Below are 113,740 nucleotides of genomic sequence, written 5' to 3'. Positions count from 1 at the left end.
CATCCTCGACACGCCGCCCGGCTTCGTCACCGGCGGCCAGGTGCGCTTCCACGGCAAGGACATGCTCACCATGTCCGCCGAGGAGCGCCGCCGCATCCGCGGCGAGGGCATCGCGATGATCTTCCAGGACGCGCTCTCCGCCCTGAACCCCGTCTTCACCGTCGGGTTCCAGATCGCCGAGCAGTTCCGCATCCGGCGCGGCCTCAGCCGCGCCGACGCCAAGAAGCGCGCGATCGAGATGCTCGACCAGGTCAAGATCCCGAACGCCAAGGGCCGGTTCAGCAACTACCCGCACCAGTTCTCCGGCGGCATGCGGCAGCGCGCGATGATCGCGATGTCGCTGGCGCTCGACCCGGAGGTGCTGATCGCCGACGAGCCCACCACCGCGCTCGACGTGACCGTGCAGGCCCAGATCATGGACCTGCTCGCCGAGCTCCAGCGCGAGCGGCAGATGGGCATGATCCTGATCACCCACGACCTCGGCGTGGTCGCCGACGTCGCGGACCGGATCGCGGTCATGTACGCGGGCCGGATCGTCGAGGAAGCCAACGTCTACGACCTGTACGCCAAGCCGGCGCACCCGTACACGATGGGCCTGATCGACTCGATCCCGCGGATGGACGAGCGGGGCCAGCAGCTCCGCACCATCAAGGGCCTGCCGCCGAACCTGATGAACATCCCGCCGGGCTGCCCGTTCAACCCGCGCTGCCCCATGGCGCAGCCGGTCTGCCGGGAGAAGCTGCCACCGTTGCTGCAGATCGGCACCGACCGGGCGAGCGCCTGCCACTTCGCTGAGGATCTGGTGAACCGTGACTGAGAACATCCTCGAAGTCCGTGACCTGGTCAAGCACTACCCCGTCACCCGCGGCGTGGTGTTCAAGAAGACCATCGGGCACGTCAAGGCCGTCGACGGGGTGTCGCTGGAGCTCAAGGCCGGCGAGACGCTCGGCGTGGTCGGCGAGTCCGGCTGCGGCAAGTCCACGCTGGCCCGGGTGCTGATGAACCTGGAGCGGCCGACCGCCGGCAGCGTCAACTACAAGGGCCAGGACATTTCCAAGCTCTCCGGCGGCGCGCTGCGCCGGTTGCGCCGCCAGATCCAGCTGGTCATGCAGGACCCGTACACCTCGCTGAACCCGCGGATGACGGTCGGCGACCTGATCGGCGAGCCGTTCGAGATCCACCCCGAGGTGGCCCCGAAGGGCAGCCGGCGGGACAAGGTCAAGGAACTGCTCGACCTCGTCGGCCTGAACCCGGAGCACATCAACCGGTACCCGCACCAGTTCTCCGGCGGCCAGCGGCAGCGCATCGGCATCGCCCGGGCCCTGGCACTGCGGCCGGAGATCATCATCTGCGACGAGCCGGTGTCGGCCCTGGACGTTTCCATCCAGGCCCAGGTGATGAACCTGCTGGAGAAGCTCCAGGCCGAGTTCGGCCTGTCGTACGTCTTCATCGCCCACGACCTGTCGGTGGTCCGGCACCTGTCGGACCGGGTCGCGGTCATGTACCTCGGCAAGATCGTCGAGATCGGCACCGAGGACGAGATCTACGAGCGCCCCACCCACCCGTACACGCAGGCGCTGCTGTCGGCGGTGCCGGTGCCGGACCCGACGCTGCGCGACCAGAAGGCGATCATCCGGCTCACCGGAGATGTGCCGTCGCCGGTCAGCCCGCCCTCGGGCTGCCGGTTCCGCACCCGGTGCTGGAAGGCGCAGGACGTCTGCGCCGAGCAGGTCCCGCTGCTGGAGATCCGCTCCGGCTCGGACCACCCGAGCGCCTGCCACTTCGCGGAGAAGCGCGAGATCGTCGCCAGCCACGAGGCGTGAGCCTCCCCGGCTGACCGACCGAGTCCCGCCTGACCTGCCGAAGCTCGACCGGCCTGCGACATCCGACCGCCTGCCGGCGTCCCCAGGACGCCGGCAGGCGGTTCTCCGCCTGGGCCCGCCTGCGCCCCTACAGCGGGCCGCGGCCGGCGCGGAGCAGCAGCAGGGCCAGCTGGGTGCCGTCAGCCCCGAGGACCTGCCGGAACCGCTCCAGGATCTCCCGCTCCCGCGACAGCACCAGCCGGGTGCCCCCGGAGGCCATCCGGGTCGCGCCCACCTCCTGCGACAGGGCGGCCCGTTCCTGCCACAGGGCGATCAGCGTGCGGTCGATCTCGTCGATCCGCTCCCGGATGGCGACGATCCGCTCCGCCGCCACCGAGTCGTCGGTGCCGGTCCGGGTCGACCCGGCAGCCGACGGCGCCGCCTCGCCCCGCCCGCCGCCCGTGTTGCCCGCCTTGCCGGCGGAAGCCGGGCCGCCGCTGCCGCCACCCACGTTGCCGGCCTTGCCGGCGGCACCCGCGTTGCCGCTGCCGGCGGCACCCGCGCCCGCGTTCCCGTTGGCGGGCAGGCCAGCGCCCGCGTTCGCGCCGCCGACAGCGCCCGCGTTCCCGCTGCCCGTGCCACCGTTGCCGGCGTTGGCCTGGACGCCGCCGCTCTGGTCACCCTGCGACCGCGACCGCGCCAAGCTGCCGTTCTGCTCCATCACGTCTGTCATCATCGCCGTACCCCTCGGACGTCGGGCCCGGTGCCCGGATCCCGGGACGGAAAAGCCCCGGGCTCTCCAGAGCCCGGGGCTTTCGTAGGTCTGATCTGATCAGGCGCGACCCACGGCTGCCGGACTCCCGGAGCCGTAGTAAAAGTAGAAGCGCTGACCGAACACGTCGTCGAGTATGCCGACCTCCCGGCCACCTGCGCAAGCACTGCCGCCCACTCCCCGGGCGGGAGGTGTGAGAAGGGGCCCCTTCTCGACCGTGTGCGTCGACAAGGGGCCCCTCCTTACCAGCTCAGCCGAGGCGGGTGATGCGGTTCGCCGGACCCGGGGCGACCGGGTCGCCCGCGCCCACGTACGCCACCAGCGCGTCGACGTCGAAGCCGGGGGCGGTGGTGCGGCCGGTGCCGCCCTTCAGTTCGGTGAAGCCGTCGCCGCCGTTGGCCAGGAAGTCGTTCGTGGTGACCTTGTAGCTGGCCGCCGGGTCGATCGGGGTCCCGTTCAGCGCCAGGGCGCTCACCCGGGAGCCCGCCGGGGCGGTGCTGTCGTACGAGTAGGTCAGCCCGGCCGAGACCTGCAGGATCCGCTGGGCGGTCTGCCCGTTGAAGCCCACGAACTGCTGCTCCAGCACGTTCTTGAGCTGCGCCCCGGTGAAGGTCTGGGTGACCACGAGGTTGTTGAACGGCTGCACGGCGAACGCCTCGCCGTAGGTCACCTCGCCCGGCGCCTCGCCGCCGGCCGACGCCCCGTACGACATGGAGGCCCGCACGCCGCCCGGGTTCATGAGCGCGATCTGCGCCCCGTTGCTCTTCGTGTACGCGAGCTGCGCGTCGGCGATCACGTCGCCGAGCGGGCTCTCGCCGTTGGGCAGGGCGTCGCGGACGATGTCGGCGCTGATCTTGCCGACCACCTTGTTGGCGATCGGGGCGACCGCCGTGCGGTACTTGTCGGCCAGCGCCTTCGCGCCCGCGTCCACCAGGTCGGGGTTGCGGGCGTACACGCCGGGGCTGGTCTGCTGCCAGGTGCCGTCGGCGTTGCGGACGCCGTTCTCGACGATGACGTTGCGGGCCGAGATCCCGGTGAACCGGCCGGTGCGCCGGTTGAGGGAGTAGTCGACGTCGGTGATCAGCTGGCCGTTGTTGCCGGCGCTGGTGACCACGCTGGGCTGGCCGGACGAGTTCGGCAGCGAGCACGAGTAGAACCGGTGGGTGTGGCCGGAGACGACCAGGCCGAACTCGGGCCGCAGGCCCTTGACGATGTCGACGATCGGGCCGGAGAAGTTGGCGCAGTCGGAGACGCCGGGGGTGCTCGGCGGCGGGGACTGCGCGCCGCCCTCGTGCACCAGCAGCACCATCGCCTTGACGCCGAACAGCTTGAGCAGGCCGCCCCACTTGTTGGCGGTCTCCACCTCGTCCTTGAACGTGACGCTGGTGATGCCGGCCGGGTTGACGATGCCGGGGGTGCCCTCCAGGGTGACCCCGACGAAGCCGACGGGCACGCCGCCGACGAACTTGACGTCGACCGGGGGCAGGATCGGCAGCTTGGTCTTCTTGCTGATGGTGTTGGCGGCGAGGTAGGTGAACTTCGCGCCGGCGAAGCCGTCGCCGTCCTGGCAGCCGTCGACCGGGTGGCAGCCGCCCTTGTTGAGCCGGATCAGCTCGTCGACGCCCTCGTCGAACTCGTGGTTGCCGACGGAGCTGATCTCCAGGCCGATCTCGTCCATCAGCTCGATGGTCGGCTCGTCGTGGAACGCGGCGCTGACCAGCGGCGTCGCGCCGATCAGGTCGCCCGCGCCGACGGTGGTGGTGACCCGCCCCTCGGCCTTGGCCTCGGCGCGCAGCTTCTTGAGCCAGGTGGCGAGGTATTCCACGCCGCCGGCCGGGGTGCCGTTGACCACGGCGCCGCTGCCCGCCGGCGGGTCGATCGCGCCGTGGAAGTCGTTGTAGCTGAGGAAGTTGCCCTTGACCTCGCCGCCGGTGGGCTTGGCGTAGGAGACCGAGACCGGGGCGAGGGCCGCCCAGGGGTCGGCGGCCGGGGCCGGCGCGGGCCGCGTGGCGGCCGGCAGCGTGGCGACGACAGCCAGTGCGAGGGCCGGCGCGGCGAGGTGACGCAGCACCGCCCGACCGCGCGAGCGCGGTTGACTCATGGTTTTTCTCCCAAAATCGTGTACGGGGGAGGAAGTGGGGGTTCACCAGCCATCGTTGTGGATCGGGGACGGCCGCGCCAGAGCCGGACGGGTGACGGGTTGGTCTCTTCCTGGTGTCCCCCGGTCTCCCCGCTCGCCCTGACCGGTCGCGTCGGGGGCCGCGCTGTCGGGAAGTGTCCGGCCGGCGGCATAGACTCGCCGTGCGATGCAGCCTCTCTTCGACATCCCCGCGTCCCCGTCCGAGCCCGAGCCCGCGCCGGCCCCGCCGCGCCGGTCCGGCCCGGCCGTCCGCCTCGACCCGCAGGCCCTGGTGGAGGGCCTGAACGGCCCGCAGCGCGACGCCGTCGTGCACGCCGGCTCGCCGCTGCTGATCGTGGCCGGCGCCGGCTCCGGCAAGACCCGGGTGCTCACCCACCGGATCGCCTACCTGCTGGCGGCCCGGGACGTCCACCCCGGCGAGATCATCGCGATCACCTTCACCAACAAGGCCGCCGGCGAGATGAAGGAGCGGGTGACCCAGCTCGTCGGCCCGCGTGCCCGGCTGATGTGGGTGTCGACGTTCCACTCGGCGTGCGTGCGCATCCTGCGGGCCGAGCACGAGCACGCCGGCCTGAAGTCGAGCTTCTCGATCTACGACGCCGACGACTCCCGCCGCCTGATGCAGCTCGTCGCCCGCGAGCTGGACCTGGACCCGAAGCGCTACCCGGCGCGGGGGCTGGCCGCCCAGGTGTCCAACCTGAAGAACGAGCTGGTCGACCCGGAGGAGTTCGCCGGCCGGGCCAAGGGGCCCAACGAGCGGGCCCTCGCCGAGGCGTACACGCTCTACCAGCGGCGGCTGCGCGAGGCGCACGCGCTGGACTTCGACGACCTGATCATGACGACGGTGCACCTGTTCCAGTCCCACCCGCACGTCGCGGAGGGCTACCGCCGCCGGTTCCGGCACGTGCTGGTCGACGAATACCAGGACACCAACCACGCGCAGTACACGTTGATCAAGGAGCTGGTCTCCGGCACCGAGGGCATCGAGCCGGCGGAGCTGTGCGTGGTCGGCGACGCCGACCAGTCGATCTACGCGTTCCGGGGCGCGACGATCCGCAACATCCTGGAGTTCGAGCGGGACTTCACCGACGCCCGGACGATCCTGCTGGAGCAGAACTACCGCTCCACCCAGACCATCCTCAACGCCGCCAACGCGGTGATCGACCGCAACACCTCCCGCAAGCCCAAGCGCCTGTGGAGCGACGCCGGGGCCGGCGAGCAGATCGTCGGGTACGTGGCCGACACCGAGCACGCCGAGGCCGACTGGGTGGGCCGGGAGGTCGACCGGCTGGTCGACGACGACGAGGCCCGCCCCGGCGACGTGGCGGTGTTCTACCGCACCAACGCCCAGTCCCGGGTGTTCGAGGAGGTGTTCATCCGGATCGGCCTGCCCTACAAGGTGGTCGGCGGGGTGCGCTTCTACGAGCGCAAGGAGGTCCGCGACGCTTTGGCTTACCTGCGGGCGGTGGTCAACGACGACGACACGGTCAGCCTGCGCCGCATCCTCAACACCCCCCGCCGGGGCATCGGCGAGCGCGCGGAGGCGTGCGTGGAGGCCCTGTCCAGCCGGGACCGCATCTCCTTCGGGGCGGCCCTGCGCCGGGCGGGCGACGCGCCGGGCATCTCCACCCGGGCGGCCAACGGCATCGGCGACTTCGTGGCGCTGCTCGACGGGGCCCGGGAGCTGGCCGAGACCGGCACCCCGGAGGAGGTGCTGGAGGCGCTGCTGACCCGCTCGGGCTACCTGACCGAGCTGGAGGAGAGCCTCGACCCGCAGGACGCCGGCCGCGTCGACAACCTCCAGGAGCTGGTGAGCGTCGCCCGGGAGTACACGGAGCGGGTCGAGGCGCTGGGGGAGGAGGGGGAGCGGGCCACCCTCGCCGGCTTCCTGGAGCAGGTGGCGCTGGTCGCCGACGCCGACCAGATCCCCTCCGACGACCCCGACCACCAGGGCGTGGTCACCCTGATGACCCTGCACACCGCCAAGGGGCTGGAGTTCCCGGTGGTGTTCCTGACCGGGCTGGAGGACGGCGTCTTCCCCCACCTGCGCGCGCTGGGCGACACCCGGGAGCTGGAGGAGGAGCGGCGGCTGGCGTACGTGGGGATCACCCGCGCCCGGCAGCGCCTCTACCTGTCCCGGGCGGTGACCCGCTCGGCGTGGGGGCAGCCGGCCTACAACCCGCCGTCGCGGTTCCTGGAGGAGCTGCCGCCGGAGCTGGTCCGCTGGGAGCGCACCGAGGGGACGTACACCTCGTGGGGCGGCGGTGGTGGCGGCGTCGGCGGGCGCGCGGACCGCACGCCGCGCGGCGGCGGCTTCACCGGGGGCACCCCGAAGGCCGCGCAGCTCGCCAAGCGGCTCGGCGTCGACGGCAGCCGGCTGGCCACGGCCAGCGAGCTGCCCCAGGGCCCCAAGGTCGCGGCCGGGGACCGGGTCAACCACCAACGGTACGGCCTGGGCCGGGTGCTCGCCGTGGAGGGGCACGGCCCGGGGGCGCGGGCGCAGATCGACTTCGGTGACCAGACGATGTGGCTGGTGCTGCGGCACGCCCCGATCGACAAGCTCTGAGCCGGCCGACGACCATGGACGAGACGCTCACCCGGATCAACGAGGGCGTGCAGTTGCACCACCAGCAGGGCCGGCGCGAGGCGGCCCGCGACCTGTTCGCCCAGGTCTGGGAGGAGATCGGCGGGAAGCGGGGCGATCCGCTGCACGTGTGCGTCCTCGCGCACTCGATGGCCGACGTGCAGGACGACGTCCACGAGGAGCTGCTCTGGGACCAGCGGGCCCTGGCGGCGGCCGACCTGCTCACCGACGACCGGGTGGCGCAGGCCGGGGTGCCGATGTCGGTGGCCGCTCTCTATCCGTCGCTGCACCTCAACCTCGGTGAGTGCTACCGCAGGCTCGGCGACCTCGACCGGGCCCGCGAGTGCCTCCGGCAGGCGCGGGCGGGCATCGACGCGCTCGGCGACGACGCGTACGGGCAGCTGATCCGGAGCGGCCTGGACAGGCTGGCGCAGCAGTTGGGCTGACCGGGTGGGCGCCGGCCGCCGTGGTCGCCTCGGCGGCCGGCGCGTCGCCGGGCGGTCAGCAGGCCACGTCGATGCCCCGGGCACGCAGGAACGGCGCGGGGTCGATCTGGTTCCACATCTGGCCCTGGTGCACCTCGAAGTGCAGGTGCGGGCCGGTGGAGTCGCCGGTGGAGCCTTCGTAGCCGATGACCTGGCCCGCCTTGACCTTGTCGCCGACGCCGACGGCGGTGCGGCTCTGGTGGGCGTAGTGGGTCAGGTAGCCGTTGCCGTGGTCGACGAAGACGGAGATTCCGTAGCCGTCGCCGACGTCGCCGGCCTTCACGACCGTGCCTGCGGCGGCGGCGTGGATCGGGGTGCCGGCGGGCATGGCGAAGTCGATGCCGGCGTGCAGGGCACCCCCGCGCGGGCCGTAGCAGGAGGTGATCGTCGCCCCCGCCATCGGGATGACCCAGGCGGGTGCGGGCTTGCTGGTCTTCTTCGGCGCGGGCTTCGGGGTCGGCTTGGGCTTGGGCTTCGGCTTGGCGGTGGCCTTCGTCGCCGTCGGGCTGGGGCTGGCGCTCGACGGGCTCGGCGAGACTGTGCTGGGGCTGGCGGCGGGGCTGGCCGACTCACGGTCGGCGCGGTCGGCGCGGGCGGCGGCCTCGGCGCGGGCCGGGGAGTCGACCGCCACGGTGGCGGGGGCCGGGTCGTCGTCGCTGGCGGTGGTGGCGACGGCGGCACCGGCGAGACCGAGCCCGAGCAGGGCGACCGCGCCGACGACCAGGACCCGGGTGCCGGGCCGGGGGCGCATCCGGTGGCGGGCCGGCGCGTCGGGGGTGCTGCTGTTGCGGATGTTCTCTTCGTGCACGGCGGACCTACACCTTCGAGGGGACGTGGACCTCGAAATACTGGTGTTCGTGCTGGTGAGGAGGCGGGTGGGGGACGGGGGAACCGGCGTGGGCGCAGGAGGGCGGTGTCCGCCGCGTCCCGGGGTCGACCCGCTCGTCCCGATAATTGATCATCAGTGATGTGTGGCTGGTCACATCAGGGGCTGTGACGCAGCAGACATTCCGGCGGGGGTGCAGCACGAAGAACCGCCCGGATCGGTCGATCCGGGCGGTCAACGGTCGATGCGTAGCGTCAGGAAGCGGCTACGTCGCTGTAGTACAGCTCGATTTGCATCTTGATGTCCACTCCGCGCTCCTGCAGCCACGGCACCGGGTCCAGCGGGTCCCCGTTGACATGGATCTCCAGGTGCAGGTGGGAGCCGTAGGAGTGGCCCGTGTTGCCGACCAGGCCGAGCTGGTCGCCGGCCTTGACCTGCTGCCCCTCCTTGACGCTCACGGCGGAGGAGTGGCCGTAGATGGCCTCGCTGCCGTCGGCGTGCTTGACGATCACCGCGTAGCCGTAGCCGCCGAACCAGCCGGCCTTGGTGACGGTGCCCTCGTGGATGGCCACGTACGGGGTGCCCTCGGGGGCCACCAGGTCGATCCCGGTGTGCAGCTTGCCCCAGCGCATGCCGTAGGGGGAGTTGAAGTCGTAGCCCTGCAGCGGCAGGAGCCAGACCTCCTGCTCGCCGGCGGCCTTCGTCTCGGCCCGGCTGTCGCGGGAGGCCCGGTCGGCGGCGTCCGCGCGGGCCGCCGCGTCCTGGCTGGTGATGGAGGCCTGCTTCAGCTCGTCGAGGACCGACGGGCTGACGCTCTTGGCGTCCGGCAGGGCTCCCGCGCCGATCGCGACGATGCCGGCACCGACGAACGCGGTGGTGACGACGGCGGCGTAGCGGCTCCGCGGCGGGGTGGGTACGCGGCGGCGGCCGCGATATCGATCGGGCTCAGACGACAGGCGCTGGCGCACGCACACCCTCCGTTGTCGGGGTTCCGATGCGGTCGGCCGGCGCTCGTGAAGCGGTGGTGAACGTCGGCTGGCCGCGTCGTCACCCGTCCGTGGACCTGATGACAACCGTGGACACGGTAGCCAACCGCCACGCCCGTCACAAGCCAGACGGGGTAATTGGCGTGTCGATCTGTCCGTTTACGTCCTTTATTGTCACGCCTCGTCACTTGGTCATACGTGCCCTCACCTGCCCGTTCGTCGCGCACCGTGACCGCTGTCGCCCGAATGTCCGACCCCCTGGCCCGGCCCCCTAGGCTCCTCCTTCGAAGGGCCGGTCGGATTCCCTGCCGACGACCCGCCGGGTTACCGTTCGTTCAGGTGACAGTCGTAGCGCCCTCGAAAGGTGTCCGCTGATGAGCTCTCGTATCCGGGTCGTCGTCGCGAAGCCGGGCCTCGACGGCCACGACCGGGGGGCCAAGGTCGTCGCCCGCGCCCTCCGCGACGCCGGCATGGAGGTCATCTACACCGGCCTGCACCAGACCCCGGAGCAGATCGTCGAGACCGCCATCCAGGAGGACGCCGACGCGGTCGGGCTCTCGGTGCTCTCCGGCGCGCACATGACCCTGTTCCGGCGGGTCGTCGAGCTGCTGGGCGAGCGGGACGCGCAGGACATCGTCGTCTTCGGCGGCGGCATCGTCCCCGACGCCGACATCCCCGAGCTGGAGCAGCTCGGCGTCAAGAAGATCTTCACCCCGGGTGCGACCACGCAGTCGATCGTCGAGTGGGTGCGGGCCAACGTGGCCCAGCCGGTCGCCTGACCCGCGCCCCGGCACCTTTCCCCGGGCAGGGGGGAGGGGCCGGACGCACCCCTCACACGTCCGGCCCCTCTATGCACGATGCCCCGCCGCCACCCCTCGACCGACAGGGCATCGGCCGTCTCCCGTCTTTGCGCTCAGCAGCGCTCCGACACCTGACTCAACGACGCCCTGACCGTGGGGTTACGCCGACCTGGGAACATCGTCTGCGGAATTCCCACGCGCGCTGTTGCGGACCCCGCCGACGGCCGCGATCCCGCTGGTTGTGGAGTAGGGCACACCGCGCACCCGCTCGGTTGCCGCCGGTGCCGACCTCGCTAGGCTGCGCCCAATGGCCTGTTTCAACTGATGACAGGCGTCAAACTGATTCCACAACGCTGGTGGCGGCGCGACGGCGCGCCGCGGAGACGGGACGGGACGCGCAATCGTGGACCTGTACGAGTACCAGGGGCGGGACCTGTTCGAGCGGCACGGCTTGCCCGTGCTGGCCGGCGGCGTCGCCAACACCCCGGAGGAGGCCCGCGCGATCGCCGAACGCCTCGGCGGCCGGGTGGTCGTCAAGGCGCAGGTGAAGGTCGGTGGCCGTGGCAAGGCCGGCGGCGTCAAGCTGGCCGAGGGCACGGATGAGACGGTGGCCCGCGCCACCGACATCCTCGGCATGGACATCAAGGGTCACACGGTCCACAAGGTCATGATCACCGTGACGGCGGACGTGGCCGAGGAGTACTACTTCTCCTACCTGCTCGACCGGGCGAACCGCACCTTCCTCTGCATCGCCAGCGTCGCCGGCGGCATGGACATCGAGCAGGTCGCCGCCGACACCCCGGACAAGGTCGTCAAGGCCCCGATCGACGCCGTCAAGGGCGTCGACGAGGCGAAGGCCCGCGAGATCGTCACCGCCGCCGGTTTCCCGGCCGACGTCGCCGACCAGGTCGTCGAGGTCGCCGTGGGCCTGTGGCAGGCGTTCGTCGCCGAGGACGCCACGCTGGTCGAGGTGAACCCGCTGGCCAAGACCGGCGACGGCAAGCTGCTGCTGCTCGACGCGAAGGTCACCCTGGACGAGAACGCCGCGTTCCGGCACCCGGACCACGAGGCGCTCGTAGACCAGGCCGCCGTGGACCCGCTGGAGCAGGCCGCCAAGGAGAAGGACCTCAACTACGTCAAGCTCGACGGCGAGGTCGGCATCATCGGCAACGGCGCGGGCCTGGTCATGTCCACCCTCGACGTCGTGGCCTACGCGGGCGAGCGGCACGGCAACGTCAAGCCGGCCAACTTCCTCGACATCGGCGGCGGCGCGAGCGCCGCGGTGATGGCCAACGGGCTGGAGATCGTCCTGTCCGACCCGTCGGTGCGCAGCGTCTTCGTCAACGTCTTCGGCGGCATCACCGCCTGCGACGAGGTCGCCAACGGCATCGTGCAGGCGCTGGCCCTGCTGGAGCAGCGCGGCGAGAAGGTCACCAAGCCGCTCGTCGTCCGGCTGGACGGCAACAACGCAGAGGCCGGCCGGGCGATCCTCGACGGCGCGAACAACCCGCTGGTGCAGCGGGTCGACACCATGGACGGCGCGGCCGAGCGGGCCGCCGAGCTGGCGGCTGCGGGGGTCTGACAATGGCTATCTGGCTGACCAAGGACTCGAAGGTCATCGTGCAGGGGATGACCGGCTCCGAGGGGTCCAAGCACACCCGGCGGATGCTCGCCGCCGGCACGAACGTCGTCGGCGGCACCAACCCGCGCAAGGCGGGCCAGAGCGTCGACTTCGACGGCACCGCGCTGCCGGTCTTCGCGACCGTCGCCGACGCGATGGCCGAGACCGGCGCCGACGTGACGGTCATCTTCGTCCCGCCGCAGTTCACCAAGGCCGCCGTGATCGAGGCGATCGACGCCGGGATCCCGCTGGCCGTGGTCATCACCGAGGGCGTGCCGGTGCACGACACCGCCGCCTTCTGGGCGTACAACGTGGCCAAGGGCGAGCGCACCCGGATCATCGGGCCGAACTGCCCCGGCATCGCCTCGCCGGGCGCGTCCAACGCCGGCATCATCCCGGCCGACATCACCGGCTCCGGCCGCATCGGCCTGGTCAGCAAGAGCGGCACCCTGACCTACCAGATGATGTACGAGCTGCGCGACATCGGCTTCTCGACCTGCGTCGGCATCGGCGGTGACCCGATCATCGGGACCACCCACATCGACGCCCTGGCCGCGTTCGAGGCCGACCCGGACACCGACGCCATCGTGATGATCGGCGAGATCGGCGGCGACGCCGAGGAGCGGGCCGCCGAGTTCATCAAGTCCAACGTCACCAAGCCGGTGGTCGGCTACATCGCCGGCTTCACCGCGCCCCCCGGCAAGACCATGGGCCACGCCGGCGCGATCATCTCCGGCTCGGCGGGCACCGCCGAGGCGAAGAAGGAGGCGCTGGAGGCCGTCGGCGTGAAGGTCGGCAAGACCCCGACCGAGACCGCCAAGCTCATGCGGGAGATCATGTCCGCCGGCTGACCGCAGCGAGACGCGCCGAGGGGGTCGACCGAGCCGGTCGGCCCCCTCGCGTCGTCACGGCGCCCGATCGTCGCGCGGTGACGGGTCAGTTGTTGTTCCAGAACGGGTAGTTGCCGCTCGCCCGCAGGATCGCGCTGCCGATGATGTTGATCACGCCGAACGCGATGGCGAGGTAACCCAGCACCGGGGACTGGCCGTACCGCTTGGCGTCCCGGATCGACAGGTACCCGAAGATGATCCCCAGGATGCCGCAGCAGAGCAGGCCCAGGATGATGCCGAGCACGCCCCACAGCGTGGTGCGGTCCCGGCCCCCGGCCTGCGCAGGGGGCGGTGGATACGGAGCATTCACGGCTTCCTCCGAGCGGTCCGCGGCCGCGACAGGAATTCGCGTCCTGGGGCCGAGGCTAGACCGGATCGGGGGTGCCAGGTCGGTGGATCACCGAACTTGCGGCCGGTCGGGGGCGGTATCGGACTGCCCGCGACGGCGCGACGTGCCAGAGTAGAGCCGATGTCCTCCGTCACCCCTGACCAGCCCCGCCGTCCGGCCGCCAGGGTCGGCGCCGACGCCCGGCCCGCCGGCCGCGTCCCGGGCCCCCGGGGGCCCGCGCCCCGGCCCGGGGAGTCCCCCCGCGGCCGGGCCCCGCTCGCGGTGGCCGCCGGGGTCGCCGCCGCCTGGGCCGCGCTCACCTCCTACCTGCCGGTCGCCCTCGTGCTCGGGCTCGCCCAGCTCACCGAGGACGCCGGCTCCGTCACCGGCGCGCTGCGCGCCGGGCTCGCCGGCTGGCTGCTCGGCCACGGCGTCCCGCTCACCACCGACGCCGGGCCGTTCGGCCTGACCCCGCTCGCGCTGACCGCGCTGGCCGTCTGGCGGCTCACCCGCGCCGGGGTGCACGCCAGCCGGGCCATCGGGGCGCGGGGCGGGCGCTCCCCGCGCCAGGCGCTCACCGCCGCCGGCGCGGTCGGCATCGGGTACGCGCTGCTCGGCGCGCTCGCCGCCGTGCCCGCCGGTGCCGCCCCGGCCCGCGCCGGGGCGACGTTCGCCCTCGTCGGCACGCTCGCGGCCCTGGCCGGGGCGCTGCGGACCACCGCCGTGGCCCGCCTGCTCGCCGCCCGGGCCCCCACGCAGCTCCGGGACGGGGTGCGCACCGGCCTCGTCGCCGGGCTGCTGCTGCTCGGCGCGGGGGCCGGAGCAGCGGGGCTCGCGGTGGCCACCGGGGGCGGCGACGCCGCCGACATGATCGGCGCCTACCGCACCGGGGTGGCCGGGCAGGCCGGGATCACCCTGGTCAGCCTCGCCTACGCGCCGAACGCGACGATCTGGTCGGCCAGCTACCTGCTCGGCCCCGGGTTCGCCGTCGGCGTCGACACCGCCGTCCGCACCAGCGAGGTCTCCGTCGGCGCGCTGCCGGCCGTGCCGCTGCTGGCGGGGCTGCCCAGCGGGCCCGTCGACGGCTACGGTGCGGGCCTGCTCGCCGTGCCCGTCCTGGCCGGTATGGCCGCCGGGTGGCTGCTCGCCCGCCGGCTGCTGCGGATCGCCGCCGAGGACCGCGCCGAGGTGGCCTGGCCGGCGCTGCTCGCCCCGGCGGCGTTGGCCGGCCCGGTCGCCGGGCTGCTGCTCGGCGCGCTCGCGGCGGTCTCCGGCGGCCCGCTCGGCGGCGGCCGGCTGGCCGAGATCGGCCCGGTCGGCTGGCAGGTGGCCGGGGTGGCCACCGCCGTGATCGCGGTCGGTGCCCTGCTCGGCGCCGCCGCCACCCGGGCGCTGCGCGGGAAGGGAAGGCCCCCCTCCTGACGCGTCGGACGCAGCGAGGGGCGCCCCGGGAAACTCCGGAGCGCCCCTCGCGATGTCGTGCGACCAGGTGGCCTGCGGCCCGCCTCAGGTGGTGGGCAGGGTCACGTTCCCCACGATCCCGAGGATGAACAGCAGGACGCCGAGCCCGGCGCCGACCGCACCGCAGATCAGGCCGGTCTTGGCCTGGCCGTCGTTGCTGGCCAGCCCCTGCGCCGCCTTCTGCCGGCCCAGGTAGCCGGTGACCACGGCGGCGATGCCGACCGGGACGCCCAGGTACAGGCAGCAGACCAGCGGGATCGACGCGATGCCGAGGATCATCGACACCAGGCCGAGGGTGTTGTTCTGCCCCTGCGGCTGCGGGTAGCCGGCGTTCGGGTAGCCCGGCGCGGCCCCGTAGGGCGGCTGCTGGGCGTACGGATCCTGCCCGTACGGCTGGCCAGAGGTGGGCTGCCCGTACGGCGCCGGGGGCTGCTGGGCGTACGGGTCCTGCCCGTACGGCTGACCCGATGTCGGCTGCTGCCCGTACGGCGCCGGGGGCGGCGGGGCGTACGGGTCGTGGTACTGCGGCTGGTTCGGGTCGTGGGGCTGCTGGCCGTACGGGTCCTGACCGGGCTGCATGCGTCGGTGCTCCTTGCTTCGGGCTGCTGTCAGTAGCTGCTGGTGCTGCTGGCTCCACCCATGATCCCGGCAAGACCACCCAGCGCGCAGCACACGAGGACGATCACGAGCCAGACGATGCCGACGATCAGGGCCCACTTGGACCACTTCTTCGACTCGGCCGCCGCCGCCTGCGCCCCCGCGTAGTCACCCTGCTGGATCAGCGGGTTGACCTTCGACGCGTTGATGATGGCGGGGATGGCCAGCGGCCAGAAGAGGAAGATGGCCACGATGGACATCGTCATGTTGTTATTGATCTGTTGCGGTTGGGGGGACTGGTAACCGGGCTGCATCCTGGGTGCTCCTCATTCCGTCGACACACCGCGCGTGTCGCGTCACTGACAGGTGCGGGACCCGGCCTGCGCCGGGCACCGAGCGACCGGCAGCGTACAGGGTCCGGGCGACAGGAAGCGTCACCGATTTCGGCCCGGGCCTGACGCCCCGCGCGTAGCGGTGCGGCCCCGACCTGGCCGCCCACCCGAGGACGGCCCCGACCTGCCCGATAGGGTGGCCGCGTGACCGAGCCCGCGTCCGTCGCCCGCATCGTCGTCCTCGTCTCCGGCTCCGGGAGCAACCTCCAGGCGCTGCTCGACGCCGCCGCCGACCCCGCGTACGGTGCCCGGGTCGTCGCCGTGGGCGCGGACCGCGACGGGATCGCGGGCCTGGACCGGGCCGCCGCCGCCGGGGTGCCGACCTTCGTCGAGCGGGTGAAGGACCACCCGACCCGGGCGGACTGGGACGCCGCGCTGACCAGGCAGGTCGCCGCGCACCGCCCCGACCTGGTGGTCTCCGCCGGCTTCCTCAAGCTGGTCGGCCCGGAGTTCCTCGCCGCCTTCGGCGACCGCTACCTCAACACCCACAACACGCTGCTGCCGGCGTTCCCCGGCATCCACGGCCCCCGCGACGCCCTCGCCTACGGCGTGAAGATCACCGGGGCCACCCTCTTCTTCGTCGACGCCGGCATGGACACCGGGCCGATCGTGGCCCAGGTCGCCGTCCCCGTGTGCGACGACGACGACGAGGAGACGCTCACCGAGCGCATCAAGTCCGCCGAGCGGCGTCAGCTCGTCGAGCAGGTCGGTCGGCTGGTCCGCGAAGGTTGGACGATCACCGGAAGAAAGGTCACGGTCCCGTGAGTTCCAGTCAGGACGAGCGCCGCCCGATCCGGCGGGCGCTGGTCAGCGTCTACGACAAGAGCGGCCTGGTCGAGTTGGCCCAGGCCCTGCACGCGGCCGGCGTGGAGATCGTCTCGACCGGCAGCACCGCGTCGACCGTCGCCGCCGCCGGGGTGCCGGTGACCCCGGTGGAGTCGGTGACCGGCTTCCCCGAGATCCTCGACGGCCGGGTCAAGACCCTGCACCCGCTGATCCACGGCGGGCTCCTGGCCGACCTGCGCAAGCCCGCGCACGCCGCCCAGCTCGACGAGCACGGCATCGCCGGCATCGACCTGCTGGTGTCGAACCTCTACCCGTTCCAGGACACGGTCGCCTCCGGCGCCGACGTCGAGGAGTGCGTGGAGCAGATCGACATCGGCGGGCCGGCGATGGTGCGCGCCGCCGCCAAGAACCACGCGTCCGTCGCGGTGGTCACCGACCCGGCCGCGTACCCGGAGCTGGTGGCCGCCCTCGGCGCGGGCGGGTTCACCCTGGCCCAGCGCCGGGTGCTGGCGGCCCGCGCGTTCGCCGCCATCGCCGAGTACGACGTGGCCGTGGCGCAGTGGTGCGCGACCACGCTCGCCCCCGACGCCGCCGGGTGGCCGGAGTTCGCCGGGCTGTCGCTGCGCCGCTCGGCGGTGCTGCGCTACGGCGAGAACCCGCACCAGGCCGCCGCCCTCTACGCCGACCCGGCCAGCCCCGCCGGCCTGGCGCAGGCGGAGCAGCTGCACGGCAAGGAGATGTCCTACAACAACTACGTCGACGCGGACGCCGCGTGGCGGGCGGCGAACGACTTCGCCGAGCAGCCGGCCGTGGCGATCATCAAGCACGCCAACCCGTGCGGGATCGCCGTCGGGGCCGACGTCGCCGACGCCCACCGCAAGGCGCACGCCTGCGACCCGGTGTCGGCGTACGGCGGGGTGATCGCCGTGAACCGGCCGGTGACCGCCGAGCTGGCCCGGCAGGTCGCCGACGTGTTCACCGAGGTGCTGGTGGCGCCGGGCTTCGACGAGGACGCGCTGGAGCTGCTGCGGGCGAAGAAGAACCTGCGGCTGCTGCGCGCCCCGGCGTACGCCCCGCTGCCGGCGGAGTGGCGGCAGGTCACCGGCGGGATGCTGGTGCAGACGCGCGACGCCATCGACGCCGAGGGCGACGACCCGGCCAACTGGCGGCTCGCCACCGGCGAGGCGGCCGACGAGGCCACCCTGCGCGACCTGGCGTTCGCCTGGCGGGCGGTACGCGCGGTGAAGAGCAACGCGATCCTGCTGGCGAAGGACGGGGCGACCGTCGGCGTCGGCATGGGCCAGGTCAACCGGGTCGACTCGGCGCAGCTCGCGGTCACCCGGGCCGGCGCCGACCGGGCGGCCGGCTCGGTCTGCGCCTCGGACGCGTTCTTCCCGTTCGCCGACGGCCCGAAGGTCCTCATCGCGGCCGGGGTGAAGGCGATCGTCCAGCCGGGTGGCTCGATCCGGGACGAGGAGGTCGCCACCGCCTGCAAGGAGGCCGGCGTCACGCTCTACCTCACCGGCACCCGCCACTTCTTCCACTGACCGCACCGCGCCGCCGTCCCGCTGCCCGCCCGGCCCCGCTGCCTCGACCGACCCGCCCCGGGTCCGCAGGCAGCGGGGCGGGCGGACGTGAGACGATCTGGGCGTGACGGCGACGATCCTGGACGGCAAGGCGACCGCGGCGGAGATCAAGGACGAGCTGCGGGCGCGGGTGAAGGCACTGGCGGAGCGGGGCGTCGTGCCCGGGCTGGGCACGGTCCTGGTCGGGGCCGATCCGGGCTCCCAGGCGTACGTCAACGGCAAGCACCGCGACTGCGCCGAGGTGGGGATCGCCTCGATCCGCCGCGAGCTGCCCGCCGACGCCACCCAGCAGCAGGTCGACGACGTCCTCGCCGAGCTGAACGCCGACCCGGCCTGCCACGGCTACATCGTCCAGCTTCCGCTGCCCGGTCACCTGGACACCCAGCGGGCGCTGGAGATGATCGACCCCGACAAGGACGCCGACGGCCTGCACCCGGTCAACCTCGGCCGGCTGGTCCTCGGCTACGACGGCCCGCTGCCCTGCACCCCGCGCGGCATCGTCGAGCTGCTCCGCCGGCACGACGTGCCGCTGCGCGGCGCGAACGTCGCCGTCGTGGGCCGGGGCAACACCGTCGGCCGTCCGCTGGGCCTGCTGCTGACCCGGCGCAGCGAGAACGCCACGGTCACCCTCTGCCACACCGGCACGCTCGACCTCGCCGGCCACACCCGCGCGGCCGAGATCGTGATCGTCGCGGCCGGGGTGCCGGGCCTGCTCACCGCCGACATGGTCACCCCCGGCGCGACGGTGGTCGACGTCGGCATCACCCGGGTGATCGGGGCGGACGGCAAGGGCCGCTACACCGGCGACGTCGACCCCGAGGTCGCCGAGGTGGCCGGCAAGGTGGTCCCGATGCCCGGCGGCGTCGGCCCGATGACGCGCGCCATGCTGCTGACCAACGTCGTCGAGCGGGCCGAGCGCGGCTGAGTCCCCGCCGGTCCGGCGCGGCCGGGTCGTCCCGCCCTGCCGGGCCGGGCGCGGCTGAGCCCGACCCGGCAGTCGCCGGGGCGAACCCGGCGACGGTGACGTTCGCCCCATCCCGCCGATGGCCGCCGCCCCTGGCCGGTGGGCTGCCAGGATGACTGATACGGTCCGGAAAACGACTGGTAACAGGGAGTGGGACGACCATGGGTAAGAAGGTCACTGTCGTCGGGGCCGGCTTCTACGGCTCCACCACCGCGCAGCGCCTGGCCGAGTACGACGTCTTCGACACCGTCGTGATCACCGACATCGTGGAGGGCAAGCCCGCCGGCCTGGCCCTGGACCTCAACCAGTCGCGGGCCGTCGAGGGCTTCGAGACCAAGGTCGTCGGCGTCACCACCGGCCCGAACGGCGAGGGCTACGAGGCCATCGAGGGCTCGGACGTCGTGGTGATCACCGCCGGCCTCCCGCGCAAGCCGGGCATGAGCCGGATGGACCTGCTGGAGACGAACGCCAAGATCGTCCGTCAGGTCTCCGAGAACGTCGCCAAGTACGCCCCGAACGCCGTCGTCATCGTCGTGTCGAACCCGCTCGACGAGATGACCGCGCTGGCCCAGCTCGCCACCCAGTTCCCCAAGAACCGGGTGCTCGGCCAGGCCGGCATGCTCGACACCGCCCGGTTCACCAACTTCGTCGCCGAGGCGCTCGGCGTGCCGGTGCGGTCGGTGAAGACGCTGACCCTGGGCTCGCACGGCGACACCATGGTCCCGGTGCCGTCGCAGAGCACCGTCGACGGCAAGCCGCTGCGCGAGGCCATGCCGGCCGAGCAGATCGAGGAGCTGGTCGTCAAGACCCGCAACGGCGGCGCCGAGGTGGTCGCGCTGCTGAAGACCGGCTCGGCCTACTACGCCCCGTCGGCCGCCGCCGCCCGGATGGCCAAGGCCGTGGCGGAGGACTCCGGCGAGGTCATGCCGGTCTGCGCCTGGGTCGACGGCGAGTACGGCATCTCCGGCGTCTACCTGGGCGTCGAGGCCCAGATCGGCGCCGAGGGCGTCAAGCGGGTCGTCGAGACCGACCTCGACGCCGACGAGCTGGCCAGCCTCAAGGAGGCCGCCGAGGCCGTCCGCGCGAAGCAGGCCGACGTCGCCAGCATGTGAGCCACGCGGAAGGGGCGGGCCGGCCGACGCCGGGCCCGCCCCTTCGCCGTTTCCGCCGCCCGTCCGAGCGGCCGTCGGCGCTCAGAGCGCCACGAACGGCTCGCCCAGGTGCGGGGTGGCCAGGGCCGCCGGGCCCCGCGCGGCCAGGTCGCGCAGCAGCGCCACCCGCGAGGCGCGCGCCGTCCCCGGCTGCTCCTCGTGGGCGTACGCCAGGTCGGGGTCGACGAGCTGGACCGCGTGCACCAGCAGGTCGCCCGTGACCAGCAGCCGCTCGTCGCCGGAGTCCACCAGCACCGACTGGTGGCCGGGGGTGTGCCCGGGGGTGCTCAGCACGCGTACCCCCGGGGTGAGCGGGGTGTCGCCGTCGAGGACCCGGAGCTGGCCGGCGGCGCGCAACGGCGCGACCAGGCCCGCCTCCAGCCCGGGGTTGAGCGAGGCGAGGGCGGTCAGCTCGGCGCGCTGGACGAGGTAGTCGGCGTTGCGGAACCAGGGGTTGCCGACGACCGCCCAGCCGACGTGGTCGGTGTGCAGGTGGGTCAGCACGACCGTGCGGACGTCGGCCGGGTCGATCCCGGCGGCGGCCAGCTCGGCGGGCAGCCGGCCGGGCACCGGGGCCCAGCTCGCGGCGGGGGCGCCGGCCGGGCCGATGCCGGCGTCGACCAGGGTGACCGGGCCGTCCCCGGCGCGCAGGGCGAAGCAGCGGAACGGCAGCCACCAGCGGCCGTCGTCGGTGACCGTGGCCGGGTCGCGCCGGTCGGCGGCGGCCCACTGCTCGGCCGTGGCGGCCGGGAACGCCTCCTCGCGCGGCTGGAAGAACGGCCCCTCCCCGTCGGTCAGGGCGGTGACCGTGATAGACCCGAGGGTGCGGCGCGGCGGCATCCGGCGATCGTGCCAGCCGTCGGTTGTGCCGTGCATCCCGTTTTCCCCGGCCAGCGCGGGCCGGCTGGGGACTGCGAGCCGGTTTCCAGTACGCTCGTACTGTTGAGCACGTGTCCCCCGAGAGGAGCGCCGGTCGATGGCGAAGATCAAGGTAAACAACCCGGTCGTTGAGCTCGACGGCGACGAGATGACCCGGATCATCTGGAAGCAGATCCGGGAGCAGCTGATCCTGCCCTACCTCGACGTCGACCTGCACTACTACGACCTCTCGATCCAGTACCGCGACTCCACCGACGACCAGGTCACCATCGACGCCGCCAACGCGATCAAGGAGCACGGCGTCGGCGTCAAGTGCGCCACCATCACCCCGGACGAGGCCCGGGTGGAGGAGTTCGGCCTCAAGAAGATGTGGCGGTCGCCGAACGGCACCATCCGCAACATCCTCGGCGGCGTCGTCTTCCGCGAGCCGATCATCATGTCGAACGTGCCGCGTCTCGTCCCGGGCTGGACCAAGCCGATCATCATCGGCCGGCACGCCCACGGCGACCAGTACAAGGCCACCGACTTCGTCGTCCCCGGCCCGGGCACGGTGACCATCACCTACACCCCGGCCGACGGCTCCGCCCCGGTCGAGATGGAGGTCGCCAACTTCCCCGGCGGCGGCGTCACCATGGGCATGTACAACTTCGACGACTCGATCCGCGACTTCGCCCGCGCCTCCATGCGCTACGGCCTGGACCGCGGCTACCCGGTCTACCTGTCGACGAAGAACACCATCCTCAAGGCGTACGACGGCCGGTTCAAGGACATCTTCGCCGAGGTGTTCGAGAACGAGTTCAAGGCCGAGTTCGAGGCCGCCGGCATCACCTACGAGCACCGGCTCATCGACGACATGGTGGCCGCCGCGCTCAAGTGGGAGGGCGGCTTCGTCTGGGCCTGCAAGAACTACGACGGTGACGTGCAGTCCGACACCGTGGCGCAGGGCTTCGGCTCGCTGGGCCTGATGACCTCGGTCCTGATGACCCCGGACGGCCGCACCGTCGAGGCGGAGGCCGCGCACGGCACGGTGACCCGGCACTACCGGCAGTACCAGAAGGGCGAGAAGACCTCGACCAACCCGATCGCCTCGATCTACGCCTGGACCCGGGGCCTGGCCCACCGGGGCAAGCTGGACGGCACCCCGGCCGTCACCGAGTTCGCCAACACGCTGGAGCAGGTCATCATCGACACCGTCGAGGGTGGCCAGATGACCAAGGACCTCGCGCTGCTGATCTCGCGCGACGCCCCGTGGCTGACCACCGACGAGTTCATGAACGCGCTGGACGAGAACCTGGCGCGTCGGCTCGCCGCCTGATCGCACCGCCGTACCGCCGAAGCCCGCCGGCCACGCGCCGGCGGGCTTCGCCGCGTCCCCGGCCGTCGCGCCGTCACCCCGGGTGAGGTGGCTCGTTGTGCAGGATGGACGTGGTGCCAGTCGCGTCCAGGGAGGTTGACCGCGGTCGCCGCGCGGCACGAGTGCCGATGAGCCAGCCTCCCCGGCTGTCGTACACAGCCAGCCGTCCCTTCCCTGCGGGGGGCCCGTCCCGGGCCCCCCGCGCCCTGTTGCGCTGCCCCGAGCCCCTGACAAGTGGGCCCTGCACTACCGGAAGCGTCAAGCAGGGGCCCCTCCTCTCAGCAGGGCGGCGGCGCGCTCCGGGGCGATGTCGTTGATGAACACCCCCATGCCCGACTCCGAGCCGGCCAGATACTTCAGCTTGTCCGTCGCCCGCCGGATGCTGAACAGCTGCAGGTGCAGGTGCCCCAGCTCGCGGTCGATCCGCACCGGCGCCTGGTGCCAGGCCGCGATGTACGGCATCGGCATGTCGAACAGGGCGTCGAAACGGCGCAGCAGGTCCAGGTAGAGCGGGCCGAACGCGTCCCGCTCGGCGTCGGTCAGGGCGGGGATGTCCGGCACCGGCCGGTGCGGCGCGACGTGCACCTCGAACGGCCACCGGGCCGCCGCCGGCACGTACGCCGTCCAGTGCTCGTTGGCCGCCACCACGCGCGTGCCGGCGGCGCGCTCGGCGGCGAGCACGTCGGCGTAGAGGTTGCCGCCTCCGGTGCACTCGGCGTGGCGGCGGGCCGCGCCGAGCATCGCCCGGGTGCGCGGCGTGACGAACGGGTAAGCGTAGATCTGGCCGTGCGGGTGGTGCAGGGTCACCCCGATCTCCACGCCCCGGTTCTCGAAGCAGAAGATCTGCTCCACCCCGGGCAGCTCGGCCAGCGCCGCCGTCCGGTCGGCGAGGGCGTCGAGCACAGTACGCACCCGGGCCGGCGGCAGGCCGGCGAACGAGGCGTGGTGGTCGTCGGTGAAGCAGACCACCTCGCACCGCCCCTGCCCCGGCCGGACCGGGGTGAACGGGGTGATCTCCGCCGGCTCCTCGGCGATCCGCTGGCTCAGCGACGGGAACCGGTTCTCGAAGACGGCCACGTCGTAGTCCGGGGCCGGGATCTCACTGAGCCGGTCGCCCCGGGACGGGCAGAGCGGGCACTGGTCGGCCGGGGGGAGGAAGATCCGGCTCTGCCGGTGCACGGCGACCGCCACCCACTCGTCGGTGAGCGGGTCGTACCGCAGCTGGGACGCGGGCGGCGGCGGCGGAAGCTCGCGCCGGTCCGGCTGGTCGCGGACCGCGTCGTCCCGCTCGTCGAAGTAGATCAGCTCCCGGCCGTCGGCCAGCTCGATCGTCGTACGCTTCACTCCGCCGTTCCCTCCCTCGTCGGCGCGGCCACGCGGCCGGGGCCACGATCCGGGGCCGGCGTCCGACCCGGTGCCGATCTGCTCGTCGTCCCCGCCCCCGCGACCAGGACCAGCTCGCCGACCCGCTCGTCGAGCACCTGTCGGGCCTGCGGGTCGAGCCGGTCGTCGGTGACCAGCACGTCGGCGGCGGACAGCTCGACGATCGAGGAGATGCCGACGGTGCCCCACTTGGTGTGGTCCGCGAGCACGACCAGCCGGTCGGCGGCGGCCACCAGGGCCCGGTCGGTCTCGGCCTCCATCAGGTTGGGGGTGGTGAAGCCGGCCCGCTCGCTGATCCCGTGCACGCCGAGGAAGAGCAGGTCCAGGTGCAGCGACCGGATCGCCGCGACCGCGAGGGGCCCGACCAGCGCGTCGGACGGCGTCCGCACCCCGCCGGTGAGCACCACGGTCTGGTCGGTGCGGTCCCCGGCGTGCAGGATCTCGGCGACCGGCAGAGAATTGGTCACCACGGTCAGCCCCGGCACGTCGACCAGCCGGCGGGCCAGCTCGGCCGTGGTGGTGCCGGCGGAAAGGGCGACCGCCGCGCCGGGACGCACCAGCTCGGCGGCGCGGGCGGCGATGGCCGCCTTCTCCGGCAGCTGGCGCACCGACTTCGCGTGGAAGCCCGGCTCGTGGGTGGAGCCGGGGCCGGTCGTGGTGGCGCCGCCGTGCACCTTGGCCAGCACGCCCTGCTCGTGCAGCGTGTCCAGGTCGCGCCGGATCGTCATGTCGGAGACGCCGAACTCGGCGGCCAGCTCGGTCACCCGGACGCCGCCGGTGGCCCGGACGCGCTCCAGGATGGCCGCCTGCCGTTGCCGCGCCAGCATTCCGCACCTCCGGTTCCCGCGCCCACTTCTCACGTGGTCGCACGCGTTCCAACAAAGGTGAACACTAGCGCGGCGGGTGGCCGTTGCGGAAGCGGAGCCGTAGGGGGCGGTGGGCACCGACACGTGCCCGGCGCACGCACCGCCGCCCGGCCCCCTCGACGGAGGAGGACCGGGCGGCGGCGACGGGTCGGGAGGCGGCGGGTCAGGTGGACTGGAGGCGCGGCTCCACCCAGCCTGTCTCGGTCAGGTGGTGCATCACCGCCTGCACCGCCTCGTCGATCGACATCCCGGTGGTGTCGACCACGACGTCGGCGTCCGTGGGGACCTCGTACGGGTCGTCGATGCCCGTCATGCCCGTGAGCAGGCCGGCCCGGGCGCGGGCGTACAGGCCCTTGCGGTCACGCTGCTCGCACACCTCGATCGGGGTCGCCACGTGCACCAGCACGAAACCGGCCCCGGCCGCGTGCGCCATCTCGCGGGCCGTGGTCCGCGCCGCCGCGTACGGGGCGATCGGGCAGCAGATGCCGACCCCCCGGTGCCGGGCGATCTCGGCCGCCACCCAGCCGATCCGCCGGACGTTCAGGTCCCGGTCGGCCTTGCTGAAGGTCAGCCCGGCGGACAGCTCCCGGCGCACCACGTCGCCGTCGAGCAGGGTCACCGTGCGGTCGCCGCCCTCGCGCAGCACGTCCGCCAGGCCCCGGGCGATGGTCGACTTGCCGGAGCCGGAGAACCCGGTGAGGAACACCACGAGCCCCCGGTGCCGCCGGGGCGGCCGGGCCCGCACCAGTTCCTTCGCCACGGCCGGCGGGGTGTGCCACTCCGGCAGCGGGAAGCCCCGGTCGAGCAGGTCGTCGATCTCCGCCTGGCTGAGCGCCAGCCGCCGGTTGCGCGGCGGGATGTCCTCCCGCCAGCGCCACTGCCCGTCCCGGTTGTCGTAGGCCAGCTCGCGGGGCACCAGCACCCGCAGCCCCGCGCCGGAGAGCATCTCGCCGGTGGAGAGCAGGTGGGTCACCCCGTACGCGGCGGCGACCCGGGCCTGGAGCAGGGCGTCGCTGATCTCGTCCCGGCGGCGGGCCAGCGGCACCGCGACCAGGGTCGCCGGGGGCATCCGGTCCCGGGCGGCGAAGACCGCCCGCACCAGCGACTCGGAGGGCAGCCCGTTGATCGGCCCCTCGCCGACCGGGATCATCACCAGCAGGTGCGCGCCCAGCGTGCGGGCCGCGTGGGCGATCTGCGCGAGCTGCGGGCGGTGCAGCGGGCGGTCGGCGAGCACCCCCAGCACCCGGCCCGGGGGCAGCAGCGCCCGGATCTCCTCCGGGCTGCGGCGCAGCCGCTGGAACGGGCCGTGGCCGCCGTCGCCGAGCCGGCGCACCGTGCCGCCCACCCCGGCGACGCCCTCGCGGGCCGACCACACATCGGTCACCTCCAGCGAGGCCACCGGGGCGCCCTCGCCGTCGGACAGCACCAGCACCCGGCGGGCCGGATCGGCCGGATCCAGACCGTCGGCGACCGCCGCCGGCACCTGGAGGGCCACCGGCACCTGCCACGGCGCCCCGTCCGCGAGCCGGCCCCGCCGGCTCACCGAGGCCAGATCCGCCCGGGTCATGAAGCCGGTCAGGGGCGCGTACGCCCCGGAGAGCAGCAACTCGAGATCGGCCAGTTCCCCGGGCCGCGGCGTGTACGCCGGCGCGTCCCGAAGCACCTCGTCGGGCAGCACCCACCCGTTGCTCATCGCACCCCCACTCTCTGGCCGGCTCACAGTTTCTCAGCCCGTCGCCGATCGGTCGAGAGTGCCATTCCCATCACTAGGGGTTGATCCCCGCCACGGATCAGGCGGCGGCCCGCAGCGGGGCCGCGCCGAACGAGACCGAGAACCGCTTGCACCAGATCGAGACGCTGGTCAGGGCCGTCAGGTCGGTGCCCGCCGGGATGTCGTACGCCTGGTCGCCCCGGTTTCCCTTCAGCCGGCCCAACTCCACCCGACGACCGTCGTCGAAGACCCGCCAGCCGGCCACCCCCTCGCGCACCGGCTGATCGGTGAGCCAGACCCGGAGGTCCGGCCCGTTGCTGGTGTCCAGCCCGACGAGTTCCAGGCGGTGCCGCCCGTCGGGGGTCCGGACGATCCGGGCGCTGCCCGACGTGTCGTGCTCGTGGGTGACGAAGTCGCCCCGGCTCACCAGCGTCGGCCCGGCCGGGGTGGGCGCGGCGGCCGGGCTGCCGGCGGAACCGGGGCCGGTCGCGGGCGTGCCGGCGGGACCCGGCGCGGCCGGGGCGGTGGTGGCCGCCACGGCCGACAGCGTCTCGTCGACCTCGGTGTCGGTGACCAGCTTCCAGGGCTGGAACCAGGCCAGGCCGGCGGCGGCCCCGGCGACGACCACGGCGACCGCGATCCAGGTCAGCGGCTTGTGCAGCAGGCGGGCGATCATGCGTCCAGTCTCGCCCGGCCCGCGCCCGGCGGCACCGTCGCGCCGGTTACGGAAGCCTTACCGGCGCGTCGGGCCGCCCGTCACCTGCCGTCCATAGCCCATCCACAGGTCGTTCATACGCCGTTCGCATGCCCGACCGGTTGGCTGCCCTCTGACCGATCCGTGCCATCCAGACCGGAGGAAGTGCGTTCATGCGTCTACGGTTCAACCGCCGAGCCCGGCCCCCAGACCCGGCTGCTGACCACCGTGGCGATCCGGCTCCGGAAGCGGGGCCCCCGACGACCGGCCGGGACCACGCGGGGCACGCGCTGCGCGCGCCGAGCAAGCTGCACGCCTTCAACCGGTACGAGATCAAGTATCTCGTGGAGACCACGAAGGTGGCGGCGCTGCGGCGGGAGCTGGCCGCCCGGCTGGCCACGGACAGCAACGGCGGCAACAGCGGGTACGGCGTGTGGAGCGTCTACTACGACACCGCCGACCTGCGGTTCTACTGGGAGAAGATCGAGGGGCTCAGGTTCCGCCGCAAGCTGCGCGTGCGCCACTACGGCGACCGGTCCACCATCGACGACGACACCACCGTGTACGTCGAGATCAAGCAGCGGGTCAACCGGGTCACCCAGAAGCGCCGCATCGCCCTGCCCTACCGGGAGGCCCGGCGGCTCTGCGACGAGCGGGCGTTGATCGAGCACGACCCGTCCCAGCGGGGGTTCGTCGAGGAGGTCCTCGAACTCGTCTCCGGGCTCGACCTGCGGCCGGTGGCGATGACCGGCTACCACCGCGAGGCGTTCGTCGGCCAGGACTCCGACCTCGGCCTGCGGGTCACCCTCGACCACCGGGTCCGGGGCCGGGACCGCGACTTCCACCTCGGCGCGGACGCCGAGAACCGGCTCATCGTGCCGGCCCGGCTCTCCGTCGTCGAGATCAAGGCCAACGAGCGGGTGCCGTACTGGCTCACCGATCTCGCCGCCCGCGCCGAGCTTTCGGTGGTGCGGGTCTCCAAGTACTGCCAGAGCGTCGAGGCGTTCGGCCGCGCCCCGCGCTCGGTCTTCCACGTCCAGGACACCGACCCCGCCGCCGATCTGGCGGCGGCCACCTTCGAGAAGTGAGGCCCGAACCCCGATGGACATCACGTTCCAGGACCTGTCCGGCACGTTCAGCGTGGGCGACATCGCCATCGCGCTGTCGCTGTCGTTCCTGCTCAGCGCCATGATCGGCTGGGTCTACCGGGCCACCCACCGCAACGTGTCCTACAGCCAGTCGTACGTCCAGACGCTGATCATCCTCGGCATGCTGATCTCGCTGATCATGCTGGTGGTGGGCTCCAACATCGCGCGGGCGTTCGCCCTGGTCGGGGCGCTGTCGGTGGTACGGTTCCGCAACGCCATCAAGGAGACCCGGGACGTCGGGTTCATCTTCCTGGTGATGGGCGTCGGGATGGCCTGCGGCACCCGGTTCTACACCCTGGCGATCGCCGCCGCCATCGCGATCAGCCTGATCATCGTGGTGATGTACCGGTTCAACTGGTTCGCGCTGAACGTGCAGCGGCAGGTGGTCAAGGTCCAGCTCCCGGCCGGCGGCAACCACACCGCCGAGATCCAGGACGTGCTGGTCCGCTACACCACCGAGTTCGAGCTGGTCAGCCTGGAGTCGATCCGGGCCGGCGCGCTCACCGAGCTGATGTACACCGTCCGGCTCAAGAAGGGCACCGAGCCGGGCGACCTGATCTCGGCGCTCAGCGAGCGGACCTCCGGCCAGCGGGTGACCGTGCTCACCGGCTACGACCAGACGGACCTGTGATGGCCGAGCCACCCCGGGCCAGGTCCCCGCTACCCCGGGCGCTGCGCCGCCGGCTGCCCGTCCGGGTGCGGCAGAACTGGAAACTGCTCACCACCTGCACGGCGTTCCTCGCCGTCCTCACCCTGGTGCTCGGCACCGAGCGGATCCGCCCGTACGTGACCAGCGCCGGCGACGTCGGATCGGACACGGTCACCGTGAACATCGCCGGCACGACGGACCTGTTCGACGCGACCGTCGCCCACTCGATCTCGCTGACCTTCAAGGACACGGACTACCAGCAGATGCTGGAGACCTACTGGAAGGAGGGGGAGAAGGGGTACGTCGAGGCGGACCTGACCGTCGACGGCACCACCCTCCCCAGCGTCGGCATCCGGCTCAAGGGCAACTCGACCCTGCAGAGCCTGACCTGGAAGGGCGAGTCCAGGCCGCGCGGCACCGGCGCCGGCCCGGCCGGCGGGATGCCCGGCGGCGGCGAGCGCCCCGCCGACGCCGGCCAGCGGCAGGGCGGCCAGCCGGGCCAGACCGGCCAGCAGGGCGGCCAGCGGCAGGCCGGTGGCGGGTTCCCCGGCGGCGGGATGACCCGCACCAGCCTGAAGGCCGAGGAGCCCGAGACGCTGCCCTGGCTGATCAGCTTCGACGAGTTCGTCGACGGCCGCCGCTACCAGGGGCACCGCGAGGTGGCCGTCCGCGTCGCCGGCATGGGCGGTGGCTCCACGGTGCTCAACGAGGCGCTGGCGCTGTCCCTGCTCGACAGCACCGGCGAGGCCGCCCAGCGGTACGCGTACTCGTCGTTCACGGTCAACGACCGGCCCACCGCGGCCCGGCTGCTGGTCGAGCACCCGGACGAGAACTTCGCCGACCAGATGGGCGGCACCGGCGTGCTCTACAAGTCCCTGGCCAGCAGCAGCTTCACCGACCAGGGCGACGACCAGACCGACTACACCGACGACTTCAAGCAGATCACGATGAAGGGCAGCCAGGACCTGCAACCCGTGATCAACCTGATCAAGTGGGTGAACTCGGCCAGCGACGAGGAGTTCGACGCGCAGCTCGCCGACCGGGTCGACGTGGAATCGTTCGCCCGCTACGTCGCGCTGCAGAACCTGCTGCTCAACTTCGACGACATGTCCGGGCCGGGAAAGAACTACTACCTCTGGTACGACCTGGAGACGAAGAAGTTCAGCGTGATCAGCTGGGACCACAACCTGACCTTCAGCGGCAACGCCTCCCAGGGCCCGCACGACAGCGGCGGCTTCGGCATGCGGGGCGGCATGCAGCCACCGGAGGGTATGCAGCTCCCCGAGGGGATGCAGCTTCCCGAGGGTATGCAGCTCCCTGAGGGCATGGACCTTCCCGAGGGCATGCAACCGCCGGGCGGCGGGGCCACGGAACAGGAGGGCGGCAATGCCGAGCGGGGCCGCGTCGGCGGCATGATGACCGGCCACAAGCTCAAGGAGCGGTTCCTGGCCAGTGACGCGTTCAAGGAGGTCTACGAGGACGCGTACCGCGAGCTGTACCAGCAGGTCTACGCCAGCGGCCGGGCGACCGGGGCGCTCGACGCGATCACCGGTGTGCTGAAGACCGTCGAGGGGGTCGACGCGGCGGCGGTGGACTCCGACGCCGAGCGGCTGCGCACCCTCGTCCAGCAGCGCACCGAGAGCCTCAAGAACAACGAGGTGATCACCCGGAGCTGAGCCCGGGAGAGCCGGGGGAGCCGGCACGGCGGACCCGCCGCGCCGGCTCCCCACCCGGCCGCCGGAACGGAGAAGGTAGGGCCTGCCGGATGGCTCCCGCCCGCCCCGCCCGGCAGGCTGGGAGCATGGTGGCCGACACGGGCCGGGCGACGCCCCGGCGGACGTACCCGAAGCACACCCGGCACTGGGTGACCAGCCTGGCGGCCGCCGGTGCGGCCGTGGCGGCGACCACCTCGGTCGCCCAGACGGCCGGCCGGTTCCACTGGTGGGCGGGCTTCGTGCTGATCCCCGGCGCGCTGATCGGCGCGGCCGGCGGGGCGCTGCTGGCGCGCGGTGGCGGCCGGGCCTTCGCCGGGTACGTCGCCGGCTGCGTCGGCCTGCTGGTCTTCACGGTCGGCGCGCTGCTGATGACCGGCACGATGGGCGAGGGCTGGCCCGTCCTGGTCATGCTGCCCTGCCTCGTGGTCGCCGGCACCTACCTGTGGCGGCCCACCGACCCGCTGGCGCGCGGGCTGCACCGCACGGTCGCCCTGCTCGCCCTGGCCGGCGCGGGGGTCGGCGTGGCCCTGATGCTGATCCGGCACCGCCTCGTCGACCCGGGGGAGACGCACTGGTGGGGCGGCTTCGTGCTGGCCGCCGGCCTGCTCGTCGGCGGGAACGCCGTCGAGGTGGCCCGGCACCGGATGCCGTACCGGCTCCAGGCGGTCACCCTGCTGCTCGGGCCGGCCGTGGTCGCCGCCCTGCTCGGCGTGCGCATGCTGCGCGGCTGGTGACCGGCGGCCTCCTTACACGGCGCACGCGATCACCAGTTCCGGGGTGCGGCCCGGCAGCAGGTCCAGCCGGCCGATCCGCCCCGCCGCCCGCACGTCGTCGGCGACCAGCGTCAGCCGGTCGAGCAGGTCGGCCGGGCCGAGCGCCTCGGCCAGCGGCACCTCCGCCTTCATCGACAGCTTCCGCTCCGACTTGGCCCGGCGCACCTGGCCCAGCGCGTCGGACGCCAGCCGCAGCAGCCCCGCGTCGGCCGCGCCCCCGATCGCCCGGTCCACCTCGTACGTGGTGGGCCACGGCGCGCGGTGCACCGAACCGTAGCGCCACCACGACCACACCTCCTCGGTGACGAACGGCAGCACCGGGGCGAACAGCCGCAGCTGCACCGACAGGGCGGTGGCCAGCGCCGCCCGCGCCGAGTCGGCCCCCGGCCCGGTGCCGTAGGCGCGTTCCTTCACCAGCTCGATGTAGTCGTCGCAGAACCGCCAGAAAAAGGACTCGGTCGCCTGCAGGGCGGCCGTGTGGTCGTACGCGTCGAAGGCCGACGTGGCGGTGGCGACCACGCCGGACAGCTCGGCGAGCATCGCGGTGTCCAGCGGCTGTGTCGCCGACAGCTCCAGGTCGCGGCGCGGAGTCAGACGCGCCGAGCTGGAGCTGTCGTACGGGGCGCGCAGGGCGTCCGCCGCGCCCAGCCCCAGGGCGAACCGCGACGCGTTGAGCAGCTTGGTGGCCAGCCGCCGGCCCACCCGGATCTGCGCCGGGTCGAACGCCAGGTCCATCCCCGGCCGGCCGCTGGCCGCCCAGTAGCGGACCGCGTCGGAGCCGTACTGCTCCAGCAGCGCCATCGGGGTGACCACGTTCCCCTTGGACTTGGCCATCTTCTTGCGGTCCGGGTCGAGGATCCAGCCGGACAGCACCGCATCCCGCCAGGGCAGCACCCCGTGTTCGAGATGGGCGCGGGCCACCGTGGCGAACAGCCAGGTGCGGATGATCTCCTGCCCCTGCGGGCGCAGGTCCATCGGGAAGACCCGCCCGAACAGGTCCGGGTCGGTCTCCCAGCCGCCCACGATCTGCGGGGTCAGCGACGACGTGGCCCAGGTGTCCAGCACGTCCGGGTCGCCGACGAAACCGCCCGGCGCTCCGCGCAGCGACTCGTCGTAGCCGGGCGGCGGCTCGCCGGACGGGTCGACCGGCAGCGCCGACTCGTCCGGTGTGAGAGGGTGGGCGAAGTCCGGCTCGCCAGTGTCGTCGAGCCGGTACCACACCGGCACCGGCACCCCGAAGAAGCGCTGCCGGCTGACCAGCCAGTCACCGGTCAGCCCGCCCACCCAGTGCTCGTAGCGGCTGCGCATGTGCCCCGGCACCCAGTGCAGCTCCCCGCCCCGGGCCAGCAGCTCCGCGCGCAGGCCGGCGTCGCGGCCCCCGTTGCGCAGATACCACTGCCGGGTCGAGACGATCTCCAGCGGCCGGTCGCCCTTCTCGTAGAACTTCACCGGGTGCACGACCGGGCGCGGCTCGCCCACCAGGTCGCCCGCGTCGGCGAGCAGCCCCACCACGGCCCGCCGGGCGCCGGCCACGGTCTGCCCGGCCAGCGCCGCGTACGGCCCCGCCGGCACCCCGGCCGGCGGCTCCGGCAGCAGCCGGCCGTCGCGGCCGATCACCACCCGCGTGTCGAGCTGAAGCTCCCGCCACCAGGTCACGTCGGTCAGGTCGCCGAACGTGCACACCATCGCGACGCCCGTGCCCTTGGCCGGGTCCGCCAGCGGGTGCGCGCGCACCGGCACCGCCACCCCGAACACGGGGGTACGCACGACCGCGCCCACCAGGTCGGCGTAGCGCTCGTCGTCGGGGTGGCAGACCAGCGCCACGCACGCCGGCAGCAGCTCCGGCCGGGTGGTGTCGATCAGCACCTCCCGCCCGCCCGGCCCGGCGAACCGCAGCCGGTGGTACGCCCCCGGCCGCTCCCGGTCCTCCAGCTCCGCCTGCGCCACGGCGGTGGCGAAGCCGACGTCCCACAGCGTCGGGGCCTCCGCCTGGTACGCCTCGCCCCGGGCCAGGTTGCGCAGGAACGCCCGCTGCGACGCGACCCGGGCCGCCCGCCCGATCGTCGTGTACGTCAGCGACCAGTCCACGCTCAGCCCGAGCCGCCGCCACAGCGCCTCGAACGCCTGCTCGTCGACGACGGTCAGCGTCCCGCACAGCTCCACGAAGTTGCGCCGGGAGATCGGGGTCGGGTTCTTCCGGGCGGCGTCGTCCACGGGCGCGGCGGGCGGCTGCCACTGCGGGTCGTACGGCAGCGTCGGGTCGCAGCGCACCCCGTAGACGTTCTGCACCCGGCGCTCGGTGGGCAGGCCGTTGTCGTCCCAGCCCATCGGGTAGAAGACCGTCCGGCCGCGCATCCGCTGGAACCGGGCGACGGTGTCGGTGTGCGTGTAGGAGAAGACGTGCCCCATGTGCAGCTCGCCCGACACGGTCGGTGGCGGGGTGTCGATGGAGTACACGTCGGCCCGCGTCTTCGTGCGGTCGAACGCGTACGTGCCGTCGTCCTGCCAGCGGCGCGCCCAGGTGTCCTCGATCCCGTCGAGCGTGGGACGCTCGGGGACACCGGCGCGGGCCGACCTGCCCGGTTCAGTCATCGGTCGATGGTAGGCACCGTGGACCGCAGCGACCACGGCTTATCGGGTCGCCGTGCCCACAGTCAGACCAGGGAGTCGCGCCACTGTCGGCGCAGCGCCGCGTACCGGCCGCCGGTGGCGGTCAGCCGCTCCGGTGGGCCGTCCTCCACGACCCGGCCCCCGTCGAGGACGAGCACCCGGTCGGCCGTCTCGACGGTGGAGAGCCGGTGCGCGATCACCAGCGCCGTGCGGTCCCGCAGCACGGTGGCGAGCGCCCGCTGCACCAGCCGTTCCGTGGGCACGTCGAGCGAGGACGTCGCCTCGTCGAGGATCAGCACGCGGGGGTCGGCGAGGAACGCGCGGGCGAACGCCACGAGCTGCCGCTGCCCGGCGGAGAGCCGGCCGCCCCGGCGGCGCACCTCGGTGGCGTACCCGTCGGGGAGGGCGGCGATGAAGTCGTGCGCGCCGATGGCGCGGGCCGCCGCCTGCACCGCCGCGTCGTCCGCGCCCGGCCGCCCGAACCGGATGTTCTCCGCCACCGAGCCGCTGAACAGGTGGTTCTCCTGGGTCACCAGCACCACCGCCCGGCGCAGCTCGGCGTCGGCCAGGTCCCGCAGGTCGACCCCGTCCAGGGCGACCGTGCCGGCGTCCGGGTCGTGGAACCGGGCCAGCAGCTTCGCGATGGTGGACTTGCCCGCCCCGGTGGCCCCGACCAGCGCGACGGTCTGCCCGGCCGGCACGGTCAGGTCCAGCCCCGACAGGATCGGGGCGCCGGCCCGGTAGCCGAAGGAGACCGACCGGAACTCCACCGCGCCGCGCGCGTCGCCGCCGGGCAGCGGCGCCGGGCGCGCCGGCTCGGCGACCCCCGGCCGCTCGTCGAGCACCCCGGCGAGCTTCTCCAGCGCCGCCGTCGCCGACTGGAGCGAGTTGTAGAACTGGCTCAGCTCCTGCATCGGCTCGAAGAAGCGGCGCAGGTAGAGCAGGAACGCGGCGAGCACCCCCACCTCCATCGCGCCGCCGAGCACCCGGGCCCCGCCGTAGCCGAGCACCACCGCCACGGTCACGTTCCCGATCACCTTGATCCCCGGGGAGTACGTGGCGATCAGCCGGAACGCGTGCAGGCTGGCCTGCCGGTAGTCGTCGTTGACGGCCGCGAAGATCCGCTGGTTGCGTGGCTCCCGCCGGTACGCCTGCACCGCCCGGATGCCGCGCAGCGACTCGACGAAGTGGACGATGACCAGCGACACGGCCTCCCTCGTCCGCCGGTACGCGCCGGCCGAGGCGCGGGCGAACCAGCGGGACAGCCAGAACAGGAACGGGAACGCCAGCAGCGTCACCGCCGCCAGCGGCAGGTCCAGCCAGAGCAGGATGCCGGCCACCGACAGGATCGACAGCCCGGCGAGGACCAGGCTGTCGACGCCCCCGTCGAGCAGCTCGGCGATGGAGTCCAGGTCGCTGGTGAGCCGGGAGATCATCCGGCCGGACGTGTAGCGCTCGTGGAAGCCGACGGACAGCCGCAGGAAGTGGCCGTACACGCGCTGGCGCAGCTCCAGCAGCACGGCCTGGCCGATCCGGGCGGAGAGGGTGAGGAAGCCGCGCCGGGCCGCGTACTCGACGACCGTGGCGGCGGCGAACGCGCCGGCGATCGCGACCAGGGGCCCGCTGTCCCCGGCCCGCAGCGGCCCGATGGCGCGGTCGATGCCGAGCATCACCAGGTACGGCCCGGACATGGCGGCGGCGTTCTGGGCCAGCAGCAGCCCCACGGCCAGCCCCAGCCGGCCCCGGTGCGGGCGCAGCAGGTCGCGCAGCAGCGCCCGGCTGCGCACCCGCAGCCGCGCGATGGCCTCGGGGGTGGCCTCCTCGGCCCGGCTCCGGTCGGCCTCCGGGTCGGTGGCCCGCCCCCGCCACCGCTGGAGGTCCAGGTGCGTCGCCGCACCGTGCCGCTCGGCGTCGTCGGCGGTCGTGGTCACGAGCGCACCAGCCCACGGCCGTCCGGCCCGGCCGGGAGCCTGCCGGCGGGGCGGGCCTCGGCCGGGGGCGGATCGGTCGAAGGGGGGTCGGCGGAGAGGACCGCCCGGTACGCCGGCACCGTGGCCAGCAGCCGCGAGTGGGTGCCGACCGCCGTGATCCGCCCCCGCTCCAGCAGCGCCACCCGGTCGGCCAGCGCGACGGTCGACGGCCGGTGCACCACGAGCAGGGCGGTGGTGTCCCGCAGCACCCGCCGCAGCGCCGCCTCGACCAGCGCCTCGGTGTGCACGTCGAGGGCGGACAGCGGGTCGTCCAGCACCAGCACCGCCGGCCGGCCGAGGACGGCCCGGGCCAGCGCCAGCCGCTGCCGCTGCCCGCCGGAGAGGGTGAGCCCCTGCTCGCCGACCCGGGTGGCCAGCCCCCACGGCAGCTCGTACGCGAAGTCCGCCTGGGCCAGCGCCAGCGCCGCGCGGACCTCGTCGGCGTCGGCGTCGGGGCGGCCCAGGGTGAGGTTCTCCCAGACCGACATGGAGAACAGCGTCGGCTCCTCGAAGGCCACCCCGACCAGCCGGCGCAGCGAGGCCAGCCGCAGGTCCCGCACGTCGTGGCCGTCGAGGGTGATCCGGCCGGCGGACACGTCGTGCAGCCGGGGCACCAGCGAGAGCAGGGTGCTCTTGCCGACCCCGGTGGCGCCCACCAGGGCCAGCGTCTCGCCCGGCTCCACGGTCAGGTCGATGCCGCGCAGCACCGGCGCGGGCGTGCCGGGGTAGCGGAACGACACGCCCTCGAACGCCAGCCGGCCCCGGACGCCCGCCCGGGCCAGGCCGACGGCGTGCGGGGCGTCCACGATCGCCGGCTCGGTGTCCAGCACCTCCTGGATGCGGTCGGCGGCCGTCGCCGCCTCCTGACCGTTGGCGATGATCCAGCCCAGCGACTGCACCGGCCAGATCAGCATCAGCTGCAGGCTGACGAACGCGACCAGCTCGCCGATGGTCAGCGCGCCCCGGGCCGCGGCGACCGCCCCGGCGACCAGCACCACGCCGAGGGTCAGGTTGGGCACCAGGTCGAACAGCGCGGAGGTGCGGGCCAGCAGGCGGCTCTTGGCCACGCCGGTGTCGTGCAGCGCCCGCGCGCCGTCGGCGAACCGGGCGGCCAGTTCCGGCCCCCGGCCGTACGCCTTCATCGTGCGCAGGCCCTGCGCGGTCTCCTCGACGAGGGTGGCCACGTCGCCCTGCTGGTCCTGCATCCGCCGCGACGCCGCGTGGTAATACCGGCCGAACCGGCGGCTGATCAGGAACAGCGGCACGGCGCTGGCCGCCACCAGCAGCCCCAGCGTCGGGTGCAGCCGGACCAGCAGCACCACCACGGCGACGTACGTGACCAGGTTGAGCACCAGGAACAGCAGCCCGAAGGAGAGGAACCGGCGGATCACCGACAGGTCGCTGGTGACCCGCGACAGCAGTTGCCCGGTCTGCCACCGGTCGTGGAAGCCGGCCGGCAGCCGCTGCAGGTGGGCGTAGATGTCGGCCCGGATCGTCGCCTCCATGCCCACCGAGGACGAGGTCTGGGCCCACCGGCGGATGAAGATCAGCAGGGCCTCGGCCAGGCCGAGGAGCAGGGCCAGCCCGCCGAGCCGGACCAGGCCGCCCGGGTCGTGCCGGGCGACCGGGCCGTCGACCACCCGCTGCACCACCAGCGGCACGGCCAGGCTCGCCCCGGTGGCCGCCAGCGCCGCCACGAGCAGCCAGCAGAACGCGACGGCGTGCGGGCGGAGGTAGTGGCGCAGCCGCCACAGGTTGCGCAGCGGGCGAGCGGCGTCGCCACGGTGGGTCGGGACGCCGTCGCTCTCCGCAGGCACTAACCGACGGTAGCGCCTGAGTGGATGATTGATGCTGTCAACTTTCGGCAGTCCTCTTTGTCCGCAACGGTTTCCGCCGCCGTCCGGGCCTCGTGGGCGAGCAGCCAGCGCTTCACGTCCAGCCCCCAGCGGTAGCCGCCGAGGCTCCCGTCGGTGCGCAGCACCCGGTGGCACGGGACGAACAGGGCGGCGGCGTTGCGGGCGCAGGCCGCCGCCGCGGCGCGCACCGCCGCCGGCCGCCCGGCCAGCCCGGCGTACGCCGTGTAGGTGACCGGGCGGCCGGGCCCGACCTCGCGCAGCACCCGCCACGCGTGCGCCTGGAACGCCCCGCCGGTGTGCTGCTGCACGGGCACCGCGTCGATGGCGGTCAGCTCGCCGTCGAGGTACGCGGCGACGGCGGCGGTCACCGGCCCGAGGTCGGCGCGCCGCCGCACCGGGCCGCGCAACCCGGGGTGCACGAGCGGCAGCAGCGACTCCGGTTCGGCGGTGAACCCGGCCGCCCGGACCGCCCCGTCGGGGCCGGTCACGATGCTCAGCGGGCCGGCGGGGGTGTCGACGACCGCGCCGTCGAGGGTGGTGGTCATGCTGCTCTCCAGAGTCGGATCACCGCGTACGAGCGCCAGGGGCGCCAGCGCCCGGCGTACGCGTCGAGGGTCGATGGGTCGTGGGGCAGGCCGAGCGCGGCGGCGCCGCGCCGGACGGCCAGGTCGGTGGTGAGGCCGACGTCCGGGTCGCCGAGGGCGCGCATGGCCACGTAGCCGGCCGTCCAGGCGCCGATCCCGGGGAGCGCCAGGAGCCGCCGCGCGGCCTCCTCCCGGTCCCCGCCCGGGTCGAGGTCGAGCGAGCCGTCGGCGGCGGCCCGCGCGGCGGCCCGGATCGTCTCCCGCCGCGCCGCCGGCATCCGGAACGCCTCGTCCGGCAGCGCCAGCAGCTCCTCCGCGCCGGGAAAACCCCGCAGCCCGCCGTCGGTGGCGGCGGGGGGCAGCAGCCGGGTGAGGGTGGTGCGGGCCGAGGCCAGGGAGACCTGCTGGGTGGCGACGGCGCGGACGAGCATCTCCAGGCCGTCGACGGCGCGGGGCAGGCGTACGCCCGGTTCCGCCGCCACCGCCGGGGCCAGCGCGGGATCGGCGGCGAGGGTGCCGTCGACGGCCGCCGGGTCGGCGTCGAGGTCGAACAGCCGGCGGCAGCGGGCCACCGCCGGGGCCAGGTCGCGCAGGTCGGCCAGCCGCAGCGTCGCCGAGACGTGCCCGTCCGCCGGGGTCAGCGCCACCTCCGCCGCGCCGTGCGGCAGCCGCAACCCCCGGTGGTACGTCCCGTCGCGCACCTCCTCCACGCCGGGCAGCGCCCGCAGCGCCAGGAAGTCCAGCAGCGCCGCCGCGTGCAGCGGCGGCCGGTACGCCAGCCGCAGCGTGATCGTGCCCGCCCCGCCCGGCGTCGGCCGGCCACCCCGGGCGACCCGCAACTGCGACGGCGCGGCGGCGTAGACCTCCCGCACCGTGTCGTTGAACTGCCGGACGCTGCCGAACCCGGCCGCGAACGCGATCTCGGCCATGCCCAGGCCCGTGGTCTCGATCAGGATGCGGGCGGTCTGGGCGCGCTGCGCCCGGGCGAGCGCCAGGGGCCCGGCCCCCAGCTCGGCGCGGAGCATCCGGTGCAGGTGCCGCTCGGTGTAGCCGAGCCGGGTGGCCAGCCCGGGCACCCCGTCCCGGTCGACCACCCCGTCGGCGATGAGCCGCATGGCCCGGCCCACCACGTCCGCCCGGACGTCCCACTCGGGCGAGCCCGGGGCGGCGTCGGGGCGGCACCGGCGGCAGGCCCGCAGCCCGGCCGACTGGGCGGCGGCGGCCGACGGGAAGAACCGGACGTTGCGTCGCTTCGGCGTCGTCGCCGGGCAGGACGGCCGGCAGTAGATCCCGGTCGACGTCACGCCCGTGTAGAACCAGCCGTCGAACCGCTGGTCACGGCTGTCGACGGCCCGGTAGCAACGCTCGAAGTCCAACTCCACGCCCCCGATACTGCCCCGCCCTCCCCGCGCCCGGCTCGCGGAAATCGGACCTGGTTGCAAGGAGGGGCACCTTGTTGACGCCTTCGGTGGAGGAAGGGCCCCTGTTGACAACGGGCGCTCCAGGTCAGCCCGCCCGCGCGCCCCGGGGCGGGCGAAACCGGGCGGGAAAGTGTCGGTCGTGGCCGGTACCGTCCCGCCACCAACTCAAGAAGGGGTGCGGCGATGGCGAGCGTGGCCGGGCGAGGGGTCCGCTGATGCGGTCGGGGCGGGCGCGGCTCGACCGCACGGTGGTCCAGGGCTTCTACGACCGGATGCGGGCGGTCGCCCCGGCGGCGTACGGGGCGATCGAGCGGGACCGGGCGGGTGACCCGGGGCGGGCGTTCCCGGACACGGCCTGCGGCCGGCTCGTCGCCTCGCTCGACGCCGCCGGCCTGCGTGCGCTCGGCATGTGGGCGCACCACTGGTGCATGCGCTTCTACGACGACGACACCCGGGTGGGGCTGCGCCTGGTGCGGGAGATCGCCGGTCGCACCGGGCTGGGCTGGACGGTCGACGAGGTGCGCTGGATGCTCGGGGAGTCGGAGGCGGCCGGCCCGTCCGCCGCGCACCGGTTCACGCTGCCGGGCGCGGCGGCCGGGGAGCTGCCGCCGACGGTCCGCCGGGAGTTCGCCACCGACGTGCTCTCCGGTGCCGGCAGCCGCGAGTTCCGATAGCCGGCGGGCGGCGACGCGCCTGCGGAGAGCGTCGTCGGGGGACGCCGGCGGCCGGCGGCGCGTCGTCCGGGCCGGGTGCCGGGCAGCGCCGGGAGTTGACCGACGACGGTCGCGGCGATCGCCAGGGCGAAGCCCGCGAGCTGCGTCGCGCTCAACGCCTGGCCCAGCGCCAGCCAGCCGAGCGCGGCGGCGGTCAGCGGGCTCAGCGCGCCGAGCACGGAGACCTGGGTCAGGGGCAGCCGCGCCGCGCCGCGGAACCACAGGGCGTACGCGGCGGCGGTGCCGACCAGCCCGAGCCAGGCGTACCCGAGCAGGGCCGGGCCGTCGACGGGCGGCGGCGGTCCCTCGACCGCGACCGCGAGCGGCGCGATCAGCAGGACCCCGGCGGTGAGCTGCCAGCTCGTCGCCGCGAGGGTGCCGACGCCGGGCGGGCGGCCCCAGCGGCGGGTCAGCACCAGCCCGGCCGCCATCGCGGCGGTGCCGGTGAGCCCGGCGGCCACGCCCAGCGGGTCGGTGCCGGCGTCGGGGCGGAGCACGACCAGCGTCACGCCCAGCGGCGCGGCGAGCGCGGCGAGCAGGGCCGGCGGCCGGGGGCGCTCGCCGAGGGCGCCCACGGCCAGCGCGGCGACCAGCAGCGGCTGCGCCGCGCCGAGCACGGCGGCGGTGCCGCCGGGCAGCCGGTACGCGGCGTAGAAGAGCAGCGGGAAGAACGCGCCGATGTTGAGCGCGCCGAGCGCGGCGGCCCGCCACCACCACGTGCCGTGGGGGCGGCGTCGGGTGAGGGCGAGCAGCAGCAGGCCGGCCGGGAGGGCCCGCACCACCGCCGACCAGAGCGGCCGGTCGGGCGGCAGCAGCTCGGAGGTGACCAGATAGGTGGTGCCCCAGGCGGCGGGCGCGGCGGCGGTGGCCAGCAGGTCGGCGGTGCGGCGGGGCATGGGAGACCAATCATTAGTCGCTAAGTAGCTTGAAGCTAAGCTAATCATCTCCGAGTTAACAGCGCCAGTGCGAGGTGGGGCACAATGCCGGGGTGACCGAGCGGGACGACGTCGACGCCATCGTCGACCAGTGGCGGCGCGAGCGCGCCGGAATGCGGCCCGAGCCGATGGCCGTCTTCGGCCGGATCTTCCGCCTGGCCCGGCTGGTCGGCGACGAGCAGGAGCGGGTGTACGCGGCCTGGGGCATCAGCCGGGGCGAGTTCGACGTGCTGGCCGCCCTGCGCCGGGCCGGCGCCCCGTACACGCTCGCCCCCAAGGCCCTGGCCGCCGGGCTCATGCTCACCTCGGGCGGGATGACCGGCCGCCTCGACCGCCTGGAGCGCGCCGGCCTCGTCCGCCGCGCCCCCGACCCAGCCGACCGGCGGGGTCTCCAGGTGACCCTCACCGACACCGGCCGGCAGGTGGCCGAGGAGGCCGCCGACGCCGGGCTGGCCACCCAGCGGCGGCTGCTCGACGCCCTGCCGCAGGGGGACCAGGAGCGGCTCGCGGAGCTGCTGCGCGACCTGCTCGCCGCTGCCGCCCCCGCAGCCGCCCCGGACGCCACCAACCGTCGCCCCCGCACCCGCCCCTGACCCCACCCGCCCCTGACCCCACCCCGCCCTGAGGCCGCGTAGCGCGCCCGACGCCGCGTCGCGACGGCCCGCCGAGGAGAGGACCCGCCGTGCCCGCCAGCGAACCCACCATCGTCGCCACCAGCATGGGCTTCCTCAGCCGCCGACGCGGGCCCTACGACCTGCGCCCCGGGCCGGTCTTCGAGCTGGCCGCCGAGCTGGCCGAGGCCGGTCCCGCACCCCGGCTGTGCTACCTCGGCCAGGCCGTCGGCGACCGGGACTCCTCGATCGCCGCCGTCCACGCGGCGTTCGCCGGCACCCGGTTCCGCGCGTCGCACCTGGCGCTGTTCCCGATGCCGAACGTCGACGACGTCCGGGCGCACCTGCTCGCCCAGGACGTGCTCTGGGTCGGCGGCGGCAGCGTCGCCAACCTGTGCGCGGTGTGGCGCGTGCACGGCCTCGACGAGATCCTGCACGAGTGCTGGCAGGCCGGGGTGGTGCTGGCCGGGGTCTCCGCCGGCTCGATCTGCTGGCACCTCGGCGGTGCCACCGACAGCTTCGGCCCCCGGCTGCGCGGCTTCACCGACGGCCTGGGCTGGCTGCCGTACGGCAACGGGGTGCACTACGACAGCGAGGAGCAGCGGCGACCCCTGATGCACGCGCTGGTCGCCGACGGCACGCTGCCGACGAGCCACTGCACCGACGACGGCGTCGGGCTCGTCTACCGGGGCACCCGCCTGGTCGAGGCGGTCGCCGACCGGCCGGGCGTCGCCGCGTACGAGGTCGCGCGCGCCGCCGACGGAGAGGTCCGGGAGACCCGGATCGAGCCGCGGCTGCTGGCCGACCGAGGTGAGCCGACCGGAGGCGGCCGGTGACCCGGTGAGGCGAGCTGACGGGAGGCGGCGGGGGTCGGCCGCGTAGACTGGCCGGCCGTGAGCCTCACCATCGGGATCGTCGGCCTGCCCAACGTCGGCAAGAGCACCCTGTTCAACGCGCTGACCAAGAACGACGTGCTCGCGGCGAACTACCCGTTCGCCACCATCGAGCCCAACGTCGGCGTCGTCGGGCTGCCGGACGAGCGGTTGACCAAGCTGGCCGAGATCTTCTCCTCGCAGAAGGTCCTGCCCGCGCCGGTGTCGTTCGTCGACATCGCCGGCCTGGTCCGGGGCGCGTCGAAGGGGCAGGGCCGGGGCAACGCGTTCCTGGCGAACATCCGGGACGCGTCGGCGATCTGCCAGGTGGTGCGGGCCTTCTCCGACCCGAACGTGGTGCACGTCGACGGCAAGGTCTCCCCGGCCGACGACATCGAGACGATCAACACCGAGCTGATCCTGGCCGACCTCCAGACCCTGGAGAAGGCGCTGCCCCGGCTGGAGAAGGAGGCCAAGCTCCGCAAGGACCGGGCCGCCGCGGTGACCGCCGCCAAGCAGGCCGTCGAGGTCCTCGACGGCGGCACCACCCTGTACGTCGGCGCCGCCGCCGCGAAGATCGACCTGGAGCACCTGCGCGAGCTGCACCTGCTCACCACCAAGCCGTTCCTCTACGTCTTCAACGTCGACGAGGCCGAGCTGGCCAACGCCGAGTTCCTCGACGAGCTGCGCGCCCTGGTCGCGCCGGCCGAGGCGGTCTTCATGGACGCCAAGATCGAGTCCGAGCTGGTGGACCTGCCCGAGGAGGAGGCCCGCGAGCTGCTGGAGTCCATCGGGCAGTCCGAGCCGGGGCTCGACCAGCTCGTCCGGGTCGGCTTCCGCACGCTCGGGCTCCAGACGTACCTCACGGCCGGGCCCAAGGAGGCGCGGGCCTGGACGGTCCCGGTCGGCGCGACCGCCCCGGAGGCCGCGGGGGTCATCCACTCCGACTTCCAGCGCGGGTTCATCAAGGCCGAGGTGGTCTCCTACGACGACCTGGTCGCGGCCGGCTCGATGGCGGCGGCGAAGGCGGCGGGCAAGGTCCGCATCGAGGGCAAGGAGTACGTCATGCAGGACGGCGACGTCGTGGAGTTCCGCTTCAACGTCTGAGGCGGCCCGCCGACGGGTTCGCCGGCCGGCGACGGTACACCCGGGTGACACCGACGAACGGAGCACCATGGCCAAGCTGCTGTACTCGGCGACGGCGTCGCTCGACGGCTACATCGCCGGCCCCGGCGGCGACATGTCCTGGCTGACCGAGCACCTGACCGGCGAGAACCCGACGGCGGAGCGCCTGCTGGCCGGGGTCGGCGCGATCCTCGCGGGCAACGGCACCTTCGGCGGCGGCGACCCCAACCGGGGCACCGACAAGGAGGGCGCGTTCGGCGGGCAGTACCACGGCCCGGTGTTCGTCCTCACCCACCGGCCGCCGGCCGAGCCGCCCCCGGGGATCACGTTCGTCGGCGACCTGCCCAGCGCCGTGGCGCAGGCCAGGGAGGCCGCCGGCGACAGGTACGTCAACGTCCTCGGCGCGGACGTCGCCCGGCAGTGCGTCCGCGCCGGGCTGCTCGACGAGGTCCTGATCTTCTTCGCTCCGGTGCTGCTCGGCGCGGGGGTGCGCATCTTCGACGACCCGGGCGGGCCTGCCGTTCGACTGACGCCGATCCCCGGCGAGACGGCCCACTGGTACCGCGTCGTGCGCTGAACGTTGCCGCTGCTTGATCGACAGGGTGCCCCGGCGCAGGACATGATGTCCTGATGCGAACTCGGCTCCTCTTCGTCCGGCACGGCGAGTCGGTGCACAAGGTCGAGGATGTCGTGGGCGGCCCCGGTGGCTGCCGGGGACTGACCGACTCTGGCCACCAGCAGGCGCGCCGGCTGGCCGACCGACTGCGCGACGAACTCGCCGTCGCCGGTCCGGTGGCGGTCTACTCGTCGGTGCTGCGCCGGACCGTCGAGACCGCGTGGCCCATCGCCGAGGCGCTGGGCGTCAGCCCGGTGCCCGACTGCGGGCTCTGCGCCTGGCACACCCCGCCGTACGCCGACGGGCTGCCCACCGCCCAGTTCCAGACCGAGCACGCCGTGGAGGGCGGCGGGGTGTTCCGGCCGTTCGAGGAGGGCAACGAGAGCTGGGCCGAGCTCGTCGTCCGTGTCAGCCGCGCGATCATGGACATCGCGCACCGGCACTGGGGCGGCACGGCCGTGCTGGTCGGGCACACCGAGACGGTCGAGGCGTCCTTCCACGCGCTCGCCGCCCAGCCGCTGTTCCGGGCGTTCGACATGGAGGTGGCTCCGGCCTCGATCACCGAGTGGACCACCGACGGTGATCCCACCGGCTGGCCGCCGCCCCGCTGGACCCTGCGGCGCTTCAGCGACGTCTCCTGAGTCCCCGTCGGCTGTCGGTCCCTGCGTGCACACTGTGCGGATGACGGAACGACTGGCACCCGTATTGCGGGTCGCGGACGCGGAGGCCACCGCCGGCTGGTATGCCCGGCTCGGCTTCCGCAAGCAGTGGGAGCACCGGTTCGCGCCGGAGCTGCCGAGATACGTGAGCATCGCGCGGGGCGGCATCGAGGTGCACCTGTCGGAGCACGCGGGGGACGCCCGGCCGGGCACCTCGCTCTACCTGTACGTCGACGACGTCGACGCGGTCGCGGCGGCCTGCGGCGGCGTCGAGGTCGCCGAGCGGGACTGGGGCCGCGAGTTCCAGCTCACCGACCCCGACGGCAACCGCATCCGGGTCGGCACCGTCCCCGCCTGATCCGGCCCGCATTCCTGGACGGTTGTCGTCACCAGCCGACGACAACCGTCCAAGGTCGGGAAACGCCGGGGTGCCGGGGCGGGGCAGCGCGGGACGGGCCGGCGTGATGGGGTGTCGCGTGTGGAGTTGAGCGTCGACGTCGCCGGCACGCGGTTGCCGGCCACGCTGAGCCTGCCGACCGGCCCGGTGCGGGGCGGGCTGGTCGTGCTGCACGCGGCCGAGGCAGGGCACCGGTCGCACTTCTGCTACGAACACCTGGCCCGGCTGCTGCCCGGCGCGGGGGTCGCGGTGCTGCGCTTCGACCGCCGGCCCCGCGTCGACGGCCACGACGTGCCCCTGGCCGACCAGGCCGCCGACGCGATCGCGGCGGTCGACGTGCTGCGCCGCCACGTCGGCGAGGTGCCGGTCGGGCTGTGGGGGCTGAGCCAGGGCGCCTGGGCCGCCCCGCTGGCCGCCGGGCTCCGGCCCGACCTGGTCGCCTTCCTCGTGCTCGTCTCCGGCAGCGGGGTCAGCCCCGCCGTGCAGATGCGCTACGGCACCGCCGAGCAGCTGCGCCGCAACGGGTACGGCGACGCCGACCTGGCCGAGCTGGGTCGGGTGCGGGCCGCGACGGAGGCGTACCTGCGGGGCGACCTCGACCGCGCGACCGCGCAGGCGGCCGTGGACCGCGCCGCCGCCCGCCCCTGGTTTCCGCTGGTCCACCTGCCGCGCGCGCTGCCCGACCAGCCGGGCACCTGGCGCGACATGGACTTCGACCCGGTCCCGGTGTTCGCCCGGGTGAGCTGCCCCGTGCTGCTGTTCTACGGTGCGACCGACGCGTGGATCCCCATCGACGACAGCGTCGCCGCCTGGCGGCGCGCCACCGCCGGGGCGGCCGATCCGCCCACCGTCTGCCGGCTGGACGGCTGCGACCACTACCCGACCCTCGGCGAGGGCACGAGCCTCGACAGCATCAGCCCGCAGTACACGGCCGCCCTGCTGAGCTGGCTGGACGCCCGGCTGCCCGCCGGTTAGCGGGTCTGGCTCAAGCGCTGCGCAGGGCGTCGTCGACGCCGTTCTCGCGGCGGCCGAGGTGCGCGGGGTCGCGGCCGGAGAGCAGGTCGACGGCGGCCTTCACGCAGGCCCCGTACTCCCGGGTGGAGCTGATCTGCCACGTCCTGGCGTACGCGCGGGCGGTCTCGTCGCCGACCCCGCTGGCGTCGACGCCGAGCCGCCGGCACACCGCCACGGCGCGGGGCAGGTGGAAGGTCTGCGTGACCACCGTGGCCCGCTCCACCCCGAAGATCCGCTTCGCGCGGGCGCACGAGTCGTACGTGTCGAAGCCCGCGTAGTCCAGCACGATCTTCTCCGCCGGCACCCCGTTGTCGAGCAGCCAGCGCCGCATCGCGGTCGGCTCGTCGTAGTCCGCGTTCATGTTGTCGCCGGAGAGCAGGACGGCGCGCACCTTCCCGGCGACGAACAGCCGCCGGGCGATCTCCAGCCGGGCGGTGAGGAACGGCGACGGCGTCCCGTCCGGGTGCACCTTCGTGCCGAGCACCAGGGCGACGGGGGCCTCCGGGACGTCCGCCTCGGCGAAGATGTGCCCCTGCGCGCCGTCGCGGATCCACGTCACGCTGGCCACGGTGCCGCCCGTCAGCAGCGCCGCCCCGACGACGCCCGTGACGGCGGCGCGGCGCGGCCAGCGCCAGCGGCTGCGCGTGCCGCCGGCCGTTCGCAGCCTGCCGATCATGGTGGACAGTCGACGCCGCATGGGTACGAGTATTCCTGATCAACTCAGCTTTGATCGACTTCATGTCGCCGACATGGCGGTATCAACCGGCCCCCGACCGGACCATGTCGCCGACATGGTGTGGATCAAGGGGCCTTTTCCTTCCAAGATCCGCGCCTGGCCGCCTGCGGGCGGTGCGGGGGTCAGGGGGAGGCCTGCGACTGGCCGTTGCGCCACACGTCGCCCTGGCTGCCGTGCCGCTCGGCGGCGTAGCGCTGCTGGGTGCGGGCCGCCTCGCGGGCCGCCGCCGAGTCCTCCGGCGACGACTGCCGCCGCCGGTCCCGCCAGGCGACCACCAGGAACGCGCTCACGATCAGCGCCAGGGTCGCCCCGAAGAGAACCATCAGCGTCGTCATATCCCAACGGTAGGCCACCCGGTCGAGCCCGGCCGCCGAGCGGGCGACGGCAGGCATTCGTCAGATCACGCGGGGGTCAGTGCCTGGGCCAGTCGGGCGAGGCCGTCCCCGCCGTGACCGTTCGCTATCACCCGGTCGATGACGGCCTGCGCGGCGCGCAGCGCCCCGGTATCGATCCCGTGGAGGTCGGCGGCCTCGATGACGTGGGCGATGCCCGAGGCGGCCGAGGTCACGGTGGACCGTTCGCCGGGGAACCGGCCGTCGGTGAGCTGGTCGGCGAAGCGGCCGGCCATCTCGCCGATCATGGGGGCGATCCCCGCCGCGTACCCGGCGAACGAGCGGGGGGCGATGCCCTCGGCCGATGCCAGCGCGAAGGCGTGGGTCAGGCCGCTGACCGTCGTAGCGAACAGGTCGAGCAACGCCACGTCGTACGCGGCGGCAGCGCCCGGGTCCTCGCCGAGGTACGCGGGCGTGCCGCCGAAGGCGGCCAGGATGGGCAGGCAGGCATCGAATGCGGGGCGGGATCCGCAGTAGAGCACCCCGGCGGCCTGGGTGCCGATCGACGGGGTCGGCGTCAGGATGGCCCCCTTGACCAGGTCGATGCCCCGCGCAGCCGCCCACTGCGCCAGGCCACGCGCCGCGTCCGGCGAGGCCGTGGTGACGTCGACGAGCGTCCGGCCGGCCCAGTCGTCGTGGTGGGCCAGGACGGACCGGACCGTCGGCGGGTCGATCAGGCAGGTGACCACGAGCGAGCACGCGCGGACGGCGTCGGCGACGGTCGGCGCGGCGGTCGCGCCCAGCGCGACGAGGGGTGCGGCCCGCTCCGGCGTGCGGTTCCAGACGACGGTGGGGACGCCGGCGGAGACGAGGGAGGCGGCGAGGGCCCGGCCCATGGGCCCGAGGCCGAGCACCGCCACCGGCGGACGTTCCGTGAGGTGTTGATCGGTCATGTCAGGAGACGCTAGAGGTTGACGTTGACGTGAAGGTCAAGCCGAAGGTCTGCTGTAGGGCATGCGGATCGGTGAACTGGCCCGGCGGACCGGCGTGAGCACCCGGGCCCTGCGCTACTACGAGGAGCAGGGGCTGTTGCGGCCCGAGCGCCGGTCGAGCGGTTACCGCGACTACGGCGACACCGCCGTGTCGACCGTGCGGCACATCCGGCTGTTGCTCTCGGCAGGGCTTGGCACGGCGGTGATCGCCGAAATCCTGCCCTGCGTCCCGGACGACACGACGGTGCTCGCCCCCACCTGTCCCGAACTCCTCGACGGACTGGCCGAGGAGCGAACGCGGATCACCGCGGCCATCGAGCGCCTGGCCGCAGCCCGGGACATCCTCGACGCGCTCATCGCGACCGGCGCCGCCGGCCAGCGCCCGGGAGGTCAGGAGATGTAGTGCAGGATCACGTTGTGTACGTGGTGGCTCTTCTGCGCGCCCCGGAACTCGACCTCGTACGTGTGCGTGCCGACGTGGATGGCGATCGAGCCGGTGGAGAAGAACTCCCCGCCCCACGACTTGTTGCTCACCACGCTCACGCTGGTGATCTTCGAGTACGGGATGCTGGTGATCGCGTACCGCTTGCCGACGAAGGAGCGGTCCTGGATGATCACCCGCCGGTCGGTGAGGCCGATGAACCCGGTGCCGGTGCCGACGGCGTCGTAGACGGCGATGATCTGCTCACCCGTGAGCAGGCCGCTCTGGATCTGCTGGAACTGCTCCTTGCGGTCGTATGTCGCATTCGCCATGACCTCACGGTAAGCGGACGTGCCAAGTCAGCCCGGGGCCGAGAGCCTGCGGGCCACCACGACCAGCTCCCCGGCGCCCGTGCCGACCGGTTGCCGCGCCCAGCCGCCGTACACCCGCTCGACGGCGAAGCCGGCGGCCTCCACGGACGCGCGCAGCTCCGCCTCGCCCCGGAAGCGCAGCCTCGCCGAGCTGCGCCGCGCGTCGCCGCCGGGGAACGCGTAGTGGTGGGTGAAGTCGACGACCCCGGCGTGCACGGCGGTGACCTCCGTCCAGGCCCGCACCTCGCGGCCGTCGGGCAGGCGGACCACCCGCCGCGAGTCGACAGCGTTCCAGCGTTCCCAGGCCCGGGCCGCCGGGTCGCGGGAGTCGAACGCCAGCCGGCCGCCGGGCCCGAGCGCCCGCGCCAGGTCGGCGAGGGTACGCGCCCACTCGTCGTCGGTCACGAAGACCTGCGCCACGTGGCTGGTCAGGACGGCCACGTCGAACGCCGCGCGGGGCAGCGACGCGGAGGTGCCCTCGACCCAGGTGACCAGGTCCGCGCCGGGCCGGCGGCGGGCCGCCGCGAGGGCCGGGCCGGCCGGGTCGACGCCGGTGACGGGGTGCCCGGCGGCGGCCAGGGCGACGGTGAGGCGGCCGGTGCCGCAGCCGAGGTCGAGCACGCGCGCGGGAGGCGTGCCGGCCGACGCCGGATCGGAGGCCAGGGGACCGGTCACCAGGGAGAGGAAGAAGTCGTCGTCGGGCCCCCACGGGCACTCGGCGTCGTAGACGGGCACGAGCTGCGGGTCGCGGAACTCCCCGTCGCGCACGGCCCGGACCAGGAGTCAGCGCGGAGGGCGGATCAGGAGCCGGTGACGGTGCGGTACGCGTCTTCGATGCGGGCGGCCAGCAGGACCTCGCCCTCGCTCAGCGGGGCGCCGTCGCCGTGCCCGACCCGGATCTGCGTCCGGTCGTCGCGGCGGCTGATCTCGGGGCGCAGGTGCAGGGCGTCGGCGACCACCTTGACCCGTTCGGTCAGCGCGGCGTGCTGGGTGTCGTCGATCACCAGCGTGCGCCGGATCTGCTCGCCCTCGCGGGTCCACCCGGTCAGCAGGGTGAGTGCGTCGCTCAGGTAGTCGTGCTTCGCCCGGCTCCTGAACAGCACCCGCATCACCGCACCTCCCAGGCGTCGTTGCCGGCTTGTGGCCAAATCGTCGCCGTCCCGTGTCTAAGTCGGTAACCCCAGTCTGTCGTCCGACCGAGGGTGTGTCCACGCCCACACTTCCCACTTCTACTGGCCTAGCGGACGGCCACGGTACCCAAACCGCCGATTGATCTGGCACGCTGGGAGCCCGTGCGGACCGAACGGGCTAACGAAAGCGGACAGACCGAGCGACGGGATCCGAAGGTGGTCGTCGGCGCGGCGATCATCGCGGACGGGCGGGTGCTCGCCTGCGCCCGGTCGGCCCCGCCCGAGGTGGCCGGCATGTGGGAGTTCCCCGGCGGCAAGGTCGAGCCGGGCGAGAGCGAGACCGCCGCCCTGGTCCGCGAGTGCGCCGAGGAGCTGGCCGTACGCGTGGAGATCGGCGACCGGGTCGGCCGCAACGTGCGGATGGCCCACGGCCGTTCGGTGCTGAAGGTGTACGCGGCCCGCCTGCTGCACGGCGACCGGCCGAAGGCCCTGGAGCACTCGGCGCTGCGCTGGCTCTCCGCGGCCGAGCTGGACACCGTGACCTGGCTGCCCGCCGACGCCCCCATCGTCGCCGCCCTGCGCCCCCTGCTCGCCGCCGACTGAGCCACAGCCAACGACTGAGCCGCCCACCGAGCCACCGACTGGACCGCAGGCGCAGCAGCCCGCGGAAACGCCGACGGGGGCCGGCGGCCTGTGCCGCCAACCCCCGCCGTCGCTGTCGTCGTCAGTGCTTGTCCTGCTCCGGGTGGGCGAAGTTGAGGTGCTCCGGGGGCAGCGGGAACTGCACGTCGTCGCCGAACGGCGACGGCGCGGCGGCCCGGTCGAAGGTGAGCTCCGTCAGCGGCAGCTTGCCGTTGTCGTCCACGGCCGGGGCGGTCGGCTTCGGCACCTCGCGGTGCCAGTTGACGCCGGCCTGGGCCTGCGCCTCGGCAGCCTGGTCGTGGGAGCCACCCGCGTGCGAGTGGACCCCGCCGGCGGCGGCGTGGGAGTGCACGGCGCCGCTGTGCGAGCCGCTGGTCACGCTGGTCTGAGGCACCTGACCCCTCCGGAAGATCTTGCTACCGAGCCATACCAGGGGATCGTACCTGCGGTCGACCACGCGCTCCTTCATGGGGATGATCGCGTTGTCAGTGATCTTGATGTGCTCGGGGCAGACCTCGGTGCAGCACTTGGTGATGTTGCAGAAGCCGAGGCCCTGCTCCGCCTGCGCATACTCCTTGCGGTCGGTCTTCGCGTCGAGCGGGTGCATGTCCAGCTCGGCGGCCCGGATGAAGAACCGGGGACCCGAGAACGCCTGCTTGTTCTCCTCGTGGTCGCGGACCACGTGGCAGACGTTCTGGCACAGGAAGCACTCGATGCACTTGCGGAACTCCTGCGAGCGCTCGACGTCGACCTGCTGCATCCGGTACTCGCCCGGGGCGACCCCGGCCGGCGGCGCGAACGCCGGGGTCTCCCGCGCCTTCTCGTAGTTGAACGAGACGTCGGTGACCAGGTCCCGGATGATCGGGAACGTGCGCAGCGGGGTGACCGTGACGGTCTCGGCCTCCTCGAACGTCGACATCCGGGTCATGCAGCCCAGCTTGGGCATCCCGTTGATCTCCATCGAGCAGGAGCCGCACTTGCCGGCCTTGCAGTTCCACCGGCAGGCCAGGTCCGGCGCGTCGGTGGCCTGGAGCCGGTGGATGACGTCGAGGACCACCTCGCCCTCGTTGACCTCGACCTGGTAGTCCTGCAGGTCGCCGCCGCTCTCGTCGCCCCGCCAGATCCTGAAGTGACGCTTGGTTCCCATTACTTGCCCGCCTCCTCAGCGAGGGCGTCGAAGTCCGCGAGCTCCTCGTCGGTCAGGTACTTGGCCAGTTCGGCCCGGTCGAACAGGGCGACCAGCTCGGCGCGCATCTTCGGCAGCGGCTTGTGGGTCAGCCGCACCGTGTCGCCGTCCAGGGCGCAGACCAGGTTGACCCGGCGCCACTTCGGGTCCATCGCCGGGAAGTCCTCCCGGGTGTGGCCGCCGCGCGACTCCTGCCGCTCCAGCGCCGCCTTCGCCGTGCACTCCGAGACCACCAGCATGTTGCGCAGGTCCAGCGCGAGGTGCCAGCCCGGGTTGTAGCGCCGCCCGCCGGCCGCGCTGACCTTCGCCACCCGCTCGCGCAGCTCGGCCAGCCTGACCAGCGCGTCGGCCAGCTCGCCCTGCCGGCGGATGATCCCGACCAGATCCCCCATGACCGCCTGGAGGTCCTGCTGGAGGTGGTACGGGTTCTCCCCGGTGTCGCGCTGCAACGGCGCGAGCGCCGTCTCCACGGCGGCCTCGACCGCGCCGATCGACACCTTCGGGCGCGAGGTCAACTGATCGGCGTACGACGCCGCGTGGCCGCCCGCCCGCTTGCCGAAGACCAGCAGGTCCGACAGCGAGTTGCCGCCGAGCCGGTTGGAGCCGTGCATGCCGCCCGACACCTCACCGGCGGCGAACAGCCCGCGCACCGTGCCGTACGCGGCACCCGAGTCCGGGTCCACCTCGACGCCGCCCATCACGTAGTGACAGGTCGGCCCGACCTCCATCGGCTCCTTGGTGATGTCGACGTCGGCCAGCTCCTTGAACTGGTGGTACATCGACGGCAGGCGACGGCGGATCTCCTCGGCCGGCAGCCGGGACGCGATGTCGAGGTAGACGCCGCCGGCCGGCGTGCCCCGACCGGCCTTGACCTCGCTGTTGATCGCGCGCGCCACCTCGTCGCGGGGCAGCAGCTCCGGCGGACGCCGGTTGTTGTCCGGGTCCTTGTACCAGCGGTCCGCCTCGGCCTCGTTGTCCGCGTACTGCTTGCGGAACACGTCCGGGACGTAGTCGAACATGAACCGCTTGCCGTCGGAGTTCTTCAGGATGCCGCCGTCGCCGCGCACCGACTCGGTGACCAGGATGCCCTTCACCGAGGGCGGCCAGACCATGCCGGTCGGGTGGAACTGGAGGAACTCCATGTTGATCAGCGTCGCGCCGGCGCGCAGGGCCAGCGCGTGCCCGTCGCCCGTGTACTCCCAGGAGTTCGACGTCACCTTGTAGGACCGGCCGACGCCGCCGGTGGCGAGCACCACGGCCGGGGCCTCGAACAGGATGAACTCGCCGGACTCCCGGTAGTAGCCGAACGCCCCGGCGACCTTCTCGCCGTCGAGCAGCAGCTCGGTGATCGTCGTCTCGGCGAACACCTTGATCCGGGCGTCGTACGAGCCGAACTCGGCCTTGTCCTCCTGCTGGAGGGAGACGATCTTCTGCTGGAGGGTGCGGATCAGCTCCAGGCCCGTCCGGTCGCCGACGTGCGCCAGCCGGGGGTACTCGTGGCCACCGAAGTTGCGCTGCGAGATCTTCCCGTCCTTGGTGCGGTCGAACAGCGCACCGTACGTCTCCAACTCCCAGATGCGCTGCGGCGACTCCTTCGCGTGCAGCTCGGCCATCCGGAAGTTGTTGAGGAACTTGCCGCCGCGCATGGTGTCGCGGAAGTGCACCTGCCAGTTGTCCCGGCTGTTCACGTTGCCCATGGCGGCGGCCGCGCCGCCCTCGGCCATCACGGTGTGCGCCTTGCCGAACAGCGACTTCGAGATGATCGCCGTCTTCTTGCCCGCGAGCCGGGCCTCGATCGCCGCGCGCAGGCCGGCGCCGCCGGCCCCGATCACGACGACGTCGTAGTGGTGTCGTTCGATGCGATTCGTGGTCGTCATGTCAGGCCCTCTAGTTGATGAACCGCAGGTCGTTGAACCAGCCGGCCGCGACCGCCATGACGTAGAAGTCGGTCAGCGCCAGGGTGCCGAGGGTGATCCAGGCGAGCTGCATGTGCCGGACGTTCAGCCAGGACACGCCGGTCCAGGCCTTGTATCGCACCGGGTGCTTGGAGAAGTGCTTGAGCCGCCCGCCGATGATGTGCCGGCAGGAGTGGCAGGAGATCGTGTACGCCCACAGCATGACCACGTTGACCAGCAGGACGATGTTGCCCAGCCCGAAGCCGAAGCCCTCCGGCGAGTGGAAGGCCAGCACCGCGTCCCAGGTGTTGATCAGCGAGATGATCGCGGCGGCGTAGAAGAAGTAGCGGTGCAGGTTCTGGCCGAGCAGCGGGAACCGGGTCTCGCCCGAGTAGCTGTCGTGCTTGTCCGGCACGGCACAGGCCGGCGGCGACAGCCAGAACGACCGGTAGTAGGCCTTGCGGTAGTAGTAGCAGGTGAGCCGGAACAGCAGCAGGAACGGCAGGGTCAGCGCCGCGTCCGGGATGATCCACCAACCGGGCAGGAACTGGCCGAAGTGGGAGGCCCCCTCGACGCACCGGTCCGTGACGCAGGGGGAGTAGAACGGGGTCAGGTAGTGGTACTGCTCGACCCAGTACCACTTGTGCATGAAGACCCGGACCGTCGCGTACGCCACCCAGGCGCTGAGCCCGATGACGGTGATCAGCGGAGCGAACCACCACCGGTCCGTCCGCAACGTCTTCGCCGCTATGGCGGCGCGCGCTCGCGCTCCCCGCGGCCTCGTTGCCGTTGAAGTCATTCGGTCGTCTCCCTGACGGGGCCCTCACGGGCGGCAGTTGTTCCGGTCGGCACGCGGACCGGCGACCCCGTACCCGCTGCCACCTCACCGCGCACACCAACGACCACACCGGCCGTACCGGCGCAGCTAGTTGACACACGTTACGCCGATCTCCGTGGGCCGTCCGCGCAAGGGAGTGTCCCGTGTGTCCGGCCTGCGGAAAAGTCCCCGCAACACGATCGATGTCGGATGTTAAGAACCTCACTCTCCGGCCGCCGCCAGAACCGGCGAGGATCATCCGCCCGGGTCAGCCGGATGCGCCCCCGGTGAAGTTCCAGGCCGCCAGGCGCAGCGCCGGCGCGTCCCACCAGACGCCGTCGACGCGGTCCGGCTGCCGGACCGCCCGGCGGCCGATCCCGAGCACGGCCCCCGGGCCCAGCGCCCGGGGGTAGGACTCGGTGAACCGGAAGTTCTGCACCGCCCGCACCGGCACCCCGCCCTCCACGAGCCAGACCCCGTTGCGGGTCAGACCCGTGATCACCAGGCTCTTCGTGTCCAGCACCCGGGTGTACCACAGGTCGCTGACCAGCAGGCCGCGTTCCATCCCGGCGACCAGGTCGGCCGTGGAGTCGTCGACCAGCGGCCCCGCCGGTGCTGGCGACCCGTGCTGAGCCCCGTCGCCGTGCCCTGTCCCGGCGGCGTGCTGAGCCCGGTGGCCGCCGGCCGCCGGCGCGTGCGCCGGGGCGCCGGCGTCGCCCGCCGGGGCGGGGCCCGACAGCCGCAGGTTGACCGGCATCGGGCCGAAGGTGGCCGCGTCGGGCGACGCGTGCCCGGTGGAGCCCACCCCGGCCGCCGCGCCGCTGCGCCGGTCGTGCGCCACCGCGACGGTGGTGCCGGCGTCGACCAGCGTCAGGGCCCGCCGGCCCGTGCCCTCCACGTCGAACGGCAGCCCCGACCCGGCGAGCGGGTCGTCGACCAGCGTGACCGCCGGGTCGAACTGGGCCACGCCCGGCTCGGCGAAGGACTGCCGCTCGGCGTGCCGCTTGCCGTTGAAGCCCCACAGGGCGAAGTTGTGCAGCAGGTCGGCGACGGCGGCCGGCTCCAGCACCACCTCGTAGCGGCCCGGAGGCAGCTCGACCGGGTCCACGGCCGCCCGTGCCTTCGCGGCGGCCCGGGCCCCCAGCGCCGCCCCGTCGAGGTCGGCCAGCCGGTCGACGTGCAGCCGGGCCACCCCGTCCGCGCCGCCGGTGCGGGCGATGCCGTCCATCGCGGCCTCGGCGGCGACGCCCTGCGCCGAGTGCCCGGTGGAGTTGGCGAACGCTGCCGCCCGGTAGCCGGTGCGGCAGTAGCCGGCGGCCTCCAACCCACCCACGGCGTCGACGAACGCGCGCACCCGCTCGGCCCGCTCGCCCGGCTCGGCGAAGGCCGTGGCCTCGTCCCAGGCCGGGGCGGCGGGCACCGGCGAGCGCGGGGTCAGCCCGGGCCAGGCCGGATCCGGCGGGCATAGGCGGGCTGCCGCGAGGGCCCGCTCGACCAGGGCGGCCAGCCCGTCCGGGGTGACCACGCTGCCGCCGCCGGCCGCCGTGCGCCCCTCGGCGTGCACGCGCAGCCGCACGGAGACGCCCGACTCGGCGACGTTCTGGTGCACGAAGGAGTTGGCGAACCGGGTCAGCGCCAGGTCGGCGCGGGTGACCACCACCTCCGCCTCGGCCCGCGGCCCGGCCAGCCGGCGGACCAGGTCGACCACCTGGTCGGCGAGCCCCAGCACGTCCCGCCCACCGTCCTGCCTCATGCGCGCACCCCCACTCGGACGTTGCGGAACCGGGCCGGCGCGGCCGGGTGACCCGTGTGGCCGACCTGGCCGGGCTGACCCTTGCCGCAGTTGGGCGTGCCCCAGGCGACGGTCTCGGCGGAGAGCATGTCCATCGAGCGCCAGAACAGCGGGCCGATGCCCGTGTAGGTCGGGTTGCGCAGCATCCGCCCCCGCCGGCCCCGCTTCACCTCCCAGCCGATCTCGCAGCCGAACTGGAAGTTGAGCCGCTTGTCGTCGATCGACCAGGAGCGGTTGATGTCCATCAGCACCCCGTCGTCGGTGGCGGCGATGATCTCGTCGAGGGTGTGCGGGCCGGGCTCCAGCCCGACGTTCGTCATCCGCACCATCGGCAGCCGGGCCCAGCCGTCGGCGCGTACGCTGCCGCCGTAGTCCAGGCCGGCGACGGCGGCCGAGTCGCGGCCGGCGAGCACCCCCACCCACCGGCCCTCGCGCACCGCGTCCCGCCGCACCGCCGGGGAGCCCTCGTCGTCGAAGCCGAAGCTGCCCAGCGCGCCGGGGATGGTCGGGTCGATCGTGACGTTCATCAGCTCGGAGCCGTAGCGCAGCGAGCCGAGCTGCGCCAGGTCCAGCCAGGAGGTGCCGGCGAACGCGGCCTCCCAGCCGAGGATGCGGTCCAGCTCGATGGCGTGCCCGACGGACTCGTGGATCTGCAACGCGAGCTGCTCGCCGCCGAGGATCAGGTCGGTCTCGCCCGCCGGGCACTCGGGCGCGGTGAGCAGCGCGCGGCTCTCCTCGGCGACCCGGGCGGCGTGCGCGGCCAGGTCGAGCCGGGTGACCAGCTCCCAGCCGGTCGTGCCGTACTGGCCGCGGTAACTCGGATAGGACCGGCGCTGGGTCTCGCCGTCGCCGATCGAGGTGGCCGAGATGCCGCCGCCGCACTCGCGGATGCGCTGGTCGATGCGGTGCCCCTCGCTGGAGACGAACCACTTCGTGGTGTCCCACACCTGGTAGAGGCCCTCGGCCAGGTCGGCGCCGTGCTCCCGCATGGTCGCGGTAGCGCCGACCAGCAGGTCGCCCTTGTCGGACAGGGCCACCCCGAGCGGGTCGACCTCGCACGCCGAGGACCAGCTCGCGACGACCGGCTCGGCCGGCACCAGGTCGACCGGCGGACCGGGGACCCGGGCGCTCGCGGCGGCGATCAGCGCGGCCCGCCGGCCGGCGTCGCGGGCGGCGGCGTCCGACAGCTCCGGTACGGCGTGGAAGCCCCAGCCCGACCCGACCAGCGCCCGGACGCCCAGCCCGAGGCTCTCGTCCTGGGTCAGCTCCTCGACGTCGCCGTTGCGGGCCGACATCGACTCGTAGCGGCGGTGCATCACCCGGGCGTCGGCGTACCGCGCGCCCGCGTCCAAGGCGGCCTGCACGGCGGCGGACGCCGCATCGAATCCGGTCACGACGACGCCCCGCTGCGCTGCGCGCCGCCCTGGGACACCGGGCCAGTTGGATGATTCGCTCGCTGGCGCTCGCTCATGCGCCCGACCCTAGGGGACGGGGCCGACATCCGTCAGGGGACGAGATCCTCGGGCCGGATCTTCGCCCGGACGGGCTCGACCAACTCCAGCACCTCGCCCCGCTTGGCGACGGAGTGCTCCACGTAGTGGGCGTGCCGACGCCGGTGCAGGCGCAGCGCGCCGGTCTCCTGCTCGACCAGGAGGTACCAGTCGATGTGGGCGGCGGCGTAATAGTGCATCTTCAGCACCTTGTCGGTGGACGCGTTCCCCGGCGAGATGATCTCGCAGACCAGCCGGACGTCGGCCGCCGCCACGTAGACGTCGTCGAGGTCGACCGGGTCCGTGACAACGAGGTCGGGGACAGGGACCCGCCCGGACTGGAGCCGGACGTTCACCGCCTCCAGCAGCTCCAGCCCGGCCGCCTCGGCGGCCGGTTCGAGGATGTTGCCCAGCTTGCGGGAGATCCGTTGGTGCCGTGGGGTGGGGGCTGGGGTCACGTGGAGGCTCCCGTCGAAGAGTTCGACCCGTTGCGACGTCTCGCCGAGAGCGAGGTACTCCTCCTCGGTCCACGGTCCGTCGTGGTCGAACACCGCCGCGGTCATGGTCACCCCCACCTCGATCGATCGGGCACGGATCCTCTCCCGGCCACCCCCATCATGGTCGCACCCGACGTGCGACCTGTGCGGCTTCGCCGGTCTCGCGATCAGGGGTGTCGGAGGGAGTTGCCGAGTCGTTACGCTCAGCACCGCTGACAGCCCTCGATCTGTAGCTTATTTTCAGCCTCAGTGATCTGTTGTAGTTTCTCTTCGTCACTGGGGGAGGTGGTCGTGGGCGAGCCAGCACCGGCGTCCGACCCGTACCTGCGGGTCGACGACCTGCGGGTGCGCTTCGACACCGCCGACGGCACCGTCCGCGCGGTCGACGGGGTCTCCTTCGCCGTCGAGCGGGGCCGCACCCTCGCCGTCGTCGGCGAGTCCGGCTCCGGCAAGAGCGTCACCTCGCTGGCGATCCTCGGCCTGCACGACCCGAGGCGCACCACCGTCACCGGCGGGATCTCCGTCGGCGGCCGGCAGCTCGTCGGCCTGCCCGAACAGGACGTCCGCCGGCTGCGCGGCCGGGACGTCGCGATGATCTTCCAGGACCCGCTGTCGGCGCTGCACCCCTACTACACCGTCGGCCGGCAGATCGCCGAGGCGTACCGGGTGCACCACCCGGGTGCCGGGCGGCGGGAGGCCCGGCGGCGGGCCGTCGACATGCTCGGCCGGGTCGGCATCCCCCAGCCGGAGCGGCGCTACGACCAGTACCCGCACGAGTTCTCCGGCGGCATGCGGCAGCGGGCGATGATCGCCATGGCCCTGGTCAACGACCCGGCCCTGCTGATCGCCGACGAGCCGACCACCGCCCTCGACGTCACCGTGCAGGCGCAGATCCTCGACCTGCTCGCCGACCTCCAGGCCGAGTTCCGCTCGGCGATCATCCTGATCACCCACGACCTCGGCGTGGTCGGCCAGGTCGCCGACGAGGTGCTGGTCATGTACGCCGGCCGGGCGGTCGAGCACGGCAGCGCCGAGCAGGTGCTGCGCCGGCCCCGGCACCCGTACACCTGGGGTCTGCTCTCCAGCGTGCCGTCGTTGCACGGCGACGCCGACGCGGACCTGGTGCCCATCCCCGGCAACCCGCCCAGCCTGATCGACCTGCCGCCCGGCTGCGCCTTCCACCCCCGCTGCCGGTACGCCGACCGCACCGGCGGCCGCTCGCGCGCCGAGGTCCCGGCGCTGGCCCCGGCCGGCGAGCCCGGCCACCTGGCGGCCTGCCACCTGCCAACCGACGAGCGCGCCCGGCTGCACGCCGAGGGCGTCGCGCCCACGGGGGCGGCCCGATGAGCGAGCCGCTGCTGCGGGTCAGCGGGCTGACCAAGCACTTCCCGGTGCGCACCGGGTTCCGCGCCACCGGCCTGGTGCGGGCCGTCGACGGCCTCGACTTCGCGGTGCGCCCCGCCGAGACGCTCGGCCTGGTCGGGGAGTCCGGCTGCGGCAAGAGCACCACCGGCCGGATGCTGGTGCGGCTGCTGGAGCCGACCGCCGGGCGCATCGAGTTCGCCGGCCGCGACATCACCCACGCCGGGCGGCGGGAGCTGCGCCCGCTGCGCCAGGACCTCCAGATCATCTTCCAGGACCCGTACGCGTCGCTGAACCCCCGGCACACCGTGGGCCGGATCGTGGCGATGCCGCTGCGCGTCAACGGGATCGACCCGCCCGGCGGGGTGCGCCGCCGGGTGCAGGAGCTGCTGGAGCTGGTCGGGCTCAACCCCGAGCACTACAACCGCTACCCGCACGAGTTCTCCGGCGGGCAGCGCCAGCGCGTCGGCATCGCCCGGGCCCTCGCGCTGCGGCCGAAGCTGATCGTCGCCGACGAGCCCGTCTCCGCCCTCGACGTGTCGATCCAGGCGCAGGTCGTCAACCTGCTGCGCGACCTGCAACGCGACCTCGGGCTGGCGTTCGTGTTCATCGCCCACGACCTCGCGGTGGTGCGGCACTTCTGCCAGCGGGTCGCCGTCATGTACCTGGGGCGGATCGTGGAGATCGGCGACCGGGCGGACATCTACGAGCGGCCCCGGCACCCGTACACCCGGGCCCTGCTGTCGGCGATCCCGGACGCGACGCGGCTCGGCCCCGGCGGGCGGATCCGGCTCACCGGCGACGTGCCGACGCCGCTGAACCCGCCGTCGGGCTGCCGGTTCCGCACCCGCTGCCCCAAGGCCCGCGACATCTGCGCCACCGAGGAGCCGGCGCTGGTGCCCCGCGACGGCAGCGGGCAGTCGGTCGCCTGCCACTTCCCGGAGCCGGACGGGGCCGGCGACTTCCCGGGGCACGACGGGGCCGGCGACTTCCCGGAGCCGGACGGGCGCGACGCGGCCGGCGCGAGCGGTGCGGAGGTGACGGCGTGAGCCTGTCCCCGGTCGAGGGCGTGGCCCTCGCGGAGATCGAGTCCACCGGCGACGGCCCCGGGGGCTCCCGCGTCGTCGGCCGCTCGCCCGGCCAGCTCGCCTGGGCCCGGCTGCGCCGGGACCGCACGGCCGTCGTCAGCGCCGCCATGCTCGCCTTCTTCCTGCTGGTCGCGCTGGCCGTGCCGCTGATCGAGGCGCTGTACGGCATCGGCCCCCGCGAGCAGTTCCAGAGCCGGCTCGACGGCTTCGGCATGCCGCTGGGCTACGCCGGCGGCGTCACCGGGGAACACTGGTTCGGGCTGGAGCCGGGCCTGGGGCGGGACATCTTCATCCGGATGGTGCACGGGCTGCGCACCTCGCTGTTCATCGCGATCGCCGCCGCCGTCGTCACCGCCGCGATCGGCGTCGTGCTCGGCACCCTCGCCGGCTACCTCGGCGGCTGGCTCGACGCGGTGGTCAACTGGATCACCGACCTGACCCTGGCCATGCCGTTCCTGATCATCGCGCTGGCGCTGACCCCGACGATCGCGCTGCGCTTCTACGGCCAGCGCGAGGAGGTGCCGCCCGCGTTCCAGATCGGCGTGCTGATCGCCATCTTCGCCCTGTTCGGCTGGACCAGCACCGCCCGGCTGGTGCGCGGGCAGGCCATCGCGCTGCGCGAGCGGGAGTTCGTGGAGGCCGCCCGGGCCAGCGGCGCCGGGCTGGGACACATGCTGTTCCGCCAGCTCCTGCCCAACCTCTGGGCGCCGATCCTGGTGTCGTTCTCGCTGGCCGTGCCGTCGTACATCACCAGCGAGGCGGCGCTGTCGTTCATCGGGGTCGGGCTCACCGACGCCACGCCGAGCTTCGGCCGGATGATCTACCGCAGCCTCGACTACCTCCAGACCGACCCCGCGTACGTCTTCTTCCCCGGCGTCACGATCTTCGCGCTGGTCTTCGCCTTCAACCTCTTCGGGGACGCGCTGCGCGACGCGCTCGACCCGAAGTCGTCCCGGTAGGAGGGCTGCACCATGGCGCGGTTCCTGGTCAAGCGGCTGCTCTCGGCGACGCTCACCCTGTTCGCGGTGAGCGTGCTCAGCTTCCTGATGTTCTTCGCCCTGCCGCGCGACCCGGTCAGCGGTATGTGCCCCAAGAACTGCAACCCGGAGCGGCTGGAGCGGGTCCGCCAGGAGCTGGGCCTGCGCGACCCGCTGGTCACCCAGTACGCCGGCTACATGAAGGGCATCGTCACCGGGCGTGACCTCGGCAGCGCCCAGGGCGGCCGGTGCGACGCGCCCTGCCTGGGCTGGTCGTACGTCACCAACGAGGCCGTCAGCGACACCATCGCCCGGGTGCTGCCGGTGACCCTGAGCATCGTGATCCCGGCGGCGGTGCTGTGGCTGCTGCTCGGCGTCGGCCTCGGCATGGTCTCGGCGCTGCGCCGGGGCACCTGGCTGGACCGGCTGGCCATCGGCTTCTCGCTGACCGGCGCGTCGTTGCAGCTCTACTTCGTCGGGGCGGTGCTGCTGCTGGTCTTCGTCTACCACCTGCGGCTGCTGCCGGTGCCCAGCTACACGTCGCTGTTCGACGACCCGCTCAAGTGGGCCAGCGGCCTCGTGCTGGCGTGGGTCTCGCTGGCGTTCCTCTTCTCCGCCATCTACGCGCGGCTGTCGCGGGCGCAGATGCTGGAGACGCTGTCGGAGGACTTCGTCCGCACGGCCCGCGCCAAGGGCCTGACCAAACCGAAGGTGTACGGGCGGCACGCGCTGCGCGCGGCCATCACCCCGGTGGTGACCATCGCGGGGCTCGACGTGGGCGGGGCGCTGGGCGGCACCGTCATCACGGAGACCACGTTCGGCATCCAGGGGCTGGGGCGTACGGCCGTCGACGCCGTCCGCGCCGGTGACCTGCCCACCATCATGGCGACCGTGCTCATCGCGGCGGTGTTCGTGGTGCTGGCCAACGTCGTGGTGGACCTGCTCTACGCGGCGATCGACCCTCGGGTGCGGCTGCGCTGATCGTTTCGACCGGATTCATCGACAGAGGAGGTAGGAGATGCGACCACGCGCAGCGGCCGGCGTCGGCGGCGCCATCGCACTGGTGGTGGCGCTGGGGGCGTGCTCGGAGAACACGGGCGAGGGCACCACGGTCGACACCGGCCGGCAGCAGACCGGCGTCATCGCCACCGACCCGAAGGACTCGCAGGGCCCGGCGGCCGAGGTGAGCGGGGCGCGCAAGGGCGGCACGTTCACCATCATCCGGGAGACCCCGATCTCCCACCTGGACCCGCAGCGGACGTACTCGTTCGCGGGCCTGATGGCCAACCCGCTCTTCGCCCGCTACCTGACGACCTGGAAGGACGACGGCAAGGGCGGCCTCGTGCTCGTCGGCGACCTGGCCGAGACCCCGGGCACCAACGTCAACAACGACTGCAAGGTCTGGCAGTTCACGATCAAGCAGGGCGTGAAGTTCGAGGACGGCAGCCCGATCACGTCGAAGGAGATCGCGTACGGCATCGCCCGCTCCTTCGACCCGGACCTCGCCGGCGGCCCCACCTACCTGCAGGAGTGGCTGGCCGACACCCCGCAGTTCGACACGAAGTGGGACTTCAAGAAGAACAAGGGCGCGCTCCCGCCCGGCCTGACCACCCCGGACGAGCGGACCCTGCGCTTCGAGTTCGCCAAGCCCCGCTGCGACCTGCCGTTCGCGGTGTCGCTGCCGACCACCGCGCCGCTGCGGCCCGACAAGGACACCGGGGTCAACCTGGACCAGCGGCCGTTCTCGTCCGGGCCGTACAAGATCGCCAACAACCAGGTCGGCGTGCAGCTCACCCTCGACCGCAACCCGAACTGGGACCCGGCCACCGACCCGGTGCGCCACCAGTACCCGGACCAGTTCGTGTGGAGCTTCGGCCCGACCGCCGACGCCGCCAACAACCGGGTGATCGCCGACAACGGCCCCGACCAGAGCGCGCTCGCCTTCAACTCGGTGCCGCCCTCGCTGGTCGCCCGGGTGGCCCAGGACGCGGCGCTGAAGTCGCGCACCATCCTCTCGCCGACGCCGAGCGCCAACCAGCTCGTCATCAACAACCAGCGGGTGACCGACCTCAAGGTCCGCCAGGCGCTGAACTACGCCATCGACCGGGAGGGCCTGGTCAAGGCACTCGGCGGGCAGACCATCGCCCAGCCGCTGACCACCCTGATGCCGCCGGCCACGATCGGCTTCCAGGCGTACGAGGCGTACCCGGCCGGGGCGAACGGCGACGTCGACAAGGCCAAGGAGCTGCTCGGCGGGCAGACGCCGGAGCTGGTCCTCGGCGTGGCCGACAACACCAACGAGCAGGTGCAGGCGACCCAGCTCAAGGGCAACCTGGAGCGGGCCGGCTTCAAGATCACCGTGCGGAACATCCCGGACGACGCCAAGCTCGACGAGGTCAAGAAGAAGAACAACCCCTGGGACCTGTACATCGGCAACTGGGCGGCGGACTGGCCCAGCGGCGCGTCGATCCTGCCGGTGCTCTACGACGGCCGCACCATCAAGGCCGAGGGCAACAGCAACCAGTCGTACTTCAACGACCCGGCCATCAACGCCGAGTTCGACCGGATCCTTGCCTTGGAGCCGGCGAAGCAGGGCCCGGAGTGGGCCAAGCTCGACCAGCGGATCATGACCGAGCACGCCCCGGTGGTGCCGCTCTACGTCGACGTGGCGTATAACGTGCACGGGTCGAAGGCCGGCGGGGTCTTCATCTCCAGCGTCTTCGGCTACCCGTCCTTCGTCGACGCGTACGTCAAGGGCTAACCCCCACCCCCCGCTGCCCCGCCCGCCCCGCCCCGCCTTGGTGATCAAGAGGTTTGCGTCATCGTCGAGATCAAACTTGACGCTTTCCTCTTGATCGCTGAGGGCGGGGCGGGGCGGGGCGCGGCTGGTGGGTGGGGTAGGGGATCATGTCGCCTTCGACTCAGAGAAGTCCTGGTGTTCAGCATGATGGTGCGTGGCTCAGTTGCGGTGGTGGCCGTCTGCTTGGCGACCGCGTGCGGTCCTTCGACGGCTCACCCAACGGATCGGTCAGCGGGCGAGACGATCCCCGCCACGGCGGGGGTCACGGGCTCCGCCCCAGCCATGAAGCCCGCCTCCCCGGCCGTGCCGGCGACCGGCGGACCCGGCTACTCCGCGACCCTGTCCGCGCGCCTGCTGACCACGGACTCGCTGCCGCCCGGGTTCACCGTGCAGATCGCGACGGTCATGGCGCGGGATGCAGGGAATGCGGGGGATCGGCGCGCAGACAGCGGCTGCTCGGACCACATGATCCCGCTGCTGTCGGCATCGCGGCTGACGGGGACTCCGTCTGCGATGGCAGCAGCCACCCTGAGCCGTGACGGAAATCCCGACAACTCCTGGCTCTGGGTGGGAACCGAGATCATCCGGACGTACGCCGACGACGGGGCACGACGGGCGATGACCGACCTGCGCACCTTCGTCGGCCGTTGCCCCACCGTCGCGTCTGGTCCGGGCGGCGGCAGCTACCGCTTCGCACTGGCACCAGGGCCAGGGCTGGGCGATGACAGCCTGCGGGTCAGCAGCAGCTCGACATCCGGTGCCGACACGCTGACCTTCGACAGCATTCTCGTCCGGACCGGCACCGCTCTGATCGTCGTGAAAGAGCAGGGCAACAACCCTGACGACGACAAGCTCCTGGCCCAGGTCGCCGAGGCCGCGCTCCGCAGATACCAGGCGACCGGGTCCTGACCACGGCGTCGTTAACAAGGGGCCCCTGCTATACAGAAAGCGTTAACAAGGTGCCCCTCCTTACCCCAGGTGGGTGCGGAGGAAGTCGAGTTCCAAGCGGAGCAGGCGTTCCGACAGGCCGCCGGCCGCCATGTGGGTGGCCCCGGTCAGCGGCAGCACCGAGTGCGGCCGGCCCGCCGCCAGCAGCGCCGCCGACAGCCGCAGCGTGTGCGCGGCCACCACGTTGTCGTCGACCAGGCCGTGCACCAGCAGCAGCGGCCGGGCCGGCTCGCCCGACACCGGCGGCTCGGCCGCCAGCTCCAGCAGCGAGTGGTGCGCGTACACGTCCATGCCGTCCTCCGGCAGGCCCAGGTAGCGCTCGCTGTACGCCGTGTCGTACAGCGTCCAGTCGGTGACCGGGGCGCCGGCGATCCCGCAGCGGAACAGCTCCGGGTGGCGCAGCACCGCCAGCCCGGCCAGCCAGCCCCCGAACGACCAGCCCCGGATGCCGACCCGTTCCAGGTCCAGGTCGGGATGCTTGTCGGCGAGCGCGGTCAGCGCGTCGATCTGGTCGGTCAGCACCACGTCGGCCAGCCGGCGGTGCACCGCCTTCTCGAACGACGGGGCCACCCCCGGGGTGCCCCGGTTGTCGACCGTCACCACCGCGAAGCCCGAGTCGGCCCACCACTGCCGCTCCAGCCAGGCGGCCCGCGCGGCCACCACCTCCTGGTGCCCCGGGCCGCCGTAGACGTCCAGCAGCACCGGCAGCCGGGTGCCCTTGACGTGCTGGGTGGGGTAGACCACCGCGCTGGGCAGCCGCCGGTCGGTCACCCGCACCATCGTCGGCCGGGGCGCGTACGGCGGGGCGGCGGCCAGCGAGCGCAACTGGGCGACCTCCCGGTCGCCGCGCCACACCGCCCAGGTGGTGCCCGGCTGGTCCAGCGACGCGGTGCCGACCACCAGCGTGTCCCCGCCCACGGCGGCCGTGTGCCAGCCGGGGGTGCCGCTCATCCGGCGGGCGTCCACCCCGCCGCCGATCAGGGTGCGCACCCGGTAGAGGTGCCGCTGGCTGGGCTCGCCCTCGCTCGCCTCCACCAGCAGGTCGGCCGGGCCGTTGCCGGCGGGCAGCCGGCCCACCACCCGGCGCACGTACAGCGACGGCGGGGTGAGCAGGGTGCCGTCGGCGAACAGGCAGCGGGCGTCGTACCCGTCGTGGGCCAGCTCGCCGCCGACCAGCACCCGCCCGTCGGGCAGGTGGGCCGGGGTGCCGGGGATCGGCTCGACCCAGCGCGGGTCGGCCAGCTCGGCGTGCACCTGGGTCTCGCCGGTGCGCGGGTCGACCGCGAGCACCAGGCCGTGCTGCTGCGAGCGGCGCAGCACCGTGAGCAGCGGGTTGCCGTCGGCCCAGTCGACGGAGGCGAGGTACGGGTAGGTCTCGCGGTCCCAGTGCACGTCGACCCAGCCGTCGTCGAGGTCGAGCAGGTGCAGGCTGACCTCTGCGTTCGGCCCGCCCGCCTGCGGGTACGCCACGGTCGTCGGCGGGCTGGCCGGGTCGGCCGGGTCGTGCAGGTGCCAGTGGGGTAGGCGGGACTCGTCGACGCGGGCGGCCAGCACGCCGCGCCCGTCGGGCGCCCACCAGTAGCCCCGGAACCGGTGGAACTCCTCGGCGGCGACGTGCTCGGGCAGCCCCCAGGTGACCCCGCCGTCCTCGCCGGCCAGCAGGCTGTCGGTGCCGTCGGGGGCCACCACCCGCAGCTCGCCCCGGCGGACCCCGGCGGCGGCGTCGGTGACGTACGCCAGCCGCTCGCCGGTGGGGTCGGGGCGCGGGTCGAGCGCCGGGCCGACGGTCGCCACCTCGACCACGTCGCCGTGCACCAGGTCGGCCCGGAACAGCCGCCCGGCCAGCGCGAACACCGCGATCCGGCCGGCCGCGTCCAGCGCGTACGAGCCGATGCCGGCGGCGCTGAGCCGCCGCCGCTCGCGCAGCGCCCGCTCGCCGGGGGTGAGCGCGGCCGGGTCGCCGCCCGCGCCGAGCAGGGCCGTCGGGTCGGCGACCAGCCGTTCCTCGCCGGTGGCCGGGTCGAGCAGCCAGAGCGCGTCGGCGGGATCCTCCGGACCGGCCGAGCGCAGGAAGATCACCCGGGATCCGTCGCCGGCCACGGTGACGGCGCGCGGCGCCCCGTGGCCGAACCGGCGGGTACGGGCGGCCAGCTCCGGAAAGTCCACACGTCGGATCGTAGAGCCGCCCCGGGGGTGATGTGGCGGACCTGGCGGGACGCGTCGGGGCCGGCGCGGGCGAACCGCCGGTTAGAGTGACCGTCGTGACGACGCTGCCCGACCGCCGCCTCCTGCTGGTCCACGCGCACCCCGACGACGAGTCCATCGGCACCGGTTCGACGATGGCCCACTACGCCGCCGCCGGTGCCCACGTCACGCTGGTGACCTGCACGCTCGGCGAGGAGGGCGAGATCCACGTGCCGGAGCTGGCGCAGCTCGCCGCCGCCGAGGCCGACCAGCTCGGCGGGTTCCGGATCGGGGAGCTGACCGCCGCCTGCGCCGCGCTCGGCGTCACCGACCACCGGTTCCTCGGCGGCGCGGGCCGCTACCGCGACTCCGGGATGATGGGGATGGCCACCAACGAGCACCCCCGGGCGTTCTGGCAGGCCGACCTCGACACGGCCGCCGGGTTCGTCGTGGAGGTCATGCGGGAGGTACGCCCGCAGGTCATGATCACGTACGACCCGAACGGCTTCTACGGCCACCCCGACCACATCCAGGCGCACCGGGTGGCGATGCGGGCGCACGAGCTGGCCGCCGCCGAGGGGTTCGCCCCGGCCAAGGTCTACTGGACGGCCATGCCGCGCAGCGTGCTGGAGGCCGGACTGAGCCACTTCACCGAGGCGGCGGACAACCCGTTCGAGGGCATCGGCAGCATCGACGACCTGCCCTTCGGCACCCCGGACGAGCAGATCGCCGCCCGGATCGACGCCACCGACCAGCACGCCGCGAAGGAGGCGGCGATGCGGGCGCACGCCACCCAGATCCCGGCCAACTCCTGGCTCTACTCGATCGCCGGCAACTTCGGGGCCGAGTTCATGGGCGTGGAGTACTTCACGCTGGCGGTGGGGGAGAAGGGGCCGGGCAGCGGCCCGTACGGCTGGGAGGACGACCTGTTCGCGGGGCTCGACCTCGACGGGGACGGCGCGGGGCGGACCCCGGTCGCGGCGGCCGGCGTCCGGTGAGCCTGCCCGCCGCGCCGATGTCGGTCCTCCCGCCGCAGGCCCCCGTCCCGTCCCCGCCGGGGCGGTCGTGGCGGCTGCTCGACCTCGCCCTGCGGGTCGCCGGTGGCGTGGTGGCCGTGGTGGGCGCGGTGGCGACGGGCCTGCTGGAGCTGATCCTGTCCACCGTCCGGGTCTCCGGGACGCTGGTCGGCGCGTCGGTGCCGGTGGTGGTCCTCGCCAACGTGGCGTTGAGCTGGTTCGCCCACGCGGCGGTGGGCCGCCGCTGGGCGGTGGTGCTGCCCGCCACGCCGTGGTTCGTGCTCATGGGCGCGGCGGCGATCCGGACCAGCGAGGGCGACCTGCTGTTGGCCGGGGACAACTGGGTCGGGCTGGCGATGATCGTGGCGGGCGCGATGACGTTCGCGGTGATGGGGTTCCGGCAGGTGCTCGCACCGCCACCGGCCCGTCGCGACGGGTGATGACGACGCACAGGTTGCGGTGGTAGATATTCCTGCCAGGAGGCCCGCCGTCGGGGCGGGCGGTGCGGCGGGAGGCGTGCGATGAGGGATCGGTGGCGGGCGGTCGGGCTGCTCGCGGTGGCGTTGTTCGCGGTCAACGTGGTCGCCCGGGTGGTCATCCGGCTCGGTTTCGACGGCGACGACACCGCCGCCGACCGGGTGTCGCTGGCGATGTTCCTGGTGATCGGGCTGATCCTCGCCGTGCTGGCGTTCCGCTGGGGGCAGGACCGCCCGCTGGGCCTCTGGGCGGCCGACGTGGCCGCCGGCGTCGGGGTGGCGCTGCTGCTGACCGTCCTGGTCGGGCCGCTGCTGGTCGGGCAGAACCCGTTCGGCGGTGGGGCGGGCACCTTCTTCGCCCAGATCTGGCTCTACCTCGCGGCGACCGCCGCCGGTGTCCTCGTCGGCTACCTGACGGTCACCGCGCTCGGCCGCGACCACCGCTCCCGGATGCTCAAGCGCTACGCCGAGATCAAGACCGCCAAGCCGCGCCGCCCCGTGCGCCGCTGACCGGTTCCCGTCGCCGCCAGGAATCAGGGCGCGACGCGGGTGAGATAGGTGTGGTGCGTGGTGAAGCCCAGGCGCCGGTAGAGGGTCACCGCCGGGGTGTTGCGCTGCTCCACCTGGAGGAACGCGCCGGAGGCGCCCAGGGCGGCGCCCCAGTCGGCCAGGGCGCGGACGACGTGGGTGGCCAGGCCCTGGCGGCGGGCGTGCGGCAGCGCCTCGATCAGGCTCAGCCCGAGCCAGCGCCCGTCGCCGGTGACCGTGCCCCGGCCGATGGCGAGCAGCACGCCGTCGGCGTACACGTGGGCGAAGCGGACCTGGCCCACGGCGGTGAGCACGTGGCGGGCGGCGTCCGGGAGGCCGCCCTTGCGCCCGGCGGCGACGGCGAGCCAGTCGTCGGACGGCGCGGCGGCCAGCTCCACCGGCGGCAGGCCGGCGCGGCCCGGTGCGGCGGGCGGGGCGCCGGCCCCCGGCTCGACCTCGCCGTGCCGGCCCGGCGGCGCGTCGACCTGGCCCGGCGGCGTGTCGGGGCGGCCGGGTGGTGGGCCGGCGCGCAGCGGGGCGAGGGGCGCGGTCTGCACCAGCGTCAGCGGCCGGGAGGTCCAGCCCCGCGCGTCCAGCTCGGCGCCGACCGGGGCGGCGAGCGGCAGCGGCGTGTTGACCAGGGCGGGCTGCCCGAGGTCGGCATACCAGCGCTCGACGGCGTCCAGCGCGGCCGGCAGCGGCCGGTCCGGGTCGCCGACCGGCAGCGCCGAGTTCGCCCGGCCGGTCCAGCCCTCCGCGCTGCGCAGCAGCCAGTCGCCGAGCCGGCCCCGGGTGGGCGCCGGCCACGCCTCGTCGGAGGCCAGCTCCAGCGCCACGACGGCGGCGGCGGTCGGCCGGCGCGCCGGCGGCACCCGCTTGGCCCGGTGCACCTCGGCCACCGGCACCCGCAGCCGACCCTGGTCGGTGGCCAGGGTGACGTGGGTCTCGGTCAGCTCGACCAGCTCGCCGAGGGCATCGGAGAAAAGCGGCCGACCCTCGCGAACCCCCACAATCCGGCGGACCACGATCCGGTGTCCCACATCCTGCTGTCGGAGCACGATCGACCCCCTCCCCGGCGAGATACTAGGCTCTAACCGTCGCGGTGATCGCGGCGTGTCTTGCGGAGGAGAAGACCGGTGACCTACATCATCGCCGAGCCCTGCGTGGATGTGCTCGACAAGGCATGCATCGAGGAATGCCCGGTCGACTGCATCTACGAGGGCAACCGGATGCTCTACATCCACCCCGACGAGTGCGTCGACTGCGGTGCCTGTGAGCCGGTCTGCCCGGTCGAGGCGATCTTCTACGAGGACGACGTCCCGGAGCAGTGGAAGGACTACACCGGGGCGAACTACGAGTTCTTCGAGGACCTGGGCTCGCCCGGCGGCGCCTCGAAGATCGGCAAGGTGGAGAAGGACGCGACGTTCGTCGCGGGCCAGCCGCCGCGCGGAGAGGGCCACTGAACCGGCCCGCGCCGGTCTCGTCGCGGCTGCCCGAGTTCACCTGGGACACCCTGGACGCCGCGGCCGCCCTGGCCGCGGCGCACCCGGACGGCCTGATCAACCTGTCGATGGGCACTCCGGTCGACCCGGTGCCCCCGGTGATCCGGCAGGCCCTGGCCGACGCGTCCGACGCACCCGGATACCCGCTGACCGCCGGCACCCCCGCCCTGCGGGACGCCGTCGCGACGTGGGTGGCCCGGTCCTGCGACGCGCGCGTCGACGGCCTCGGCGTGCTGCCCACCATCGGCTCCAAGGAGCTGGTGGCGTGGCTGCCCACCCTGCTCGGCCTCGGGCCCGGTGACGTCGTCGTGGTGCCGTCGATCTGCTACCCGACGTACGAGGACGGGGCGCGGATCGCTGGGGCCACCACCGTGCGCACCGACTCGCTGACCGCGCTCGGCCCCGACCCCCGGGTCCGCCTGGTCTGGGTCAACTCGCCCGGCAACCCGACCGGCCGGGTGCTGCCCGCCAACCACCTGCGCAAGGTGGTCGACTGGGCGCGGGAGCGGGGGGCCGTCGTGGCCAGCGACGAGTGCTACCTGCCGCTGGGCTGGTCGGCCGCCGCCGAGCCGGTCTCGGTGCTCGCGCCCGAGGTCAGCGGCGGGTCGTACGACGGGCTGCTGGCGGTGCACTCGCTGTCCAAGCGCTCCAACCTGGCCGGCTACCGCGCGGGCTTCGTCGCCGGGGATCCCGCTCTGGTGGCGGAGCTGCTGAAGGTGCGCAAGCACGCCGGCATGATCGTGCCGGCCCCGGTGCAGGCGGCGATGATCGCCGCGCTGGGCGACCAGGAGCACGCCGACGCCCAGCGGGAGCGCTACCGGGCCCGGCGGGAGCGGCTGCTGGCCGCGTTCACCGGGGCCGGGTTCACCGTCGAGCACTCCGAGGCCGGGCTCTACCTGTGGCTGACCCGGGGCGAGGACTGCTGGGCGACCGTCGACTGGCTGGCCCGCCGGGGCATCCTGGTCGCGGCCGGCGTGTTCTACGGGCCGGGCGGCGCGCAGCACGTCCGGGCGGCGCTGACCGAGTCCGACGAGCACGTCGCGGCGGTCGCCGCCCGCCTCGCCCAGCCCTGACGGCGCGTGATGGTGGACAGTCTCCGGGCCGCGGTGGTGGGCACCGGGCTCATCGGCGGCTCGATCCTGCTCCGGCTGCGGGAGCGGGACGTCGACGTCGCTGGCTGGGACCCGGACGCCGCCACCCGGGCGGAGGGCCGCGCGCGGGGGATCGACTTCCCCGACGCGCTCGCCGACGCCGTCCGCGACCGGGACGTGGTGTTCCTCTGCGGCCCGCTGTCCAGCCTGCCGGAGACCCTGCGCACCGTCGGCGGGCTGACCGGCCCCGACTGCGTGCTCACCGACGTCGGCAGCACCAAGGGCGGCATCGCCGCGTACGCAGCGGGGCACGGGCTGACCGGCCGGTTCGTGCCGGGTCACCCGATGGCGGGGACGGAGCGCGCCGGGCTGACCGCCGCCAGCCCCGCCCTCTTCGACGGGGCGGCCTGGGTGCTCTGCCCCACGGCGGCGGGCCTCGACCGGTTCCGGACGCTGGCCGCCCTGCTCGTGGACGTGTTCGGCGCGCGGATCGTACCGCTGGATCCGGACGCCCACGACGCGGCGGCGGCCCTCGCCTCGCACCTGCCGCACCTGCTGGCCGGCACCCTGGCCGCGACGGTGGCGGAGGCCGACCTGCGCGACGCCGCGCTGGGGCTGGCCGCCGGCAGCTTCCGCGACGGCACGCGCGTCGTCGGCACGCCGGCCGCCCGCACGGTGGACATGCTGCTGAACAACCGCGACCAGCTGCTCGCCCAGCTCGACCGGGTGCGTGGTCTCCTCGACCGGTATGCTGCCGCGCTGCGCGGCGGCGACGCGGCGGCCCTGGCCGACCTCCAGCAGCGGGCGCGCGGGCTCCGGCTGGCGCTGCTCGACCGGGAGCTGCCCGCCGCCGCCCCCCGCACCTTCCCGCGCGCCCTCCCGCCCGGCGCGGAGCCCGACGACGCGGCGGCCGACGGGGAGCTGGCCTACCTGCTGTCGCTCGGTGCGGCCGGCGGCTACCTGACCGGCTGCGCGGTCACGGACGCCACGGTCACCTACGCCGCCCACCTGCCCCGCGGGTGTTAGAAGGGGCCCCTGCTCTACAGAATGCGTCAACAAGGTGCCCTTCCTCTAGGGTGAGAGCATGGTGGACGGACCGGTCGTGGCGGTGCGCGGCGAGGCGTACCGGGAGGTTCCGCCCGAGCTGGCGCGGTTCACGGTGACCGCGACGGCCCGGGACCGCAGCCGGGAGGCCGTGCTGAGCCGGCTCGCCGAGCGGGCCGCCGCCGTGCGGGTGCTGCTCGACGCCGCCGAGCCGGCCGTGGACCGCCGGGAGACCGGCGACCTGCGGGTGTGGCCGCAGACGCGCCGCTCCGGCGAGCGGGTGGTGGCCTGGCACGGCAGCGTCGGCACCACCGTCACCGTCACCGACTTCACCGCGCTGGGCGAGCTGATGCTGCGGCTGGCCGACCAGGACCAGGTCGAGATCGCCGGCCCGTGGTGGTCGCTGCGGCCGGACAGCCCCGCCCACCGCGACGCCCGGCACGCCGCGATCGCCGACGCGCTGGCCCGCGCCCGGGAGTACGCGGAGGCGCTCGGCGCCCGGGTGACCGCCCTGCTGGAGCTGGCCGACACCGGGCCGGCCCCGCAGCCGATGTTCGCCCGCGCCGCGTTCGCCGGTGGCGGCGGCGGGGAGTCCGGCGGCCCGCCGGAGCTGGACCTGGACCCGCAGCCGCAGTCCGTGCACGCGGCGGTGGAGGCCCGGTTCACGATCTCCGAGCCGGTGCTGGGCTGATGCCGACCGCCGACGTGCTGGCCGTCGAGGAGCTGGTGGCGCGGGCCCGCGTCCTGGCCGACGCCGGCCCCCGCCAGCTGCTGGGCATCGCGGGCGCGCCCGGGGCGGGCAAGTCGACGCTGGCCGAGCGGGTCGTCGCCGAGCTGGGCGGGGTGGCCCGGCTGGTGCCGATGGACGGGTTCCACCTGGCCCAGGCGGAGCTGCGCCGGCTCGGCCGGGACGCGCGCAAGGGCGCGGTGGACACGTTCGACGTGGTCGGGTACGTGTCGCTGCTGCGCCGGCTGCACCGGCTGGAGCCGACCTCGGTGTGGGCGCCGGAGTTCCGCCGCGACCTGGAGGAGCCGGTCGCCGGGGCGATCGAGGTGCCGCCGGAGGTCCGGCTGGTGGTGACCGAGGGCAACTACCTGCTGCTGCCGGACTACCCGTGGGACGAGGTGCGGTCGCTGCTGCACGAGGCGTGGTTCCTGGACCTGGACGCCGAGGTGCGGCACCGCCGGCTGACCGCCCGGCACGAGGCGTACGGGCGGTCGCCGGAGCAGGCGCGGGCCTGGGCGCTGGGCAGCGACGAGACCAACGCGGCCCTGGTGGCCGGCACCGCCGGCCGGGCCGACCTGGTGGTCCGGCTGGCCGACCCGCCGCCGGCCTGACCGGGGCGGCGGCACGGCCGCGCCCCCGGCGGGCGGTCCGGCCGACGCCGAGCCAACCGGTGGCCCCGGCGAACGGAACCTGCCCGGACAGTCAGCCGACGCCCTGCCGGGGCGCCGGGACGCCGCGCCGCAGCAGCCAGGTCACCCGGGCCCGCTCGCGGCGGAACTCGGCGGCGTCCGGGTAGGCGCTGTGGTTGCGGATCGGCGGGTCGGCGACCTCCCCGCCGGTGGGGTGCAGCGCGTCCGGGTCGTGGACGGGCAGGTTCCGTTCGCCGGCCGTCACCGGCCAGCCCAGCGGGTCGGTGTCCCGCCAGAAGTTGGTCCAGCCGGGCCGCCCGGACGGCCCGCGCAGCGCGTCGGCCAGCGCCGGCAGCCGGTCCGGCCCGAAGTACGCGGGAAAGATCCGCCCGTACAGCCGGGTGAGCTGGCAGCCGTAGGAGAAGAACCAGATCCGCCGTCGCCACCGGGCGGGCAGCTGGAGGAGCACCGCCGCGCAGATCACCGCGCCCTGGCTGTGCCCGGAGAGGATGATCCCGTCGACCCGGCGGGGGTCGTGCTCGCCGAGCGCGAGCAGGCCGGCGGTGCGGGTCTGGAGTTCCGGCACGGCCCGTTCGGCGTAGCTGGGCGGGGCGAGGGGGTGCGCGGCCCGGGGCCAGAAGGTGCCGATGTCCCAGAGCACGCCGACCGAGCGGCGCACGGTGTCGTTGCGGTAGACCATGAGCCCCACGGCGGCGATGGCCACCGGCAGCCAGCCGAGCAGGGTGTCGCCGGCGTCGGCCACGGCCTTGACCACCGTCGGCCAGCCGGTCACGGCGGTCACGTCCGGCGGGACGTGGGAGAGGGCGGCGGCGGAGCCGAGGGTGGCCAGGGCGGCGCCGACCGCCGCGTACCAGCCGATGAGGCGCAGGGCGTGCTCGCCCACCAGCCGGTGCAGCGCCCGGTACGCGCTCACGTCGCGGCAGCGCCGCCGGTCGTGCGCGGAGAGGGTGTTGTCGGTGGGCACCAGCGCGGCGTACTCCTGCCGGCGGAGCCGGTGGAACAGCAGGCCGGCGCGGAGCGCGACGCCGGCCAGGGCGAGCACGGCGACGGCGAAGGCGAGGCCGGCCCACATCACCGGCAGCGGCGGGACGACCCCGGTCCGGCCGCCCGCCGGGTTGCCGTCGGTGAGCCGGTCGGTGACCCAGTAGAGCACCCCGGAGCAGTACGCGATGCCGAGCAGCCAGCCGAACCCGGCGATCACCGCCGGCCCGCGCCCGCCCCAGCCGAGGTCGGCGTGCGGCTGCCCGGGTCGGGGCGGCGCGGCGGGGCCGGTGCGGGGCAGCAGCAGGCCGCCGCCGGCCAGCGCGATCGCGGGGACGGTGAGCATCCAGTCGTCCAGCCGTTGCGGGGCCGGCGGGGTGGCGGGCAGCCAGCCGGCGATCCAGGCGACGCCGAGCGGCAGGAGCAGCGCGGCGGCGACCGGCGCGGCGAGCGCCCGCCGGCCGGACCGGGCCACCGCGCCGATGGCGGCGAGCAGGAGCACCTGCCCGGTGCCGTACCAGGCGATGACCCAGTCGTAGCCGGGCAGCGAGCGGTCGACGAGGCAGCCGGCCTGTGTCGGGTCGCGGATGCACCCGGCGGGTGGGCGCAGTTGCGCCAGCGGGGTGCCGGCCGGACCGTCCGGCAGCAGCAGGAGCAGCACCGTGCCGGCCACCCCGGCGCAGGTCAGCACGATGACCGCCACGCTCCACGGGCCGAGGGGGGTGTCCCCGGCGCGACGGCTCAGCCAGGGGCGGCCGAGGGCCACCACGGCGATCAGCACCACCGCGCCGAGCAGCGCCACGGTGGGCCAGGCGACGGCGGCCCGTACGCCCAGCGGCGGGTCCATGGCGAGCACCGCGCCGAGCGGCACGGCCACCGCGACCACCGCGCCGACGCAGAGGTGCAGCACCCCGGCGCGGCGCAGCTGCCCCTCCCCGCACCAGAAGGTGGGGTCCTGCAACGGGTTGGCGCTGGCGGCCTGCTCCGGCGGCGGGCCGTCGCCGGGAGGCGGCCCGCCGGCGGGGTCGCGGGGCGGGGCCGAGTCGTGGGAGGGTTCGGCGGCCGGGCGGGCGGCCGGCGCGGCCGGCATCTCCGCCTCGTACTGGTAGGTGCGCCAGGCGAGCAGGCCGAGCAGCGCCAGCAGGCCGAGGGGGATCACGAGGCCGACGACGAGGGAGTGCGCGCCCTGCCGCCACCAGCCGTGGGCGAGGAACTCCCACACGCCCGGGACGCGGCGCAGGCACTCCTCGTCGACGCACTGCCAGGCGACGAGGTCCACTCCGATGCCGGTGGCGGCGAGGACCAGCGTCCCGGTGAGGCTGAGGCAGAACAGCCGGACCAGCCAGGCGGTGATCCCGGACCGGCTGCCCCAGCGTTCCTCGTCGGGGTCGGGCGGGATGCCGGGCCGGGCGTGCAGCGCCACGTTGGCCAGGGTGAAGGGCAGCAGCAGCGTCCAGAGGGCCCGCTCGACGTCCCGCGCGGTCCGCGCGCCGGAGGTCAACTGCCCCCAGCTGTACGCCTCGACGACCACCGAGTCGTCCGGCCCGACGTCGGTGGCGCGGTAGAAGCCGGTGACCTCGTCGCCGGCGACGAGCCAGGGGCGGGGGCCGTCGTCGCCGGGTTGTGGGTCCAGGCCGAGCACCTGGTCCGGGGGAGTGTTGGACACCCCGTGTACGCGTAGTTCGAGCACCCGACCGGCCATCGGTACCTCCTAGTGATGGCTCCACTACCCAGAGTGCACCTTCCGGGCTCGCTTCTGCCACCCCTGGGGCGAGATGTTTTCGCAGGTAAGCGCCGTGTTGACCGGATCTTCGGTCGCTCAGCCGATGGTGCGTACCACCCGGGCGGGGTTGCCCACGGCGACGACGTTCGCCGGCAGGCCGCGGTTCACCACGGCCCCGGCGCCGACCACCGTGTTGTCGCCGATGGTGACCCCGGCGAGCACGATCACCCCGCCGCCGAGCCAGACGTTGTCGCCGAGGGTGATCGGCTGTGCCGCCTCCCACTTCTGCCGCCGGGGCTCCGGGTCGACGGGGTGGGTGGGTGTCAGGAGCTGCACGTTCGGTCCGATCTGGACGTCCGCGCCGATGGTGATCGGGGCGACGTCGAGGAAGACGCCGTTGAAGTTGACGAACCCGCGCGGCCCGAGGTGGATGTTCCAGCCGTAGTCGCAGTGGAACGGCGGGCGGACCGAGGTGCCCTCGCCGACCGAGCCGAGCAGTTCGCGCAGCGCGGCCAGTCGGGCCTCGGGGTCGGTGGCGGAGGTGCGGTTGAACGCCTCGTTGCGGCGCGCGGCGAGGTCCAGGTCGGCCAGGAGCTCGGGCCCCTCGGCGCGGTAGAGCTCGCCGGCCAGCATGCGGTCCTTCATGGAGGTCATCGGACGATGATGCCCCGTCGGATCTCGACTCTGTGCGAAGTTCGTCACGTTTATGTCTTCACCTGTGCATACCGAGTATGCAATTCTTCTCCTGTCAATGCGACCCCGTCATTGATGACGCCTCATGAGGAGGATCGAGTTGCATCGAAAGGGAAGAAAGCCAACCAGCCTGGCGCTGGCCCTGGGCCTGGTGCTCGCCGCGCCCCTGCCCACCCCGGCCGCCGCCGCCCCGGCCACGGCCCCCGCAGCCGGGTCACCGGCGACGCCCGCCGCCGCGACCGGCGGCACCGGTCCGGCGGGGCCCGTCGCCGGCCGACCGGCCACCGTCACCCTGGTCACCGGCGACCGGGTGACCGTCACCGGCTCTGGCACGGTGAGCATCCGCCCCGGCGCGGGGCGCGACAAGCTGCGCTTCCTGGTCCGGCGCGACCGGGGCCACGTCACCGTGCAGCCGCAGGACGCCCTGCCCCTGCTGCGCTCCGGCCGGGTGGACCCCCGGCTGTTCGACGTGACCGAGCTGATCGCCGCCGGCTACGACGACGCCCGCCGCGACAGCCTGCCGCTGCTGGTGTCGTACCGGCCGGGTGACGCCCGCCGGGCCGTCGCCGGCATCGCCGGCACCCGGGTGACCCGCGACCTGCCGGCCATCCGGGGCGCGGCCGTGACGGCCGAGAAGGCCCGGGCCGGCGCGGTCTGGGGCGCGGTGACCACCGGCCGGGCGGCGGCCCGTGTCGACACGGCGGGGGGTGTCGACCGGCTCTGGCTGGACGGCAGGCGCCGGGTCACCCTCGACCACAGCGTGCCGCAGATCGGCGCCCCCACCGCGTGGGCGGCCGGCCTCACCGGCAGGGGCGTCACCGTCGCGGTGCTGGACACCGGCGTCGACGCCGAGCATCCCGACCTCGCCGGCCGGCTCGCCGAGTCGCGCAACTTCAGCGAGGTGCCCGAGCCGGGCGACACGATCGGCCACGGCACCCACGTCGCCTCCACGATCGCCGGCAGCGGCGCGGCCTCCGGCGGGAAGTACCGGGGCGTCGCGCCGGACGCCACGCTGGTCTCCGGCAAGGTGTGCGAGGACAACGGCTGCTCCGACTCGGCGATCCTCGCCGGCATGCAGTGGGCCGCCGTCGACAAGCGGGCCACCGTGGTCAACATGAGCCTCAGCGGCTGGGACACCCCGGAGGTCGACCCGCTGGAAGAGGCGGTGCAGACCCTCACCGCGCAGACCGGCACCCTGTTCGTCCTCGCCGCCGGCAACTACGGCACGGACGCCTCCGTCGGCTCCCCGGCCAGCGCGGACGCCGCCCTCGCCGTCGGCGCGGTCGACCGGGACGACGAACTGGCCGACTTCTCCAGCCGTGGCCCCCGCACCGGCGACGACGCCCTCAAGCCCGACATCACCGCCCCCGGCGTGGACATCGTCGCGGCCCGCGCCGCCGGCACCACCCTCGGCGAGCCGGTCGGCGACCAGTACGTGGCGGCCTCCGGCACGTCCATGGCCACCCCGCACGTCGCCGGCTCGGTGGCGCTGCTCGCCCAGCGGCACCCCGACTGGAAGGCCGGCGCGCTGAAGGCCACCCTGATGGCCGCCGCGAAGCCGCACCCCGAGCAGACCGCCTACCAGCAGGGCGCGGGCCGGGTCGACGTGGCCCGGGCCATCGGGCAGCAGGTCACCAGCGACCCGGCGAGCGTGTCGTTCGGCCGGGCACTGTGGCCGCACGACGACGACCCGGTGCTCGACCGCACGGTCACCTGGCACAACTCCGGGACCGCCCCGGTCACCCTCGACCTCACGATCGAGGCCACCGGGCCGGACGGCAAGCCGGCCCCCGCCGGTCTGTTCCGCCTCGGCGCGCCCCGCGTCACCGTGCCGGCCGGCGGCACGGCCGGGGTGCAGGTCAGCGCCGACACCCGGGTCGACGCCCCGGACGGCTACCACACCGGCCGGGTCGTCGCCCGCTCCGGCGACACCGTGGCGGTCACCCCGATCGCCGTGCACCGCGAGGTGGAGAGTTACGACGTCACCATCAGCCACCTCGGGGTCGACGGCAAGCCCACCACCGACTACGGCACCAGCCTGATGAACCTGGACGGCTTCACCTTCCCCATCGACATCTACGGCGGCACCGGGACGGCGACCGTGCGCGTGCCGAAGGGCCGCTACGGGCTGGCCAGCTACCTGTTCGCCACCGACGAGACGGGCGAACCCACCGGGGCCACCCTGCTCGCCCGGCCCGAGCTGGTCGTCGACGGGCCGGTCAAGCTCACCCTCGACGCCCGCGCCGGCAAGCCGGTGCTGGCCACGGTGCCGCAGCGCGGCGCGACGGCGGAACTGGTCGACGTGAGCGCGATCTTCTACGGGGCCGACGACAGCATCTACTCGTTCAGCCTGTGGAGCTCCGGCTTCGCCGGGCTGACCAGCGCGCAGCTCGGCCCGGCGAGCACGCCGGACCGCTTCGTCGCCACCATCGGCAGCCAGTGGGTCGACGCGGACGCCGAGAGCAGCCCGTACCTCTACGCGCTGCTGGAGGCGTTCCCGGGTCGGCTGCCGACCGGCTTCGTCAAGCACTACCGCGCCAAGGACCTCGCCACCGTCGTGCACACCTTCCGGGACGCGTACCCGGGGATGGAGGCGGAACGGATCGCCTACGGCGAGCCGGAGTACAACACCGGCGGGTCGGCGCTGGTCGTGCCCACGGCGGTGCCCGGCAAGCGGGTCGAGCACTACAGCACCAACGCCGTGAGCTGGAGCACCGAGCTGGACTTCGGCGCCCCGACCGAGGACGGCTGGCTGGACGTGAAGGCGCTGCTGATGTCGCCGTCGACCAGGTACCGGGCCGGCAGCACCGGGCACGAGACGTGGGGCGCGGCCCCGTTCGCGCCGTCGTTCCCGGCGCGGCGCTGGGGGACCGAGGGAATCACCCGCCAGGGCGACCTCATCGTGGTCGACCTGGCCGTGCACAGCGACGCGGCCGGGCACGTCGGCGGGTCCCTCAACGAGACCCAGTGGACCCGGCTCTACCGCAACGGGAAGCTGGTCGGCGAGAGCGGATATCCCGGCTACGGCGAGTTCGAGGTGCCCCCGGGCGCGGCGAACTACCGGGTGGAGACCCTGGCCACGCGCGACATCGCCGACCTGAGCACCGAGGTGACCGCCGCGTGGACGTTCCGCTCGAAGCACGCCGCCGGTGACGACTTCGTGCCGCAGCCGGCGGCGGCGGTGCACTTCGCCCCGGCGCTGCGCCCCGACAACAGCGCCCCGGCGGGCCGCACCTTCACCGTGCCGGTGCGGGTCGAACCGCAGGAGGGCGCGCCGACGGCGAAGGTGGCCTCGCTGACCGTCGACGCCTCCTACGACGGCGGCAAGACCTGGCGCAAGGCGGAACTGCGCCGCCAGGGCGCCGGCTGGGTGGCGACGCTGCACCACCCGGCGGGCACCGGCTACGCGTCGCTGCGCGCCACCGCGAAGGACACCGCCGGCAACACGGTGACCACGCGGATCATCCAGGCGTACCGGCTGAAGTGAGCCTGCGTCCGGGCCCGGCGGTCCCATCCCGCCGGGCCCGGACGTGCGGCCCTACCATCGCCCGTCGCCGCGCAGGCCGGCGTCGGCCGCGCGGGGCGTCAGTCGTTGGCGTGCAGGGCGGCGTTCAGCTCGATGCCCCGGCCCGTGCGCGGGCGGGCCTCCAGCGCGCCGGTGACCGAGTTGCGCCAGAACAGCAGCCCGTCGACGCCGGACAGCTCGCGGGCCTTGACCACCCGGCCGTCCGGCAGCGTGATCTTCGAGGCCGCCGTGATGTAGCAGCCCGCCTCGACCACGCAGTCGTCGCCGAGCGAGATGCCGACGCCCGCGTTCGCGCCGACCAGGCTCCGCTCGCCGATGCGCACCCGGTCGGTGCCGCCGCCGGAGAGGGTGCCCATGATCGACGCGCCGCCGCCGATGTCGGAGCCGTCGCCGACCACCACGCCCTGCACGATCCGCCCCTCGACCATCGAGGTGCCCAGCGTGCCGGCGTTGAAGTTGACGAAGCCCTCGTGCATGACCGTGGTGCCGGCGGCCAGGTGCGCGCCGAGCCGCACCCGGTCCGCGTCGGCGATCCGCACCCCGGAGGGCACCACGTAGTCGGTCATCCGGGGGAACTTGTCCACCCCGTGGACGGCCAGGTGGCGGCCGGCGGCCCGCTCGATCACCCGCAGCTCGTCCACCCGCTCCGGCGGGCACGGCCCGGCCGACGTCCAGGCCACGTTCGCCAGCTTGCCGAAGATGCCGTCGAGGTTCAGCTCGTTGGGCCGCACCAGGCGGTGGGACAGCAGGTGCAACCTGAGGTACGCGTCGGCGGCGTCGGAGATCGGGTCGTCCAGCGAGCCGATCACGGTGACCACCTGGACCGTACGCAGCCCCGGCAGCGCCCGCTCGCCGACCGCCCCCGGCGGCAGGTCCAGCACGTCCGCCTCGTCCTCGCCCGGGACCAGCGGCAGCTCGCCGAGCCCCAGCTTGCCCGTCGGATACCAGGTGTCGAGCACCTGCTCGTCAGCGGTGATCGTGGCCAGGCCGATGCCCCACGCAGGCTGTGCAGTCGTCACGCCTGTGACGGTACCGTGCGAACCATGGAGAACCCGCTGACCCCCGAGGTCCTCGCCGATCCGGTGGCGTTGACCCGTGCACTGGTCGACATAGAGTCCGTCTCCCTCCACGAGAAGGCCATCGCCGACTGCGTCGAGGAGGTGCTGCGCGGGGTGCCGCACCTGACCACGTTCCGGCACGGCAACACCGTGATGGCGCGCACCGACCTGGGGCGGGCCTCCCGGGTCGTGCTCGCCGGGCACCTGGACACCGTGCCGCTGAACAACAACTTCCCGTCGACCATGCGCGGCGACCTCATGTACGGCTGCGGCACCTCCGACATGAAGTCCGGCGTCGCGTACGCGCTGCACCTGGCGGTCACCCTGCCCGAGCCGCGCTACGACGTGACGTACTTCTTCTACGAGGCCGAGGAGATCGAGTCCAAGTACAACGGGCTCTTCCTCGTCGCCGAGGCGCACCCGGAGTGGCTCCAGGCGGACTTCGCCGTGTTGCTGGAGCCGACGTACGGCATCGTCGAGGCCGGCTGCCAGGGGACCATGCGGTCGGTGGTGACCACCACCGGCGTACGGGCCCACTCGGCGCGCTCCTGGCACGGGGTGAACGCCATCCACGGCGCGGGCGAGGTGCTGCGCCGCCTGTCGGCGTACGAGGCGCGGCGCGTCACCATCGACGGCTGCGACTACCGCGAGGGCATGAACGCGGTGCGGATCAGCGGCGGGGTCGCCGGCAACGTGGTGCCCGACCGGTGCGAGATCGAGGTCAACTACCGGTTCGCGCCCGACCGGACGCCGGCCGAGGCCGAGGCGCACCTGCGCGAGGTCTTCGACGGCTTCGAGCTGCGGGTGACCGACGTGGCCGCCGGGGCGGCGCCCGGACTGGAGGCGGCCCCGGCGAAGGAGTTCCTGGCCGCCGTCGGCGCCGCGCCGATCGGCAAGCTCGGCTGGACGGACGTGGCCCGCTTCGCCGCGATGGGCATCCCCGCGCTCAACTTCGGCCCGGGCGACCCCAACCTGGCCCACCACCCCGACGAGCACGTCGAGATCGGCAAGATCCGCGACGGCGCGGCGACCCTGCACCGCTGGCTCGCCCCGGCCTGAGCGCCCCGGAGCCGGCGCGGACGCGCCGGGGCGGCCCGCTGTACCGCGCTGCGGTGGGCGGGCCGCCCCGGCGACGTGCGTCGGTCGGTCAGGCGGTCGGGGTCAGGGACGACTCGGGGCGGGTGTCGGTCGGGTCGCCGGTGAGGTCGGCGACGGGGGCTTCCATCTGCCGGGCGCGGCGGCGCTCGGCCACCACGTCCCGGATCCGCCGCTGCATCTGCCGACGGATCCGGATCATCTCGCTGTTGCTGATCACGCTGGCTCCTCCCCCGAAGGCGCGTGCCGGGGCATACCCGGTATATGAATGGTAAGACGTACGGGCGAGCGAATTAGTTGCCCTGGTCGCGGAAAATTTCTCCGACCCGCCCCTGGTGCGGGCGTCGCACCCCGCTACCGCCCCTCCACTACGGTTGCTTCCATGAGTGACAGGGCTGCCAGGAGCGACAGCGGCGGGCGCGGTCCGGCCCGCGAGCCGGGGCGGGAGCGGCACCGGGGCGCGGTCACGCTGCGTCGCGGCGCGATCCCGACCAGCACCGCCGACCAGCGGCTGCTGGACTCGCGCGGCCGTGGCGACTGGAAGACGAAGGACGCCTGGCGGGCGCTGCGCATCCTGTCCGAGTTCGTGGAGGGCTTCGACACCCTGGCCGACCTGCCGCCCGCGGTCAGCGTCTTCGGCTCCGCCCGCAGCAAGCCGGACAGCCCCGAGTGCCGGCTGGCCGAGGAGCTGGGCGCCGCCCTGGCCCGTGCGGGGTACGCCGTGATCACCGGCGGCGGGCCGGGCGTGATGGAGGCGGCCAACCGGGGCGCCAGCGAGGCCGGCGGGCTCTCCGTCGGGCTCGGCATCGAGCTGCCCTTCGAGCAGGGCCTCAACGACTGGGTCGACCTGGCCATCGACTTCCGCTACTTCTTCGCCCGCAAGACCATGTTCGTCAAGTACGCCCAGGCGTTCGTGGTGCTGCCCGGCGGGTTCGGCACCATGGACGAGCTGTTCGAGGCGTTGACGCTGGTGCAGACCGGCAAGGTCACCCGGTTCCCGGTGGTGCTGATGGGCACGGACTACTGGCGGGGCCTGCTCGACTGGCTGCGCGACACGATGGCCGCCGACGGCAAGATCGGGCCGGTCGACCTGGAGCTGATCTGCCTCACCGACGACGTAGACGCCGCCGTGCGGCACATCGTGGCCGCCGAGGCGGCCCTCTCCGCCGAGCAGGAGGCGATCCGCGAGGAGGCGGTCGCGCGTACCGGGAACGGCCAGCGGGCCGCCGACCGGGCCGACGCCGACCGGGCCGACGCCGACCGGGCCGACGCCGACCGGGCCGCCGTCGAGCAGGCTGTCGTCGAGCAGGCTGCCGTCGAGCGGACCGCCGCCGACCAGCGGGCCGCCGCCGAGGGTCCTGCTGCGGAGGGTGCCGCTGCCGACAGGGCCGCTGCCGACCAGGCCCGGGAGGGCTGAGCCGGTGGCCGCGATCTGCGTGTTCTGCGCGTCCTCCCGCACCCTCGACCAGCGCTGGCTGGACCTCGCCGCCGAGACCGGCCGGGAGATCGCCCGGCGCGGGCACACGCTGGTCAGCGGCGGCGGCTGCGTCGGGATGATGGGGGCGGTGGTGGACGGGGCCCGGTCGGCCGGCGGCCGCACGGTCGGGGTGATCCCGCAGTCCCTGGTCGACCTGGAGGTCGCCGACCTCGCCTCGGACGAGCTGCTGGTCACCGCCAGCATGGCCGACCGCAAGACGCTGATGATCGAGAAGTCGGACGCCTTCCTCACCCTGCCCGGCGGGCTGGGCACCCTGGACGAGCTGTTCGAGGTGTGGACGACCGCCACCCTCGCCCTGCACACCAAGCCGATGGTGCTGGTCAACGCGGACGGCTTCTACCGCCCCCTGCTCGACTGGCTCACCACCCTCACGGACCGCCACTTCCTCAAGCCGGCGGGCCAGGACCTCCTCCTGGTGGCCGACACCATCCCCAACGCCCTGACCACCCTGGAATCCCACCTCCCCTGACCCACCCCCTTGCCCCCTGCCCCGCCCCGCCCCGCCTCCTCCCGCCCCCGCCCCGCCCTCTCCCGCCTCGGTGATCAAGAGGTTTGCGTCAACTTGGTGATCAACTTTGACGCAAACCTCTTGATCACCGAGGCGAGGCAGGGCGAGGCAGGGCGAGGCTGCGGCGGGAGGGGGGGAGGGGGTGGGGTGGGGTGGGGCAAGAGGGCGGGGAAGCACGGGGTGGGCGGGGTGGGCGGGGTGGGGTGAGTGTCGGTGGGGCGTGGTGGGATGGGGGGATGCAGGCGTACCGGCTGGTGCGCCGGCCTGTCGAGGCGGCCCGGGGGGACCGCCGGTCCGACGGGGCGGCGTTGGGGGGCGGTCGGCCCGAAGGGGCGGCCGGGCGGGAGCGTCGGGCCGGCGGGCCGGGCGGCGATGGCGCGCAGGCCGACCACGGCGGGCAGACCGGTCACGGCGGGTTCGACAACGGCGCGCGGCAGGGCGTTGGCGTGCGGCCGGGCGACGACGTTCGGCAGCGCGTTGACCTGCGGCAGGACGTCGACGTGCGGCAAGACGATGGCACGCGGCAAGACGATGGCGCACGGCCGGGCGACGGCGAGCGGGGTGGCGCGGCGGGGCCGGCGTGGGGCGACGGGTGGCGGGACGACCCGGTGCAGGCCGAGGTCGTGGCGCACACCGACGGGCCGATGCTGGTCGTCGGCGGGCCGGGCACCGGCAAGAGCAGCGTGCTGGTGGAGGCGGTCGCCGCCCGGGTGGCCGAGGGGGTCGACCCGGAGCGGGTCCTGGTGCTCACCTTCGGCCGGCGGCAGGCCACCGACCTGCGCCGCCGGATCGAGGCCCGGGTGGCCGGCGACGGGCAGCGGGTGCTGCGCGAGCCGCTGGTGCGCACCTTCCCGGCGTACGCCTACGGGCTGCTGCGCCGGGCCGCCGCCGAACGGGGCGAGCCGTCGCCGCGCCTGCTCACCGGCCCCGAGCAGGATCTGATCATCCGGGAGCTGCTGGACGTGGTCGGCGAGGAGCCCGACGACGACCCGGTCGGCTGGCCGGAGGACCTGCGGCCGGCCCTGCGTACCCGGGCGTTCGCGGCCCAGCTCCGCGACCTGCTGATGCGGGCGGCGGAGCGCGGGGTGGGCCCGGCGGAGCTGGCCCGGCTGGGCGAGCGGCTGGGCCGCGCCGACTGGCCGGCCGCCGCGCGTTTCCTGCGGGAGTACGTCGCCGTGCTCGCGCTGCGCGACGTCAGCAACCGTGGCTCGGTCGCGTACGACCCGGCGGAGCTGGTCCGGGCCGCCACCGGCCTGCTGCTCGACGACCCGGGGCTGCTGGACGCCGAGCGCCGCCGCCTCGCCCACGTCTACGTCGACGAGCTGGCCGACACCGACCCCGCCCAGCTCGACCTGCTCGCCGTGCTGGCCGGCGGCGGCAAGTCCCTGGTCGCGTTCGCCGACCCCGACTCGGCCACGTACGCGTTCCGGGGCACCGATCCGGCCGGGGTGGCCGCCTTCCCGCACCGCTTCCGCACCGCCTCCGGGGCGCCGGCCGCCCAGGTCGTGCTGACCACGTCGTACCGGGCGGGGCCGGGGCTGATCGCCGCGACCCGGCGGCTCGCCGGCCGGCTGCGTGGCCCGGCGGCCCACCGGCGGCTGCGCCCGCTGCCCGACGCCCCGCCCGGCACGGTGGAGGTGCGCACCTTCCGCTCGGCCACCAGCGAGGCCGCCTGGCTGGCCCAGGCGCTGCGCGCCGCGCACCTGCTCGACGGGGTGCCATGGTCGCGGATGGCGGTGCTGGTGCGCTCGACGGCCCGGCAGCTGCCGGCGCTGCGCCGGGCCCTGCACACGGCCGGGGTGCCGACCGTGGTGCACGGCGAGGACCTGCCGCTGCACCTCCAGCCGGCGGTCGCCCCGCTGCTGCTCCTGCTGCGCTGCGCCCTGGAGCCGGCCCGGCTGGACGAGGAGGCGGCGGTGGCGCTGCTGCACTCGCCGCTGGGCGGGGCCGACCCGCTGGCCGAGCGGCGGCTGCGCCAGGGGCTGCGGGCGCTCGCCCTGGCGGTCGGCGACCGCCGCCCCTCCGGCGAGCTGATCGTCGACGCGCTGCGCGACCCGGAGGAGCTGTCCGGGATCGACCGGCACTGGGCGGAGCCGGCGCAGGCGGTGGCCGGGCTGCTGGCCATCGCCCGGGAGGCGGCCCAGCGGCCGGGCGCCACCGCCGAGGACGTGCTCTGGGCGGTGTGGGACGCCAGCGGGCTGGCGGAGCGCTGGGCGGGCGCGATCGCGCTCGGCCGGGCGGCGACCGGGGAGCACGAGACCGCGCGGCGGTGGCGGGCCGAGGCCGCCGACCGGGATCTCGACGCCGTGCTGGTGCTCTTCGACGCGGCGGCCCGGTTCGCCGACCGGCTGCCCGGCGCGCGCACCGAGGTCTTCCTCGACCACGTGCTCGGCCAGGACCTGCCGGCCGACACCCTGGCACCGACGGCGGATCGGGGGGAGGCCGTCCGGCTGCTCACCGCGCACGCGGCGAAGGGGCTGGAGTGGGACCTGGTCGCCGTCGCCGGGGTGCAGGAGGGTGTCTGGCCGGACCTGCGGCTGCGCGGCAGCCTGCTCGGCTCCGAGCGGCTGGTGGACGTGCTCGCCGGCCGCGACGCCGGCGGGCACGACATCGGCCAGACCGGGCGGGCCGCCGGCGACGGCGGCCGCGGTGGGCAGGGTCCGGGCGACGGCGGCCACGGTGGTCGGGGCCCGGGTGACGGCGGGCGGGCGGTCCTCGTCGGGCAGACCTCCGCCCTGCTCGACGAGGAGCGCCGGCTCTTCCACGTGGCCGTGACCCGGGCCCGCCGCCGGCTGCTGGTCAGCGCGGTCGCCTCGGCCGCGGTGGGCGGCGACGACCACGAGGAGCAGCCCAGCCGGTTCCTGTACGAGCTGGATCCGACCCCAACGCCGGGCGGCGACTCCGCCGGCCAGACCCCCGACGGCGGCCCGGACGGCGGTGGCGACACCGGCCCCGTGGCGAGCGACGGCCATGCGGGCGGCGAGGCGGGGGCCGGCGAGCCGGCCGACGGTGGTGCGGAGCCCGGCCGGGGGAGCCTGCCGGTGGCCGGGCCGCCCCGGGCGCTGACCCTGCCGGCGCTGGTGGCGGAGCTGCGTACCGCCGTGGCCGACCCGGCCGCGCCCTACCACCGGCGCAGCGCGGCGGCGGCCGAGCTGGCCCGCCTCGCCGCCGCCGGGGTGCCCGGCGCGCACCCCGACGACTGGTGGGGGCTGCGCGGCCTCTCCGACGACCGGCCGCTGGTCGACGAGGGGGAGCCGGTGCGGGTGACCCCGTCGGGCATGGAGAGCGCCCTGCGGTGCAGCCTGCGCTGGCTGCTGGAGCGGCACGGCGGCAGCGGCCCGGCCAGCGCCGCGCAGGGGGTGGGCAACCTGGTGCACGCCGCCGCGATGCTCGCCGAGGATGCCAGCGCCGACCGGTCCGCGCTGCTGGAGTACGTGGCGGCCCGGTTCGACGCGATCGAGCTGGCCGCCCGGTGGATGGTGGGCCCCGAGCGGGAACGCGCCGAGGCGATGGTGGACAAGCTGCTGCGCTGGCTGGCGGGCAACCCGCGCCGGCTGCTGGCCATCGAGCACGAGTTCGCCGTGCGCCTGGACGACCCGCAGCGGCCCGTCGAGCTGACCGGCCGGGTCGACCGGCTGGAGGTCGACGCCGACGGCCGGCTGGTGGTGGTCGACCTGAAGACCGGCAAGTCCACCGTGGTCACCGAGCGGGAGATCGGCGAGCACCCGCAGCTCGGGGCGTACCAGGCGGCGGTCGAGGCGGGGGCGTTCGCCGAGTACGGCGACGAGTCCGGCGGGGCGGCCCTGGTGCAGCTCGGCACGGGGGCGCGCGACGCCCGGGAGCAGAGCCAGCCGGCGGCGGGGCAGGGGCCGGCGGCCGGCTGGGCGACGGCGCTGGTCCGGCGCACCGCCGATACGATGGCCGCCGCCACCTTCGCCGCGGTCGCCAACTCCAAGTGCCGGGTCTGCCCGGTGCGCACGAGTTGCCCGGTGTCCGGGCAGGGGCGCCAGGTGGTCGAGCCGCCGACCCCCCGCCGGGAGCAGCCAGAGTGAGCTTGCGAGCCGCGCAGTCGCGACCTGAGGACGTCCCGTGACCCAGCCCGCCCTGTTCAGCGCCGCTACCCCGGCGCCCCGGGCCGCCGACTTCGGCCCCCGGTACACGCCGGTCGAGCTGGCGAAGCTGCTCCGGCTGCCCGCGCCCACCCGGGAGCAGGCCGCGATCATCGCCGCGCCGGTCGAGCCGCTGCTGGTGGTCGCGGGGGCCGGCTCGGGCAAGACCGAGACGATGGCCGCCCGGGTGGTCTGGCTGGTGGCCAACGCGTACGTCCGGCCTGAGCAGGTCCTCGGCCTGACGTTCACCCGCAAGGCGGCCGGCGAGCTGGCGCACCGGGTGCGTACCCGGCTCGACCAGTTGGTGCGCCGGCTGGGGCGGCGGGGCCGCGACCCGCTCGACGACCCGCTGGCCGGCGAGCCGACGGTCTCCACCTACCACTCGTACGCGGGGCGGATCGTCACCGAGCACGGGCTGCGCGCCGGGTACGAGCCGACCACCCGGCTGCTCACCGAGGCGTCCCGCTGGCAGCTCGTGGACCTGCTGGTACGCAACTACGACGGCGACATGACCGGCGTGGACCGGATGCCCAGCACGATCACCGACGCGGTGCTGGCCCTGGCCGGCGAGCTGGACGAGCACCTGGTCGACCCGGACGCCCTGGCCGCCTGGACGGGCCGGTTCTTCGCCGACGTGCAGTCCCGCCCCGGCCGCGTCTACGCCGACGTGCGCAGGGCGCTCGCCCTGCAGCAGACCCGGCTGAAGCTGCTGCCGCTGGTCCGCGCGTACGGCCGGCGCAAGGACGACTTCGAGGCGATGGACTTCGCCGACCAGCTCGCCCGGGCGGCCCGGGTGGCCCGCGACCACCCGGCGGTCGGGGCGATCGAGCGGGACCGGTTCCGGGTGGTGCTGCTCGACGAATACCAGGACACCAGCCACGCCCAGGTGGTGCTGCTCAACGCGCTGTTCGGCGGCGGTCACCCGGTGACCGCCGTCGGCGATCCCTGCCAGTCCATCTACGGCTGGCGCGGGGCCAGCGCGGGCACCCTGGACCGCTTCCCGGCCGAGTTCGCCCGCGCCGACGGCACGCCCGCCGCCGTGCTGGGGCTCACCACGAGCTGGCGTAACCGCCCGGAGATCCTGGGGGTGGCGAACGCCCTGGCCACGCCGCTGCGGGCGGCGGGCGCCCGGGTGCCGGAGCTGCGCGCCGCGCTGAGCGTGAAGGACCCGATCGGCCACCGCACGCCGGGTGGCCTGGCCGCCGGCACCGTGCACTGCGCGCTCCTGCCGACGTACGCCGACGAGGCCGACTGGATCGCCGACAGCGTCCTCGCGGCGTGGCGGGGGGCGGCCGGGATGCCGGGCGCGCTGCCCGAGCACGTCCCGGTGCCGCTGCGGCCCACCACCGCCGTGCTGGTGCGGCTGCGCAGCCAGATCCCGGCGCTGGCCACGGCGCTGCGGGCCCGGGGGCTGCCCGTCGAGGTGGTGGGGCTGGGCGGGCTGCTGGACACGCCCGAGGTGCGGGACGTGGTGTGCACCCTGCGGGTGCTCGCCGACCCGACCGACGGGGCGGCGCTGCTGCGGCTGCTCACCGGGGCGCGCTGGCGGATCGGGCCGCGCGACCTGGTGGCCCTGCACCGGCGGGCCCGGTCGATCGCCGCCCAGCGTCGCCGGCTCGCCGCCGGGGACGAGCCGGAGATCGCCGTGGACCTGCTCGACGAGGCCACCCTCGTGGAGGCGCTGGCCGACCTCGGGCCGGCCCAGGCGTACTCCGACCAGGGCTACGCGCGGCTGCGCGCGTACGGCGAGGAGCTGGCCCTGCTGCGGTACCGCCTGGACCAGACGCTGCCGGAGCTGATCGCGGACGTGGAGCGGACCATCGGCCTGGACGTGGAGGTGGCGGTGCGGGCGGGCCGGGACGGCACCGGCGACGCCGGCCTGGCCCGGGGCCACCTGGACGCCCTCGGCGACGTGGCGGCCCGGTTCAACGGTGAGTCCCCGGCGGCGACCCTGTCGGGGTTCCTCGCCTACCTGGCCGCCGCCGAGGACGAGGAGCGCGGCCTCGCTCCGGGCGAGGTGGAGGTGGTCGACGGCGCGGTGCAGATCCTCACCGCGCACGCCGCGAAGGGCCTGGAGTGGGACGTGGTGGCGGTCGCCGGGCTGAGCCGGGGCGTCTGGCCGGGTCCGGTGCGCAACTCCGACCACTGGCTGGGCGGGCTGGGGGTGTTGCCGTTCCCGCTGCGCGGGGACGCCGACGGGCTGCCCGAGCTGGGCCTGGCCGACGCCGCCGACCAGCGCGCGGTGGCGCGGGCGCTGGCCGACTTCACCGACGCGTGGCGGGCGCACGACGAGCGGGAGGAGCGCCGCCTGGCGTACGTGGCGGTGACCCGCCCCCGGCGGCTGCTGCTCTGCTCCGGCTACTGGTGGGGCGAGGGGACGAAGCGCCCGCGCGGCCCGTCGGCGTTCCTGCGGGAGGTGCACGACGCGTGCTCCGGCGACGGCGACGGGCTGCTGGTGGACCGGTGGGCCCCGGAGCCGGCCGGTGACGCGGTGAACCCGACCACGGAGGTGGTGCTGCGCGCCGAGTGGCCGGCCGATCCGCTGGGCGGGCGTCGTCCGGCGCTGGCCGAGGCCGCCGCGCTGGTGCGCCGCTTCCTCGCCGACCCGGACGCCGCACCGGCCGCCCTCGGTGGCGAGGCCGCCGTCCCGGGTGGACGCTCCGGCCGCGCCGGCGACGAGCGGGGGCCGGTCGTCGCCGAGGACCCGGAGGTGGCGCGCTGGCGGCGGGAGGCCGACCTGCTCCTCGCCGAGCGGGCCGAGCTGGTCGCCGGGGCGGGGGCCGTCGAGGTGGTCCTGCCCGGGCAGCTTTCCGTCACCCAGCTGGTGGCGCTGCGCCGCGACCCGGGTGAGCTGGCCCGCGCCCTTCGCCGGCCGATGCCGAGCGCGCCGAACCCGTACGCCCGGCGGGGCACCGCGTTCCACACCTGGCTGGAGCAGCGCTTCGGCGCGGACCGGCTGCTCGACGTGGACGAGCTGCCCGGGGCGGCCGACGCCGACGCCGCGCCGGACGAGGCTCTCGCGGAGTTGCAGGCGCGCTTCCTGGCCGGCGAATGGGCGCAGCGGGTGCCGGTGGAGGTGGAGGTGCCGTTCGCCACGGTGATCGCCGGGGTGGTGGTGCGGGGCCGGATGGACGCGGTGTTCGCCCGGCCGGGCGGGCGGTTCGACGTGGTGGACTGGAAGACCGGGCGGCAGCCGGTCGGGGTGGAGGCCGAGGCGGCGGCGGTGCAGCTCGCCGTCTACCGGCTGGCCTGGGCCGAGCTGGCCGGGGTGCCGGTCGACCGGGTCGGCGCGGCCTTCCACTACGTGCGGGACGGGGTGACCGTCCGCCCGGCGGACCTGCTGGACGCCGACGGGCTCACCGCGCTGGTCGCGGGCGTGCCGGAGGCCGGCCGCGACCACGTCCCCACGAGCGCCGACGCCCCGGCGGGCGGCCAGCGGCCGGCAAATTCCCGGTGACAGGCGACGGGCGACGAGATCCGTGCTAGCCTTGCTGCGTTGCAGTTATGGTTCCCAGAGACTCTGTGTGCGCCTGGCGGATTGTGGCCCCAGGCGCTCTTTGTTGTGTCCGGAGTTCTCCGGGCGGGGCGACCAGAAGCGACAGGCGATTCGCGCATCCCGCGCGGAGCGCTCCTCTTCGGGCCCGCAACAGGTGCGGGTCCGACGTTCCGTCAAGGAGACGAAACACATGGCAATTGGCACCGTCAAGTGGTTCAACGCTGACAAGGGCTTCGGCTTCATCACCCCGGACGGCGGCGGCGCCGACGTCTTCGCCCACTTCTCGGCGATCCAGACCTCCGGCTACCGGAGCCTGGACGAGAACCAGCGGGTCGAGTTCGAGATCACCCAGGGCCAGAAGGGCCCGCAGGCGGAGAACATCCGTCCGCTCTGATCTCCGGCACCCGTTCCACCCGTAACATCCGTCGCGCCCTCCGGGCGTGACGACGTGGCCGGTCCGCCCCTCGTGCGGCGGGCCGGCCACGACCCCATTCGGTTCGTGCTTGCGAGTCCCGGCGGCCCCGTCCGCCGGTCGACAGCGCCATCCCGGCGCCCTTCCTCGACACGTGCCGCGTCGAGGAAGGCTTTTCCATGACCACCGTTCTGCCCTCTTTCTCCGCCACCGGCCTGGCGCCCGCGCTGCTCGCCGAGCTGACCGCGCAGGGCATCACCGAGCCGTTCCCGATCCAGGCGGCGACGCTGCCGGATTCGCTGGCCGGCCGGGACGTTCTCGGCCGGGGCCGCACCGGCTCGGGCAAGACCCTCGCCTTCGGGCTGCCGCTGCTGCACCGCACCGCCGGCCGCCGCGCCCGCCCGGGGCGTCCGCTGGCGCTGGTGCTGGTGCCGACCCGTGAGCTGGCCCAGCAGGTGACCACCGCGCTCGCCCCGTACGCCCGGGTGTTGGGACTGCGCGTCGCCACCGTGGTGGGCGGCCTGTCGCTGGGGCGGCAGGCGGACGCGCTGCGCGCCGGCGCCGAGGTGGTCGTGGCCACCCCCGGCCGGCTGCACGACCTGATCAACCGCGGTGACGCCCGGCTCGACCAGGTGGCCGTGACGGTGCTGGACGAGGCCGACCAGATGGCCGACATGGGCTTCCTGCCGCAGGTCACCAAGCTGCTGGAGCAGGTGGCCGGCGACGGCCAGCGGATGCTCTTCTCCGCCACCCTCGACGGCGGCGTGGACAAGCTGGTCCGCCGGTTCCTCACCGACCCGGTCTCGCACTCCGTCGACCCCGGCACGGCCACGGTCACCGCGATGACCCACCACGTGCTGCACGTCGAGGCGGAGGACAAGCCGGCCACGCTGACCCGGATCGCGGCCCGCGAGGGCCGCACCATCCTGTTCATGGGCACCAAGCACCGCGCCGACCGGCTGGCCCGCCAGTTGCTGGCCAAGGGCGTGCGGGCCGCCGCCCTGCACGGCGGCAAGTCCCAGCCGCAGCGCACCCGGATCCTGGAGCAGTTCCGCACCGGTCAGGTGACCGCGCTGGTCGCCACCGACGTGGCGGCCCGGGGCATCCACGTCGACGGCCTCGACATGGTGGTCAACGTCGACCCGCCGACCGAGGCGAAGGACTACCTGCACCGGGGTGGGCGCACGGCGCGGGCCGGCGAGTCGGGGACCGTGGTCACCCTGGTCCTGCCCGAGCAGCGCCGGGAGGTGTCCCGGCTGATGGCCACCGCCGGCATCCGGCCGCAGGCCACCCAGGTCCGTCCCGGCGAGGAGGCGGCGCTGGCCCGGGTCACCGGTGCCCGCGAGCCGTCGGGTGTGCCGGTGACCGTCGTCGCCCCGCCGCCGCAGCGGTCCGCCCCGGCGGCATCCGGCCGGGGCTCCCGGTCCGCCCGCGCCGCCCACGGCACCGCCGCGTCCGGCGGCACGCCCCGTTCCGCCGGTGCCCAGGGGGACACCCCGGCCGGCCGTGACGCGGCGGGCGGTGACGGGCGACGCACCGGGCACCGCGCGTCGGGCCGGTCGCGTCGCCCGCGTCGCCCCCGTTCCGCCTGACCCGTCGCCGCTCGGAGGGGCCGTGCCCCGGCTCCTGGCTGCCCCACTCGCCGGTCGCGGACCGCGCCCCGGTTCCTGGCTGAGTCGATAATCAGGCTACTGAGTCGGGAATCAGGCAGGCGCGGGTCCGATCGGTGACTGTCGCCCGCGCGCCTGGTGGAAGATGCTAGCCGTGGGGGAACACGGCCGGTGGGGACCGGCCTTGCTGGGGGGAGGAAGACCATGACGGGCGACGTCGAGTCGGGGGCGGCACGGGAGCTGCTGGTGGTGTTGGCGGTCGCGGGGGCGGGGCTGCTGCTCGCCACGGCGGCGGCCTTCTCGCCGTGGCATCCCACCCGCAGTGCCCGACAGCCCGCCGGGGTGGTGGGGCTGCACAACCCGGACGGGGCGGACGCGAAGCTCACCGGCGCCGTCATCGGGGTGACCGACCGGTCCGCCGGCTGAGCCCGCACCTCCGACTGCCGGGGTGCTGCTGCCGGCCGGCGACCAGCCGGCGAGCCCGTGCCGCCCAGCCCGCTGAGCCGGCACCGCCTCGCCGGTGGACCGGCCGGTCAGGCCCCGCCGACCGGGTCGGCGACGGGCGCGGCGGCGGCCCCGGCCGTCGCCGCGGCCCCGTCCCGGGCGGCCGGCTCCCGGCCCTCCCCGGTGAGCAGGTCGGCCAGGGTCGTCCGGTCCACCACGAGGGCGATCGCCCCGTCGACCGCCAGCCACACGTCGCGCAGTCCGGCGGCCACGCCGTGATAGCCGGCGACCTCGGCCGGCAGGCCGCGCACCGAGGTGAGCGACCCGCCGACCGCGCGGAGCACGTCCCCGACGCTGATCTCGGTCGCCGGCCGGGCCAGGGCGTAGCCGCCGTCGGTGCCCCGGTGGCTGAACAGCAGCCCGGCCCGCCGCAGGTCGAGCAGGATGCCCTGGAGGAAGCTCAGCGGGATGGCCTGACTCTCCGCCAGGGCCGCCGCCTTGACCAGCTCGCCGCCGGGCGCGGGGCCCGAGCCGCGGGCCGTGGCGGCGACGGCCAGCATGGCCCGGAGCGCGTAGTCGCTGCGCGCGGAGACGTACATGTCACTGCCCGGCCTGGTCCAGCACGCCCCAGCGGCGGCGGATGGCCTGGTCCGCGGCCCCGAACGCGGCGTCGACCCCGAGGCCGACGACCAGGATGACGATCATCGTGGAGAGCAGCCAGGGCGCGTCGGCCAGCTCCCGGGCGTACGTCAGCTGCGCGCCGAGCGAGGTCTGCGAGATGCCCACCACGATCAGCTCGCCGGCCATCAGGCTGCGCCAGGAGAACGCCCAGCCCTGCTTCAGCCCGGCGACGATGGCGGGCAGGGCGGCCGGGGCGATGACGTACCGGTAGAGGTTGAGCCCCCGGGCGCCGAGGTTGCGCCCGGCCCGTTGCAGCAGCGGCGGCACGTAGTCCACCCCGCTGATCACCCCGTTGGCGATGGACGGGGCCGCGCCGAGCACCACGACGAAGAAGATGGCCTTCTCGCTCAGCTCGAACAGCAGGATCGCCAGCGGGAACCAGGCGATCGACGGCATGGTCTGCAACGCGGTGATCATCGAGCCGATGGCCGCCCGCAGCACCCGGAACCGGGCCACGGCGAGGCCGAGCAGCAGGCCGACGCCGACGGAGAAGACGTACCCGAGGGCGGCCCGGCGCAGGGTGGTGACCAGGCCGTCCCAGAGCTGCGCCCCGCTGGCCTGCCGGACCAGCTCCTGCCACACCGGGCCGGGCCCGGGCAGCGAGTACGGCGGCCAGATCTCCGCCCACACCACGACCTGCCAGGCGGCGATGGCGATGGCGAGCGCGGCCAGCTTCGGCCAGGTGGACGCCCAGATGGTGGCGGCCCGGGTGGTCGTCTTCTGCCGGCCGGCGATCTCCAGCGCGTCGAGCCCGGAGATCTCCGCGTCGGCGCGCGCCTCGGCGATCGTGTCACTGGCCATGGCGGCCCACCTCCGTACGGAGCCGGTCGGTGACGTCGGCGGCGATCGACGCGATCTCCGGGGAGTCGATGCGTCGGGGCCGGGGCACGTCGACCCGGGTGGAGTAGATGATCCGGCCGGGCCGGCTGGACAGCAGGATGATCCGGTCGGCGAGCCGCGCCGCCTCCCGGACGTTGTGCGTCACGAAGAGCACGGTGAGCTTGCGCTCGGCCCAGATCCGCTCCAGCTCGTCGTGCAGGATGTCGCGGGTCATCGCGTCGAGCGCGCCGAACGGCTCGTCCATCAGCAGGACCGGGGTGTCCAGGGCGAGGGTGCGGGCGAGCGCGACCCGCTGCCGCATGCCGCCGGAGAGCTGGTGCGGGCGCTTGCGGCCGAACTCGGCCAGGTGCACCGTGCGCAGCAGCTCGGCGACCCGTTCCCGGCGCTGTGCCCGGGGCAGCCGGCGCAGCTTGAGCGGCACGTCGACGTTGCCCTCGACGGTGAGCCACGGGAAGAGGGCGGACTCCTGGAACATCAGGCCGGGGTTGACCCCGTCGCCCAGCTCGATCCGCCCGCCGCTGACCTTGTCCAGGCCGGCGACCAGGTTGAGCAGGGTGCTCTTGCCGCAGCCGGAGGCGCCCACGAGGCAGACGAACTCGCCGGGCGCGACGTCGAGGGAGACCCCGTCCAGGGCGAGGACGGCGTGCTCGCCCTGCCCGTACACCTTGGTCACGCCGTGCAGCGCGACCGAGCCGGTCGCGCTGCGGGGCGTCGTCGTGGTCGACGTCATGGTTGGGTGACCTCGGGCTTGCCCTGGGTCTTCAGCACCTCGTTGAGGTACTTCAGGTCGTAGAGCCCGTCGAGGCTGACCGGCTGGGTCAGCTCGACGGCGACCGCGTGGTCCAGACCGGCCTTCAGCGAGGAGGCGATGGGGTCGTTGGTGAACTCCAGCGTCGGCCACGCCTGCTTGATGAGCTTCACGTCCAGCGGCTTGCCGGTGATCTTGCCGATGTGGTCGGAGATGGCCTGCTGCGACTCGTCGGGCTTGGTGTTGACGAACTCGTTGGCCGCCACCTGGCCCTCGACCAGCTTCTTCACCACGTCGGGGTGGGCCTTGAGGAACTTGGTGGAGACGATCAGGTTGGTGATGACGAACTTCTTGTCCGGCCACAGGTCGCGCTCGTCGACGAGCACCTTGCCGCCGGCGTTGACCAGCCGGGAGACGAACGGCTCGGGCACCCACGCCCCGTCGATCGTCCCGCTGTTGAACGTCTCCACGGTCTGGGCGTTCTCCTGGGGGACGACCTTGACGTCGCCGCCGCCCTCCTTGGTGGCGGTGAGGCCCTTCTCCCTGAGCCAGTAGCGCAGCGCCACGTCCTGGGTGTTGCCGAGCTGCGGGGTGGCGATCTTCTTGCCCTTGAGCTGCTCGACGGAGGTGATCTCCGGCTTGACCACCAGGGCCACGCCGCCGGACGCCGCGCCGGAGATCACCCGGACCGCCTCGCCCTTGGACTTGGAGAACGCGTTGACCGTCGGGTTGGGACCGATGTACGTCGCGTCGAGCGCGCCCGAGAAGATGGCCTCGATGGCGGCCGGGCCGGCGTTGAAGGTCTTCGTCTCCAGCTTGACGTCGCCGCCGAGCTTCTCGGCGAAGATGCCCTTCTCCACCCCGACGACCGCCGGGGCGTGGGTGATGTTGGGGAAGTAGCCCAGCCGGAGCGTGACCGGGCCCGAGCCGCCCGCAGCCGCGCCGTCGTCCTCGCCGCAGGCGGCGGTGGCTCCCAGGGTCGCCGCGCCCAGCACGGCGAGGGCGGCCAGGGTCACCGTCCGACGGAGGGGTAGCCGTCTCATCGTCTGTCCAATCCGCAGTATTCCTACTTAGTTGGTAGGAAGACTGGGGCAGCGTTCGGGCGGCGTCAAGACCCGTCCACATCGCGGGATTCTCGCTCGGGATTATTCCCGGTTTTCCTACCTTCTTGCTAGGTTTGGTCGACGTGACCTACCACTGGTTCCTCCCCACGTCCGGCGACGGGCACCAGGTCGGCGCCGCCACCGTCACCGCCGGCGCGGCCCGGCACGAGCGGGCCGCCACCGTCGGCTACCTGGCCGAGGTCGCCCGGGCCGCCGAGGCGGCCGGCTTCGCCGCGCTGCTCACCCCGGTCGGCTCCGGCTGCCCCGACCCGTGGATCGTCTGCGCCGCCGTCGCCCAGCACACCGACCGGATCGGCATGCTCGTCGCCGTGCGGACCGGGTTCGCCCTGCCCACGCTCGTCGCCGCCCAGGCCGAGGCGTTCCAGGCCGTCTCCGGCGGGCGGCTCGCGCTCAACGTCGTCACCGGCGGCGACCCCGCCGAACAGCGGGCGTACGGCGACTTCCTCGACCACGACGACCGGTACGCGCGCACCGGCGAGTTCATCGACGTGCTCCGCCGCACCTGGCGCGGCACCCCGTTCGACTTCACCGGCGCGCACTACCGGATCGCCGGCGGCGGCCTGACCGCCCCGCTGACCGAGCCGCCGCCCGTCTACCTCGGCGGGGCGTCCCCGGCCGCCGAGGCGGTGGCGGCGCGGCACGCCGACGCGTACCTCATGTGGGGTGAGCCGCCGGCCGCGATCGCCGCCCGGGTGGCCCGGGTGCGGGCCCTGGCCGCCGAGCGGGGCCGCACCCTGCGCACCGGCCTGCGGCTGCACGTCATCGCCCGGCCGACCGCGGGCGAGGCGTGGGCCGAGGCGGACCGGCTGCTGGCCGGGATGAGCCCCGAGCGGATCGCCGCCGCGCAGGCCCGGTTCCGCCGGATGGACTCCGTCGGCCAGGCCCGGATGGCCGCCCTGCACGGCGGGTCCGCCGACGCGCTCACCGTCGCGCCGAACCTGTGGGCCGGGATCGGCCTGGTCCGCGAGGGCGCGGGCACCGCGCTCGTCGGCAGCTACGCCGAGGTCGCGGCCAGAATCGACGAGTACGCCTCGCACGGCGTCGACGAGTTCGTGCTGTCCGGCTGGCCGCACCGGGAGGAGGCCGAGCGGGTCGGCGCGGAGGTCCTGCCCCGGGTCGCCGCCGTCGCACCCGTGGGCTGACCCGACGCGCTAGGGTCGACCCGTGGCGGCGCGGAGATCCAGAATTCCAGCGACGAAGTACCCGGTCGAGCGGTTCACCCTCGGCAACGGCCTGCGGGTGGTGCTCACCCCCGACCGCAGCGCACCGGTGATCGGGGTGGCGGTCGTCTACGACGTCGGCATCCGCTCCGAGCCCGAGGGGCGCACGGGCTTCGCCCACCTCTTCGAGCACCTGATGTTCCAGGGCTCGGAGAACCTGGAGAAGCTGGCCCACTTCCGGCACGTGCAGGGCGCGGGCGGCACCTTCAACGGGTCGACCCACCACGACTACACGGACTACTACGAGACGCTGCCGAGCAACGCCCTGGAGCGGGCGCTGTTCCTGGAGGCCGACCGGATGCGCGGCCCCCGGCTGACCGAGGAGAACCTGCGCAACCAGGTCGACGTGGTCAAGGAGGAGATCCGGGTCAACGTGCTCAACCGGCCGTACGGCGGGTTCCCCTGGCTGACCCTGCCGCCGGTCATGTTCGACACGTTCCCCAACGCGCACGACGGCTACGGCTCCTTCGACGACCTGGAGTCCGCCACCGTCGACGACGCGGCCGACTTCTTCCGCCGCTACTACGCCAGCGGCAACGCCGTCCTCGCGATCAGCGGGGACGTCGACGTGGCCGAGGCCACCGCGCTGGTGCAGCGGCACTTCGGCGACGTGCCGGCCCGGCCCGCCCCCGACCGCCCCGACTTCGCCGAGCCCGACCTGACCGCCGAGCGGCGCTCGTCGTACACCGACGCCCTGGCCCCGCTGCCGGCGGTGGCCTCGGCCTGGCGGGTGCCCGACCCGATCACCGACTTCGCCGGCTACCTGCCCTACGTGGTGCTCGCCGAAGTGCTCACCGACGGCGACGCGTCCCGGCTGGTCGAGCGGCTCGTCCAACGGGACCGCGCGGTCACCAGCCTCGGCGGGTACGTGGGCTTCATGGGCGACCCGTTCGACGTGCGCGACCCCACCGCCCTGCTGCTCCAGGCGCACCTGCCGCCCGGTGGGGACGTCGACAAGGTGCTGCGCACCGTCGACGAGGAACTCGACCGGCTGGCCACCGACGGCCCCACCGACGGCGAGCTGGCCCGCACCCAGGCCCGGATGGCCACCCACCTGCTGCGCGACACCGACGCGGTGCTCGGCCGGGCGCTGCGGATGGCGGTGCTGGAGCAGCAGCGCGGCGAGCCGGGGCTGCTCAACGACCTGCCCCGGCTGGTCGGCGAGGTCACCGACGAGCAGGTCCGGGCCGCCGCCGCCACCCTGCGGCCGGAGCGCCGCGCGTCCATCGAGGTTGTTCCTGGGGGTGCCCGATGAGTGTGGCAGACGTGTCGCCGCGGGCGTTGCCGCCGCTCGGCCCGAACCGCAGGCTCAAGCTGCCCAAGCAGGCCGAGCGGAGGCTCGGCAACGGGCTGACCGTCATCGCGGTACGCCGCCCGGCCGTCCCCCTGGTCGAGCTGCGGCTGTGGATGCCGACGGGCCGGACCCACCTGGCCCGGGGGGCGATGCTCGCGCAGACCATGCTGTCCGGCACGCAGTCGATGACCAGCGTGCAGATCGCCGCCGAGCTGCAGGCGGTCGGCGGCGGGCTGTCGGCCGGCATCGACCCGGACCGGCTGATGCTCTCCGGCGCGGGCCTGGTCACCGGGCTGGACCGGATGCTGGAGATCCTGGCCGACGTGCTGACCGGCGCGACGTACCCGGGTCAGGAGGTCGGCACCGAGCGGGACCGGCTGGTCGACCGCATCCAGGTGGCGCAGAGCCAGCCGGCCCATCTCGCCCGCACCGCCCTGCTGCGCCGGGTCTACGGCACGCACCCGTACGCGGTGCAGACCCCCGAGCCGGAGCAGGTGCGCGCGGTCCGGCCGGCGGCGCTGCGCCGGCTGCACGCCGAGCGGGTGCACCCGGCCGACGCGGTGCTGGTGCTGGTCGGCGACGTGCAGCCCGAGCGGGCCCTGGACGCCGCCGAGAAGGCCCTCGCCGCCTGGAACGGCGCTGGCCACACCGCCGAGCTGCCGCCCGCCCCGCCGCTGGAGCCGGGCCCGCTGCTGCTGGTCGACCGGCCCGGCTCGGTGCAGTCGTCGCTGCGGATCGCGTTGCCGGCGGTGCCCCGCACCCACCCCGACCACGCCGCGCTGCAACTGGCCAACCTGCTCTTCGGCGGCTACTTCTCCTCCCGCTGGGTGGAGAACATCCGGGAGGACAAGGGCTACACGTACGGGCCGCACTCGCTGGTCGAGCACTCGGTGGCCGGGTCGGTGCTGGTCGCCGGTGCCGAGGTGGCCACCGAGGTGACCGGGCCGGCGCTGCTGGAGACGACGTACGAGCTGGGCCGCCTCGCCACGCTCCCGCCGAAGCCGGACGAGCTGGAGCAGGCCCGCCAGTATGCCCTCGGCACCCTCCAGCTCGGCATGTCCACCCAGGCCGGGCTGGCGTCGCTGACCAGCGCGTACGCGGGCAGCGGGCTGCGCCTGGAGTTCCTCGCCGAGCACGCCGCCCGGCTGGCGAAGGCCACGGTCGACGACGTGGCCGAGGTGGCCCAGCGCTACCTGGCCCCGGCCCGGGCGGTCACCGTGGTGCTCGGCGACGCCGAGCGGGTCGCCCCCGCGCTGTCGGCCCTCGCCCTCGTCCGCACCGAGCCGGTCCGGCCGTGACCGCCGGGGGCGGGCCGGTCCGGGGCGGGGGCGGGGAGACCGCCCCGCCGCTGGCCCGGTCCACCCTGGACCGGGCCGCGCACCGGCGCACCGACCCGCAGTGGCTGGCCGAGGCGTGGGAGCGGGCCCGGGTCCTGGTGCTCGACTCCGCCGCCGACGGCCGGGCCCTGGTCCGCGCCGACGCGTCCCCGCCGGAGCTGGTGCTGCTCGGCTCGGGCGAGCTGCCCGAGGTGCCCCGCTCCGTGCCGATGTTCCTCGGCGTCGAGCCCGACGGCGCGCCCGTGTTCGCGGTGGACTCGCCGCTGCCGGAGCTGCCGGGCACCCGGGCGGTGGGCCTGCGGGAGGTCGGGCACCTGCTGTTGGACCGCGACGCCGGCATCTTCACCGCCGCGCTGGCGCTGACCAACTGGCATGCCCGGCACGGCTACTCCTCGGTCACCGGCCAGCCGACCCGCGTCGATGAGGCCGGCTGGTCCCGCATCGACGAGACCGGCGACCGGGTCTGGCCGCGCACCGACCCGGCGATGATCGCGCTGGTGCACGACGGGGTGGCCGGGCCCGAGGGCACCTGCCTGCTCGGCAGCAACGCGGCCTGGCCGCGCACCGGAGGCCACCGCCGCTTCTCCTGCTTCGCCGGCTACGTGGAGCCCGGCGAGTCGGCCGAGGACGCCGTCGTGCGCGAGGTCCACGAGGAGGTTGGCGTCGCGGTCGGGAACATCACGTACGCGGGCAGCCAGTCCTGGCCGTTCCCCGGCTCGCTGATGCTCGGCTTCGTCGCCCTGGCCGACCCGGCGCAGCCGGTGCGCGTGGACCCGACGGAGATCGCGTACGCCCGCTGGTTCAGCCGCCGGGAGATCGGCGCGGCGCTGGCCGGGCGGCCGGTGGCCGTCAACGACGGCGAGCACCTGCTCCTGCCCCCGCCCTCGTCGATCGCGCTCTTCCTGATCCACCGCTGGCTCGACGGCCACTGCTGACACCGGCTCGGCTCCTGCTCGCGGCGACCTGGCGGCGACGGCTGCGGCCGCGGCGGGCGCGGCGGGCGCCCGACGCTCGGCCCGCAGGGGCGGCTCGCCGTCACGCTGAGTTCGCAGAATTCGCCCGCGTGGCCCCGGTGGCAACCCTGCGCTCCGCCCCCTTTGCTCTGCACCCGGATCCGCAACGGTTGCCGGAAGTAGTGGAACCATCTGGCCGCCGCCGGCCACCTCCTTGCAAAGCCGCTGCTCACCATGGGTGCTGCGTGGATGGGTGCAGAGCAAAGGGAGCGCGGGATGTGTGGCGGGGGTCAATAGGCATGACGGAGGGTGAGATCGGCCAAAGTCTGGGAGCGCCTCGGCCGTCAGTGCGGAGAGTGAGCGGCGTAGGGGCCGGGTCCAGCAGGGATCAGGTCCAGCAGCGGGCCGGGTTCGGCGGGGCCGGGCTCAGCGGGGAGGGGCGTCGTCGAGCGGTAGCACCTTGACGCGCTGCCTGCCGCGGCGGACCGCGCCCACCGTGGACAGGGCCCGGGCCAGCAGCAGGGCGGCCTCCCGGTCCTCGGCGTGCACCACCTGGCGGCGCGGTTCGGGGGAGACGATCTCGTCGCGCACCCGGCCACCGCCGGCCCAGGCGACCGCGATGTCGACGTCGGCGGCGGCGCGGATGTCGGTGCGAACGATCAGGAACCGCATGATGGTCTCCGGATGCGACGGTGACGGACGGCACTCGGTGGAAGTTCCACGTCACTCTGTCGACACATGGTACGCGCGGCCCGCGTCCCAGCAAATGGAACGAGACGGTCGGAGCGCCGTATCCCCCGATCGGATGACGTCGCGCCGCGCGTGGTCGCGGGCCTGAACGGCAGATCGGGGCCGCCGGCACAAGGCCGGCGGCCCCGATCGGGCCGGGACGATCAGCTCAGGTCGAACTGCCCGTTCTTCGTGCCGGCGATGAAGCCCGCCCAGCCGGCGCGGTCGAAGAGCAGCACCGGCCCGCCGCGGTCCTTGCTGTCCCGCAGCGCCACGGCCGCCGGGCCGCCGGGCAGCGGAGCCACCTCGACGCAGTTGGAGGTCTGGCTGCGGGTGCTGGTCCGCCAGGGCGCGTCGGCCAGCCGCCGGGCGAGAACGGAGGACATGTCGGGGATCTCGTTCATGGTCTGCTCCTGATTGGACTGTACCGATGGAACGAGTGGCTTCGCGCGCCCGGGCGAGCCGGTCCTCACCGATCCGTCAGGCGGTCGGAGTGCCGGCGGCGTTGGGTCGGCGCCGTTGCCGACCCGTGGGCCGCCGTGGACGGGCCTGCCGTCTCGGCCAGCCGCCCCGCCGCCTCGAAGAGCCAGGAGGTGGTGTCCGTCGCGGAGAGCGCCGCCGAGCGCAACCACTCGAAAGCCACTTTATAGGCATTTAGGGTGTTTGCCTCGGTCGACATGGCGTTGGTGAAGCCACCTTCTATCGCCAACGTCTCCGGGTCGAGCGGGTCGGCGAACCGGTAGATCGAGAATGCGGTCGGCGGGAGGTACCAGTTGCCGATCGGGGTGTCCCGCAACAGCACGTGCAGCGTGACGTGCGGCAGCATGGCCAGGTCGCACAGCTGGGCGAGCTGCTCCCGCAGCACCTCCGGCGGACCGGCCCGCCGGCCCAGCGCCGACTCCTCCAGCACCGCCGTGTAGCGCGGCGCGTCGGGGTGGCTCAGCAGCGACTGGCGGGCCACCCGGGCGGCCACCTCGTCCTCCGGCGTCCCGCCGTGCTCCGACTCGCCGGCCCAGGACTCGACCCGGCGGGCGGAGACGATCCGCAGCCGGGCGTACCCGATGGTCTGCAACAGCCCCGGAACCAGGACCGGGTTGTACTCCAGGATCTCCGCGCAGCCCGCCTCCAGCTCGGCGAAGCTCCGCTGCTGCGGGGTCATCACCGAATACTTGCGCAGCCAGCCCCGCATGTCCCCGGCCTCGCCGGTGATGCCGAGCAACTCGTCGCGCTGCGCCTCGGTCACGCCGAAGAGGTCGAGCAGCGCGGCGACGTCGGCGGGGTCGGGGCGGCTGCGGCCGTTCTCCAGCCGGGACAGTTTCGACGCGGATGCCCAGCCGACCCGCGCGATGACCTGGTCGCCCGTCAGGCCGGCGGCTTCGCGCAGCTTACGCAGCTCAAGGCCCAACCTGCGGCGGCGCAGCACTGGGCTCGGTCCGGTAGGAGGCACGGTGTCCTCATCTCCGTCGACCGCCGCGGGACGCGACGGTAACTGTATGAAATTCGCCCCCCACGGTCAGTATGGACGGCGCGGCCGGCGTCGGGAGCCTCCGACAGGCGCGTGTCTTCCAGAAACCCGAGAACAGAAACCCCTCCCCGCCCCGAGAAGAGGAACCCGATGCGCACCGTCCTGGGTCGCCCCGACTTCCGCCTGCTGTTCGGCGCACTCCTGGCCAGCATGGCCGCCGAGTCGATCCTGCTGCTCGCCCTGGCGATCTGGGTCAAGGACCTGACCGGCTCCGACGGGCTGGCCGGCGCGACCATCTTCGCGATCATCGCGCCGATGGTGCTCGCGCCGCTGGTCGGCTGGGCCGTCGACCGGTACCCCCGGCGGCCCTTCTTCGTCGCCGCGAACCTCGCCACCGCCGCCCTGCTCACCCCGCTGTTCACGGTCTCCCGGGCCGGCGACGTCTGGATCATCTACGTGGTCGCGGGTCTCTACGGGCTGTCGTACCTGACGCTGAGCGCGGCGCTGGCCGGGCTGATCCGGCAACTCGTGCCGGTCGAGCTGCTCGCCGACGCCAACGGTGTGCTGCAGACCGTGCGGCAGGGGCTGCGGCTGGTCGGCCCGCTCGCCGGGGCCGCGCTCTACGCCGCCGTCGGCGGCTGGCTGCTGACCGGGCTGGCGATGACCGGGTTCGTCACGGCCGCCGCCGTGGTCGCCCTGCTGCGCGCGCCCGAGGCCACGCCCGCCGACGGCGGGTCGCGCTGGACGGCCGAGCTGGGCGCCGGGCTTCGCCACCTGGCCGGCGAGCCGGCGCTGCGCCGCGCCCTGCTCGGCTACGGCCTCGGCTCCCTGGTGATGGGCTTCACCGAGTCACTGATCTTCGCGTACGTCGACCAGGGCCTGCGCCGCGACGCCGCGTTCGTCGGCGTGCTGGTCACCGTGCAGGGCATCGGCGGACTGGTCGGCGGCCTCTTCTCCGCCGCCCTGGTGCGCCGCGCCGGCGAGGTCGGCGCGCTGGCCACCGGGGTGACCCTGTTCGGCCCCGCCGCCGTCGCCCTCGCCTACCCGAGCATCTGGCTGGGGTTCGCGGCGCTGCTGCTGGCCGGGCTCTCGCTCCCGCTGATCACGGTGGGCCTCAACACGCTCATCCAGCGCCGCACCCCGCCGGGCCTGCTCGGCCGGGTGGTCTCGGCGGCGGAGGCGCTGGTCAGCGGGCCTCAGGCGATCTCCATCGGGGCCGGCGCGCTGCTCGTCGGCGTGCTCGACTACCGGGTGCTGTTCGTGCTCGTCGGCGTGGTCACCACCGCAGCCGGCATCTTCCTCTGGCGGGGCCGCCGGCTCTCCGCGCCCGCGCCCAGCGTGCCCCGGATCCCGCTGCAACGCCGGCCCGCCGCAGCCGGGGCCGAGCCCGAGCCGCAGGTGGCGCACCCCACCCGCTGACGCGCGAAGGCGGCCGCCCCGCAGCTCGGGGCGGCCACCTTCGGGCGGCGCGGGGTCCGCCTCAGCCCGGCAGACCGGCGAGGTGCTGCTTGACCTGGGTGATCGACGGGTTGGTGAGCGCGCTGCCGTCGGCGAAGCGCAGCGTCGGGACGGTCTGGTTGCCGCCGTTGACGCTCATCACGAACTCGGCCGCCTTCGGGTCCTGCTCGATGTCGACCACCTGGTAGGCGATGCCCTCCCGGTCGAGCTGCGACTTGAGCCGGTGGCAGTAGCCGCACCACGGGGTCGAGTACATCGTCAACATGATCGCGTCCTCCAAGGTCCGTTCGCCCGTCCGGTCAGGCCAGGCTAACCGCTGCAACATCCGGGACAGCTGAGATGATTCCTCGCTGTGGGGGTTCACTCAGGCTCGGAACGGGTGCTCGCCGGGCTGGACCCGGAGCAGCGCGCCGCGGTGACCGCCCCGGCCGGCCCGGTCTGCGTCCTGGCCGGCGCCGGCACCGGCAAGACCCGGGCGGTCACCTCCCGCATCGCCCACCGCGCCCTGACCGGCGAGGTCTCCGGCCGGCACGTGCTCGCGGTGACCTTCACCGCCCGCGCCGCCGCCGAGCTGCGGGCCCGGCTCACCGCGCTCGGGGTCGGCGGGGTGCAGGCGCGCACGTTCCACGCCGCCGCGCTGCGGCAGGTGCGCTACTTCGCGCCCCGCCTGCTCGCCGGGCGGGCGATGCCGGAGCTGCTGGACAGCAAGGCGCGGATCGTCACGCTCGCCGCCGCCCGGGTGGGCCTGCGCGCCGACCGGGCCGCCGCCCGGGACCTGGCCGGCGAGATCGAGTGGGCCAAGTCGTCCCTCGTGGAGCCGGGGGAATACGTGGTCGCCGCCGCCAAGGCGCTGCGCGACACCCCGCACGAGCCGGCGAAGGTGGCCGAGGTCTTCGTCGCGTACGAGAAGCTCAAGCGGGCCAACGGCGTGATCGACTTCGAGGACATGCTGCGCGCCGCGGTCTGGGGCATCGAGGAGCACCCGGACGTCGCCGAGCAGGTCCGGGGGCAGTACCGGCACTTCGTGGTCGACGAGTACCAGGACGTCAACCCGTTGCAGCAGCGGCTGCTGGAGGCGTGGCTCGGCGGCCGGGACGACGTGACCGTGGTCGGCGACGCCAGCCAGACCATCTACTCGTTCACCGGGGCCACCTCGGCGTACCTGGTCGACTTCCCCCGCCGCCACCGCGGGGCGACCGTGGTCCGGCTGGTCCGCGACTACCGCTCCACCCCGCAGGTGGTCGGCCTGGCCAACGCGGTGATCTCCCAGGCCCGGGGCACCGAGGCGCGGCTGCGGCTGGAGCTGGTCGGGCAGCGCCCGCCGGGCCCCGAGCCGGAGCTGCGGATCTTCACCGACGAGCCGGCCGAGGCCGCCGCCGTGGCGACCCGCTGCAAGGCCCTGGTCGACGCCGGCACCCCGGCCCGGGAGATCGCCGTGCTGTTCCGCACCAACGCCCAGTCCGAGGCGTACGAGAAGGCGCTCACCGAGGCCGAGGTGCCGTACGTGGTGCAGGGGGCCGAGCGGTTCTTCGAGCGGGCCGAGGTGCGCCAGGCGATGGTGGCGCTGCGGGCCGCCACCCGCTCGATCCCCGGCGAGACCCCGCTGCGCGACGCCGTGGTGGAGGGGCTCGCGGCGGTCGGCTGGACCCCCGACGCCGCACCGGCCGGCGGCGCGGCCCGGGAACGCTGGGAGGCGCTCGCGGCCCTGGTGCAGCTCGCCGAGGAGCACGCGGCCACCCCACCCGTGCTGCCGATCGGGGAGGCCGCCGCCGTGCAGCGCCTCGTGACGCTGGCCGACTTCAACGACGAGCTGGCCCGTCGCGCCGCCGCGCAGCACGTGCCGACCGTCGAGGGGGTGACCCTGGCGTCCCTGCACTCCGCGAAGGGCCTGGAGTGGGACGCCGTCTTCCTGGTCGGGCTCTCCGAGGGCACCCTGCCCACCACGTACGCGCGCACCGCCGAGCAGGTCGAGGAGGAGCGCCGGCTGCTCTACGTCGGCATCACCCGCGCCAGGCAGTGGCTCTGGCTGTCGTACGCGGTGGCCCGCTCGCCGGGCGGTCGGGCCCGGCGGCCGTCGCGGTTCCTGCCCCAGCTCGACCGCTCCGGCGGTGGAACGGAGCGGGCCGGCGCGGCGGCGCCCCGGCGGGCCGAGCGTCGCCGTAACCAGGTGGTCTCCTGCCGGATCTGCGGCGCGACGCTGCTCGCCGGCCCCGACCGCAAGCTCGGCCGCTGCCCCACCTGCCCCTCCGACATCGACGAGGAGCTGTACGAGCGGCTGCGCGACTGGCGGGCCCGGGTGGCCGCCGCGCAGAAGGTCCCCGCGTACGTGGTCTTCACCGACGCCACCATCACCGCGCTGGCGGAGCGGCGGCCCGGCCGGGCCGAGGAGTTGATCGCGATCGCCGGCATCGGCCCCCGCAAGATCGGCCTGTACGGCGAGCCGGTGCTGGCCCTCGTGGCCGGCGCGGCGGTCGACGAAGTCTGCCCAGAGAAAACTTTGGAAATCGACCCGTAAATTCGTTTGCCCTCGCCCCGGGGCGAGGAATAGCCTCAGGACACACCTCGCGAGCAGCGCCATTCCGGCTGCTCACGGGGGTGGAGACCCAGTCGGCATCGAGGAAACGTCAGGGAGGTGGCACCAATGGAGATCTACATCAACGAGCGTCCGCTGGCGCTGCCCGCTGCCGTCGTCCCGCTGTCGGCTGTCCGGGTGGCCCCGGCCGCTCGACCGTCGGCTCCGTGGGCGCACCAGGTCCGGGTTCAGGCCGAGCTGAACCTGACCGTCGCGCCGCTCACCGAAGCCGAGGGGACCAGTGGCTTCACGGGCATGGGCATCGACGGCGCCAAGCAGCGCACTGATGTCCGCGGCGTTCCACCTCGAGGTAGACCGGTCTGATCACCAGACCAACCGGCTCACCTCGAGGCCGCGGAACCCGCTACCGGGATCCGCGGCCTCAGTTTTTTGCCCGCCGAAGTACGTCGGAAATCCGATCCACGAGATCGAAGTGAGAGAGAGGTGACCGGGAGATGAGTCTGGCGTTGGCCCCCGTCGACCTGAGCGTCGAGCTGGAGGCGAACCTGCCCTGCCGGAAGTTCGACCCCGACCTGTGGTTCTCCGACCAGCCCGCCGAGCTGGAGTTGGCCAAGTCGCTCTGCGGGGACTGCCCGCTGCGCGTCGAGTGCCTCGCCGGCGCGGTCGAGCGGGCCGAGCCCTGGGGCGTCTGGGGCGGCGAGATCTTCGAGCGTGGCGCGGTCGTCCCGCGCAAGCGGCCCCGGGGCCGCCCGCGCAAGGAGGACGTCGCGCGGGACGCCGCACTGAAGGTCGAGGCCGAGGCGCGACTGGCGGCCAGTGGGCTGTCCGCGTCGCGTCACGCCGTCCGGTTGGCTGCCTGACACACCCGATCCGCACCACCCCCCGCCGGTGTCCACCGGCCCGAGCACATCAGAGAAGGTCGATACCCATGCTGCACATGCCCCACGGAGCCGTCGAGATGCAACTACTCCACGAAGCGTTGTCCCGGGCCCGAATGCCCCGGCCTCAGGCCGGTCGCACCACCACGAGCACTGAGGCAACCCGCATCACCCGAACCGCCCGTACCGTCGCGATGAGCAGCCGCAGCCAGTCGGCGCGCGACCTGGGCGTCTACTAACCGATCACCACACCCGCGCGGGGCGGGTCGGCCGGCGGCCGACCCGCCCCGCGTCGTCGTGCCGGCTCAGCCCGGCCGTGCGCGTCGTGCCGGCTCAGCCGGCGGTCCTCACCGCCCCGGTTCAGCCGACCGGGGCGAAGCCCGGCAGCCAGCGCTCCAGGATCGACCGGTAGGGCGCCTTCGCCTCCAACTGGCACAGCACCCCGATCGAGCCGAGCGTCACCCGGTGGATCAGCAGGTACGACGGCGGCAGGTTCAGCTGCCGGCTGAGCTGGTACGCGGGCGAGCGCGGGCTGGCCAGCCGGGTCGCCTCGGCCCGCAGCCAGGCCCGGGTGAACCGGAACTCCTCCTCGGCCACCGGATCCAGCATGGGCCGGATGAAGTCGAGCACGGCCTGGGCGTCGATCTGCTCGGTCCGGCTGACGAAGCCCTCCTCGCGCAGCCCGTCGACCACCGCGTCCGCCTCGCCACGCAGGGCCAGCCCGGCCAGCCGGCCGATCGGCTCGGGCGTGCCCTCCGGCATGCGGGCCACCGCGCCGAAGTCGATGACGCCGAGCCGGCCGTCGGGCAGCAGCCGGAAGTTCCCCGGGTGCGGGTCGGCGTGCAGCAGCCCGGCGCGGGCCGGCGCGGACAGGTGCAGGATCGCCATGAGCCGACCGGCCTCGTCGCGCTGCTCCTCGCTGCCCTCGCGGATGATCTCGGCGAGCGGCGTGCCCTCGATCCACTCGGTGACCAGCACCCGGGGGGTGGCGGTGAGCACCGCCGGGATGAAGATCTCGTCGTCGCCGGCGTACGCGGCGGCGAAGGCGCGCTGGGACTCGGCCTCCAGCTCGTAGTCCAGTTCCTCGGTGATCCGCTCCCGCAGCTCGACCAGCAGCGGCTTGACGTCCAGACCCGGCTGGATCGCGCGGAACATGCCGCCCAGCCGGGAGAGCTGCTTGAGGTCGGCCAGCAGCGCGTCCCCGGCCCCCGGATACTGGATCTTGACGGCGACGTCCCGGGGCGCGCCGTCGTCCGGGTCCCGCCACACGGCCCGGTGCACCTGGCCGATGCTGGCCGCGGCGGCCGGCGTGTCGTCGAAGGAGACGAAGCGTTCCCGCCAGGCCGGGCCGAGCTGCTCGGCGAGCACCCGGTGCACGGTGGCTGCGGGCAGCGGCGGGGCCGCCTCCTGGAGCTTGGTGAGGGCCTGCCGGTAGGGGGCGGCGATCTCCTCGGGCAGGGCCGCCTCGAAGACCGACAGCGCCTGGCCGAACTTCATCGCCCCGCCCTTGAGCTGGCCCAGCACGCTGAACAGCTGCTCGGCGGTGCGTTGCTGGATCTCGGCGGAGATCACGTCGGACGCCAGCCCGGTGACGCGCTTGCCCATGCCGAGGACGGTCCGGCCGGCGAAGCCGAGCGGCAGAGCGGCGAGCTTGGCGGTCCGGGACACGGCCCGGCGCGGGATGTCGGTCACCCGGCCATTGTTACCGACTGGGCGGCCCTGCGGCTGCTCCGCTGCCGGGCCGGGGCCGTCCGCCCCCGGATCGTGGCGGTCCGCCCCCGGATCGTGGTCGTCCGTGCCGCCGCCGGGCAGGGCCCGCCGGGTGGGTCAGCGGCGCGGCCCGGCGCGGTGGCCCGGCACGGCGGCCCGTCGAGTGGGGGCGGTGCGTGGGGCGGCCGGAACGGGGG

101 protein-coding genes and 2 pseudogenes (1 of these 103 running past the window's edge) are annotated in these 113,740 nt (G+C 74.2%); 58 read left to right on the top strand and 45 right to left on the bottom strand.

The annotated features are described in order from the left end of the window. Both LPU61_RS08905 and LPU61_RS08900 read left to right on the top strand, forming a co-directional pair. Positions 1-817, top strand: the 3' portion of a protein-coding gene (locus tag LPU61_RS08905) for an ABC transporter ATP-binding protein (RefSeq protein ID WP_043965688.1). The gene continues 212 nt to the left of window position 1, outside the view; 817 of the gene's 1,029 nt are visible here — the last part of the coding sequence; the start codon falls outside the window, past its left edge; its stop codon occupies positions 815-817. Continuing rightward, positions 810-1,823, top strand: a complete 1,014-nt coding sequence (locus LPU61_RS08900; protein WP_074472595.1) for an ABC transporter ATP-binding protein — start codon at positions 810-812, stop codon at positions 1,821-1,823. The genes LPU61_RS08905 and LPU61_RS08900 overlap by 8 nt, the downstream gene beginning before the upstream one ends. A 127-nt stretch (positions 1,824-1,950) precedes the next feature. Here the strand turns inward: LPU61_RS08900 and LPU61_RS08895 are convergent, their stop codons facing one another. Both LPU61_RS08895 and LPU61_RS08890 read right to left on the bottom strand, forming a co-directional pair. Further along, a complete protein-coding gene (locus tag LPU61_RS08895) occupies positions 1,951-2,313 on the bottom strand; it encodes a chorismate mutase (protein WP_043966542.1) in 363 nt (120 codons plus the stop codon). A gap of 511 nt (positions 2,314-2,824) precedes the next feature. Then, on the bottom strand, positions 2,825-4,675 hold the full coding sequence (locus tag LPU61_RS08890) for a bifunctional UDP-sugar hydrolase/5'-nucleotidase (protein ID WP_229404683.1): 1,851 nt from the start codon (positions 4,673-4,675) through the stop codon (positions 2,825-2,827). Between the two features lie 205 nt (positions 4,676-4,880). Between LPU61_RS08890 and pcrA the strand changes: the two genes are divergently transcribed. After that, entirely contained in the window at positions 4,881-7,280 is a 2,400-nt protein-coding gene (gene pcrA, locus LPU61_RS08885; RefSeq protein WP_043965694.1) for a DNA helicase PcrA, read from the top strand. Positions 7,281-7,294: 14 nt separating this feature from the next. Then, entirely contained in the window at positions 7,295-7,744 is a 450-nt protein-coding gene (locus tag LPU61_RS08880) for a tetratricopeptide repeat protein (RefSeq protein WP_229404682.1), read from the top strand. 55 nt (positions 7,745-7,799) lie between these two features. Here LPU61_RS08880 and LPU61_RS08875 read toward each other — a convergent pair whose 3' ends face one another. Both LPU61_RS08875 and LPU61_RS08870 read right to left on the bottom strand, forming a co-directional pair. Continuing rightward, positions 7,800-8,534, bottom strand: coding sequence for a M23 family metallopeptidase (locus LPU61_RS08875; protein WP_229404908.1), 735 nt, complete (start codon positions 8,532-8,534; stop codon positions 7,800-7,802). A gap of 329 nt (positions 8,535-8,863) precedes the next feature. Beyond that, positions 8,864-9,577: a M23 family metallopeptidase gene (locus LPU61_RS08870; RefSeq protein ID WP_043965697.1), complete on the bottom strand. Its 714-nt coding sequence runs from the start codon at positions 9,575-9,577 to the stop codon at positions 8,864-8,866. Positions 9,578-9,969: 392 nt separating this feature from the next. On the opposite strand from LPU61_RS08870, the gene LPU61_RS08865 reads away from it, so the two are divergent. The 3 genes from LPU61_RS08865 (at position 9,970) to sucD (ending at position 12,867) form a co-directional block, all read left to right on the top strand. After that, complete coding sequence (locus tag LPU61_RS08865; RefSeq protein WP_043965699.1) at positions 9,970-10,374, top strand: cobalamin B12-binding domain-containing protein; 405 nt, start codon at positions 9,970-9,972, stop codon at positions 10,372-10,374. Positions 10,375-10,798: 424 nt separating this feature from the next. Then, positions 10,799-11,977 carry an ADP-forming succinate--CoA ligase subunit beta gene (gene sucC / locus LPU61_RS08860; RefSeq protein WP_043965701.1) on the top strand — a complete coding sequence of 393 codons (1,179 nt, stop codon included), beginning with the start codon at positions 10,799-10,801 and terminating at the stop codon, positions 11,975-11,977. Between the two features lie 2 nt (positions 11,978-11,979). After that, a complete protein-coding gene (gene sucD, locus LPU61_RS08855) occupies positions 11,980-12,867 on the top strand; it encodes a succinate--CoA ligase subunit alpha (protein ID WP_043965702.1) in 888 nt (295 codons plus the stop codon). Between the two features lie 85 nt (positions 12,868-12,952). Here the strand turns inward: sucD and LPU61_RS08850 are convergent, their stop codons facing one another. Further along, positions 12,953-13,216 (bottom strand): hypothetical protein, encoded by a 264-nt coding sequence (locus LPU61_RS08850; protein WP_043965704.1) that lies wholly within the window; start codon positions 13,214-13,216, stop codon positions 12,953-12,955. A 159-nt stretch (positions 13,217-13,375) separates the two neighbouring features. Here LPU61_RS08850 and LPU61_RS08845 point away from each other — a divergent pair, with 159 nt between their 5' ends. Then, positions 13,376-14,656: a DUF6350 family protein gene (locus LPU61_RS08845; RefSeq protein ID WP_043965706.1), complete on the top strand. Its 1,281-nt coding sequence runs from the start codon at positions 13,376-13,378 to the stop codon at positions 14,654-14,656. A gap of 84 nt (positions 14,657-14,740) precedes the next feature. Here the strand turns inward: LPU61_RS08845 and LPU61_RS08840 are convergent, their stop codons facing one another. Further along, positions 14,741-15,274, bottom strand: a complete 534-nt coding sequence (locus LPU61_RS08840; protein WP_229404681.1) for a DUF4190 domain-containing protein — start codon at positions 15,272-15,274, stop codon at positions 14,741-14,743. Positions 15,275-15,303: 29 nt separating this feature from the next. Next, positions 15,304-15,558 (bottom strand): CD225/dispanin family protein, encoded by a 255-nt coding sequence (locus LPU61_RS08835; protein ID WP_228986539.1) that lies wholly within the window; start codon positions 15,556-15,558, stop codon positions 15,304-15,306. Positions 15,559-15,828: 270 nt separating this feature from the next. On the opposite strand from LPU61_RS08835, the gene purN reads away from it, so the two are divergent. The 4 genes from purN (at position 15,829) to mdh (ending at position 20,132) form a co-directional block, all read left to right on the top strand. Continuing rightward, positions 15,829-16,449, top strand: a complete 621-nt coding sequence (gene purN, locus LPU61_RS08830) for a phosphoribosylglycinamide formyltransferase (RefSeq protein WP_229404680.1) — start codon at positions 15,829-15,831, stop codon at positions 16,447-16,449. After that, complete coding sequence (purH, locus tag LPU61_RS08825; protein WP_229404679.1) at positions 16,446-18,017, top strand: bifunctional phosphoribosylaminoimidazolecarboxamide formyltransferase/IMP cyclohydrolase; 1,572 nt, start codon at positions 16,446-16,448, stop codon at positions 18,015-18,017. Before purN ends, purH begins: the two co-directional genes overlap by 4 nt. A 103-nt stretch (positions 18,018-18,120) precedes the next feature. Further along, entirely contained in the window at positions 18,121-18,981 is an 861-nt protein-coding gene (locus LPU61_RS08820) for a bifunctional methylenetetrahydrofolate dehydrogenase/methenyltetrahydrofolate cyclohydrolase (RefSeq protein ID WP_043965711.1), read from the top strand. Between the two features lie 200 nt (positions 18,982-19,181). Next, complete coding sequence (gene mdh, locus LPU61_RS08815; RefSeq protein WP_043965712.1) at positions 19,182-20,132, top strand: malate dehydrogenase; 951 nt, start codon at positions 19,182-19,184, stop codon at positions 20,130-20,132. Positions 20,133-20,213: 81 nt separating this feature from the next. Here the strand turns inward: mdh and LPU61_RS08810 are convergent, their stop codons facing one another. Continuing rightward, a complete protein-coding gene (locus tag LPU61_RS08810; protein ID WP_229404678.1) occupies positions 20,214-21,011 on the bottom strand; it encodes an MBL fold metallo-hydrolase in 798 nt (265 codons plus the stop codon). A 136-nt stretch (positions 21,012-21,147) separates the two neighbouring features. On the opposite strand from LPU61_RS08810, the gene LPU61_RS08805 reads away from it, so the two are divergent. Continuing rightward, positions 21,148-22,365 (top strand): NADP-dependent isocitrate dehydrogenase, encoded by a 1,218-nt coding sequence (locus LPU61_RS08805; RefSeq protein WP_043965715.1) that lies wholly within the window; start codon positions 21,148-21,150, stop codon positions 22,363-22,365. Positions 22,366-22,662: 297 nt separating this feature from the next. On the opposite strand, the gene galT is transcribed toward LPU61_RS08805, so the two are convergent. The 4 genes from galT to LPU61_RS08785 all read right to left on the bottom strand — a co-directional run bounded on the left by galT (position 22,663) and on the right by LPU61_RS08785 (position 27,040). Further along, positions 22,663-23,748 (bottom strand): galactose-1-phosphate uridylyltransferase, encoded by a 1,086-nt coding sequence (gene galT, locus LPU61_RS08800; protein ID WP_043965716.1) that lies wholly within the window; start codon positions 23,746-23,748, stop codon positions 22,663-22,665. Continuing rightward, positions 23,745-24,614 carry a DeoR/GlpR family DNA-binding transcription regulator gene (locus LPU61_RS08795; RefSeq protein ID WP_043965718.1) on the bottom strand — a complete coding sequence of 290 codons (870 nt, stop codon included), beginning with the start codon at positions 24,612-24,614 and terminating at the stop codon, positions 23,745-23,747. The genes galT and LPU61_RS08795 overlap by 4 nt, the downstream gene beginning before the upstream one ends. A 202-nt stretch (positions 24,615-24,816) precedes the next feature. Beyond that, on the bottom strand, positions 24,817-26,346 hold the full coding sequence (gene cysC, locus LPU61_RS08790) for an adenylyl-sulfate kinase (RefSeq protein ID WP_229404677.1): 1,530 nt from the start codon (positions 26,344-26,346) through the stop codon (positions 24,817-24,819). Positions 26,347-26,443: 97 nt separating this feature from the next. Further along, positions 26,444-27,040, bottom strand: a complete 597-nt coding sequence (locus tag LPU61_RS08785; RefSeq protein WP_229404676.1) for a DM13 domain-containing protein — start codon at positions 27,038-27,040, stop codon at positions 26,444-26,446. Positions 27,041-27,231: 191 nt separating this feature from the next. Between LPU61_RS08785 and LPU61_RS08780 the strand changes: the two genes are divergently transcribed. The 4 genes from LPU61_RS08780 (at position 27,232) to LPU61_RS08765 (ending at position 31,304) form a co-directional block, all read left to right on the top strand. Continuing rightward, on the top strand, positions 27,232-28,146 hold the full coding sequence (locus LPU61_RS08780) for a polyphosphate polymerase domain-containing protein (RefSeq protein ID WP_229404675.1): 915 nt from the start codon (positions 27,232-27,234) through the stop codon (positions 28,144-28,146). A gap of 13 nt (positions 28,147-28,159) precedes the next feature. Beyond that, on the top strand, positions 28,160-28,837 hold the full coding sequence (locus tag LPU61_RS08775; RefSeq protein WP_036373042.1) for a DUF4956 domain-containing protein: 678 nt from the start codon (positions 28,160-28,162) through the stop codon (positions 28,835-28,837). After that, a complete protein-coding gene (locus LPU61_RS08770; RefSeq protein ID WP_229404674.1) occupies positions 28,837-30,531 on the top strand; it encodes a CotH kinase family protein in 1,695 nt (564 codons plus the stop codon). The genes LPU61_RS08775 and LPU61_RS08770 overlap by 1 nt, the downstream gene beginning before the upstream one ends. Before the next feature lie 125 nt (positions 30,532-30,656). Next, on the top strand, positions 30,657-31,304 hold the full coding sequence (locus LPU61_RS08765) for a hypothetical protein (protein ID WP_229404673.1): 648 nt from the start codon (positions 30,657-30,659) through the stop codon (positions 31,302-31,304). Between the two features lie 12 nt (positions 31,305-31,316). Here the strand turns inward: LPU61_RS08765 and valS are convergent, their stop codons facing one another. The 5 genes from valS to LPU61_RS08740 all read right to left on the bottom strand — a co-directional run bounded on the left by valS (position 31,317) and on the right by LPU61_RS08740 (position 39,745). Then, a complete protein-coding gene (valS, locus tag LPU61_RS08760; protein WP_229404672.1) occupies positions 31,317-33,935 on the bottom strand; it encodes a valine--tRNA ligase in 2,619 nt (872 codons plus the stop codon). 62 nt (positions 33,936-33,997) lie between these two features. Beyond that, positions 33,998-35,884: an ABC transporter ATP-binding protein gene (locus LPU61_RS08755; RefSeq protein ID WP_043965734.1), complete on the bottom strand. Its 1,887-nt coding sequence runs from the start codon at positions 35,882-35,884 to the stop codon at positions 33,998-34,000. After that, positions 35,881-37,740, bottom strand: a complete 1,860-nt coding sequence (locus LPU61_RS08750) for an ABC transporter ATP-binding protein (RefSeq protein ID WP_229404671.1) — start codon at positions 37,738-37,740, stop codon at positions 35,881-35,883. Before LPU61_RS08750 ends, LPU61_RS08755 begins: the two co-directional genes overlap by 4 nt. Continuing rightward, the gene (locus LPU61_RS08745; protein ID WP_229404670.1) at positions 37,740-38,324 is read right to left on the bottom strand and encodes a methylated-DNA--[protein]-cysteine S-methyltransferase; all 585 of its coding nucleotides are present in this window, start codon (positions 38,322-38,324) and stop codon (positions 37,740-37,742) included. The genes LPU61_RS08750 and LPU61_RS08745 overlap by 1 nt, the downstream gene beginning before the upstream one ends. Continuing rightward, positions 38,321-39,745, bottom strand: coding sequence for an AlkA N-terminal domain-containing protein (locus tag LPU61_RS08740; protein WP_043965738.1), 1,425 nt, complete (start codon positions 39,743-39,745; stop codon positions 38,321-38,323). Before LPU61_RS08740 ends, LPU61_RS08745 begins: the two co-directional genes overlap by 4 nt. A 254-nt stretch (positions 39,746-39,999) precedes the next feature. On the opposite strand from LPU61_RS08740, the gene LPU61_RS08735 reads away from it, so the two are divergent. Beyond that, positions 40,000-40,458 carry a hypothetical protein gene (locus LPU61_RS08735; RefSeq protein WP_229404669.1) on the top strand — a complete coding sequence of 153 codons (459 nt, stop codon included), beginning with the start codon at positions 40,000-40,002 and terminating at the stop codon, positions 40,456-40,458. 164 nt (positions 40,459-40,622) lie between these two features. Here LPU61_RS08735 and LPU61_RS08730 read toward each other — a convergent pair. Further along, positions 40,623-41,393 (bottom strand): annotated as a pseudogene (locus LPU61_RS08730) (EamA family transporter); the annotation flags it as partial. Positions 41,394-41,485: 92 nt separating this feature from the next. Here LPU61_RS08730 and LPU61_RS08725 point away from each other — a divergent pair. The 7 genes from LPU61_RS08725 to LPU61_RS08695 all read left to right on the top strand — a co-directional run bounded on the left by LPU61_RS08725 (position 41,486) and on the right by LPU61_RS08695 (position 46,687). Further along, positions 41,486-42,025: a MarR family winged helix-turn-helix transcriptional regulator gene (locus LPU61_RS08725; protein ID WP_229404668.1), complete on the top strand. Its 540-nt coding sequence runs from the start codon at positions 41,486-41,488 to the stop codon at positions 42,023-42,025. A gap of 89 nt (positions 42,026-42,114) precedes the next feature. Next, positions 42,115-42,879 carry a peptidase E gene (locus tag LPU61_RS08720; RefSeq protein WP_043965742.1) on the top strand — a complete coding sequence of 255 codons (765 nt, stop codon included), beginning with the start codon at positions 42,115-42,117 and terminating at the stop codon, positions 42,877-42,879. Positions 42,880-42,936: 57 nt separating this feature from the next. Continuing rightward, complete coding sequence (gene ychF, locus LPU61_RS08715) at positions 42,937-44,022, top strand: redox-regulated ATPase YchF (protein ID WP_229404667.1); 1,086 nt, start codon at positions 42,937-42,939, stop codon at positions 44,020-44,022. 67 nt (positions 44,023-44,089) lie between these two features. Next, a complete protein-coding gene (locus tag LPU61_RS08710; protein ID WP_043965746.1) occupies positions 44,090-44,617 on the top strand; it encodes a dihydrofolate reductase family protein in 528 nt (175 codons plus the stop codon). A gap of 53 nt (positions 44,618-44,670) precedes the next feature. Beyond that, entirely contained in the window at positions 44,671-45,297 is a 627-nt protein-coding gene (locus tag LPU61_RS08705) for a histidine phosphatase family protein (RefSeq protein WP_043965748.1), read from the top strand. A 40-nt stretch (positions 45,298-45,337) separates the two neighbouring features. Then, positions 45,338-45,673: a glyoxalase superfamily protein gene (locus tag LPU61_RS08700; RefSeq protein WP_043965750.1), complete on the top strand. Its 336-nt coding sequence runs from the start codon at positions 45,338-45,340 to the stop codon at positions 45,671-45,673. A 120-nt stretch (positions 45,674-45,793) separates the two neighbouring features. Continuing rightward, positions 45,794-46,687, top strand: coding sequence for a S9 family peptidase (locus LPU61_RS08695; RefSeq protein ID WP_229404666.1), 894 nt, complete (start codon positions 45,794-45,796; stop codon positions 46,685-46,687). A 10-nt stretch (positions 46,688-46,697) separates the two neighbouring features. Here the strand turns inward: LPU61_RS08695 and LPU61_RS08690 are convergent, their stop codons facing one another. The 3 genes from LPU61_RS08690 to LPU61_RS08680 all read right to left on the bottom strand — a co-directional run bounded on the left by LPU61_RS08690 (position 46,698) and on the right by LPU61_RS08680 (position 48,747). After that, a complete protein-coding gene (locus tag LPU61_RS08690; RefSeq protein ID WP_229404665.1) occupies positions 46,698-47,423 on the bottom strand; it encodes a vancomycin high temperature exclusion protein in 726 nt (241 codons plus the stop codon). 161 nt (positions 47,424-47,584) lie between these two features. Then, positions 47,585-47,797 carry a hypothetical protein gene (locus LPU61_RS08685; RefSeq protein ID WP_144420331.1) on the bottom strand — a complete coding sequence of 71 codons (213 nt, stop codon included), beginning with the start codon at positions 47,795-47,797 and terminating at the stop codon, positions 47,585-47,587. Between the two features lie 65 nt (positions 47,798-47,862). Continuing rightward, complete coding sequence (locus LPU61_RS08680) at positions 47,863-48,747, bottom strand: NAD(P)-dependent oxidoreductase (RefSeq protein WP_043965756.1); 885 nt, start codon at positions 48,745-48,747, stop codon at positions 47,863-47,865. A 61-nt stretch (positions 48,748-48,808) separates the two neighbouring features. Here LPU61_RS08680 and LPU61_RS08675 point away from each other — a divergent pair, with 61 nt between their 5' ends. Continuing rightward, positions 48,809-49,189: a MerR family transcriptional regulator gene (locus tag LPU61_RS08675; RefSeq protein WP_229404664.1), complete on the top strand. Its 381-nt coding sequence runs from the start codon at positions 48,809-48,811 to the stop codon at positions 49,187-49,189. Here LPU61_RS08675 and LPU61_RS08670 read toward each other — a convergent pair. From LPU61_RS08670 to LPU61_RS08660, 3 genes are read right to left on the bottom strand one after another with little or no spacing between them, the layout of a single operon-like run. Continuing rightward, positions 49,177-49,539 carry a PH domain-containing protein gene (locus tag LPU61_RS08670; RefSeq protein ID WP_043965760.1) on the bottom strand — a complete coding sequence of 121 codons (363 nt, stop codon included), beginning with the start codon at positions 49,537-49,539 and terminating at the stop codon, positions 49,177-49,179. The genes LPU61_RS08675 and LPU61_RS08670 overlap by 13 nt on opposite strands. Positions 49,540-49,566: 27 nt before the next feature. Beyond that, positions 49,567-50,346, bottom strand: coding sequence for a bifunctional 2-polyprenyl-6-hydroxyphenol methylase/3-demethylubiquinol 3-O-methyltransferase UbiG (locus tag LPU61_RS08665; protein WP_052503871.1), 780 nt, complete (start codon positions 50,344-50,346; stop codon positions 49,567-49,569). A gap of 32 nt (positions 50,347-50,378) precedes the next feature. Next, entirely contained in the window at positions 50,379-50,687 is a 309-nt protein-coding gene (locus tag LPU61_RS08660) for a 4a-hydroxytetrahydrobiopterin dehydratase (RefSeq protein ID WP_043965764.1), read from the bottom strand. A gap of 183 nt (positions 50,688-50,870) precedes the next feature. Here LPU61_RS08660 and LPU61_RS08655 point away from each other — a divergent pair, with 183 nt between their 5' ends. Further along, the gene (locus tag LPU61_RS08655) at positions 50,871-51,311 is read left to right on the top strand and encodes a (deoxy)nucleoside triphosphate pyrophosphohydrolase (RefSeq protein ID WP_043965766.1); all 441 of its coding nucleotides are present in this window, start codon (positions 50,871-50,873) and stop codon (positions 51,309-51,311) included. Positions 51,312-51,432: 121 nt separating this feature from the next. Here LPU61_RS08655 and LPU61_RS08650 read toward each other — a convergent pair whose 3' ends face one another. From LPU61_RS08650 to LPU61_RS08625, 6 genes are all read right to left on the bottom strand, one after another. Beyond that, complete coding sequence (locus LPU61_RS08650) at positions 51,433-52,497, bottom strand: succinate dehydrogenase/fumarate reductase iron-sulfur subunit (RefSeq protein WP_043965768.1); 1,065 nt, start codon at positions 52,495-52,497, stop codon at positions 51,433-51,435. Beyond that, entirely contained in the window at positions 52,497-54,413 is a 1,917-nt protein-coding gene (locus tag LPU61_RS08645; RefSeq protein WP_229404663.1) for a fumarate reductase/succinate dehydrogenase flavoprotein subunit, read from the bottom strand. The genes LPU61_RS08650 and LPU61_RS08645 overlap by 1 nt, the downstream gene beginning before the upstream one ends. Before the next feature lie 10 nt (positions 54,414-54,423). Beyond that, positions 54,424-55,230 carry a hypothetical protein gene (locus LPU61_RS08640; RefSeq protein ID WP_043965772.1) on the bottom strand — a complete coding sequence of 269 codons (807 nt, stop codon included), beginning with the start codon at positions 55,228-55,230 and terminating at the stop codon, positions 54,424-54,426. A 286-nt stretch (positions 55,231-55,516) separates the two neighbouring features. Further along, entirely contained in the window at positions 55,517-57,001 is a 1,485-nt protein-coding gene (locus tag LPU61_RS08635) for a TldD/PmbA family protein (RefSeq protein WP_043965774.1), read from the bottom strand. After that, the gene (locus tag LPU61_RS08630) at positions 56,998-58,434 is read right to left on the bottom strand and encodes a TldD/PmbA family protein (protein WP_043965776.1); all 1,437 of its coding nucleotides are present in this window, start codon (positions 58,432-58,434) and stop codon (positions 56,998-57,000) included. Before LPU61_RS08630 ends, LPU61_RS08635 begins: the two co-directional genes overlap by 4 nt. Positions 58,435-58,544: 110 nt before the next feature. After that, a complete protein-coding gene (locus LPU61_RS08625) occupies positions 58,545-59,093 on the bottom strand; it encodes a Uma2 family endonuclease (protein ID WP_229404662.1) in 549 nt (182 codons plus the stop codon). Between the two features lie 225 nt (positions 59,094-59,318). Between LPU61_RS08625 and LPU61_RS08620 the strand changes: the two genes are divergently transcribed. The 6 genes from LPU61_RS08620 (at position 59,319) to LPU61_RS08595 (ending at position 66,163) form a co-directional block, all read left to right on the top strand. Further along, complete coding sequence (locus LPU61_RS08620) at positions 59,319-60,374, top strand: ABC transporter ATP-binding protein (RefSeq protein ID WP_144420332.1); 1,056 nt, start codon at positions 59,319-59,321, stop codon at positions 60,372-60,374. Continuing rightward, a complete protein-coding gene (locus LPU61_RS08615) occupies positions 60,371-61,438 on the top strand; it encodes an ABC transporter ATP-binding protein (RefSeq protein WP_043965782.1) in 1,068 nt (355 codons plus the stop codon). Before LPU61_RS08620 ends, LPU61_RS08615 begins: the two co-directional genes overlap by 4 nt. Further along, entirely contained in the window at positions 61,435-62,436 is a 1,002-nt protein-coding gene (locus tag LPU61_RS08610) for an ABC transporter permease (protein WP_229404661.1), read from the top strand. Before LPU61_RS08615 ends, LPU61_RS08610 begins: the two co-directional genes overlap by 4 nt. A 12-nt stretch (positions 62,437-62,448) precedes the next feature. Further along, on the top strand, positions 62,449-63,435 hold the full coding sequence (locus LPU61_RS08605) for an ABC transporter permease (protein ID WP_043965786.1): 987 nt from the start codon (positions 62,449-62,451) through the stop codon (positions 63,433-63,435). Between the two features lie 37 nt (positions 63,436-63,472). Then, a complete protein-coding gene (locus LPU61_RS08600; RefSeq protein ID WP_229404660.1) occupies positions 63,473-65,215 on the top strand; it encodes an ABC transporter substrate-binding protein in 1,743 nt (580 codons plus the stop codon). Between the two features lie 321 nt (positions 65,216-65,536). Then, entirely contained in the window at positions 65,537-66,163 is a 627-nt protein-coding gene (locus LPU61_RS08595; RefSeq protein WP_229404659.1) for a hypothetical protein, read from the top strand. Positions 66,164-66,223: 60 nt separating this feature from the next. Here LPU61_RS08595 and LPU61_RS08590 read toward each other — a convergent pair whose 3' ends face one another. Further along, complete coding sequence (locus tag LPU61_RS08590; protein WP_229404658.1) at positions 66,224-68,368, bottom strand: prolyl oligopeptidase family serine peptidase; 2,145 nt, start codon at positions 68,366-68,368, stop codon at positions 66,224-66,226. An 86-nt stretch (positions 68,369-68,454) separates the two neighbouring features. Between LPU61_RS08590 and mshB the strand changes: the two genes are divergently transcribed. The 3 genes from mshB to LPU61_RS08575 all read left to right on the top strand — a co-directional run bounded on the left by mshB (position 68,455) and on the right by LPU61_RS08575 (position 70,388). Next, positions 68,455-69,384, top strand: a complete 930-nt coding sequence (gene mshB, locus LPU61_RS08585; protein ID WP_091277068.1) for an N-acetyl-1-D-myo-inositol-2-amino-2-deoxy-alpha-D-glucopyranoside deacetylase — start codon at positions 68,455-68,457, stop codon at positions 69,382-69,384. A gap of 17 nt (positions 69,385-69,401) precedes the next feature. After that, positions 69,402-69,842 (top strand): hypothetical protein, encoded by a 441-nt coding sequence (locus LPU61_RS08580; protein WP_043966549.1) that lies wholly within the window; start codon positions 69,402-69,404, stop codon positions 69,840-69,842. An 81-nt stretch (positions 69,843-69,923) separates the two neighbouring features. Beyond that, complete coding sequence (locus tag LPU61_RS08575; RefSeq protein ID WP_229404657.1) at positions 69,924-70,388, top strand: hypothetical protein; 465 nt, start codon at positions 69,924-69,926, stop codon at positions 70,386-70,388. Positions 70,389-70,411: 23 nt separating this feature from the next. On the opposite strand, the gene LPU61_RS08570 is transcribed toward LPU61_RS08575, so the two are convergent. After that, positions 70,412-71,464, bottom strand: coding sequence for a GNAT family N-acetyltransferase (locus LPU61_RS08570; protein WP_229404656.1), 1,053 nt, complete (start codon positions 71,462-71,464; stop codon positions 70,412-70,414). 78 nt (positions 71,465-71,542) lie between these two features. Between LPU61_RS08570 and fdxA the strand changes: the two genes are divergently transcribed. The 5 genes from fdxA to LPU61_RS08545 are packed head-to-tail and all read left to right on the top strand — an operon-like array spanning position 71,543 to position 75,381. Beyond that, positions 71,543-71,869 (top strand): ferredoxin, encoded by a 327-nt coding sequence (gene fdxA / locus LPU61_RS08565; protein WP_007072862.1) that lies wholly within the window; start codon positions 71,543-71,545, stop codon positions 71,867-71,869. Further along, the gene (gene dapC, locus LPU61_RS08560; protein WP_043966552.1) at positions 71,866-72,981 is read left to right on the top strand and encodes a succinyldiaminopimelate transaminase; all 1,116 of its coding nucleotides are present in this window, start codon (positions 71,866-71,868) and stop codon (positions 72,979-72,981) included. The genes fdxA and dapC overlap by 4 nt, the downstream gene beginning before the upstream one ends. A gap of 9 nt (positions 72,982-72,990) precedes the next feature. After that, on the top strand, positions 72,991-74,025 hold the full coding sequence (locus LPU61_RS08555) for a prephenate dehydrogenase/arogenate dehydrogenase family protein (protein WP_229404655.1): 1,035 nt from the start codon (positions 72,991-72,993) through the stop codon (positions 74,023-74,025). Between the two features lie 58 nt (positions 74,026-74,083). Then, positions 74,084-74,734: an SIMPL domain-containing protein gene (locus LPU61_RS08550; protein WP_043965800.1), complete on the top strand. Its 651-nt coding sequence runs from the start codon at positions 74,084-74,086 to the stop codon at positions 74,732-74,734. Next, positions 74,734-75,381, top strand: coding sequence for a nucleoside/nucleotide kinase family protein (locus LPU61_RS08545; RefSeq protein WP_229404654.1), 648 nt, complete (start codon positions 74,734-74,736; stop codon positions 75,379-75,381). Before LPU61_RS08550 ends, LPU61_RS08545 begins: the two co-directional genes overlap by 1 nt. 91 nt (positions 75,382-75,472) lie before the next feature. Here LPU61_RS08545 and LPU61_RS08540 read toward each other — a convergent pair whose 3' ends face one another. Continuing rightward, positions 75,473-78,103, bottom strand: coding sequence for a hypothetical protein (locus LPU61_RS08540; RefSeq protein WP_229404653.1), 2,631 nt, complete (start codon positions 78,101-78,103; stop codon positions 75,473-75,475). A 117-nt stretch (positions 78,104-78,220) separates the two neighbouring features. Continuing rightward, positions 78,221-78,778 (bottom strand): sugar O-acetyltransferase, encoded by a 558-nt coding sequence (locus LPU61_RS08535; RefSeq protein ID WP_043965803.1) that lies wholly within the window; start codon positions 78,776-78,778, stop codon positions 78,221-78,223. Positions 78,779-78,902: 124 nt separating this feature from the next. Between LPU61_RS08535 and LPU61_RS08530 the strand changes: the two genes are divergently transcribed. Then, positions 78,903-82,304: a S8 family serine peptidase gene (locus LPU61_RS08530; RefSeq protein WP_229404652.1), complete on the top strand. Its 3,402-nt coding sequence runs from the start codon at positions 78,903-78,905 to the stop codon at positions 82,302-82,304. A 98-nt stretch (positions 82,305-82,402) separates the two neighbouring features. On the opposite strand, the gene dapD is transcribed toward LPU61_RS08530, so the two are convergent. Continuing rightward, complete coding sequence (gene dapD / locus LPU61_RS08525; RefSeq protein ID WP_043965805.1) at positions 82,403-83,362, bottom strand: 2,3,4,5-tetrahydropyridine-2,6-dicarboxylate N-succinyltransferase; 960 nt, start codon at positions 83,360-83,362, stop codon at positions 82,403-82,405. Between the two features lie 24 nt (positions 83,363-83,386). On the opposite strand from dapD, the gene dapE reads away from it, so the two are divergent. After that, a complete protein-coding gene (gene dapE, locus LPU61_RS08520; RefSeq protein WP_043965806.1) occupies positions 83,387-84,460 on the top strand; it encodes a succinyl-diaminopimelate desuccinylase in 1,074 nt (357 codons plus the stop codon). 88 nt (positions 84,461-84,548) lie between these two features. Here dapE and LPU61_RS08515 read toward each other — a convergent pair whose 3' ends face one another. Then, a complete protein-coding gene (locus LPU61_RS08515; protein WP_176734749.1) occupies positions 84,549-84,716 on the bottom strand; it encodes a hypothetical protein in 168 nt (55 codons plus the stop codon). 162 nt (positions 84,717-84,878) lie between these two features. On the opposite strand from LPU61_RS08515, the pseudogene LPU61_RS08510 reads away from it, so the two are divergent. The 7 genes and pseudogenes from LPU61_RS08510 to LPU61_RS08480 form a co-directional block, all read left to right on the top strand. Beyond that, a pseudogene (locus LPU61_RS08510) lies at positions 84,879-85,724 on the top strand (TIGR00730 family Rossman fold protein); the annotation flags it as partial. Between the two features lie 193 nt (positions 85,725-85,917). Continuing rightward, positions 85,918-86,463 (top strand): TIGR00730 family Rossman fold protein, encoded by a 546-nt coding sequence (locus LPU61_RS08505; protein WP_229404651.1) that lies wholly within the window; start codon positions 85,918-85,920, stop codon positions 86,461-86,463. A gap of 683 nt (positions 86,464-87,146) precedes the next feature. Next, the gene (locus tag LPU61_RS08500; RefSeq protein ID WP_374199644.1) at positions 87,147-90,554 is read left to right on the top strand and encodes an ATP-dependent helicase; all 3,408 of its coding nucleotides are present in this window, start codon (positions 87,147-87,149) and stop codon (positions 90,552-90,554) included. Between the two features lie 37 nt (positions 90,555-90,591). Further along, positions 90,592-94,068: an ATP-dependent DNA helicase gene (locus LPU61_RS08495; RefSeq protein ID WP_229404650.1), complete on the top strand. Its 3,477-nt coding sequence runs from the start codon at positions 90,592-90,594 to the stop codon at positions 94,066-94,068. Between the two features lie 229 nt (positions 94,069-94,297). Next, entirely contained in the window at positions 94,298-94,501 is a 204-nt protein-coding gene (locus LPU61_RS08490) for a cold-shock protein (RefSeq protein WP_043965813.1), read from the top strand. 197 nt (positions 94,502-94,698) lie between these two features. After that, positions 94,699-96,111, top strand: a complete 1,413-nt coding sequence (locus LPU61_RS08485; protein WP_043965815.1) for a DEAD/DEAH box helicase — start codon at positions 94,699-94,701, stop codon at positions 96,109-96,111. A 222-nt stretch (positions 96,112-96,333) separates the two neighbouring features. Further along, positions 96,334-96,555 (top strand): hypothetical protein, encoded by a 222-nt coding sequence (locus LPU61_RS08480; RefSeq protein WP_043965817.1) that lies wholly within the window; start codon positions 96,334-96,336, stop codon positions 96,553-96,555. A 107-nt stretch (positions 96,556-96,662) separates the two neighbouring features. Here the strand turns inward: LPU61_RS08480 and LPU61_RS08475 are convergent, their stop codons facing one another. From LPU61_RS08475 to LPU61_RS08460, 4 genes are read right to left on the bottom strand one after another with little or no spacing between them, the layout of a single operon-like run. Then, positions 96,663-97,172 (bottom strand): Rrf2 family transcriptional regulator, encoded by a 510-nt coding sequence (locus tag LPU61_RS08475; RefSeq protein ID WP_043965818.1) that lies wholly within the window; start codon positions 97,170-97,172, stop codon positions 96,663-96,665. Position 97,173: 1 nt separating this feature from the next. After that, positions 97,174-98,055, bottom strand: a complete 882-nt coding sequence (locus LPU61_RS08470) for an ABC transporter permease (RefSeq protein ID WP_043965819.1) — start codon at positions 98,053-98,055, stop codon at positions 97,174-97,176. Next, positions 98,045-98,824, bottom strand: a complete 780-nt coding sequence (locus tag LPU61_RS08465) for an ABC transporter ATP-binding protein (protein WP_043965821.1) — start codon at positions 98,822-98,824, stop codon at positions 98,045-98,047. Before LPU61_RS08465 ends, LPU61_RS08470 begins: the two co-directional genes overlap by 11 nt. Beyond that, entirely contained in the window at positions 98,821-99,885 is a 1,065-nt protein-coding gene (locus tag LPU61_RS08460; RefSeq protein WP_043965823.1) for an ABC transporter substrate-binding protein, read from the bottom strand. The genes LPU61_RS08465 and LPU61_RS08460 overlap by 4 nt, the downstream gene beginning before the upstream one ends. A gap of 143 nt (positions 99,886-100,028) precedes the next feature. On the opposite strand from LPU61_RS08460, the gene LPU61_RS08455 reads away from it, so the two are divergent. The 4 genes from LPU61_RS08455 to nudC are packed head-to-tail and all read left to right on the top strand — an operon-like array spanning position 100,029 to position 104,752. Next, positions 100,029-101,108 (top strand): LLM class flavin-dependent oxidoreductase, encoded by a 1,080-nt coding sequence (locus tag LPU61_RS08455; RefSeq protein ID WP_043965824.1) that lies wholly within the window; start codon positions 100,029-100,031, stop codon positions 101,106-101,108. 22 nt (positions 101,109-101,130) lie between these two features. After that, entirely contained in the window at positions 101,131-102,441 is a 1,311-nt protein-coding gene (locus LPU61_RS08450) for a pitrilysin family protein (RefSeq protein ID WP_229404649.1), read from the top strand. After that, positions 102,438-103,778: a pitrilysin family protein gene (locus LPU61_RS08445; protein ID WP_043965826.1), complete on the top strand. Its 1,341-nt coding sequence runs from the start codon at positions 102,438-102,440 to the stop codon at positions 103,776-103,778. Before LPU61_RS08450 ends, LPU61_RS08445 begins: the two co-directional genes overlap by 4 nt. After that, on the top strand, positions 103,775-104,752 hold the full coding sequence (gene nudC / locus LPU61_RS08440) for an NAD(+) diphosphatase (protein WP_229404648.1): 978 nt from the start codon (positions 103,775-103,777) through the stop codon (positions 104,750-104,752). The genes LPU61_RS08445 and nudC overlap by 4 nt, the downstream gene beginning before the upstream one ends. A 444-nt stretch (positions 104,753-105,196) precedes the next feature. On the opposite strand, the gene LPU61_RS08435 is transcribed toward nudC, so the two are convergent. From LPU61_RS08435 to LPU61_RS08425, 3 genes are all read right to left on the bottom strand, one after another. After that, entirely contained in the window at positions 105,197-105,442 is a 246-nt protein-coding gene (locus LPU61_RS08435; RefSeq protein WP_043965829.1) for a hypothetical protein, read from the bottom strand. 221 nt (positions 105,443-105,663) lie between these two features. Next, complete coding sequence (locus LPU61_RS08430; RefSeq protein WP_043965830.1) at positions 105,664-105,903, bottom strand: DUF397 domain-containing protein; 240 nt, start codon at positions 105,901-105,903, stop codon at positions 105,664-105,666. Positions 105,904-105,968: 65 nt separating this feature from the next. Then, positions 105,969-106,946, bottom strand: a complete 978-nt coding sequence (locus tag LPU61_RS08425) for a helix-turn-helix transcriptional regulator (RefSeq protein ID WP_229404647.1) — start codon at positions 106,944-106,946, stop codon at positions 105,969-105,971. Between the two features lie 168 nt (positions 106,947-107,114). On the opposite strand from LPU61_RS08425, the gene LPU61_RS08420 reads away from it, so the two are divergent. Next, a complete protein-coding gene (locus LPU61_RS08420; protein WP_043965834.1) occupies positions 107,115-108,383 on the top strand; it encodes an MFS transporter in 1,269 nt (422 codons plus the stop codon). A 61-nt stretch (positions 108,384-108,444) separates the two neighbouring features. On the opposite strand, the gene LPU61_RS08415 is transcribed toward LPU61_RS08420, so the two are convergent. Next, a complete protein-coding gene (locus LPU61_RS08415) occupies positions 108,445-108,687 on the bottom strand; it encodes a mycoredoxin (protein ID WP_043965836.1) in 243 nt (80 codons plus the stop codon). Between the two features lie 87 nt (positions 108,688-108,774). Between LPU61_RS08415 and LPU61_RS08410 the strand changes: the two genes are divergently transcribed. The 3 genes from LPU61_RS08410 (at position 108,775) to LPU61_RS08400 (ending at position 111,815) form a co-directional block, all read left to right on the top strand. After that, positions 108,775-110,937 (top strand): ATP-dependent DNA helicase UvrD2, encoded by a 2,163-nt coding sequence (locus LPU61_RS08410; RefSeq protein WP_043965838.1) that lies wholly within the window; start codon positions 108,775-108,777, stop codon positions 110,935-110,937. A gap of 126 nt (positions 110,938-111,063) precedes the next feature. Next, positions 111,064-111,318, top strand: a complete 255-nt coding sequence (locus LPU61_RS08405) for a hypothetical protein (protein ID WP_043965840.1) — start codon at positions 111,064-111,066, stop codon at positions 111,316-111,318. A 131-nt stretch (positions 111,319-111,449) separates the two neighbouring features. Continuing rightward, positions 111,450-111,815, top strand: a complete 366-nt coding sequence (locus tag LPU61_RS08400) for a WhiB family transcriptional regulator (protein ID WP_043965842.1) — start codon at positions 111,450-111,452, stop codon at positions 111,813-111,815. A 378-nt stretch (positions 111,816-112,193) separates the two neighbouring features. On the opposite strand, the gene LPU61_RS08395 is transcribed toward LPU61_RS08400, so the two are convergent. Beyond that, complete coding sequence (locus LPU61_RS08395; protein ID WP_077938433.1) at positions 112,194-113,525, bottom strand: AarF/ABC1/UbiB kinase family protein; 1,332 nt, start codon at positions 113,523-113,525, stop codon at positions 112,194-112,196. Positions 113,526-113,740: the final 215 nt, after the last annotated feature.

This window comes from Micromonospora sp. NBRC 110038 (genome assembly GCF_020884815.1).
Taxonomy (GTDB): Bacteria; Actinomycetota; Actinomycetes; order Mycobacteriales; family Micromonosporaceae; genus Micromonospora; species Micromonospora haikouensis.
This window is presented reverse-complemented; position numbering and strand designations above follow the sequence as displayed.

Bases quoted from the DNA above. Each gene is read 5' to 3' on its own strand.
- LPU61_RS08890 (WP_229404683.1), bottom strand. From the start codon at position 4,675: ATGAGTCAACCGCGCTCGCGCGGTCGGGCGGTGCTGCGTCACCTCGCC.
- pcrA (WP_043965694.1), top strand. From the start codon at position 4,881: ATGCAGCCTCTCTTCGACATCCCCGCGTCCCCGTCCGAGCCCGAGCCC.
- LPU61_RS08880 (WP_229404682.1), top strand. From the start codon at position 7,295: ATGGACGAGACGCTCACCCGGATCAACGAGGGCGTGCAGTTGCACCAC.
- LPU61_RS08875 (WP_229404908.1), bottom strand. From the start codon at position 8,534: ATGCGCCCCCGGCCCGGCACCCGGGTCCTGGTCGTCGGCGCGGTCGCC.
- LPU61_RS08865 (WP_043965699.1), top strand. From the start codon at position 9,970: ATGAGCTCTCGTATCCGGGTCGTCGTCGCGAAGCCGGGCCTCGACGGC.
- sucD (WP_043965702.1), top strand. From the start codon at position 11,980: ATGGCTATCTGGCTGACCAAGGACTCGAAGGTCATCGTGCAGGGGATG.
- LPU61_RS08845 (WP_043965706.1), top strand. From the start codon at position 13,376: ATGTCCTCCGTCACCCCTGACCAGCCCCGCCGTCCGGCCGCCAGGGTC.
- LPU61_RS08840 (WP_229404681.1), bottom strand. From the start codon at position 15,274: ATGCAGCCCGGTCAGGACCCGTACGGCCAGCAGCCCCACGACCCGAAC.
- LPU61_RS08835 (WP_228986539.1), bottom strand. From the start codon at position 15,558: ATGACGATGTCCATCGTGGCCATCTTCCTCTTCTGGCCGCTGGCCATC.
- mdh (WP_043965712.1), top strand. From the start codon at position 19,182: ATGGGTAAGAAGGTCACTGTCGTCGGGGCCGGCTTCTACGGCTCCACC.
- LPU61_RS08810 (WP_229404678.1), bottom strand. From the start codon at position 21,011: ATGCCGCCGCGCCGCACCCTCGGGTCTATCACGGTCACCGCCCTGACC.
- LPU61_RS08805 (WP_043965715.1), top strand. From the start codon at position 21,148: ATGGCGAAGATCAAGGTAAACAACCCGGTCGTTGAGCTCGACGGCGAC.
- LPU61_RS08795 (WP_043965718.1), bottom strand. From the start codon at position 24,614: ATGCTGGCGCGGCAACGGCAGGCGGCCATCCTGGAGCGCGTCCGGGCC.
- cysC (WP_229404677.1), bottom strand. From the start codon at position 26,346: ATGAGCAACGGGTGGGTGCTGCCCGACGAGGTGCTTCGGGACGCGCCG.
- LPU61_RS08785 (WP_229404676.1), bottom strand. From the start codon at position 27,040: ATGATCGCCCGCCTGCTGCACAAGCCGCTGACCTGGATCGCGGTCGCC.
- LPU61_RS08780 (WP_229404675.1), top strand. From the start codon at position 27,232: ATGCGTCTACGGTTCAACCGCCGAGCCCGGCCCCCAGACCCGGCTGCT.
- LPU61_RS08775 (WP_036373042.1), top strand. From the start codon at position 28,160: ATGGACATCACGTTCCAGGACCTGTCCGGCACGTTCAGCGTGGGCGAC.
- LPU61_RS08770 (WP_229404674.1), top strand. From the start codon at position 28,837: ATGGCCGAGCCACCCCGGGCCAGGTCCCCGCTACCCCGGGCGCTGCGC.
- LPU61_RS08765 (WP_229404673.1), top strand. From the start codon at position 30,657: ATGGTGGCCGACACGGGCCGGGCGACGCCCCGGCGGACGTACCCGAAG.
- valS (WP_229404672.1), bottom strand. From the start codon at position 33,935: ATGACTGAACCGGGCAGGTCGGCCCGCGCCGGTGTCCCCGAGCGTCCC.
- LPU61_RS08745 (WP_229404670.1), bottom strand. From the start codon at position 38,324: ATGACCACCACCCTCGACGGCGCGGTCGTCGACACCCCCGCCGGCCCG.
- LPU61_RS08735 (WP_229404669.1), top strand. From the start codon at position 40,000: ATGCGGTCGGGGCGGGCGCGGCTCGACCGCACGGTGGTCCAGGGCTTC.
- LPU61_RS08710 (WP_043965746.1), top strand. From the start codon at position 44,090: ATGGCCAAGCTGCTGTACTCGGCGACGGCGTCGCTCGACGGCTACATC.
- LPU61_RS08705 (WP_043965748.1), top strand. From the start codon at position 44,671: ATGCGAACTCGGCTCCTCTTCGTCCGGCACGGCGAGTCGGTGCACAAG.
- LPU61_RS08700 (WP_043965750.1), top strand. From the start codon at position 45,338: ATGACGGAACGACTGGCACCCGTATTGCGGGTCGCGGACGCGGAGGCC.
- LPU61_RS08690 (WP_229404665.1), bottom strand. From the start codon at position 47,423: ATGCGGCGTCGACTGTCCACCATGATCGGCAGGCTGCGAACGGCCGGC.
- LPU61_RS08685 (WP_144420331.1), bottom strand. From the start codon at position 47,797: ATGACGACGCTGATGGTTCTCTTCGGGGCGACCCTGGCGCTGATCGTG.
- LPU61_RS08680 (WP_043965756.1), bottom strand. From the start codon at position 48,747: ATGACCGATCAACACCTCACGGAACGTCCGCCGGTGGCGGTGCTCGGC.
- LPU61_RS08675 (WP_229404664.1), top strand. From the start codon at position 48,809: ATGCGGATCGGTGAACTGGCCCGGCGGACCGGCGTGAGCACCCGGGCC.
- LPU61_RS08670 (WP_043965760.1), bottom strand. From the start codon at position 49,539: ATGGCGAATGCGACATACGACCGCAAGGAGCAGTTCCAGCAGATCCAG.
- LPU61_RS08660 (WP_043965764.1), bottom strand. From the start codon at position 50,687: ATGCGGGTGCTGTTCAGGAGCCGGGCGAAGCACGACTACCTGAGCGAC.
- LPU61_RS08650 (WP_043965768.1), bottom strand. From the start codon at position 52,497: ATGGGAACCAAGCGTCACTTCAGGATCTGGCGGGGCGACGAGAGCGGC.
- LPU61_RS08645 (WP_229404663.1), bottom strand. From the start codon at position 54,413: ATGACGACCACGAATCGCATCGAACGACACCACTACGACGTCGTCGTG.
- LPU61_RS08640 (WP_043965772.1), bottom strand. From the start codon at position 55,230: ATGACTTCAACGGCAACGAGGCCGCGGGGAGCGCGAGCGCGCGCCGCC.
- LPU61_RS08635 (WP_043965774.1), bottom strand. From the start codon at position 57,001: ATGAGGCAGGACGGTGGGCGGGACGTGCTGGGGCTCGCCGACCAGGTG.
- LPU61_RS08625 (WP_229404662.1), bottom strand. From the start codon at position 59,093: ATGACCGCGGCGGTGTTCGACCACGACGGACCGTGGACCGAGGAGGAG.
- LPU61_RS08615 (WP_043965782.1), top strand. From the start codon at position 60,371: ATGAGCGAGCCGCTGCTGCGGGTCAGCGGGCTGACCAAGCACTTCCCG.
- LPU61_RS08605 (WP_043965786.1), top strand. From the start codon at position 62,449: ATGGCGCGGTTCCTGGTCAAGCGGCTGCTCTCGGCGACGCTCACCCTG.
- LPU61_RS08600 (WP_229404660.1), top strand. From the start codon at position 63,473: ATGCGACCACGCGCAGCGGCCGGCGTCGGCGGCGCCATCGCACTGGTG.
- LPU61_RS08595 (WP_229404659.1), top strand. From the start codon at position 65,537: ATGAAGCCCGCCTCCCCGGCCGTGCCGGCGACCGGCGGACCCGGCTAC.
- LPU61_RS08580 (WP_043966549.1), top strand. From the start codon at position 69,402: ATGTCGGTCCTCCCGCCGCAGGCCCCCGTCCCGTCCCCGCCGGGGCGG.
- LPU61_RS08575 (WP_229404657.1), top strand. From the start codon at position 69,924: ATGAGGGATCGGTGGCGGGCGGTCGGGCTGCTCGCGGTGGCGTTGTTC.
- LPU61_RS08555 (WP_229404655.1), top strand. From the start codon at position 72,991: ATGGTGGACAGTCTCCGGGCCGCGGTGGTGGGCACCGGGCTCATCGGC.
- LPU61_RS08550 (WP_043965800.1), top strand. From the start codon at position 74,084: ATGGTGGACGGACCGGTCGTGGCGGTGCGCGGCGAGGCGTACCGGGAG.
- LPU61_RS08545 (WP_229404654.1), top strand. From the start codon at position 74,734: ATGCCGACCGCCGACGTGCTGGCCGTCGAGGAGCTGGTGGCGCGGGCC.
- LPU61_RS08540 (WP_229404653.1), bottom strand. From the start codon at position 78,103: ATGGCCGGTCGGGTGCTCGAACTACGCGTACACGGGGTGTCCAACACT.
- LPU61_RS08535 (WP_043965803.1), bottom strand. From the start codon at position 78,778: ATGACCTCCATGAAGGACCGCATGCTGGCCGGCGAGCTCTACCGCGCC.
- LPU61_RS08530 (WP_229404652.1), top strand. From the start codon at position 78,903: ATGAGGAGGATCGAGTTGCATCGAAAGGGAAGAAAGCCAACCAGCCTG.
- dapE (WP_043965806.1), top strand. From the start codon at position 83,387: ATGGAGAACCCGCTGACCCCCGAGGTCCTCGCCGATCCGGTGGCGTTG.
- LPU61_RS08500 (WP_374199644.1), top strand. From the start codon at position 87,147: ATGCTGGTCGTCGGCGGGCCGGGCACCGGCAAGAGCAGCGTGCTGGTG.
- LPU61_RS08490 (WP_043965813.1), top strand. From the start codon at position 94,298: ATGGCAATTGGCACCGTCAAGTGGTTCAACGCTGACAAGGGCTTCGGC.
- LPU61_RS08485 (WP_043965815.1), top strand. From the start codon at position 94,699: ATGACCACCGTTCTGCCCTCTTTCTCCGCCACCGGCCTGGCGCCCGCG.
- LPU61_RS08480 (WP_043965817.1), top strand. From the start codon at position 96,334: ATGACGGGCGACGTCGAGTCGGGGGCGGCACGGGAGCTGCTGGTGGTG.
- LPU61_RS08475 (WP_043965818.1), bottom strand. From the start codon at position 97,172: ATGTACGTCTCCGCGCGCAGCGACTACGCGCTCCGGGCCATGCTGGCC.
- LPU61_RS08470 (WP_043965819.1), bottom strand. From the start codon at position 98,055: ATGGCCAGTGACACGATCGCCGAGGCGCGCGCCGACGCGGAGATCTCC.
- LPU61_RS08465 (WP_043965821.1), bottom strand. From the start codon at position 98,824: ATGACGTCGACCACGACGACGCCCCGCAGCGCGACCGGCTCGGTCGCG.
- LPU61_RS08460 (WP_043965823.1), bottom strand. From the start codon at position 99,885: ATGAGACGGCTACCCCTCCGTCGGACGGTGACCCTGGCCGCCCTCGCC.
- LPU61_RS08445 (WP_043965826.1), top strand. From the start codon at position 102,438: ATGAGTGTGGCAGACGTGTCGCCGCGGGCGTTGCCGCCGCTCGGCCCG.
- LPU61_RS08435 (WP_043965829.1), bottom strand. From the start codon at position 105,442: ATGCGGTTCCTGATCGTTCGCACCGACATCCGCGCCGCCGCCGACGTC.
- LPU61_RS08430 (WP_043965830.1), bottom strand. From the start codon at position 105,903: ATGAACGAGATCCCCGACATGTCCTCCGTTCTCGCCCGGCGGCTGGCC.
- LPU61_RS08420 (WP_043965834.1), top strand. From the start codon at position 107,115: ATGCGCACCGTCCTGGGTCGCCCCGACTTCCGCCTGCTGTTCGGCGCA.
- LPU61_RS08415 (WP_043965836.1), bottom strand. From the start codon at position 108,687: ATGTTGACGATGTACTCGACCCCGTGGTGCGGCTACTGCCACCGGCTC.
- LPU61_RS08405 (WP_043965840.1), top strand. From the start codon at position 111,064: ATGGAGATCTACATCAACGAGCGTCCGCTGGCGCTGCCCGCTGCCGTC.
- LPU61_RS08400 (WP_043965842.1), top strand. From the start codon at position 111,450: ATGAGTCTGGCGTTGGCCCCCGTCGACCTGAGCGTCGAGCTGGAGGCG.